Below are 111282 nucleotides of genomic sequence, written 5' to 3' on the forward strand. Positions count from 1 at the left end.
TGTAAGCGTAGCGATACGTTGAGCTAACCCATACTAATTACCCGTGAGGCTTAACCATACAACACCCAAGAAGTGTTCAGAGACTTGTAGCAGATACCGAGAACGAATAACTAAATCAGCTTTTTCAGATTGAAGATTTTGCCTGGCGGCAATAGCGCAGTGGAACCACCTGACCCCATGCCGAACTCAGAAGTGAAACGCTGTAGCGCCGATGGTAGTGTGGCATTCGCCATGCGAGAGTAGGACACTGCCAGGCACCCAATACGAGAAACCCCGCTCACTCGAGCGGGGTTTTTTATTGCCTGAAATTCAGCCCTCACTGGAGGGCAAACGGGCACTATGGTGATGTTCGTCGTTCACGTTCACTTGTTGCCCGTACCGGAAAAGTTGCGCCTGCTCTGGTCACATTTAACCCACATGTTGGCTCTCTCCGTTCTCATCATTTTTAGCGTAATAGCCCAGTCGGAGCCGTTCTGTCTAAACCCGCCGCCCGCGCTGCGATTGGGGTTGTATCTGAATCATAACTCGGTAGAGTAAGGGGCATTCCGGGTTTGCCCGTGCCATGGTTTCGGTTTTTTTCTGGTATGGGACTCTCCGCCTGTTTTCATTCACCTTCACTCAGTGGTACCGATATGGAACAAGTAAACAAGTCAACCTTCAACGATGTGCTGGAATATGTGCGTATGTCCCGTCGTCAGAACAAGCTCAAGCGTGAAATTGCGGACAACGAGAAAAAGATCCGTGACAACCAGAAGCGGGTACTCTTGCTCGACAACCTGAGTGACTATATTAAGCCCGGCATGAGCATTGACGAGGTTCAGGCCATCATCGCCAACATGCGGACCGACTATGAAGAGCGCGTAGATGACCATATCATCAAAAATGCCGAGCTTTCCAAGGAGCGCAAGGAGCTGAGTACCAAGCTGAAGAGTATGAGCACCAGCAAATAATACCGCCCCGCTCTCGTCAACACCGGCCTCTGGCCGGTGTTTCATTTTCATGCCGCAGCTCGGATCTCTTGCCGCGTTGCAACAATCGGCTCCCATTTTCACAATCGCCCTGTTAACATCGCTGCAAAGCGGTCAATAGATTTCAAGCCCTTGACTTGAAACGACTAAGCTTGATTGAAAGACAATAAATTGCGCAACCATGGTGGGGCTGATATGGGCGCATCAAAACAGACGGATTCAAATAAAGTGGCATCTCAGGATTCATCCGTACCTAATGCGGACGGGCAACAACAGCGTAAACGCCGACCCTGGTGGCGCTGGTTGTTCTGTTTTATCTTCTTGCTTTGTCTGGCTGCCGTGATCGCCCTGGTGGGTTATGAAATGAAGACCTCCCGACTGCAGTCACAGGAGATCTCCCGCTATGCGGCCACCCTGACCTATCAGATCGAACCCGGCCCCAGCAAGCAGATTGCCTTCCCCGACGACGGCCCGTTCGACAAGCGACTCGGTTATGTGCTGATGCCCATGATCCAGGAACGTCTCGTTCAGCGTGGCTACCAGGTGAGCGAACAGGTCCGTTTTTCCGATGCGCTCTACAACTACGCCAGCCACGGTTTCTTCGTGCCTTATACCGAGAAGGTCCAGGCAGGATTGACACTCTATGACTGCCGTGCCGAACCTTTCTACCAGTACAAGTATCCGACTCATTACTATCCGGATTTCAATGCCATACCGCCCTTGGTCATCCAGTCTCTGCTGTTTATCGAGAATCGTGAACTCCTGAGCAACAAGGAACCGCTGGCCAACCCGGCCGTAGACTGGCCGCGCTTTGCCAAGGCGGCGCTGTCTCAGGTGGGCAAGGCGCTGGATATGCAGGATCAATCTGCTGGCGGCAGCACTCTGGCGACCCAGGTGGAGAAGTATCGTCATTCTCCCGATGGACTGACCGTTTCGCCGACCGAGAAGATCCGCCAAATGGTCTCGGCCAGCGTTCGTGCCTATCGGCTGGGGCCCGAGACCCTGGAGGCCCGCAAGCTGGTTGCCTGGGCCTACCTCAACTCTGTCCCGCTCTCTGCGGCGCCCGGTTATGGCGAGGTGCACGGTCTCGGTGATGGCCTCTGGGTCTGGTTTGGCGCCAATGTCGATGAGGTGAATCGACTGTTGGATCCCGCTCGCAACCAGGATTCTACCCTGGCCGAGCAGGGCCTTGCCTTGCGCCAGGTTGTCTCCCTGATGATCGCCCACCGCCGTCCTTCCTATTACCTGGCGCAGGGCAGAGAAGCACTGTCGACCCTGACCGACAGCTATCTGCGACTCTTCGTGCAGGAGGGAATGATCACCCCCCCCCTGATGGAGTCGGCTCTCAAGGCCAAGCTGGTCTTCCGCGATTTCCTGCAGGCACCTGCCATCACTCGAGTCAACAACAACAAGGGACTGCAGGTGGCTCGCACTCGTCTCAGTCGTCAGCTCGGGGTGCAGCTTTATGACCTGGATCGCATGGATCTGATGGCCAACACCACCCTCAATATGCCGCTGCAGAACGAGGTGTCACGGTATCTGCAGCAACTGGCAGACCCTGCATTCGCAGCCCAGGTGGGCCTGTTTGGTGAGCGCCTGCTCTCGCCGGAGAAGACGGGTGATGTGAAGTACAGCTTTACCCTGTTCGAGAAGACGCCGGAAGGGGTCAAGGTGAGGGTGCAGACCGACAACACGGACCAGCCGTTCGACATCAATGAGGGCAGCAAGCTTGAACTGGGATCCACCGCCAAGTTGCGGGTGCTGACCACCTATCTCGAGATTGTCACCGAGTTGCATGACAGCTACGGCAATATGCCAGTGGAGAGCCTGCGAAAGATCGAAGTGTCCGATCAGGACAACATCAGCCGCTGGGCCATCGCCTATCTGATGAGTGCCAAGGACAGAAGCCTGCCGGTGATGCTGGAGGCCGCACTGGACCGCAAGTATTCCGCAAGTCCCTATGAAGGCTTCTTTACCGGCGGTGGCATGCACACCTTCAACAACTTCCGCAAGGAAGACAACGGTCGCATCCCGCCCATTCGCGATGCGCTGCGGGAATCCATCAACCTGCCCTTCGTGCGCTTGATGCGGGACATCGTCCGCTACAGCCTCTACAAGGAGGGAAATCGTGCCCAGTTGTTGAAAGATGACAGGGATCCTCGCCGTACCGAGTACCTGGCCAAGTTTGCTGACAAAGAGGGCCAGACCTATCTGCTGAGGTTCTGGCGCAAATATCGTGGCAAGAGTGCAGAAGAGCAGCTCGATACCTTCCTCGATGGTCTCAAACCCAGCGCGGTGCGTCTCGCCGCCGTGCATCGCTATCTGATGCCGGAAGCCTCCCAGGCCGACTTTGCCGCTTTCCTGGCCAAGCGCCTGCCGCGGGAGAAATTGACCGAGAAGCGCATAGAGCAGCTCTATACCAATTACGGCCCTGGCAAATATTCTCTGCCGGATCAAGGTTATATCGCACGGGTGCATCCACTTGAGCTGTGGTTGCTTGCTTATCTCAAGGAGTTTGACAAGGCCACCTTTACCGATGCGGTAACCGCCAGCCGTGACGAGCGTCAGGAGGTCTACAGCTGGCTGTTCAAGACCCGTCATCGCAGTGCCCGGGATAGCCGGATCCGCACCATGCTGGAGGTTGAGGCCTTCCTCGACATCCATCAGCGCTGGGCTCGCCTGGGCTACCCGTTCGATCACCTGGTTCCGTCCCTGGCGACCGCACTGGGCAGCTCGGGCGATCGTCCTGCTGCGTTGGCCGAGCTGATGGGGATCATCCAGAACGGCGGCATTCGTGCGCCGACCCTGCGCATCGAGCACCTCTCCTTTGCCAAGGGGACCCCCTTCGCCACCGTCTTTGAGCCGGCGAACACCCAGGGGGAACGGGTGATGCCTGCCGAGGTGGCCAACGCCTTGCGCAATGCACTCTCCAAGGTGGTGGAAGGGGGGACGGCGCGGCGCATCGCCGGGGCCTTCGCCTTGCAGGATGGTACTGTCCTGGCCCTGGGGGGCAAGACGGGGACCGGGGACAACCGGATCGAGACGGTCGGTCGCTACGGCAATGTGACCAGTTCACTGGCTCGCAACCGGACTGCGACGTTCGTCTTCTACATCGGGGATGATCACTTCGGCACGCTGACGGCCTATGTACCCGGCAGCCAGTCCGACAAGTTCCGCTTCACGTCGGCGCTGCCTGTACAGGTGCTCAAGGGGATGGCCCCCCTGCTGGTCCCCTATCTGCAACCGGCTACTCATACCCAGTGCATGGCAGGCAGCTGAGCGGACATCGCATGAAAAAACGGGGCCATTTCGGCCCCGTTTGATTGTGTACTGCACGCCGCCCTGAGGCGGACGTGAGTCATCACTTACAACAGATCTTCAATTTCACCGCGCAGGTACTGGTACATCTCGCGATAGGCTACCGGCGGCTTGTTCAGCTCCCGCTCCTTGTTGGCGGTGCGGATCAGCTGACGCAGCTTCTGGCGATCCAGCTCGTGGAACTGGGACATCAGCTCGTTGAGGGCGCTGTCGCCTTCGGTGATCAGCCGCTCGCGCCACTGTTCGAGGCGGTGCAGGCGGGCGTTCACGGTGGAGTGACGCATCTTGATGATGGAGAGGGCCTCTTCAATGGGGGCCACATCGCGGCTACGCATCAGACGGCCGATGAACTGGAGATGGCGACGGAAGGACTCATCCTTCTTCGGCTTGAGCTTGCGACCCAGCTCGACCGCTTCGGCGAGCTCTTCATCCAGGGGGATCTTCTCCAGCTCGCTGTGACTCAGGGAGACGATCTCTTCCCCCATCTTCTGCAAGGCCTCGGCATCACGCTTGAGTTGGCTCTTGCTGGGGCCCCAGTCTTCCCACTCGTTGTCGTCTTGATATTGACTCATCGGTCTCTGTATTCCTGTCATTCACGTTTGGCGGATATGTTACCAGCTTCTCCCGCTGGGCGCAGGGGTCTGATATGCTTAGCCCCTTTCCTTCCCTTCATACAGATGTGAGTTATGGACCAGCAAGATCAAATCCGCCAGGATCAATCCCATCTCGAGGCCGTGGTCGCCGAGGCCCTTGAGATAGCGAAAGGGCTGGGCGCCGGGCTTGCCGAAGTCTCCATCAGCAAACAGACCGGCCTCTCGGTGAACACCCGGGGCTGCGAGCTGGAAAGCATCGAATTCAACAAGGATGGCGCACTCGGCATCGCCGTCTATCGCGACGGTTGCAAGGGGTCCTCCTCCACCACGGATCTGACCAAGCCGGCCATTCGCGCCGCCGTGGAAGCGGCCATGGAGATCGCCCGCCACACCTCTCCCGATGACTGCGCCGGTCTTGCGGATGCGGATCTGCTGGCCTGGGATGCCCCGGACCTGCAACTGTGCCACCAAATCGAGCTGGATCCCCAGCGTGGCATCGCGCTGGCCATCGAGTGCGAGCGGCTGGCCTTGGGACGGGATGCCCGCATCAAGCACTCTGACGGAGCCAGTTTCTCCAGCCACCTGGGCGTCAAGGTCTATGGCAACAGCCACGGCTTCGTCAAAGGCTATGCTGCATCGCGCAACTCCCTGAGCTGCGTACTGATCGGCGAGCAGGATGGCGACATGCAGCGCGACTACGGCTACTCCTCCAGCCGCTCCCTGGACGGGCTGTGGAGCCCCCAGCGCATCGCTGACGAGGCGGTGGAGCGCACTGTTTCCCGCCTGGGGGCTCGCAAGATCAGCACCCGCCATGCCCCTGTGCTGTTCCACCCCGATACCGCTGCCGGTCTGTGGGGCCATCTGGTGATGGCCATCAGTGGGGGGAACCTCTATCGCAAGTCGAGCTTCCTGCTGGACAAACTGGGCAAGCAGATCCTGCCCGAGTGGCTCACCATCCAGGAGTTCCCCCACTTGCCGGGAGGACTTGCCAGCACCCCGTTCGACGGGGAAGGGGTTCGCACCCGCGACATGGACATCATCCGCAACGGCGAGCTGATGAGCTGGCTGCTCACCTCCTACTCCGCCCGCAAACTGGGCCTGACCACCACGGGCCATGCCGGGGGTATCCATAACTGGCAGGTTTCCAATACCGGCCAGGACTTCCAGGGCATGCTCAAGGAGATGGGTACCGGGCTGCTGGTGACCGAGCTGATGGGGCAGGGGGTCAACATCGTCAATGGTGATTACTCCCGCGGCGCAGCCGGTTTCTGGGTTGAAAATGGCGAGATCCTCTATCCTGTGGAGGAGATCACCATTGCAGGCAATCTAGCCGACATGTTCAGCCATATCGTGGCGGTGGGCAGTGATGAGGATGAGCGTTCCAGCCTCAAGACCGGCTCCGTACTGGTCGAGCAGATGAAACTGGCGGGGCACTGATCCCCCTCCGTCCGATCTGGAATATGGTGTCTAGTCCTGAGATAGGTCTACACATTTTCAGCTAGCTTTTAGCACTCAGAACCCCCGATGCGTCACATCAGGGGTTCTGTATTTCAATGCCTGATGCGGTTGCTCCAGGTTATAAGTATCCACTGCCTTTCGCACTTTTCCCCGCCTGCGCCAGCCTCTGCAGGCTTTGCAGCAGTGACTCTCTTTTCAAGATCTCAGTGCATTTTGGTGACAGTTATGAGTATCTGTCATCAAGCATTTGACCCCGTGTTGTTCATGCAATGACTGATACAACCCCGAACAATACTGCACCTGGTGGTCCGAATGATGAATAAGCTCTCCGTAGTCACGTTGTTGCTTCAGTGTTTTCTCGATCACCATCGACTCGGCATTCATCTCTTAGTTGCCACTATTTTGCGTGAGCAGGTGTCCGTCACCTAGCTCAGGTAGAGCGGCCCTGAGTGTCATAACGCGTCTGCGTCTGTTTATAGGTGAGCTTGCCTTCTTCAATCTGCTCGACCAGGGCCAGTTTAAAAATCAGAGTAATTGTGTTGTGTTCGTTTACGCCCTGTCCCATCGAGATCTCCATCTATTCGGAGGAGAAGATGCAAACCATATTCAGGCAGATGCGCCGATCAGATGTCGGCCAGCTGCAATGCCTGGCGGTAGTACTCGTTGGCCTTGTTGGTCAGGCGGCGCTTGTCCATCACCTGGCCGAGGGCGTGGTAGAGGGCGGCATCAGGCGCCTTCGCCACCTCCTGCTCCAGCAGCCGCTGGGCGTCGTCCAGCTGACCGGCCAGCAGGCAGACCCGGGCCAGCGCGGCTTCGGCGCCCGGCTGATCCTGGATCTTTCTGAGCAGGGTCAGCATGGGCTGGTAGTCGTCCAGTTTGAGCTTGGGCAGGCGGGCGAACAGCTCGGGGGAGGGATCCTTGCGCAGGGCCTCCAGCCAGAGATCAGCGGCTTCGGCATCGGCCCCCAATCGGCGCAGGCGATCCCCGTAACTGGCCAGCAGCACGGGATCCTGGCGCTGTTTGCGGGGCAGACCCTGCCAGACCGTGCGCAGGGTGTCGAGGGAGCCGCTGGCGGCCTCCAGACGACCGCACCACGCCTGGTGCAGCAGGGCCTCTTCCTGCTGGGCGGTCAGCTTGCCCACCTTGCGCAGGGCAGGGGCGAGATCGATGAGGGCCGCCCAGTCTTCACGGGCCAGATACACCTGACGCAGCTGATCCAGCACCATGGGGTGGCGCGGGTTGAGGGCATAGATGGACTCGAGGCGGCCGAGGGCGCTGTCGTACTGGCCCTGCTCAATCTGCAACTGGGTCTGGATCAGGGTCAGTGCCAGCTCTGCCTTGGGGTTCTCTTCCTGAGCTTTCTGCAGGTAGTGATCCCGGCGCACGTCATCGCCCCGGGCCTGGGCCACCCGGGCGGCGCTCAGGTAGTTGAGCAGCGGGGTGTCGCTGTTGTCGGCGCCCTTGATGAGAAGCTTCTCGGCCTGGTTGTAGTGTCCCTCTGCCATGGCCAGGGTGGCATTGACGGTTTGCAGGTTGGCCTTGCGGCGGCGGCGGGAACCGAACCAGCCCTGGGTCTTGCGCCGCAGGCCGAACAGGCGGGCCAGCACCCATTCCACGATGAGCAGGGCGCCGTAGAACAGCACCGCCAGGATCACCGCGCTGGTGACCGAGGATTCCACCGTGTAGTTGCCCAGCGAGATGAGCACATAGCCCTTGTTGCCGGAGGCTTCGGGACCGAAGATGAGGCCCGCCACCATCACGGCGACTATGACGATCAGACGAATCATGGTCTCCTCCTCAGTTGCCGGCCAGGATGCGTTGCAGGCGTTCGGTCAGCACCTGTTCCAGCATGGTCTGGGTCTTGAACTGATCCGGGTAGTCAAACTGGATCTGCTCGCCTTTGAGCTTGTCGAGCTCGGACTGCATGTACTGGGTGGCGCTGTTGTCGGCATCGAAATACTGGGTCAGCCAGCGCTGGGCCTTCTCCAGGCTGTCGACATAGAGGGACTGCTGTCCACGATAGACGGCGAGCTGGGCCTGCAGCAGCTTGGTCTTGAGATTCTCCCGCAGGAAGATCTCCTGCTGCGGGGAGAGCAGGGCTTCCACGGCGCCATCGCGGCGACGGATGGTGATGAAGTTTTCGGTGAACTTGACCCAGTTCTTCTTCAGGTTGCTCTGCCACTCGTCCGGGTTGGTGCTGACGGTCTGGTCGGGCTCGCTCTTGGCTTCCGGCATGCTGACGGTGGAGAGGGGCAGCAGCTCGATCTGGTCCGAGAGGGCGGCCAGCTTCAGGGTCAACCCCTCGCGATCGACTCGCGGCATCCCCTTGAGCTTGGCGATGTCTTCCGCCAGCGCCTTGCGGATGGGCATCAGGCTGGGGTCGTTGAGCGCCTTGATGCGCTCGTCGGCGTTGCCGAGCAATGTGATGGCGGAGACGATGTCGTGTTCGAGCCACAGCTTGCGGCCCGCCATGCGCACCAGGTATTCGGATTCCGCCAACATCCAGTCATTGGGGCGCTTGTCGTCCAGATCCAGAACTTTGGTCTGCAAGGCGTCCAGCGCCTCCTGCAACTGCTGCTGGCTCTTGCCGAGGGCTCCGATCTGTTCGGCATCCTTGCTGCTGCCCTGATCAATCCTGGTCATGGCGTCGGCCAGTTGCTGCTTGAGGGCTACCAGTTCGGCCTGCTGGGCAACGGCGTTCTGGTGTCCGTGCACATAGAGACCACCGGCCAGCCCCAGGGCCAGCAGGATGGCGATGCCGCCAAGCACGGTGCCAGAGCTGCCCTTCTTGCTCCCTGTTGTTCCGGGAGCGGGCTTGTTGTTGTCGGCCACGGTGGCCGCGGCACTCGGCTGGACTTCTTGCTGTTCAGTCATTCCATCTTCCTCAGTTCCAGGGCGGCCACCAGAGCCTGGTTGGATGCACCTTGGGCAATCACGATACGGGTAAAACCAGCCCCTTCTGCCATCTCGGCCACCCGGGGACTGGGCACCACCAGCAGGCGGTCATAAAGCCAGGGGTGCTGCGGGCCGGGCACCAGGGCCAGCAACCGCTGCAACAATTCGCCACTGGTGATGAGCAGGCTGTCGAGCCCGGCAGCCTGCCAGTGGCGGGTCAATGCGTCCCCGTCAAGATCGGGGTAGTGGCGCTCATAGGTGGCACAATAGTGCACCAGTGCGCCCCGTGAGGCCAGCGTCCGGGCGATGAGATCCCGCCCGTCGTTGCCGCGCAGGATCAGCACCCGGCGGCCACTCACCCCTTGCAGCGCCGGCAGGGCCAGCAGCCCTTCACTGCGGGGATCGGCCGGGCACAGGGCCTGGATGCCCGCCTCGGCGAAGGCATCCGCACTCGCCTGGCCGACTGCAAAGTAATCAATATGTGGCCAGGTCTGACCAGTTTGCAACAGAAAATGATGTGCAAAATGAACGGCATGCATGCTGACGGCGATAACGAGGTCCGCCTCCCGCAGCATGTCACCCAGGTGAGGGAGGTCGCATCCCGGCCGGGTTTCCAGCAACGGACAGCAGAGCGGTGCATGACCCAACTGGTGCAGCATCTGCACCAGCTGGTTGGCCTGGGCGGCCGGGCGCACCACCAGGGGGACCATCAGGGGGTGCTCCGGGCAGATGACCGCGAACCTGGCTGTGCTGCACTCATGCCCGGTAGACCTCGGCCAGGATAACGTCGGCACCGGCGGCCAGCAGGCGCTGGGCCAGGGTGTGGCCCAGTGCCTCGCCCTCTGCCAGGGGGCCGCGGATCTCGTCGCGAATGACGCGGGCACCGTCCGGGCTGCCCACCAGGCCGCGCAGCCATACCTCTTCTCCCTGTACCAGGGCGTAGGCCCCGATAGGCACCTGACAGCCCCCTTGCAGGGCGCGGTTCATGGCGCGCTCGGTCAGCACCCGGATGCGGGTTTCGGCGTGCTCGAGCGGCGCCAGCAGGGTGTGCAGCTCGTGATCGTCGAGGCGGCATTCGATGCCGACCGCCCCCTGGCCGTTGGCGGGCAGGCTCTGCTCGGGCTCGATGAAGGCGGCGATGCGATGGGCCATCTCCAGTCGTTTCAGGCCGGCGGCGGCCAGGATGATGGCGTCATATTCACCGGCATCCAGCTTGGCGAGGCGGGTGTTGACGTTGCCCCGCAGGTCGCGGATCACGAGATCAGGGCGGGCAGCGCGCAGCTGGCACTGACGGCGCAGGCTGGAGGTGCCGACCACGGCCCCTTGAGGCAGCTCGTCTATCTGGTTGAAATGGTTGGAAACAAAGGCATCACGCGGGTCTTCGCGCTCACAGATGGTGTGCAGGCCGAGTCCATCGGGGAACTCCACCGGTACGTCTTTCATGGAGTGGACAGCGATGTCGGCACGCCCTTCCAGCATGGCAGTCTCCAGCTCCTTGACGAACAACCCCTTGCCGCCGACCTTGGCGAGGGGGGTGTCGAGGATCTTGTCACCCTGGGTGCTCATGGGCACCAGTTCGACCTGCAGATCCGGATGGAGTGCCTCCAGCCGATCTTTCACAAAATTGGCCTGCCACAGGGCCAGTGGGCTCTTTCGAGTAGCAATTTTCAGGGTTCGGGCTGCCATATCAATCAGTTGTTTCATCTTTTGAGAGGAAAACGATCTTACCACCCTTTGCAGGGGCTTTCATGGCGCAGCCCGCAAAAGCGGGGCCAAGCTCAAAAACGGGGGCTGAAAATTATTTTCATTCAGCCAATAATTGATTTTAAATCATTGAAAATAAGCAACTTTATTGCTTTCCGCTGATACCTTTATGAACGGGGTCAGAAATAATCCGGTGATTGTGTGCGGGCTTGTTTACCACTGCTGTTTGCATTGTTAACATGATCACACTTTTTTGACGTCTCCCCGTTTTGGTGCGTCATTTCTCTTCCCCATAGGTAGGGCATTGCTGGTTAAACTCGACACGCTGGTGGCGCGCTACGACGAACTCAATCGTCTCAAGACGCAACGAGCGCTGGATCTCATGAGTCGCTACGGGCAGCAGGTTTTCCACTTGCTGCCTGTCATGCTGCACTTCAATCACCCCCTGTTGCCCGGTTATGTGGCAGGGGATGTGCCTCATGGTATCTGGAGTTTTGTCGCCAACGAGGCCCAGCAGGCCTTCATCCAGGATCTCTGCCAGAACGCCAACTGCCAGGGCGGTCTCAGTACCCACGACAAGTCCATCCAGGGCCTCTACTCCATGGGGAGCACCTCCTCCATCGGTCAGTGCTGCCACTCGGATCTCGACATCTGGGTCTGTCACGTGGCCGGTCTGTCGAGCGAGCGCCTCGCCCTGCTGGAACAGAAGTGCCAGCACCTCTCCATGTGGGCGGAGCAGCGGGGGGTCGATCTCAACTTCTTCCTGATCCCCGAAGACAAGTTCCGTCAGCGCAACGATGCCCAGATGCAGGGGGAGAGCTGCGGCAGCGCCCAGCACCTGCTGCTGCTCGACGAGTTCTACCGCAGCGCCATGCACATCGCCGGCAAGCGGCTGCTCTGGTATCTGGTGCCGGCCGAATATGACGATCACTACGACGACTACGTCAACGGCCTGTTTGCCCACGGCAAGTTGAGCCAGGATGACTGGCTCGATCTGGGGGGCTTTGATCGCATTCCTGCCGAGGAGTATTTCGGCTCCGCCCTGTGGCAGCTCTACAAGGGGATCGACTCCCCCTACAAGGCGGTGCTCAAGTCGGTGCTGATGGAGGCCTACTCCCACGAGTATCCCAACACCCGGCTGCTGTCGGTGACCAGTCGCGACTGGTTCCAGCACAACGAGGGGATGCACTACCGCCTCGACAACTACTGTCTGATGCTGGACAAGGTGACCAACTACCTCAAGTCCATCGGCGACATGCAGCGCCTCGATCTGGTGCGTCGCTGCTTCTATCTGAAGGTGTGCGACGGGCTGAGCCATCCCAAGGAAGATCACTCCCCGGACTGGCGCCGGGAGCAGATGGCCCAACTGGTAGCCTACTGGGGCTGGAGTCCGGAGCGCCTTTACCACCTTGATCACCGCCAGGAGTGGAAGGTCGAGGACGTCAAGGTGGCCTATGCCGAGTTGCTGGAGGCCCTGATGCAGAGCTACCGCAACCTCATCCAGTTCGCCCGGCGCAACAACATCAGCGAGTCCATCAATCCGGAAGACATCGGCATCCTGTCGCGCAAGCTCTATGCCGCATTCGAGAGCCTGCCGGGCAAGGTGCAGCGCATCAACCTCAAGATTGCGCCGGATCTCGGCGAGCCGGATCTCAGCTTGGTACAGGTACCCCACGGCCGCCTGAATCGCGCCGGCTGGTATCTCTACAAGCATTCCCTCGAACCCGCCGACATCATCGGCCGGGCGCCGCTCGAATATAACGGCTACATCAGCAAGCTGGTGGCCTGGGCCTATTTCAACGGCCTGCTGACGCCCCAGTCCCGGGTACACCTGTTCAACCAGGGCTCGGATCTGCACATCGACAACCTGCATCAGTTCTGTCGTGATCTCTCCGGCACCTTCCCGGTCAAGTATCCCCGCGCGACCAACCTGGCCCTGAGCCGGCCGTGCGAGATCCGCCAGCTCTCCATCTTCCTGAACCTGGAGACGGACCCGTCCAGCCACTGGGTGGGGCAGGTGATCGAGTTCGATGCCAACGCCGCCGATGTCTTCTCGTTCGGTCGCAACCAGGAGTGTCTGGTGGGATCCGTGGATCTCGTCTATCGCAACTCCTGGAGCGAGATCCGCACCCTGCACTTCGAGGGGGAGGAAGCCGTGGTGGACGCCCTCACCACCATCCTCGGCAAGATGCACCAGGATGCCGCGGCCCCCGAGATGATCGAGGTGTTCTGCTACAGCCAGCACTTCCGCTCCCTGGTGCGCACCCGCTTCCAGCAGCTTGTGGCTGAATGCATCGAGCTGCGCCTGGCCCGGGACAAGCAGCAGCTGGTCAAGACGCTGGCGCTCGGCCGCGAGAAGTACGGCATCTTCTTCGAGCGGCGCGGGGTGTCGGTCAAGAAGCTGGAGAACGCCATCGACTTCTACCGCCACATCTCCCATAACAAGCTGGATCACCTGCCGCTGCGCCTCGACAAGACTCACAGCCAGCACCTGCCCGGCATCGTCGACGCCTACGCCAGCGAAGGGCTGGTGCAGTTCTTCTTCGATACCCGGGATGCAGGCACCAACATCTATATCCTGGACGAGGCGAATCGGGTGGAGATCTACCAGCACTTCGCCGGCAACAAGGACGAACTGGTACAGGGGGTGAACCGGTTCTACACCTCGGGTCACGAGCGATTCAGCAATGCGGGTCAGTTCAGCAACTTCAACCTTCCCCAGTACTACGAAATCGTGCAGGTGGGTGACAAACTCGATGTGATCCCCTACCGCAGCCAGAGCCCGCAGCGGGACAATCCGGGGGCGGCGCGGGAAGTAGGATGATGCGCTGATAACAGCACCGGCAAGATGGCAAACGGCCTGCATGATGCAGGCCGTTGTCGTATCCGTGGTGCGGGAATCAGGCGTGGAGGGGGCGCAGCCAGTGGGGGGATGCCGTCGAGCATCGCCGTCAGGGATGAAAGCAAACGGCCTGCTGATGCAGGCCGTTGTCTTACCCGTGAGCCGACAATCAGGCGCCGAGGCGGGCCAGCAACCAGCTGCGAATGTCGCCCAGCTGGGGGCGGCAGATCTCGTGGCGCATGGGGTACTCGTGCCACTCGGGGCTGAGTCCCGCCGCTTCCAGCCGGTTCTTGGCGTCCCAGCCCATGGAGAGGTTCACCACGTCGTCATAGATGCCGTGCATGTAGCAGATGGGCAGGGTGCGGGCCGCCTCGCTCATTTCGCCGGGCAGGGCATCGGGTACCGCCAGATAGGTGGACATGCAGAGCAGGCCTGCCAGTGGCACCGGATGGCGCAGGGCGGTGAAGGAGGCGATGACGCCCCCCTGGGAGAAGCCGGCCAGCACGATGCGCTCGGGGGCGAAACCCTCGGCCACCAACTGTTCGATCAGCGCGGCGATACGGGCCGCTGACTCCCTGACATGGGACTCCACGGCGCGATCCGCCGGATCCTCGAAGCTCTTGATGTCGTACCAGCCGCGCATCCTGTAGCCCATGTTGATGGTGATGGGGCGCTCGGGAGCATCCGGCAGCAGATGGCGGACGGGCAGGTCGGCGGGCAGGGCCAGCGCCTCCACCAGGGGGGCGAGACCGGCGCCGGAGTCCCCCAGCCCGTGCAGCCAGATCACCGCATGGCGGGCACCTTCGGGATGCAGATCCGTCATGAGAAGACCACGGGCTCGCCGGCCTGGGTGGTGCAGGCCCGGGTCAGCAGGGCCTTGAGCTCGTCGCCGAAGCGGTTGTCGATCCAGCTGTCACCGCGCAGCTCGAAGTGGAAGCCGTTCTCCCGGGTGGCGACCCAGATCTGATGCAGGGGCTCCTGCTTGTTGATGATGACCTTGGTCTTGTTCTCGAAGCTCAGGGTCAGCACCCCGCCGGCGCGTTCGCAGTCGATATCCGGATACCCCTCGTCGATGGTGTCTTCCACATACTGGAAAAAGGCGTCGGTCAGGGCGTGATACTCGTGATCCTTCATCGGTTTATCCTGTTGCTTTTAACAATGTGAGTGCGATTATAGAGGGCCAAAAATTTTTTCGCAGCGAACCATTATGATTACCCAGTTCACCAAGTGCCTGTTTGCCGCGTCGCTGTCGCTCGGGTTGGCCGCCTGTGGCCTGACGGGGCCGCTCTACATGCCGCCGGCCGAACAGCCCGCACCTGCAGAGCAGACACCGCCCAAGACAGAGAGTACACCGCAAGCCGCCTCGCCTGCGACCGCTACACCGGCCTCAGAGGCCGTGCCGCAATAATCTAGGAAGGAACCGCCCCCTTGGATCACTTTAACTACGACGCAGACGGTCAGCTTCAGGCCGAACAGCTTCCCCTGCAACAGCTTGCCGACCAGTACGGCACTCCGCTCTATGTCTACTCCCGCGCCACCCTGGAACGCCACTGGCATGCCTTCGACCAGGCGGCTGGCGACATTCCCCACCTGATCTGCTACGCGGTCAAGGCCAACTCCAACCTGGCCCTGCTCAATCTGCTGGCACGCCTTGGTTCGGGCTTTGACATCGTCTCCGGCGGCGAGCTGTCCCGGGTGCTGGCGGCGGGCGGTGATCCGGCCAAGGTGGTCTTCTCCGGCGTCGCCAAGAGCGAAGCCGAGATGCGCCTTGCGCTGGAAAAAGAGATCCTCTGCTTCAACCTGGAGTCCGAAGCCGAGCTGGAGCGCCTGAACCGGGTCGCAGGCAGCATGGGCAAGAAGGCGCGGGTCTCGGTGCGGGTCAACCCGGACATCGACGCAGGCACGCACCCCTATATCTCCACCGGCCTCAAGCAGAACAAGTTCGGCATCCCCATCGAACAGGCGCCCGCCATCTACCGCAAGGCAGCGGCCATGGCCCACATCGAGATCAAGGGGGTGGATTGCCACATCGGCTCGCAACTCACTGAATTGAATCCCTTTATGGAGGCGGCGGACAAGCTGCTCAAGCTCATCGACGAGCTGGCGGCGGAAGGCATCCACATCCATCACCTGGACGTGGGCGGCGGTCTGGGGGTCAACTACGGCGCCGAGCAGCCGCCGCACCCCACCGAGTATGCCGAGGCGCTCAAGCAGAAGCTGGCGGGCCGGGATCTGACCCTCTTGTTCGAACCGGGCCGCGCCATCGTCGCCAACGCCGGTGTGCTGTTGACCCGGGTCGAGTTCCTCAAACCCGGCGAGACTCGCAACTTCGCCCTGATCGACGCCGGCATGAACGATCTGCTGCGCCCCTCCCTCTACGGCGCCTGGATGAACATCATCGAGGTGGACAGCCGGGCGACCCACGAGAAGGCACTCTATGACGTGGTGGGCCCGGTGTGCGAGACCGGCGACTTCCTCGGCAAGGAGCGTACCCTGGCGATTGCCGAGGGCTCCCTGCTGGCGGTGCGTTCCGCTGGCGCCTACGGCTTTACCATGTCCTCCAACTACAACACCCGACCCCGTGCGGCCGAGGTGCTGGTGGACGGTGACCAGGCGCACCTCATCCGTGAGCGGGAGCAGTTGGCGGATCTCTGGCGTGGCGAGCACCTGCTGCCGTGATGGATGGATTTTCAGCGTTCCTCCATGTGAGAGCGTGATTAACGGTGAGACAGGAACGCGCGATGTTGATTGAGTTTTCCAAAATGCACGGCCTCGGTAACGACTTCATGGTGGTGGATGGCGTCACCCAGAAGGTGTTCTTCAGCAACGACATCATCAAGAAGCTGGCGGATCGTCACTTCGGTATCGGCTTCGACCAGCTGTTGCTGGTGGAGCCGCCCTATGACCCCGAGCTCGACTTCCATTACCGTATCTTCAATGCCGACGGCAGCGAGGTGGAACAGTGCGGCAACGGGGCCCGTTGCTTCGCCCGTTTCGTGCGTCTCAAGGGGTTGGTCAACCGGGATCGCATCGCGGTCAGTACCGCCCGGGGCCGCATCACTCTGCAGCTGGAAGGGGAGAACCAGGTCACGGTCAACATGGGGGTGCCCCAGTTTGAGCCGGGCAAGATCCCGTTCCGTGCCCAGAAGGCGGAGAAGACGTATCTGCTGCGGGCCCAGGATCACACCGTGATGTGCGGTGCCGTCTCCATGGGCAACCCTCACTGCGTCATCGAGGTGCCCTCGGTGGCCGATGCGCCGGTGGAGACCCTGGGACCCATCATGGAGCGCCACGAGCGCTTCCCCGAGCGGGTCAACGTCGGCTTCATGGAGATGGTCAACGCCAGCGAGATCAAGCTGCGGGTCTTCGAGCGCGGGGTGGGGGAGACCCTGGCCTGTGGGACCGGGGCCTGTGCGGCCGTGGTGATAGGCATCAGCCAGGGCAAGCTCAAGGAGCGGGTCACCGTCACCCTGCCGGGTGGCAAGCTGACCATCGCCTGGAAGGGACCGGGTCAGCCCGTCTACATGACGGGGCCGGCCGAGCACGTCTTTGACGGCCAGATAGAGTTGTAGACAAGGAGCGGGTGATCCCGCTCCATCAACGGATCATATCGGGGCCCTTGGCCCCTTTTTCGGATGGATCAACCAAGTTATGAGCGAACTCAAACGGCAGGAATCACTGGTGGATGAAGCCACAGTGCTGGAGTACCTGGCCCGTTATCCCGAGTTTTTCCTGCGTCACGGGGCCATGCTGGACAAGATCCGCATTCCCCATGGGCAAAAGGGCACCATCTCCCTGGTGGAGCGCCAGCTGGACCGTCAGCGGGAGCGCATCGAGCAGCTGGAGCAGGAGATCACCGAACTGATGGGGGTCGCCAGCGAGAACGAGCGGATCTTCCGGGTCTATGCGGATCTCTATGGGGAGATCTACGGCTGCCAGACCCTGTTCGAGCTGAGCGCCGTGATGGGCAAGGCCTTCGTCCAGCGGCTGCGACTCACCGGCCTGCGGCTCTGGCTCAATCCCAGGCATTTCCAGCTGAGCGGCCCCGAGCAGCGTTTCCTGGCGCAGGGCAAACAGCTCGAACAACTGCTGGGGCAGCGCCTGCCCGGCACGGACTACTATTTCGGCCGCCTCAACCAGAGCGAGAAGCAGGCGCTGTTTGGCAATGATGTGCTGGTCAACTCGGTGGCCCTGATGCGGCTCGGGGAGCTCGGCGTGCTGGCCTTCGCGAGCTCGGATCCCAGCCACTTCACCCCCCACAACGACACCCTGCTGCTGGGTCAGCTAGGGCGTCTGCTGCAGCTGCGTCTGCCCGAGCTGGCCCGTGGCTAAGGCAACGACCCGATCCCCTGTCAAGGTGCTCCCTGCCGCCGACCCTCTGCCGGTCGCACTGGTGGGGGAGCTGGACGCCTTTATCGAATACCTGAGGGTCGAGCGCCAGCTCAGCCCCCACACCCGCAGCAACTATCAGGCCCATCTGGAAGCCATGACCGCCGAGCTGGTGAAGCTCGGGGTCGACGACTGGGCCCGGCTCGAGGCGAGCCAGGTGCGCAGTCTGGTGACCCGGATGCACAAGGGGGGGTTGGCGCCCCGTTCCCTTGCCACCAAGGTGTCGGCCCTGCGCAGCTTCTGCGACTGGCAGGTGCGCCAGGGGCGGCTCACCGCCAACCCGGCGCGGGGCATCGTCACCCCCAAGCAGGGGCGGCCCCTGCCCAAGAACCTGGACGTGGACGAGATGTACCAGCTGCTCAACATCACCGACGAGCAGGATCCGCTGGCGGTGCGGGATCGCGCCATCATGGAGCTGATGTACTCCTCCGGCCTGCGCCTTGCCGAGCTGGTGGGGCTCAACCTCGCGGACGTGAAGCTCGACGAGCGCCAGCTCAGGGTGATCGGCAAGGGCTCGCGGGAGCGGGTGCTGCCCATCGGGCGGATGGCGGTGGAGTGGTTGCACAAGTGGCTCAAGGTACGCCCCCTGCTGGCCGGTGACGAGGGGGAGGCATTGTTCGTCTCCAAGCGCAGGCAGCGGCTCTCGGCCCGCTCGGTACAGGAGCGGCTCGACGGCTGGGGCAACAAGCAGGCTCTCAATGCCCACGTGCACCCCCACAAGCTGCGCCACAGCTTCGCCACCCACATGCTGGAATCCTCCGGCGACCTGCGGGCGGTGCAGGAGCTGCTGGGGCATGCGGATCTCTCCACTACCCAGATCTATACCCACCTCGACTTCCAGCATCTGGCCAAGGTATATGACAGTGCCCACCCGCGGGCGAAGCGGGATCCGGAAACGCCGGAGGATGAGTGATGTGGTGTGCGATCTGCGGGGATGACAATCTCCACGTCGCCCCGGTCAGGCGGGAGCTCGCAACGCCAGAGGATGAGGAGTAAAGAGGAACAGCCATGCAGTTTTACCGTCGCTGGCAGCCGGTGGCCGCCATCTCGTTCGATCTGGACGACACCCTCTATGACAACGGCCCCGCCATCGCGCGGGCGGAACAGTGGATGCTGGACCACCTGCGCAGCGAATACCTGGCTACCGCCATGCTGGACAAGCCGCGCTGGCTCGCGCTCAAGCGCCAGTTGCTGCTGGACCACCCGGCGCTGAGCCACGACGTTAGCCTGGCGCGCCAGCGTGGCATTCGCGAGGCCCTGGTGCAGGGGGGCATGGAGCCCGGGCTGGCGGAGCAGCAGGCCCGGGCGGTGTTCACCGGCTTCATGGCCGAGCGCTCTAAGATAGAGGTGAGCGAGGCGACTCACGCCCTGCTGGCTCGTCTGGCGGCGCGCTATCCGCTGGCGGTGATCACCAACGGCAACCTGGATCTGGAGCAGGCGGGTCTGGCTGGCTACTTCACCCTGGTCTGCAAGGCGGGAGCGGGAACCAGAATGAAACCGGCGCCCGACATGTTCGTGCAGGTGCAAGAGGCCCTGGAGCTGGCCCCCGGCCGCATCCTTCATGTGGGGGATCACCCGGTGACCGACGTGCTGGGGGCCAGGCTGCACGGCTTTCGGGCCGCCTGGCTCAACGAGAGCGGCCAGTCCTGGCAGTCGCTGTCGCTGCTGCCGGATGTGGAGCTGGGGCAGTTGCAGGATCTGGCCACCCTGCTGCTCTGAGCTGGGGATGAGGGACAGATTCCGTGATCTATATCTGGCAATAACAACAAGGGAGCAAGGGCGTGAAGGGAATGAAGGGTGTCATCTGGCTGGCGATCCCCGTGGTGCTGGCGGGATGCGATCTGGTGCAAGACCGTTACCGGATGGAGTTCAGGGACGGATCCTGGCGGGAGATCGCCATCTCCCCGTTTTCCAACGAGGCGCGCTGGCGCGAGGGGTGTGCCACCGGCGAAATCCAGGTGGACATGACCCTGCCCCTGAAACGGGGCAAGGTGGTGAATGGCCGGGAGCAACTGCTCATCGGTGGCGAGCTGTTCGAGCTGGAGGATGCCCGTCTCTATCGCGGCAACGGCATGGTGCTCGGGCAGGCCCCGGACCATATCCAGCGGGGCCTCAAGGGGCTGGATGTCTGCCGAACCCTGCGCCCTGATCGCGGGGCCCTGCCCAAGCTCAAGGGCAAGGGATTTGGCGACTAGCCCGTCTGCTGCCTGAGCGGGCAGGAGGCGTCGCCGAAGGCAGTGGACAGCTTGATGGCGTGGGGGGGGCACAGGCCCGTCACGTCGGATGCCTCTGGGCAGCCCCCGATGTACGAGGCCCTCCCCAGGCTCAAGGGCAAGGGGTCGGCGACTAGCCGACCTGCTGCCTGAACCGGCGGCAGGCGTCGCCAAAGGCGGTGAAGAGCTTGATGGAGTGGGGGTTCTCGCTGGCCTTCCACTCCGGGTGCCACTGCACCGCCAGCAGGAAGGGGGAGAGGGCGGGAGCGTGGATCGCCTCGATCAGCCCGTCTTCGGCATGGGCCAGGGGGGCCAGCCCCTTGGCCAGCGTCTTGATCCCCTGCCCGTGGAGGGAGTTGACCGGAATCGACGGCTGCCCCATCAGCTCGGCCAGCCAGGTACCGGGCACCAGCTCGACCTGATGGCTCTCGCCATACTGCTCGTCCACCGGGTCATCCGCATCCTCCCGATGATCGTCATAACCCGGCTCGCAATAGACCTTCTGGTGAATGTCGCCTCCCAGGGCCACGTTGATCTCCTGCATGCCGCGGCAGATCCCGAGGATCGGCAGGCCACGGTCGAGGGCGGCGCGCACCAGGGGAATATCGAACAGATCCCTGTCCCTGTCCTGGGGCTTCTCCGGGGTGAGGTTCTCCTGGCCATAGAGGGCAGGATCGATGTTGGAGCCAGCACCGCTCAGATAGACCCCGTCGGCGAGGTCCAGATACTGCTCCAGATCCTCGGTGCCACAGCAGGTGGGCACCAGCAGCGGCACGCAGCCGCTGATCTCCACCAGAGGCTTGATGTATTTGTGGGTCATGACCTGGTAGGCGTGGCCACTGCGGGCCTGGGCCCCCATGGTCATCAGCACGACGGGTTTGTTATGGGCACTGGGGTTGGGCATAGGTCACCTTGGCTATCCTTGGCGGTCTCATCCTGCGCCTTGGGAAGGCCCTTGCCGCCTCGGCTCGCAAGGGCATGCCTCAAGGCATGGTCGTGGGATCAGGGTCGCGCCAGCGTGCCAGAATCGTCGGTCAGCCTTGGCAACGACAGCCTGGATCCTGCCTCCAGTCTGCCAAGGCCGTTCAATATGTCAAACAAAATGATGCAATTATGTTAACCGTTGATGTCGAGATACGGCTACGAGTCCCATTTAAAGGGGCTTGAGGGGGGATGCCTGGTGCGGCGAGCGATTTGATGGTGGATATATTAAACATCTGGCCGGGCGGCCGGATAGCAGAAGGGGCCCACAGGGCCCCTTGTCGACTCAGGCGTTCAGGATGAAACGCTCGATCACCTGGGCGACCCCGTCTTCATCGTTGCGCCCCGTGGTGTGCTGTGCCAGCGCCTTGATCTCGTCGGTGGCGTTGCCCATGGCGACCCCGAGTCCGGCGTAGGCGATCATGTGGTGATCGTTGCCCGCATCTCCCACCGCGATCACCTGGGAGGCATCCAGCCCCAGGTGCTCGGCCAGGGCGGCGACGCCGGTGCCCTTGTTGCTGCGCTTGTTCATGAACTCGAGGAAGTAGGGGGCGCTGCGCACCACGGTATAGCGCTCGTGGAGTTCGGCGGGCAGCTGGGCGATGGCACGGGAGAGCAGGGGCTCTGGGTCAATCATCATCACCTTCATGATCTGCTCGTCGTCGGGCAGGGTGGCGAAGTCCACCAGGTTGATGGGTTGACCGATGAGGCGGGATTCGTGCTCGGTGTAGGGGCTGATCCTGGGGCTGATGAGCCCCTGGCGGACGGAGAAGCCGTGGATGTTCACCCCCAGCTCACAGGCCAGGTGGGCGATGGCACGGGCATCGCTGCCGGTCAGCAACTGGCTGCGGATGATGCGTTGCTCGGACACCTGCTGCACCAGGGCGCCGTTGTAGCAGATGACGTAGTCATCCTGGCCGGTGAGGCCCAGCTCGGTCAGGGCGGCGGTCATGCCTTCCAGCGGGCGGCCGGAGGCCAGCACCACGGTCACGCCCTTGGCGCGGGCTGCCGCGATGGCGGCCTGGGTGCGGGGGGAGATTCGGCCCTCTGGGGTCAGCAGGGTGCCATCCATATCCAATGCGATCAGCTTGTACATCTTCTCACTACCTGAGTCTGGCCGGCCCGCCCGATGGGGCCATGGGGAGGCCGAGTGTAGCGAAAATCGCCGCCGGGATCACGCCGCCTGCCGACGCGGGAGCACGTTGCCCCTCAGCGCTGGCCCTGGTAGGGGGTCAGTTGCAGCTGATCTTCCCGGATGGCGAAGTGGATGGGGCCGTGCTCGATATCGACCCTGTTGTGGTGGTGGGCCATCTCCACCTCGACGCCGGGGAAGAGGCGCTGGGTGGCGATGATGTCCATGTTGGCCATGAGCGCCTGCAGCTCCCGCTGCGCCTCGGCGAGCTGCTCGTCCAGGCTCTTGCTCTCGTCGAACTGGCGTGTGCGCAGCGCCTTGATCTTCTGCAGGGTCTCGGGATTGCGCTTGTCACGAGGCAGTTGCAGCAGACGCAGGATGAGATCCTGCAGCTTGTCTATCTGCTCGGCGCAGGTCTGTTTGCGCTGGCGCAGCGCCAGCTCCTGCTCCTTCTGGCTGAAATAGCCGCCGAGGATCTGCAACCGGGTCCGGTTGGCCGCCGAGGCTCCGAGCACCGGTGCCATGATGAGCCGGTTGGCGATGTTGATGCCGCCGATGAGGTGCCCCTTGCGCATGGCGCTGTCCCCCACCTTGAGATCCTGGCCGCTGCGGCAATAGCAGTGACTGAGCTGGCTCAGGATATGGATGTCGCCATCGGCCTCCAGCCTGGCGTACTGGGCATAGCTGGCGTGGATCTCCCCCCCGGCGTTGAGGTGGCAGAGGTATTCGTCGTCCGCCAGCTTGCGCCCTATGATGCCGTTGCGCACCGTGATGGTGCCGCCGGATTCGATGTAGCCGCCCTCGACGAAGCCGCCGATCACCACGTCCCCGCTGGTCTTGACGCGCATGCCGGGCATGACGTCCCCGGTGACCAGCAGCGATCCCTCGAACTCGACGTGGCCGTGGCGGATGTCGACCTGCTTGACGTTGAGTACCTCGTCGACCCGCATCCCGGCACGCTCCTGACAGGGGAGCCCCGGGCGGGTCGCCAGCAGCAGGTCCGGATCCTCGGGGGAGAGGCAGGTGCCGTCACCCGGCGTCATGGCGCTCTCCTTGCCGTGGCGGGCGGTCAGGGTCTGGCCCGTCACGGTGAAGCCGTCGATGCCCTGGGTGGCGGGGTGCCTGCGCATCAGCGACGCCCCCGCCTTGACGGTGAGCAGGGTGCCGAGGTCGCGCATGTCCACCTTGCCGTGATCCCGCTCCTGGGGTTTGAGGATCCGCTCGGCTGCGGTCTCCACCAGCCGCTCCAGGCGGGTATCCAGGCCGTGCCTGGCGGCCTTGCCGAGGGCGATGACGGGATTGAGCTGGGCACCGGGGGCCGCCTCACCCGCTGCCTGGATGGCGGCGGCAAGCAGCCGATCGCTCACCCCCTGCTTGACCGTGCTGGCCGCCAGGGCCTCCTGCAACCGGGCCAGGGTCAGGGGCTGGCCACCCCAGTCCGCGGTGATCTGTGCCCTGGCGCTCATCTGGTCCTTGTCCACCTGGATGAGCAGCCTGGCATCCTGGCGCCGGGCAATGGGGACTGGCGGATGTGCGGGGGCATCCGGCTCTGCAATGAGGGCGTTGAGCAGGGTGACGGCTTCACGGATCCCCTCGCCGAGGGGTTCGTAGCGCCGACAGTTGGAGAGTCGCAGCAGGGCCAGGACGTCGCTTTCCTGGATGGGCTCGGTGAGGCCCGGGGTGATGCGCAGGCAGACATAGCTCATGTCGGCCGACAGCTGAAACCACGCTTTGCTTAACACCGGGCCCTCCTTCGTTGTCCCTGTCCGGTTTGCCCCATGCCGGGGCCTCTCCTTGCCGGCATCCAATGCCGCCGGGGCGGATCCAACGCGCAGTATTCGGGTATTTTTCCTTCCGGGTCAATGATCTGAATGCAAATGGGTGAGCCGGGTTGAGGAAATATCGGCTGACGGGAGAGGGGCGGAGCCGGCCATGTCATGGGCTCCATTGCGGTTTTTTAGCGCAATATGCTGACGTTTTATGCTTTCGCTATCCAGAGTGTCCATCATGTTGAAGGTGGCGATGCAAATCACCTTGCCAGGCAGGAAGAGAAGGATTTTAATCTGCCGCCGCCTCAGAGCGAGGACCCTGGTCGCCACCGATCAGCCCCTTTTTCTGTCCAACCGAACGAGCCCCATGACCGCCCAAGGCCACCTGCTGTTTTCCGTCACCTGCGTCCTGCTTGCCCACAAGGTCGAACTGACTCCGGCCCTGGCCGATGCCAGCCTGTGGCACATCGTCCCCATGGCCCTGGCGAGCGCCCTGCTGCCGGATCTCGATCACCCCCGTTCCCTGCTCGGGCGGCAACTGCCCTGGATCTCGGGGCCGCTCTCCCGGCTGTTCGGCCATCGCGGCTTCACCCACAGCCTGCTGGCGGTGGGGATGGGGGTCTGGGGGCTGGCCCAGGTGGAAGCCCCCTGGTTGCTGTCGGGGGCGGTGAAGGATGCCCTCATCGTGGGCTATCTCAGCCATCTGCTGGGGGACTGGCTCACCCCCATGGGCATTCCCCTGCTCTGGCCCTGGCGTCGGCGCTTTCGCCTGCCCGGCCTGCCCCTCAAGAGCGGCGGGGGTTACGAGAGGGCCTTCTGCCTGCTGACCCTGGCGCTCGCCGGGTACTGGGTCCATGGTGGCGCAGGTTTGGCTCACTTCTAGCCCCGGGCGCCCTCCTGGCATGTGGCCGTTCGGGTCAGGGTGAGGTAATCGGCGAGCACCGGCAGCCCCAGCAGGTGGCGGCGCAGCATGTCGAGGGCGGCGAAGGCGAGGATCCGGCGACCGCTTGCGGGATCCGGGTGGCTGATCCTGAGCGTCTGGCCGTGCAGTTGCCCGTCGGCGCAGAGCAGCAGCGGCACGCCGTCCGGCCCGGCACGGCCTATGGTGAGGCTCAGGGGGGCGGCGGGCACCGCCAGTTGAGTCAGATCGTCGCTCAGGGTGTGGCTGAAGCCGGCGGTCAGGGCCGGGTGCCCGTGACACATGGCCAGCAGGGCGCCCCGGCTCTCCCCTTCTTGCAGGTGCAGCGACCGCTCCCCCAGCAGGGCCAGGATCTGGCTGGCAGGCGCCTCGTTGCCACGCCCTACCAGCCAGGGGGCGATGGCCGCAAGCAGCCTCGCCTCGGCGGCGTCCATGTCGGCGGTGCTGGCACCGTGGCCGATGAGCTTGAGCTCGATGAGAGGCATGGAGGAGCGGTAGCCCAGCTCGATGCCGGCAGGCCAGGGGGCCGCATCCAGCATGTCGCTGAGGGCGGACTCCGAGACGCCGAAGGTGTAGAAACGGCGCAGCTCGGTGTCCGTCTCTTCCCCGGCCAGCGCCTTGAGGCGGGGCATGATCTGTTCGCGCACCATCTGCTTGAACTCGAACGGCACGCCCGGGGTGAAGAAGAGCCGGCTCTGGCCGTGGCTGGCCGGGTGGCAGACCACAAAGCCGCAGGCGGTGCCCACCGGGTTGTCGAGGATCTCGCAGTCCCGGGGCAGCCAGGCCTGCTTGGTGTTGCTCCGGGCCATGGTGCGGCCCCGGCTGGCATAGCGTTCGGCCATGGTGGCGAGCCAGTCCGGGAACAGGGTCAGGGGCTGGCCAAACGCCTCGGCCGCGGCCTGGGCGGTGAGGTCGTCCGCAGTGGGGCCGAGCCCTCCGCACACCAGTACCACCTCGGCGCGGTTGGCGCTCTCCTGCAGCACGGCTGTCAGATCCGCGAGGTTGTCCCCCACGGTGGCGCGGCGGCGCACCTGCCAGCCCTGCTCCAGCAAGAGGGCGCTGAGCCAGGCGGCATTGGTGTCCACCACCAGGCCGGTCACTATCTCGTCGCCTGTGCTGATGATCTCGATGCGCATGGGGACTCCTTGGGTGGGGCCAGCCCTCTCAGGGCTTGCCGTGTTCGAAGTAGTAGCTGATCCGGGTGCGGGGGTTGAGGTATTCGAACACCGCCGGGGGCAGGCGTTTGGGCTGGATCACCTTGGCGATGGTCAGCCCGGCCGCGTCGAGGTCGATGATGGCCGCCTCCTGGCGCGGAATGCGGGGGTCGTATACCAGCACTGCGGGGTAGAGCAGGCGGGAGGCGTTGACCGACATCACCAGCCCCACCTGGCCGTTGGAAAGCTGCACCACGCTACCCGGGGGGTAGACCCCCATCAGCCGGATCAGCATGCCGAGGTGATCGGCGTTGAACTGGGACTTGCGCTGCTTGTAGAGGCTGCCGAGGGCCGCGTAGGGCACCTTGGCCTCCAGGTGGCAGAGGTTGTCGTATTCGTTGATGAGGGAGACGATCTGGGTGAGGGGATCGAGCTGATCGCCCTTGAGCCCCTGGGGGCCGGTGCCGTCCAGGTACTCGTGGTGGTTCTGCACTATCTGCTTGGCCGCTTCCGGAAAATCGCTGACCAGCCCCAGCAGTTCCAGGCCGTAGCGGGGATGCTGGGCCATCAGGTTCTGCTCCGGCTTGGTCAGCGGCTCTGTCTTGCGCAGGATCTGGCTCGGGATCCTCAGCTTGCCGATGTCGTGGAACAGGGCCCCCATGCCGACCTGACGGATCGCCTCGGCCGGCAACTTGCACTCCCGGGCGAGCAGCATGCTGAGCACGCTGACGTTGAGGGAGTGAAACTGCAGGCTGTTGCCATCATCGCTGTCAGAGACCAGGTGCAGCACCATCTCGTCTACCGAGAGGAGCTGCTCCGTCATGGCGTTGATCAGCTCCTGGGCCTCGCTGATGGCGTTGAGGGGGCGGGACTGGATCTTGCCCATGAGGTTGCGCACCTGGGCCAGGGATTGGCGGAACTGTTTCTCGCACTGCTGCAGGTCGCGGCGATAGCGCTGCAACTGCTCGATGCGCCGCAGTTTCTCCTGCTGCATCTCCTCCTGGCGGGCGACGAGACCCTCCCCCTCAACCTCATCTGCCTGGGGCTGGGTCTGGCCGAGGGGCTTGGGCGGCGTGTCGCTCTTGTCGGGAATGATGGTCACCAGCTTGAGGCCAAGGCGACGAATGAGCTCGATCTCCTCCTCGCTCTTGAGCTTGAAGCTGGAGAACAGAAACGGGTGCTCACGCCATCCCAAAGGCAGGGAGACATAATTGCCGACTTGCAGCCGTTCTACGGAGATCTTGATTCCTGTCATGGGGTTGGGCACGAGGGACACACTGAGCCGTATGCTAGTCAAAGGGCGGGGTGAATACAAAAGGTATCTGATGACAGCGGGAGCGCTTTATTATAGGCTTCTAGATGTCCAGACATATTTACCGATGCAGTACAGGGAGTCAGCATGCCGATCAAGATCCCGGACCAGTTGCCCGCCGCCGAAGTGCTGGGGCAGGAGAACATCTTCGTGATGACGGAATCCCGGGCCGTCACCCAGAACATCCGCCCGCTGCGGGTGCTCATCCTCAATCTGATGCCCAAGAAGATAGAAACCGAGATCCAGCTGATGCGGATGCTCTCCAACTCGCCCTTGCAGGTGGACGTGGATCTGTTGCGCATCGACGATCGGGAGTCGAAAAACACGCCCCAGGCGCACCTGGAGAACTTCTATCACGACTTCGAGCAGGTGAGAGGCAACAACTACGACGGCATGATCATCACGGGGGCGCCGCTCGGGCTGGTGGAGTTCGAGGAGGTGGTCTATTGGCCACGCATCGTCGAGATCATCGAGTGGTCCCATCAGCATGTCACCTCCACCCTCTTCCTCTGCTGGGCGGTGCAGGCGGCGCTGAAAGCCTTGTACGGCATGGAGAAGCAGACCCACGGCGAGAAGCTCTCCGGGGTCTATCGCCACCACCGCCTCGACGAGCATGAGGCGCTGCTGCGCGGCTTCGATGACGAATTCGTGGCGCCCCACTCCCGCTATGCGGCCTTCGACGGGGATCTTATCCGCGCCCACACCGATCTGCAGATCTTCGCCGAGTCGGAAGAGGCGGGCGTCTATCTGGCCGCCACCAAGGATTGTCGCCAGGTGTTCGTCACCGGCCATCCGGAATATGACGCTCTGACCCTGGATGGGGAATACCGGCGGGATCTGGCGGCCGGGCTCACCCCCGTCATTCCGGTCAACTATTACCCGAACAACGACCCAAGCCAGACCCCGCGCGCCACCTGGCGTAGCCACGGTCACCTGCTGTTTTCCAACTGGCTCAACTATTACGTCTACCAGTTGACCAGCTACAAGGTGGAAGACATCGGCAAGGTGTTTACCTACCAGCAGCCCAAGGGATAGAGCCCATCAGTCCGCTCCGGCCAGCCGCCGCCCACGGGTATCGAGCCAGTGACGGTGGCAGGCCAGGGTGAAGGCGCGTGGCCGTCTGGCCCGGATGAGGGTCATGGCCTCCTGCTGGGGCAGCCCCTGGGTCATCAGCAGCAGGGCGGCCGCCAGCCCGGTACGCCCGCTTCCGCCGTGGCAGTGAATGGCAAGGTGCCGTCCCTCGCGCAGCAGGGCGAGCAGTCGGGGTTGCACCCCGGGCCAGGCCTGTTCGAAGGCGGCATCCGGTGCCTCGTCATCCGCAATGGGCAGATGGAACCAGCTCATGCCTCTGGCCTGCACCAGCTGCCCGAGAGAGAGGGGCCCGCACAGGGCCAGCTCCTCCACCGTCATCAGGGTCAGCACCCCGCCGGCACCGGCCAGCTGCAACTGGGCAAGGGCGTCGGCCATGGGGACCTGCTGGCTGCCGGGGCAGGGGGTGAGCAGGAGCTGGCCGTCGAGCCGTGGAACGTCCAGGCTCCAGAAGGGATGGGCACTGAGCATGGGGTTCCTCGTGGTGGTCGGGATCAACGGGATCGGCATCCCGCGGGTGCGGCACAGCATAGAGGGGCCGGAGGCGATGTCAATCTGCGTTGTGTTCGGCCCGGTTTACGGGCAGAGTCTAAAAAAATCGAGCGATGCAAGGAGTAAAGATGAGAAACCTGGATCAACTGGACTTGGACATCCTGGCCCATCTGTTTCGCGATGCGGGCATGACCAACAAGGATTTGGCGGCCCTGGTCGGGGTGGCGCCGTCCACCTGTCTGGAGCGGGTGCGCAAGCTGCAGCAGGATGGCGTGCTCAAGGGGGCGCACTGCGAGGTGGATTACCAGGCCCTGGGCGGTCACATCCAGGCCATGGTCTCCTTGCAACTGGCCCGTCACAGCCGCCAGATCATCGATGCGTTTCGCGACGCCATTCTGGCCCTGCCCGAGGTGATCAGCCTGTTCCACATGGGCGGCAAGGATGATTTCCTGGTGCACCTGTGCGTCTCCGATACCGAACACCTGCGCAATTTCGTCTTCGATCACTTCACCTCCCGGGAAGAGGTGGTGCACCTCGAGACCTCCCTGGTGTTCGAGCACAGGTTCAGCCGCTCGCTCCCCTGCTTCCCCCACCCCTGACGGGGCGAGCCGCAAGAAAAAACCGCCCGAGGGCGGTTTTTTTGTGGGCGGTTCCTCAGTTGAGAGCCAGCCGACTGTCCTGCGCCGTCCGGTAGAGCCCCTGCTGATAGGCCAGGCTGCCCCACAGGACCAGCCCCAGGGCGGCATCCTTCATGGCGCCCGGCTGCGGCGCCGGGGTGAGCGTCTCGGTCGCATCCTCGTAGATGAAGCCTTCCGGCGCCCGCTCGGGCTGCAGGATCACCACATCCTTGCCACGCATCAGGGCGAAGTTCTTGTCGTACTGCATGATGGCGCGCCCCGGCCAGTCGGCGGGCATGCGGGTGAGATCCTTGCCCAGCATGGGGTAGTCGGCACTGATGCCCATGAGGGAGAGCAGGGTCGGGGCCATGTCGATCTGGCTGACGATGCGGGGATCCTTTCTCGGTGCTATGCCGTCCCCCAGAATGACCCCTGGGATGTGGAAGCGGGGGATGGGCACCAGACTGGCTCCCCCGACCCGGCTGTCGTGATCGGCGATGACCAGGAACAGGGTGTCCTTCCAGTAGTCCGATGCCCTGGCCTTCTTGAAGAACTCGCCGACGGCGTAGTCCGCGTACTTGGCGGCGTTGTTGCGGGTCTGCTTGGGCTGCTCGTACAGGGCGATGCGGTTGTCGGGGAACTCGAAGGGATCGTGGTTGCTGGAGCTGAACACCAGGCTGAAGAAGGGTTTGCCCTCCTTGTGCAGCGCCGCGAAGGTCTCGTTGGCCTTGGCCATCAGATCTTCATCCGAGGCACCCCAGGATCCCTCGAACACCGGGTTCTTGAAGTCCTTCTGCTCGACGATGGTGGTGAAGCCGTTGCCGAGGAAGAAGCTGCGCATGTTGTCGAAGTGGCTCTCGCCGCCATAGATGAAGCTGGTGTCATAGCCCCGCTGCTTGAGCAGGTCGGCGATGGTGAAGAAGTTGGTCTGGCTCTTGCCGAGCTTGACCACGGCCTGGGCCGGGGTCGGCGTGAAGCCGGTGAGCACCGCCTCGATGCCGCGTACCGAACGGGTACCGGTGGCGTAGAGCTGCTCGAACGCCCAACCCTCTTTCGACAAGGCATCGATGTTCGGGGTGAGCGGCAGGCCGCCGAGGGAGCCGACGAACTGGGCCCCCAGGCTCTCTTGCAGCAGGATCACCAGGTTTTTGGGCTTGCCCTGGTAGCTGGCCGTGTTGAAAGTCTGGCTCGGCAGATCGGCAGAGGTGAAATCGCCGAGAGGGCGGCCGCTCTCCTCGCGGACTATGTCGAGTACCTGATGGTCAGCCATCTTGCCGTAAAACTGGCTGGCGTCCTCCTCGGCCCCCATCTGCTTGATGGCAAAGAAGAGGGAGTAGGCGGAGTTGACGGTGAGGGCGTTGACCAGGGGATCGTCCGCAAAGGCCACCATGGCTGGGTTCAGGGCGCGATGGCCGAGACTGGAGCGGGCGCCGAGGAAGCCGACGGCGAGGATCAGCAGGGCGAAGGCGGGGCGCCAGTACCAGCGGGGGAAGCTTAGGTCACGTACCAGGCGGCCGCTCAGCCACCAGCCACCGCCGAGTACGGCGCCGCTGAAGATCACGGCCAGCAGCAGCTCGCCCTTGCGGCCAGCCCATAGCATGGAGAGCACCTCCTTCGGATAGATGAGGTACTCCACATAGAGGCGGTTGGGGCGTACCCCGTATTCGGTGACGAAGGCGGGAGTGGAGATCTCGAGAAAGAGCATCAGCCAGAGCCCCAGGGTGAGCCAGATCCGGATAAGCTGCATCCAGAGCCGCCCCGGCACGTGGGGTCCGGCCAGCAACTGGGTCAAGACGGCGGGTACGCCCCAGACCCAGCAGAGGGTGGCAATGTCGACCCGAATGCCTTGCAGCAGCATCTCCTGCCAGCCAGAGACGGCATCCACCCGTTCCAGTTGCCAGAGCCCCAGGCCAAGGCGGCTGACGGTCAGGGAGATGAGCGCGATCAATGAAAAGACGGCAATGGGCCAAACCGGTCCCAGCCATTGTTTGATGGTGGTCATATTGTTCCTGCAAACCTGTTTGCGCCCAGTCCCCGGGCGCATTGTTGTTATGGTGCAGGAGTATGACAGTGGCGCCTGGCAAAGGTTGCATGGGGGGGAGGTATAAATGGAGAAGCTGGCACGTTTTATGATTTTTTTGTGACGGGATGCAGGGTTCTAAGAGAGCATAAAACGCTGGGGAAACTGTGATCCTGCTGGCACATCGAGACAATGGTCGTGCCTATAATGGCGCCGGATTTCTCAATCGGAGCCGAAGGGATGCCGGTCTTCATCGATGTGGAATATATGCAGGGCTGGTCTCTGTTCGTGGTGCTCTCCGACGGCACCACAGGCGTGCTGGATCTCACCCCCTGGCGCGGCCAGCCGCTGTTTGCGGCCATGGAGACCGAGCGTCGCTTCGCCCGTGTCTTCATCGATCATCGCCATCAACTGGCGTGGCCCTCGGGCTTCACCCTGGCGGCCCACGAGGTCTACCACCTGATCCTGCCCATCGACGAGCGCACCGCCTTCCCCGATCGCAACATGCATCGCTTCTGACATGCTAACTCGTTGAGTCAGGTAACGTTTTCAGTCACAGACCCGCGTCGGTCAGGTCGTTATCATGACCCCAGTGCGGCGCTTTGGGCGCCCATCCACCACAGCGGGAACATAACAATGAAACAAGGAACGTTGCGTCGTGGCGGCCTCATCGGGGCCGCCCTGTTACTGACGGCTTGCGGCAGCGGGGGAGGCGGTGGCAGCAGTGACCCCCAGCCTCCGGTGGTCAATCCACCCCCCGCGTCGGCCAGCCGCGCCTGCTACGGCAATGATCAGCCAGCCTGCAACCTGCGCACCTACCAGGTGATGGTGGAGTCCTTCGTTGACGGCGACGGCAGCGCCAACTACGGCGTCGGCTACGGCCCCTCCCGGCACAACGGCGATCTGCAGGGGATCATCGACAGCCTGGACCACATCAAGAGCCTCAACGTCAACGCCATCTGGCTGACCCCGGTGTTCGACTCCTGCGCGGGGCAAGGCGGTGACGACAAGCTCGATGCCACCGGCTACTTCGCCTGCGACTTCTTCAACGTGGATCCCAACTTCGGCAGCAACGCCCAGCTCAAGCAACTGGTGGACGGGGCGCACCAGCGCGGGCTCTATGTCTTCCTCGACGGGGTGTTCGGCCACGTCAACAAGGTGGGGGTGAGCAAGCCTTCACCAGAGGGGCGGCTGCCTGCCCTCAAGAGCGGCGGCGCAGGCTACCCGGGCCAACTGGTGGATTACGGCCAGCCCGAGAGTCTGGCCTACTTCAAGGAGGTGGCCCGTTACTGGGTCGAGCAGTACGGCATCGACGGCTGGCGCCTCGATCAGGCTTATCAGTTGGGGCTGGATGACTGGCGCGCCATTCGCAGCGAGGTGGCGCGGGCCAGCGCGGCGCGCAAGGCCGCCGGCCAGCAGTGGGGCACCCTCGGCTACATGGTGGGGGAAGTGTGGAAGGGCGCCGACGAGATCCGCGCCCAGGCCTATGGGCCGAGCGACAACCCGGCGCTCTCCTCGGCGTTCGACTTCCCCCTGCGCTACGGCCTGGTACAGGCGCTGGCGGTGGAAGAGTCCGGCAAGGGCGGGCAGGGGGCCAGCGTGCTCGATGCCAGCTGGAACAAGGTGGAAAACTACCCCAACCATGCCATGCCGAACCTGATGCTGGGCAACCACGATCTGGTGCGCTTCGGCGATCTGCTGGAGCGGGGCAACTTCAATGGGGCGGACTACTGGCAGCGCCACAAGGCGGCCTTCAGCTTCATGGCCGCCCGCTCAGGTCCCATTACCTTCTACTATGGCGAGGAGTTTGGCGACGAGGTGCCTGGCTTTGCCAGTCAGGTGGGGGGCGACTGTGCGGCCCAGGGGCTCTGCGATGATCACGTGGCCCGCAGTGATGGCAAGGTCCCCGGTGTCACCGGCTTCGTGCCGAGCAGCGAGCAGGCCGAGCTCAAGCAGTGGCTGAGCGACCTGCTGGCCCTGCGCGCCGCCCACCCCGCCCTCTATCAAGGGGAGCGGGTCAAGCTGGTGGCCGAGGGGAGCGTCTATGGCGACATCAAGCAGACGGCGGGCGAGCAAGTAGTCTACCTGCTCAACATCTCCACCACGCCCCAGAGCTACGCCGTGCCGGTCGGCAAGCTGCGCAGCGGCAGCGCCCTGGTGGATCTGCAGAGCGGCGAGAACCTGGCCATCGGTGGCAGCAGCGTGACGGTGGACTTGCCGCCCCTCACCGGCCGCTTCCTGCTGGTGCGCTGAGGGAGGCGGGCAACAAAAAGGGCTCCATAATGGAGCCCTTTTTCATGGTGGCGGCTTACTTCTCGATGCCGCTGCCCAGATCGTCCCGGCGGGAAGTGACCGAGGACTCGGCCCCGTGGCGCCAGTGTTCCAGCCGATTGTGCACCCCGCGGCGCAGGCTCTTGAAGCTGGCTTCCAGGTAGTCCACCCCCACCAGGATGGAGAGGGTGACGACGGTGAGCAGCAGCGCCTGATGCAGCATGTCCATGCCGATGAGGGCGCCGAGGGCGGCCAGCATCCAGATGGCGGCGGCGGAAGTCACCCCCAGCACCTGACCATCCCGGGTCATCATGACCCCGGCCCCGAGAAAGCCGACCCCGGTGATGAGCTGACCCAGCACCCGCGCCTGATCGGCGCCCTGAGGACTGACGGCGGCGCCTATGGCGAGAAAACAGTAGGTGCCGAGCACGATGAGGGAAGAGGTGCGGATCCCCACCGGCTTGCCGCGAAGCTGCCGCTCCAGCCCCACCAGGGTGCCACACACCAGACAGACCAGGATGTTCTCCCAGCCAAGGGGCGCGATGTCCCACCACTGCATTGTCATCATATCCACCTCTGCTCGCGATGCTTGTTATCCTGTCGCGCTCTGCCCCCGGTTCTCCAGCCGCTGGCGGAAGGCCCGGGCGAGGCGCTCGTAGAGGTCCTTTGCCTCCCTGTCTTCAATATCGCCACGTATCCAGGGGTTGTCGATGATTTCCAGCAACACGCAGCCCTGACCCTGCTGGCGCAGATCCACCCCGAACAGGCCGTTGCCGAGCTGGTGCACGGCGCGGCGGGCGGTTTGCAGCACCCGCTCCGGCACGTCGCTGAGGGGCAGCGCCTCGATGCGGCTCATGTCGAGGGGGTGTTTGCGGCGACGGATGCGGTTGCCGGGTTCGGGTCGGTAACGGCGGCAGGCGAACAGCGGCGAGCCGTCGAGAAAGCCGATGCGCCAGTCGAACTCGGCAGGGATCCGGCTCTGGACCAGCAGCAGGGCGGAGCGGGCCAGCCCCTCGTCCAGCAGGCGGGCGAGCTGGATATCATCGCTGGCCATGGCGAGGTCGCGCCCCTGGGCGCCGTCGGGGATCTTCACCATCAGCGGCAGACCGAGGCGCTGCACCAGTTCGTCCACATGCTGGCGACCGCGGCGGGTCACGACGGTGGTGGGGGGCATGGGCACGCCGCTGCGCACCATCAGCTCGTAGAGATAGAGCTTGTTGCTGCAGGCGAGGATGGCACGGGAACTGTCGATGACCGGCATCTTGAGCTGCTCGGCACGGCGGGCAAACTCGAAGGTGTAGTGGCCGACCGCGGTCTCGGCGCGCAGCCAGAGGGTGTCGAACTCCGGCAACCGCTCGATGGCCGAGGGGGGCAGGATCTCGGCCTGGATCCCCTGGGCAGCGGCCGCCTTGATGAAACGCTCCAGCGCCAGAGCATCGCTGCTGGCGCGGCCGTCGTTGGGGTCGACCAGGATGGCGAGCTGGTAGCGTGGCGCCGTCTGCTCCTCGTCCCCCGTGCCCACCAGCGCCTGGGCGTGCTGCACCATCAGCGCCTTCTCGCTCGGGCTCAGCGCCAGCGGTGACAGGCTCTCCTGCTGGCGCACCGACCAGCCGTGGCGACCGCGCTTGAGGGTCAGCTCCTGCAGCGGCAACTGGCTCAGGCCGTAGTAATAGCGGGCGAGCCCCGCCAGCTCGCTCTGTTCGCACTGGCCGAAGATGGCGCGCACCCGGATCCTGTCTTCGCTCTGCTGGGCCAGCCAGCCCTGCAATTTGCGCCACAGCTTGGCGGGAGGCTGCTGGGGCTGCAGCCGGCTGATGGCCTGCAATCCGGACAGGCAGTGGTGGCCGCGGGCCTGGGCCAGCAGGGAGCAGTAATAACCGGCCCCCAGGTGTTCCAGGCTGCGGCAGAGGTTGATGATGCGCGGACGCCCCCCTGTGGTGGGCAGACCGTGTTGCAGGTAGGTGCGGGCGGTCAGCAGATAGTCGGCATGGCAGGGCCAGTCGCCCGGCTCCTCGACGATGACATAGGTACTCATATTTTCAGGCTCCACAGAAAGGACTGCCAGAAACGGCAGGATCCCCAGTGGGCTTCGATGCACCGACAAGCACGATAATGGCGCGAGGGGAAACAAGAGGTTACAGTGCCTAATATTCTGCCTTGGTAACTTGTGATACAAGTCGCATTTCTGGTGCTGAGGATAAATAACCGAACAAGGACTCCCCGTGTTGACCGTGCGCGCCGCCCGAGCCGATGATTTGGGCGCCATCGTGAAGCTGGAACGCTACTGTTTTCCCCCCGAGGTCGCCTTCGGCCGCAGCCGCTGGCACTATCTGCTCAATCAGGCCAAGGGGCGCACCCTGCTGCTGCAAGACGAGAAGGCGCAGGTGATGGGCTATTTGAGCGTGCTGGAGCACAAAGGCTGGGATCGTCTCATCATCCAGACCCTCGCCATCCGCTGGACCGTCCGCCGTCAGGGGTGGGCACGCCGTCTGCTGGAGCAGGTGATCCGGGAAGGGCGCGAGGCCGGCTGGGGGGCGATTCGCCTCGAGGTCGCCGACGCCAACCCAGAAGCCAGGACCCTCTATCAGGTGCTGGGGTTTCGCCCCAGGGTACGGCTGCCCGATTATTACGGGCCCGGCCAGCATGCCCACCGCCTGGTGCTGGCGCTGGGGGATGAGCGGCAGGCGCCATCATGAGTTGCGAGGATTGCCTGGCTACGGCCATCAGGGCCAAGCTCGGGCGCTGCGCGGTCTGCGCCGCCCAGACCTTTCTCATCGGGGTCGTCGGCTGGCTGGTCTGGTGGTGGTGCGGCGCCGATACCTCGGTCAACGCCCTGACCGGCCTGCTGTTTGCGCTGGGGGGCTCGGGTCTCTTCCTGCTGCATCTGGCGGTCTTCGCATGGCGAAAGCTGGGCAAACACGACATATAACGTGCTGATTTTTCAAGAAGACAAATAACAATGGAGGTTCACATGATTGCAATGGTAACAGGCGCCTCGTCCGGCTTTGGTGAGGCCATCAGTCGCCTGCTGGTGAGCGCTGGCCACCGGGTGATCGGCACCGGGCGCCGCGCCGAACGGCTGGCCGCCCTGGCCGAGGAGCTGGGCGAGCAGTTCCTGCCTCTGGTGTTCGACGTCCAGGACAAGGCTGCCACCCGCGCCGCCATCGAGGGGCTGCCGACCGAATGGCAACAGGTGGACCTGCTGGTGAACAACGCCGGCCTGGCTCTGGGGCTGGAGCCTGCCCACAAGGCGGATCTGGAAGACTGGGAGCAGATGATCGCAACCAACATCAGCGGCTTGACCCTGATCACCCGGTTGCTGCTGCCGGGCATGGTTACGCGCAACCGCGGCCACGTCATCAACATCGGCTCCATCGCAGGGACCTATCCCTATCCGGGCGGCAACGTCTACGGCGCGACCAAGGCGTTCGTGAAGCAGTTCAGCCTCAACCTGCGTGCGGATCTGGCGGGCACGGCGGTGCGTGTCACCAACGTGGAGCCCGGCCTGTGTGGCGGCACCGAGTTCTCCAACGTGCGCTTCCACGGTGACGACGCCAAGGCGGCCACCGTCTATCAGGGGGTGCAGGCCATCCTGCCGGAAGACATCGCCAATACCGTACTCTGGATCAGCGAGCAGCCCGCCCACGTCAACATCAACAGCATCGAGATCATGCCGGTGGCCCAGACCTTCGGCCCGCTCCACATCAGCCGTCGCTGATGTCATGACGAGCCGACTTCTGTCCACAAGAGGCGCCTTCGGGCGCCTTTTTTTGATGGGTCTGGTCGCACTCGTCATGGAATGCAGAAGGAGGCGTGCTGTGACCCCGTGCTGAACCGTCGAAAGAGGGGGGTACTCAAGTTGGCCTGCATTTTGCTGTCTTAGGCCCATGGCGGGGAAACCATCCCCGGAGCCGGCGAGGCCGGCAGTGAGCGTGGAGCCTTCATGGATATCAAACCCTATGGTCATCAACTCGCCCAGAGCGCGTCCCAGAACCGTGCCCTGGCGACCCTCAGCGACAGCGACGACAAGCAGAGCGGCTGGTCTCAGCAGGTCAGCCTCTCCAGTCAGGTGCTGACCGGCAAGGCGCAGCAGGCGTTGACCTACGAGCATCTGGCCAGGAACGGCAAGAACACAGTCCTGACCGGTGGCGTCAAGGATGCGCGGGTGCAGCAGATGGTGGACAAGGCCCTGGGCTTTGATCGCAAAAAATTTGACGATCTCGAGCGTCAGCTCAAGGGGATAGCGGATGACAAGACGCTCTCTGCCGAGGAGCGCGAAACGCAGAGCAAGGACCTGGCCGCGCAGCGCGATGCCATGCTCAAGGAGGCCATGGATCGCCTCACCGGCAAATCCGCCTCCCAGGCATGATGTGATTCAAACGGCAATCTTTTGGCGTTAAAGGCAAGGGGTTGCCCCCTTGCCACGGGGCTGGCAGGCCGTGGTCAGGGCTCAGGGACTCTGGGGGGTGATGCCGATGGCGATGGCGGTGGTCTGCACGGCCTTGATCTGGTCCCCCTGGGCGATGAGGGCAAACTGGGCCGGATCCTGCACCTTGAGGGTCAGGGTGTGGTCGACCCCCTTGACCCGGATGGTCTGGTGCGCCTTGTCCACGTCGATGACGTCGGCATAGATGGTTACCTGCATGCCGGCGCCGGCTGCGGGTTTCTCCCCGGCGGCCGCCTTGCCCCCTTCCACTTCCACCACCCGTTTTCTCACCCCGGCGGTGCCCTTGAGCAGGGTCAGGTCCAGCAGTTGCAGATATCTCAAGGCCACGACATCTCCCACCTTGAGCTGGGGAAGGTTGGTCACCTCCTCCCCGGCGATCAGATCCAGGGTCTGCCCTTCAGCATTTTTCAGGCTGACCTTGCGGGTGGCCAGGTCGATGGCGGTGACGGTTGCCCTGGCCGTCAGTTCTTCGGCCAGACTGGCTTGTCCGGGGGCCACGGCCACATGGGTGGTGACCTCGGCGGCATAGAGCAGGGGAGGGGCACAGAGGGTGAGGGCACCCGCAATCCAGGCGTGCTTCAGTTTCATGATAGAGACCCAGTGAGTGGGAAAGGGACCCCGGGAGGGGCTTGAGGGGGCGACGAGCGCGTCTTCCCGCTATCACCATAGCAAAGCCGGGCAGGAGCGCCCGGCATCGGCAAGCTGGCATCGTATTTTTGACGACAGGATCCCGTTTTTTGACCTGATGGCACGGCAGGCGCACAATTCCCCGGCATGCAATCAACCGAGGGCTCTGCCGTGTACAACTTCCAATATGCCAATCCCACCCGCATCTGCTTTGGTGAAGGCCAGATAGCCATTCTGCCCGAACTGATCCCGGCCGGCAGCCGTCTGCTGGTGTTCTACGGGGGTGGCAGCATCAAGCAGAACGGGGTCTATGAGCAGTTGACCCAGGCGCTGGCGGGCCGGGAGTGGCTGGAGTTTCCCGGCATCGGCGCCAACCCCCAGTACGATCAGCTGATGGAGGCGGTGGCTCTGGTCAAGCGCGAGCGCATCGACTTCCTGCTGGCGGTGGGTGGCGGCTCCGTGGTGGATGGCACCAAGTTCGTGGCCGCCGCGGCCTGCTTCGAGGGGGACGATCCCTGGGAGATCCTGCGGGACAAGGCCCCCATCAAGGCAGCGCTGCCGCTCGGCTGTGTGCTGACCCTGCCGGCCACCGGTTCGGAGAGCAACCCCGCCGCCGTGGTGAGCCGGGGGGAGGCCAAGCTCTCCTTCTACAATCCGCTGGTGCAACCGGTGTTTGCGGTGCTGGATCCCGCCACCACCTACAGCCTGCCGCCGCGCCAGGTGGGCAATGGCGTGGTGGATGCCTTCGTCCACATCCTCGAGCAGTACCTCACCTTCCCGGTGGGGGGCGAGGTGCAGGATCGGCTGGCGGAAGGGCTGCTGCAGGTGCTGGTGGACAACGGTCCGCGGGCGCTGGCGGAGCCCACCAACTACCAGGTACGTGCCAACCTGATGTGGGCTGCCAGCCTGGCCCTCAACGGCCTCATCGGTCGCGGTGTGCCCCAGGACTGGTCCACCCACGCCATCGGTCACCAGCTCACCGCCCTGCACGGGCTGGATCATGCCCAGAGTCTGGCGGTGGTGCTGCCCTCCCTGCTGCGGGAGCAAGCGGCCCAGAAGCAGGAGAAGCTGGCCCAGTTCGCCGAGCGAGTATGGCACTCCAGCCGGGAGGACAAGGCACTGCGCATTGAGGAGGCGATCATCCGTACCGAGCAGTTCTTCCAGCAGATGGGGGTGGGTACCCGCCTCGCCGACTATGGTCTGGATGCGCGCTGCATCCCGGGGATCTGTTCCAACCTCAAGCTGTTCGGCCTGACCGCCCTCGGGGAGCAGCAGGACATTGATCCCGACAAGGTAGCGCGGATCCTCTCTCGCGCCCTCTAGGCCTGAGTCCCTTGGCCAAGGGGCGATCTGGACAATAAGTGCGGCCAGGATCCTCTCCCACGCGCTGTAAGTCATCCTGGCAACCATAGTGGCGCGGATCCTTTCCCTCGCCCTCTGATCACCGGCTGACCAACGGAAAAGAGAACGCCCCGATCATCGGGGCGTTTTGCAGGGTGTCGCCGGGCGCACAGCCGTTTATCCGGCGCTGCGGTCCAGCTCGCGCTCCAGCGCCGCCGCCTTCTGGCGTGCCGGATGAGTGTTGAGTCGCTGCCAGTAGGCCTCAAGGTGCGGGAACTGGGCCAGCTGGCCGCTCTGGGCCAGCAGATCCACCAGGAAGGAGTTCAGGATGTCGGCGCCGGTGAGGCGATCGGCCACCAGGTAACGGCGGTTTGCCAGCACCTCATCGAGATAACCCAGCACCTTGGCGCACTCGGCTTTGGCGTAGTCCGGCAGGAAGCGCATCGGGCTGCCATCCTTGCGCACGAACATGTCGAGTAGCAGCGGCAGAATGCCGGAGCTCTCGGCGAAGTGGAGCCACTGCAGGTATTCGGGATACTCCGGGCTGTCGGCGGCCGGTGCGAGCCGGTCCGGGGCGTGGCGGGCGATCAGGTACTCTGTGATGGCACCGGATTCCGCCAGCACCCGGCCGTCAAACTCGATGACCGGCGACTTGCCGAGGGGGTGGACGGCCTTGAGCTCTGGCGGCGCCAGAAAGGTGGCGGCATCGCGCTGGTAGGCCTTGATCTGGTAGGGCAGGCCCAGCTCTTCAAGCAGCCAGATGATGCGCTGGGAGCGGGATTTGTTCAGGTGGTGCAGGACTATCATGGAAACCTCGACGCAGTGACGGAAGGCGGTGATACGCAGCGCCCCGGCAGCAGGTTCACTGATGGATGAAAAAGAGCGGGCGTGGTGCCCGCTCCTTCGTCGATTGACTCAGGCCTCCAGCGCCTGATCCAGGTCCGCCAGTATGTCCTCGATGGCTTCGATCCCCACCGACAGCCGGATCATCTCAGGTTTCACTCCAGCCTTGGCCTGCTCCTCTTCGCTCAACTGGCGATGGGTGGTGGAGGCGGGGTGGCAGGCCAGGGACTTGGCGTCGCCGATGTTGACCAGCCGCTTGAAGATCTTGAGGGCATCGTAGAAGCGCACGCCCGCCTCGTAGCCCTCCTTCAGACCGAAGGAGAGGATGGCCGAGGGGCGACCGGCCATGTACTTCTCCGCCAGCGGGTAGTGGGGGTGACCCGGCAGACCGGCGTAGCTGACCCAGGCCACCTTGGGGTGGTGCTTGAGGTGGTGGGCCACCCGCAGAGCGTTGTCCACGTGGCGCTCCATGCGCAGGCTCAGGGTTTCCAGCCCTTGCAGCAGCAGGAAGGCGTTCATCGGCGCCAGCGCCGCCCCGGTATTGCGCAGCGGCACGGTGCGCACCCGGCCGATGAAGGCCGCCGGGCCGAAGGCCTCGGTGTAGACCACCCCGTGATAAGAAGGCTCGGGTTGGGTCAGCTGGGGGAAGCGCTCGGCGTGATCCGCCCAGGGGAACTTGCCCGAGTCGACGATGACGCCCCCCAGGGAGTTGCCGTGGCCGCCGACATATTTGGTCAGGCTGTGCACCACGATGTCGGCGCCGTGTTCGATGGGTTTGCACAAGACCGGAGTGGCGACCGTGTTGTCGACGATGAGCGGCACGCCGCGGGCGTGGGCGGCCTTGGCCAGGGCGGCGATATCGACGATGTTGCCCGCCGGGTTGCCGATGCTCTCGCAATAGACCGCCTTGGTCTTGTCGTCGATGAGGGCGGCGATGGCCTCGGCGCTGTCATCCTTGGCGAAGCGCACCTCGACCCCGAAACTTGGCAGCATGTGGGCGAACAGGGTGTAGGTGCCGCCATAGAGCTGGGGGGTGGAGACGATGTTGTCACCGGCGGCGGTCAGCGCCTGGATGGCGTAGGTGATGGCGGCGGAACCTGCCGAGACCACCAGGGCGGCGATCCCCCCTTCAAGGGCGGCCATCCGTTGTTCCAGCACATCGTTGGTGGGGTTCATGATGCGGGTGTAGATGTTGCCTGGCACCGCCAGATTGAACAGATCCGCCCCGTGCTGGGCGCTCTCGAACTCGTAGGCCACCGTCTGGTAGATGGGCACGGCCACCGCCTTGGTGGTGGGGTCGCTGGAAAAGCCGTGGTGCAGGGCCAGGGTCGCATCTTTCATCACACACTCCTTGTTGGATGTCACCATTATGGATGGATAGACGTCCAATCTAGCAGTCCTGGCGCCGATGTAAACCACCCATTCCGGCAAAGCAATGCCGGGGGATGGGGGTGACCGGATGGCGTCGGTGACGGCAACCTCAGAGACGGCGGCGATACTCCCTGTCGTCTATCTGGTGCATATCCCACTGCATCAGGCGGTTGAGCTGCACCATGGGATCTTCGACCAGCGTCAGAGGGCGGGGCAGGATCCTCAGGAAGTAGCGACGGAGGGTTTGCTGGATCCGGTTCGGTTTGAGGGGGGTGGCATGGCTCATGATGGTGCTCCTGTGCTGTGGTTCTCACGTTCGCCAGCAGTATTGAGCTAAAATGCGGAAGTAAAAACTGATGACTTTCAGCCAATGGATTTCCTCTTTTATGCCTACTAGCCGCCTTTATCAGCAATTTCAACGGCTCGCCCAGCAGCTTGGCTGCGACGAGCGGGAGATCAGCCTCGCCGAGGTGGCGGATCTGCTCTGCTGCACCCCCCGCAATGCCCGCCTGCTGCTGCGCCGCATGGAAGGGCAGGGCTGGCTGTGCTGGACGGCGGAGGCTGGGCGGGGGCGGCGCTCCCGCCTCACCCTGCTCGACAACCAGGAGAGCCTGACCCGGCGCCGATTGCGGGATCTGCTGAGTCAGGGCCAGCTGGCGCAGGCGGTGCGGCTGGCCGAAGATCGCCTGGATCTGCTCACTCCGCTGCTTATCGAGCAGCTCGGCCAGGCCACCCGGGAGGGGCGCCAGATCCTGAGGGTGCCCTACTACCGGCCCCTGCCCGGTCTGCTGCCCACCGCGCCCTTGCGCCGCTCCGAAGTTCACCTGAGCCGCCAGATCTTCAACGGTCTGACCCGGCGAAACGAGGAAAATGGGGAAATAGAGGGGGATCTCGCCCACTACTGGGAGTGTCTGGCCCCCTGTCACTGGCGCTTCTATCTGCGCCCCGTGGTGCGCTTTCACCATGGCCGCGAACTGGTGGTGGAGGATGTGATGGAGAGCCTGCAGGCCTTGCGGGATCGCCCGCTGTTCGCCCATCTGGCACGGCTGGAGAGCCGCTGGCCGCGCACCCTGGACATCCATCTCGACAGCCCGGATCCTCTGCTGCCGCACCTGCTGGCCGAGCCGGTGGCGGCCATCCTGCCGCGGGAGCTCAAGGGGGAGGCGAATTTCGCCCTGCAGCCGGTGGGCACCGGCCCCTATCGGGTGAGCGCCAACGACCCCCTGCACCTGTGCCTCGAAGCATTTGACGACTACTTCGGGCTGCGGGCCCTGCTCGACGAGATCGACATCTGGATGCTGCCGGAGCTGGCGGAGCGGCTGGAGAGCCACGTCAGGCTGGGCAGCGACACCCCGGAGCTTGGTTCCATGCGCGGGGAGTCCGAACTGGAATCCGGCTGCTACTTCCTGCTGCAGGACGACAGATCGGCCCCCCTGCAGGACCCGGCCCTGCGCCAGTGGCTGACCCGGCTGCTCAACCCCATCGCCCTGATGGCCCGGGTGGCACCCGAACTGCAGCGGGGCTGGACCAGCGCATTGGGCCTCCTGCCCCACTGGCGCGAGAGCCTGCCTCTTCCCGAGCCCGGCCCGGTCAGCCTGCCAGCGCGGCTGGTACTGGCCTGCTTCAACCAGCATCTGGAGTTCAACGAGTGCGCCAGCGCCATGAGCAGCCTGCTGGCAGAGCAGGGGATCCAGCTCGAGGTGCGTACCCTGGACTACGGGCGCTGGGTGAGCGGGGAGGATGAAGATGTGGATCTCTGGTTCGGCACCCTCAACCTGGAACATGAGCACGCCTTCGCCCCTTACGCCTGGCTTCAGGGCACCCCCTTGCTGCGCCGGGTGTGGGGCGGCCAGCAGGCCCTGTGGCAGGGATTGACGCAGTGGCGCGCCCATGGTGAAGAGCCCGGCCCCCGCGCCCTGCTGGCCGAGGTGCAGCGCCAGAGCTGGTTCGTGCCGCTGTTTCACCACTGGCTGGAGCTGGAGAGCCGGGTCGGCGTGCACGGTGTGCGCATGACGGCCCTTGGCTGGTTCGATTTTCGCAGCGCCTGGTTAAAGCCCGAGCAGGTGGCGCAGGAGCCGGAAACCGGCGGTGGCTCTCACCCCCAGGCAGGGACGCTTGAGTCGGACGGGTTGGCGCGCTAGCCTGTGCGCGGTCCTACGACAAGGAGTCGACATCCATGCTGGAAATGCAGATCCAACCCCGTTTTCAAGAGACGGACGCCCTCGGCCACATCAACAACACGGTGCCGGCGGTCTGGTTCGAATCGGCCCGTGATCCCCTGTTTCGCCTCTTCTCCCCCGAGTTGGATGTGCATGACTGGCATCTGATCATCGCGGGCTACACGGTGCAATTCAAACGGGAGCTGTTCTATGGCCAGATGGTGTCGATCAAGACCGGCGTGCGGCGTATCGGTACCAGCTCCTTCACGCTCTGGCAGGAAGCCTGGCAGGGCGGCGAGCTGGCGGTGACCGCCGAGACGACCCTGATCCATTTTGACTACCGGACCCGGCAGTCCATCCCTTTGAGCGAGGCTCACCGGGAGGGACTGAGGACCTGGCTGGTAGAGAGTTAATCCGGCCTTCGGGCCCACCACAGGACACTTATGCGCACAACCGCGATCGCCCTGAGCCTCGGCTTGGGACTGGGACTCTGCTCCCTGCCTTCATTAGCCGCCTCCCTGGCCGAGCAGTTCACCCTGATGGAGAAGGGGGCCGACAGCGCCCTCGATACCCGCTTGTTCAGCCACGATGGCGTTGACATCAAGGCCTGGGTCGACGGCACGCCCGTCATCATCGCCGTGCCCATCCTGAACGAGCAGGGCAAACAGGAAGGGGAGAGCCGTTACTACTTCAAGGGCGGCAAGCTGTTCGGGGTGAAGGAGCCCGCCGCTCAGTTCGCCTTCGATGACAGTGGCAAGCTGACCCAATGGCTGGACGACAAGGGGCAGCCTGCGGAGTTTGTCAGCAAGATGAGCATGCAGCAGCGGGAAGCCTGGCTGACCAGACGGGCGGCCGAGCTGGGCGGGTTGTTTGCACCGAGCACCGCCGAGGAGAAGGCTGACAAGGGGGGCGTCAAGCTCAAGGGGGCCGAGCTCGCCCAGTGGCTCTGCAATGGCAAGCTGATGGCGCTTGCCGGAGGTGACAAGGTGACCTTCGAGCCGGCCAAACTCAAGAGGAGTGCAGAGGGCATCAAGGGAGAAGTTTCCCTGCGCCAGGAGAAGGGGTGGCAGGATCTCTGCCTCACCTGCGAGGTGCAGGGCAACCGGGTGACTCGCCTCACCTGGCAGCCGCTGCCGGGTGCCAACAAGCCGCAGTAAGGGCGGCAGCGTCAAAGAATGGGGGCCCACTTGCGGGCCCCTTTTTCATGCCAGTTACTGCTCGCCCAGGGTGAGCCGGGTGAGGGCATCCACCCGTCGCCACTGACCGGGCTCGAACCAGCGTGCCAGGATCTCTGGCTGCTGGCTGACCCGGGCCTCGGCAGGCAGGGGCCTGATCTCGGCCAGATAGCCGGCCAGCTGCTGCTCGAACGCCTGCTGGCTCTCTGCCAGCTGGAGCAACCGGTCTGCCGCCTCCGGTCCCAACTGTTCGCGCAGTGCGGCGTCACGCCCTGCTGCGGGGAGTTGCTCCAGAGCCAGCAGATCGCCGAGCAGGCGGCTGTTGGCCTCCGCCTCCCGAAACCACTGGGGCTGCTCCGCCAGCCAGAGCTCCAGCTCACTCGCCAGCAGCGGCTTGTCGGTATCGCTGGACTCCGCCAGCGCCTTGCGGCGCAGGGTCCACTGCTCCATCAGCCTGTCCTCGGCAAACAGCTGCTCCTGCTCGGCCGGGGAGAAACGTTGCCTGCGCAACTGCTCGCGCTCGTCGAACAGCTTCTGCAAGCTGGCCAGGCCCGGATCCGCCGGCACCGTCAGGTTGCCCTCGGCCCTGAGAAAGGCTTCATGGCGGGCCTGCAGCGAGGACTTATCTGACGGCGGTGCAGCCTGCCTGACCAAAGGGGAAGCGGGCCCGGCATGTTGCGGCGAAGGGGCGGTTGCGTCAGCGGAGGGCCAATACTGCCAGCCCCCCAGCAGCAGGGCCGCCGCCAGCGGAGCGGCCATCAGCCATGCCCTGTTCATAGTCCCAGCCTCTGCAGGCGGTTGGCGTGCTGGCGATAGAGGTTGACCGGGTCGGTCTCGAACAGGTGGCGAATGCCGAACGACTGGTTCACCTCGTCCAGATGGTTCATGCGGTAGTGGGTGCCGATCACCTTGCCGAGGTGGCTGCTGCACACCCCGACCAGGCCGTCACTGGGCTCCTTGAAGAAGCTGCCGGTCAGCGCCAGTGCCGGATCCACCGGATCCAGGATGTTGGTCATGGTGCCGCGTCCGCTCCAGGAGAAGTAGTAGACCCCGTTGGCGGCCTGCATGGGCCCTTCACCGCAATGCTGGCTCGGCAGCCCTTCCGGATAGCGCTGGTTGAAGCGCTGGGCGCCGGTGCTGGTGAGGGCGTCGAGGGCTGCGAGGGGATCCTGCGGCAGCTGGCTGCCCCCGGAGAGCAGCGAGATGACCCCGGACAGGGCCGAGGCGGCGGCCACCGCCAGACCTTCGGCCGCCGAGCCCGGCGTCACCTTGGCCCGCACCAGGTCGGCGATCTCCGAGCCATGGTTGACCCCGCCCACGCTGGTGGCGGAGGCGACCAGCTCGGGGGCGACCGAAGCGACGTAGCGAATGGTGGGGCCACCGTGAGAGTGGCCGATGAGGTTCACCTTCTCCGCCCCCGTGATGGCGAGCACCTGCTGCACCTGCTTGAGCAGCTGTTCACCGCGCAGCTCCGAGCTCTGGGTGGCGGAGACCTGGGCCACGTAGACCTTGGCGCCATCCCGGGTCAGGGCCTGGGGGATGCCGTAGAAGTAATCGACTCCGAGCAGCTTGTCGAAACCGAACAGACCGTGCACCAGCACTATGGGGTAGCGGGTCTGGGTATAACCGGCCCCCTGACCCAGCATGGGCAGGGCGCACAACAGCATCAATAGCCATCTTTTCATCTTCACCGTCCTTGTGAAAAAACCGGCTGCATTCTGGTCGTCACCGGGGGTCGTCACCGGGGCAGCCACCGGCCTCATGCCAGTACCGGCAGCATGGTGGCTGAACTCAAATGTATCTGTGGGTGGGATCACTAAACCGGGGATTGCAGAAAAACCCTACCCATATGGGCAAAAAAGGCGGCACCAACTATTCCTTGTGTCTGCTCATTAAATAAGTTAAATAATAATTATTATCATTTGAGTGATCGAGTCATGACGGGAACCTGGGTGAAGGGGTGGGTCGGTACCACCGGAGCGGACAGCAGCATGGCGCACTGGAAAGCGCAGACCCTGAGTGGCAACCGCCATTTCGATGCGGGGGAGTACGCCAGGGCGCTCGACTGCTATCAGCAGGCGCTGTGGCTTGCCCGCCAGCAGTTTGCGGACTGGCATGATGCCGACGAAGCGGTGGCGGCCCTGGTGGTGGCCCATCACAACCTGGCGGATCTGCTGGTGGCCATGACCCTGCCGGATCGGGCCGCCGACCTGCTGTGTCACATCCATGATTGCCTGCTGGCCACCAGCCAGTCCCCCACCAGTTCCGCTGCCCTGCGGGAGGCGGCTGTTCGCCACGCCCGCAGCACCCGTACCGAGCTGCTCGCCTTTCTGGGCAAACACGGTCATCACGACGGCATCCAGCGCAGCCTGGGTCAATGTCTGTGTCAGACCGGCTCTGCCCATCAACTGCATTGAGCCCAACAGGAGAGACAATGAACATGAGCCATACCCTGCCAGCCCTTCCTTACGCCTATGACGCACTGGAACCCCATATCGATGCAAAGACCATGGAGATCCATCACAGCCGTCACCATCAGACCTATGTCACCAACCTCAATGCCGCCCTGGCCGATCTGCCGGAGCTGGCTGCTCTGCCGCTGGAGGCGCTGCTTGCCCGTATCGACAGCCTGCCGGCCCAGGTTCAGGGGGCGGTGCGCAATCACGGCGGCGGTCACGCCAACCACAGCCTGTTCTGGCAGGTGATGAGTCCGCAGGGTGGCGGCGAGCCGGACGGCGAGCTGGCCGCGGCGATCCTGCGGGATCTGGGCGGGTTGGAGGCCTTCAAGCAGGCCTTTACCCAGGCGGCGCTGAGCCGTTTTGGCAGCGGCTGGGCCTGGCTGGTGGTCGATGGGCGCGGCAAGTTGCAGGTGGTGAGCAGCGCGAACCAGGACAGCCCCCTGATGGAGGGGCTCACCCCGATACTCGGGCTGGATGTGTGGGAGCATGCCTACTACCTCAAGTATCAGAACAAGCGTCCCGATTACATCGCTGCGTTTTACAACGTGATCGACTGGGACGAGGTGGCACGGCGTTACGTGGCGGCGCTGGCCTGACGACCCATTTCACCTGATGAAAGAGACCCGCCTGTTGGCGGGTCTCTGCTATTGAGGGGTCAGTGTGCTGCCGGTTGACGTTGCCGCGCTGGCGGCAGCCGGATTATCCACGGGCGTAGCTTCGCTCGGCACGGCGGCGCTGGTGGCCAAGGCACTGCTGGTTGCAGCCGCTGCACTGGTGGCGGTTGCCGCGCTCACGGCCGCTGCCTGCTTGGCTTTCGGCTGATGAGGGGGCGGTGCAATGGGCAGGCAGGGCTGGCTTGCCCCTATGGTGCTCAACGCCTGGCAGGGGACCGGGCCGCCGATGACGATGGGCTCGCCGAGGAACTTGGGACCCTTGTCCAGCACGTAGAGGTCGAGCAGCCCCATCAGGCGGGCGAACACCTCGCGCACCCGGGTCTTGATGCCCTGATAGGCGCTGGGATCCACGGCGTTGAAGCCGACCGCCTCGATGCCGAAATGGCGGGCGATGAAGATGGCACGCTCGTTGTGAAAGGCCTGGGAGACCACGGTGAAGTGGGCCTGACCGAACACCTCCTTGGCACGCACGATGGAGTCCAGGGTCCGAAAGCCGGCGTAGTCGCTGTAGATGGCGTTGGCCGGGATGCCGGCCTGGATCAGGGCCCGCCGCATTTGGCGCGGTTCGTTGTACTGCACGGTGGCGTTGTCGCCGGAGACCAGGATGTAGTCCACCTTGCCGTTGTTGTAGAGCTCGGCGGCGGCCTTGATCCGGTATTTGAAGTAGTGGTTCGGGCTGCCGCCAATCAGGTATTTGGAGGTGCCGAGCACCAGGGCGACCCGGTTGTAGGGCACCGCGTTGACGTCGTCGTAGGTGTAGTGACGGGCGTCCGAGACGGTCCACTCGCTGTAGCCAAGCAGGGCGGCGATGGAGGCCAGCAACAGGCAGAGGCAGGCGAGCAGGATCTTGGCAAACTTCTTCATGCGCGGTGCGGTTCGGGTCTGAAGTAAGAGAAGACAGGGGGTCATTCTATTACAAGTTGTTGTGGCGCGTCAGGTTTGATGGCGGCGCAGGGGCTCACTCGGGCAGAGGTTGTCGCAGCGCGCGCCAGGATCCCGGGCTTATCAAACGGCGCCATAAACAAGGGGCGGCCATGGCCGCCCCTTGTCATAGCCGTCTCGTTCTCAGTGGGAAGAGTCGTTGGCCTTGCACTCGTCGGAGTCCTTGCTGGCTTCCCACCAGGGCAGCAGCTCGCGGCCGAGCCACTGCTGGTAGGCCTCGCTGTCATTGGCAATCAGCTGGTCCAGCTCGGCTTCGAAGGCGCTCATGGCCTGCTGCTGATCCGGGTTGCGCAGGGCCTGGGCCATGGCCAGCCAGCTGGCGCCGCGACCGGTCTCGTTCAGGAAGCGGTGCACGGTGTAGGACCAGGAGTAGACCATCTCGCCGCCCTTGTCGTAATCCAGATGCAGGATGTCGGCCAGGGTCGGACGATCGCTGGCCGGGCGGCCGGCGACGTTGTCCAGGCCGCGGGCGAAGCACTGGCCGTGGGCGACGAACTCCGCCAGCCCTTCCGACCACCAGGTGGTGCGGTTGAGCGGGTAGTGGCCGAAGCTGCCGTACTGGTTGAAGCGGCCGTCCAGGTAGTGCACGTACTCGTGGCGCAGGTTCCACACCTGGAATGCAGGGCGCTTCCACTCCGCCTCGTAGGCGAAGAAGCGGGCCTGGTTGCCGGGGCGAGCCGGATCCCCTTCGAGGTAGATGCCGCCGTTGTCGGTGGAGACGCCGCCGAACAGGGCACTGCCGTAGCGTTTCCAGTCGGCGGAGGAGTTGAAGACCACCAGTTCCAGCGCCTCGTTGTGATCGTCCGCCACCGGCTGCCAGCCGGTCTCCATCTGCTGGTGGAACTGCTGCTCTTCGGCACCCAGTTCACGGCAGATCCCCTCGGCCTGAGCCATGGTCAGATCCTGGGCCCGCAGGCGCAGGGTCGGCGAGCAGGTGTGCTCGAAGGGCAGCACGTCCTCCACCCGGACAGGGGTGCAGAGCCCGGCGAAGTCACCGCTGATGCAGGCTTCGCTGGTGCGGTCCGTGTAGGTCAGGTAGTAGGTGGAGAGGGTCAGTGACATGTCTTCCAGCAGATCCTGGCTCTGCTGGCCACCGGGGATCAGGTCGTGGTGGCGAACGAGGGCGATGACGGAGTCATCCAGCAGCTTGCGGTAGCCGTCGAGCTCGTCCGGGCGGGTATAGCGGGCGACCCGGTAGAGACGGGTGTAGGCATCCAGCACGTTGTTGAGCAGGAACAGATCGGCGCCATCCCTTCCTTGCCACAACGCGAGCTCGCTCATGCCGAGGGCGTGCAGCTGCTTGCGCAGCTCGCCATCCTGCGCTCGGAAGTCGTTGGCGAAGGGGTCGCTGTAGTCGCTGGCGAAGTCGAGGAAGTTGAGCAGATCGAACAGGCCGGTTGCCCAGGCGTGCTGACCGTTGATCTCGCTGGCATGGCGGGTGCTGTAGGCCAGCATCTGGTTGAACTCGCCGAGCAGAGTGCCAAAGCGGCTCTGCACTGCCGGGCTCTTGAACTGACCGTGCAGGGCGATGCTCCAGGCACCGATCACGGAGCCCACCTCATCGGTGGGTTGCTCCGGGAAGAGCAGCGGATGGGCACCGAGCGCGGTCAATGCCTCGGCCAGCGCCTCGGCGGCGGCCGGGCCGTCTTCCTTGTGCTTGCCGTAGTTGTGGTAGTTGTGGGCACGCACGTATTCCAGCAGCAGCTTCATGGCCGGATGAGCCGGCTGATTGGCCGCCAGCAGGCGCTGGATGCCGCGGGACACGGCCAGCAGCTTGGTGTCATCGTGACCATAGTTCTCCTGCCAGACCGGTGCGGGCTGGCCACTGGCATCCTTTACTATCTTGGCCGCTTCGGCGTCCAGCAGTTCGGTGCCCGGCAGATCCGGCTCGGAGCAGGCGCGGCCGTCGGCACGGCGACAGTCGATCTGCTCTTCCTTGATGGCCAGCACGATGGGGCGGTTGAGTACCCGGCTCTCCTGCCACTCGGTTGTTTCCGGCAGGGTCTGCCATTCGCTGCCCCCCACCGGGTATTGATAGCCGGTGTCCTTCAAGATCACCTGCACTTCGCTGCCGGCGGGCAGGGTCTGACGGCACACCCGGTAGCTGATGGTCTTGTCCCCTTCCTGACGGGTCTGGGGTTCATCGCACTCCTGCTGGGCCTTGATCTCGTCCAGCAACCAGGTGTACTGGCGCCAGACGTGCAACTCGCTCACCTGCTTGGCGGCCTGGCTGCCCGCGATGGGCTGCAGGCGGAAGAAGATCTGCTCGAGGCGGCCATCCCGTTCATTGGGGGTCTCTTCCAGCACCTTCAATTGCTGCCAGTTTTGCGGCTGGTACTGCCATGCCTGCTCGGCGCAGCGACCTTCGGCGTTGAGCTCGCAGCGATCCAGCTCCTGCTCGCTGTGACCCAGGATGACCCGTTCAGCCAGCGGCAGACGATCCTGACGCGGCGCGGTCGGGGTGCCCGCCAGCGGCTCCCAGCGGCCCTGCTTCATGCCGTAGCCATAGTCATAGCTGCTGGCCGGGACGGCCTTGCCGGCCGGTACCACCTCTTCACAGCTGAGGTAGCGGATCTGCCAGCCCTGCTCGATCTTGAGTTGCGGCTCGCCGCACTGCTGCTCTGCCAGCGCAGCCAGGTTGGCATCACTCCAGTCGAAGCGGCGATACACCCTCAACTGCTGATAAGGGGCGTCGCCGCTGCGGGCGCTCAGTTCAAAGGTCACTTCGGTGAGACGATCCCCCAGCTGACGGCTGGATTCGCCTTTGAGTTGATACTGTTGCCAGTCGGAGGGGGAGTAGTCGGCCAGCGCCGAGGTGGCGAGCAGGCCTGGGGCTGCCAGGAGCAGCAGCCGGGGAGAGAGGTGCTTCATCATGATCCCTTTGGTGGATGGAGAGGCGTGGGGACCAGAGAGGGTATTGGGCTCCAAAGGAATATCAATTGACCAGATGGCGCAGCGAGATGATGCATTCGGGAGCAAACAACATAAAAACAGCCCCAAAGGGGGCTGTGTTGATAGCAAGGACTCCGCCCCATATGGGGGAGGCGTCACTCCTCTTGTCGCAAGCTGCGGGCGAGCAGGGTGCGGGAGGGTTTCAGATTGCCGCCGAGATCCGGCCAGGGATGCCACTGGTCCGGCACCATGAAGCCGGGTAACGACAGCCTGATCCAGGCGGCCAGTTCGGCAGGGGGGACAGGTTCGCCATGCCAGTCGATGAAGGCGGCGGGCCTATGCCCCCACTCGTCGCTCGGCACCGGCACCACCAGGGCCTGGGCCACGGCGGGGTGATCCACCAGCCGCTGCTCTATGGTCTCGGGCTGGATGTTCTCCCCCCCCGAGATGAAGAGGTTGTCGAGCCGCCCCTCCACCACCAGATCGCCCCCCGGAGTGAGGCGGCCCTTGTCCCGGGTGTGGAACCAGCCCTCTTCATCGAGGGGGCGCACCAGCTCGCCTTCCCTGAAATAGCCGGCAAACAGGGTCTCACCGCGCACGCAGATCTCCCCCTGGCGGATGCAGACCTCCCGCCCCGGCAGCGGGCGGCCCACCACGCCGGCGGCGCAGGGTTGCCCGGTGCAGACCTGGCTGCCCATCTCGGAGAGGCCATAGCTCACCTTGGGCTCCAGCCCCAGAGCGGTCAGCCGGTTGACCAGGGGCGCCGGGATGGCGGCGCCCCCGAGCAGCAGCTCTCGCACCCGGGTGCGGGATGGGTCGAACCCCTGTGCCAGCAGGCGCCAGAGCTGGGTCGGCACCAGCGAGAGGTGGGTGATGGTCTGATCCTCGAGCCGCGCCTTGAGGGGCCGGGTGCGATCGTCCAGCACCAGGGCGGCTCCCGCCAGGAAGACCCGGAACAGGATGGCGTAACCGCCGACGTGAAACAGCGGCAGGGAGAGCAGCCAGCCGCAGGCTTCGTCCAGGGGGATCAGGGTGGCGGAACCCCGGGCCGAAGCGAGGTGGTTGGCGAGGCGGTGGACCACCGCCTTGGGGGTACCGCTGGATCCCGAGGTGAGGATCATGTTGTTCGGCTGGTCGGGTACCAGCGGGAACTCCCCATCTGCGGCCAGCTCGCCCGTGAAGTCGAGGCTGAGGGCTTGCCAGTCGCCCGCCGGGATCTCGCCTGCCGACCAGAATGCCCGGGCCTCGAGCTGGCTCGCCAGTTCGCTGTGTCTGGTTGCCGGAAAGGCGGGATTGAGGGGGCAGAAGACGATGCCGCTGCGCACGCAGGCCCAGGCCAGCAACACATCCTCCAGAGCGCCGCGCACCACGGCGGCGAGATGATCTCCCGGCTCCAGCCCGGCCCGGGCGAGCTGATTGCACAGGCTGTTGAGGCGCAGGTCGAGGCGCTGGTAGCTAAGAGGCTCCCCGCTGTGGATGGCAATGCGATGAGGGGCCAGTGTCGCCCAGCGTCGTACCGGGCAGGTTTCCTGCCGTGGGATCTGACGGGTCACCATGGATCAGTCACGGTGAAACAGGGGGTCCATCCTGCCCGGATCGGGTTGCCCCTGCTTATCCAGCAGATCCCTGGCCAGCCAGCGGCGGGTATCGAGGCCAGGGGCCTGATCCGGCGCCCACTCCCCCGCGAGGCGGGCGAGCTGACCGAGGCCGAGACCGGACTCGAAACAGGAGGAGACGATCACCTTGAGTTTCAGTTCGCGAGCGCGGGCCACCAGGGCCTCGCTGTTGGCCAGGGCGCCGAGCAGGGTCGGCTTGAGCACCAGGGCGCGCAGTTGCGGGATGGGCTCCCAGGGCTTGCCCTGGGCCAGCAGTTCGTCCAGCGCCACCGGCATGCCGGTGCGGCTGGCGACGAAGGCGATGTCCTCGAAGTCGGCGCACAGATCTTCGAGGTATTCGATGCGATTCGGATCCAGGTGGCCGCAGAAGGCCCAGGCCTCCTCGCGGGTCCAGCCCTGGTTGGCGTCCAGGACCAGTTTGAGGTTGGGGCGCCGATCGAGCAGCAGCCGGATCAGCGCCAGCTCGTCGCGCATGGGGTAGCGGGCTACCTTCAGCTTGGCCTTGAGGGGGGTCTCGTGCAGCCACTGCTTCCAGTTCTTGAGCAGCTCCTGGGGGGAGCCCTGGATCAGCGGATAGGGCTCGGGCAGGGGGGCACCCTGCTCGGGCCAGCTACGACGGGCGCAGTCGAGCCCGAACTGCACCGAGGGCAGCTGTGGCGTCGGGGTCTGTCCCCGCGCCAGCTGCGCCAGACAGTCGAGGGCCTCGGCCTGGGCGTCGGCCAGGGTCTCTTTGGAAAATCCTGGCAGGGGGGCTATCTCCCCCCAGCCATCATCAATGCGTACCAGCAGGCCCTCGCGCGCTACCTGCAACTGACCGTGAAAGGCCAGGGGCTGGGTAAAGGGCAGTTGGTAGCGGTAGAGGGCGAGTGTCATCAGGGATTCCGCTTGTATTTGGAGAAGTCGGGACGGCGTTTCTCGTTGAATGCGTTGCGCCCTTCCTGACCCTCTTCGGTCATGTAGAACAGCATGGTGGCATTGCCTGCCAGCTCCTGCAAACCGGCCTGGCCGTCGCAGTCGGCGTTGAGGGCCGCCTTCAGGCAGCGCAGGGCCATGGGGCTGTGTTGCAGCATCTCGCGGCACCAGCGCACGGTTTCACGCTCCAGCTCGGCCAGGGGCACGACGGTGTTGACCAGCCCCATGTCGAGGGCCTGTTTGGCGTCGTAGAGGCGGCAGAGGAACCAGATCTCCCGAGCCTTCTTCTGGCCGACGATGCGGGCCATGTAGGAGGCGCCCCAGCCGCCGTCGAAGGAGCCCACCTTGGGGCCGGTCTGGCCGAACTGGGCGTTGTCGGCGGCGATGGTCAGGTCGCACATCATGTGCAGCACGTGGCCGCCACCGACGGCGTAGCCAGCCACCATGGCCACCACGGGTTTGGGGCAGGTACGGATGTCACGCTGGAAGTCGAGCACGTTGAGGTGATGGGTGCCTTCATCGTCCTTGTAACCACCGTAGTCGCCGCGGATCTTCTGGTCGCCGCCGGCGCAGAAGGCCTTCTCGCCGAAGCCGGTGAGGATGATGGAGCCGACCTTGTCGTCGTAGCGGGCATCGGCCAGGGCTTGCAGCATCTCTTTCACGGTACGGGGGCGGAAGGCGTTGCGCACCTGGGGACGGTTGATGGTGATCTTGGCAATGCCCTCTGGGGACTTGTGATAGAGGATGTCCTCGTAACCGGCGGAGCAGTCGTGCCACTCGACAGGGGCATAGAGCTCGGCTTCCGTCATTGCTTCAATCATGGATCTTCTCTTCTGGTTGGTGAGCCCACTCCTGCAGGAGCCGGGCAAAGGTATCGGGCTGGCTTGTGTGCAGATTGTGTCCGCCATCCAGAGCCAAGTGTTTGATATTGCAGCCTTGCTTTACCAACTGGCAAGCGAGGGCATGGAATTTGTGATCCCGGTTGCCGGAGACCCACTGCACCGGCAGCCGGGTATCCCGAAGCCAGGGGGCGAGATCCGGCTGCCGTCCCAGGGACGTGGCCCTCAGCATGGCGGCCACGGCCTTGCCGTCGTTGCCAAGGCGGCGTGCGGCCTGGCGGGTGCGGGCATCGTCGTCCAGGTCGGCGAAGACGCCCTGGCGGTACCAGTCGGCAAGCACCCGGGTCAGGGGCTCGCACTCGAAACGCCGGGCCCAGGCTTCATCGTGAGCGATGCGGGCCGGACGTTCACCGGCAGGCAGCCCGGGGTGGCAGTTCTCCAGCAGCAGGGCCTGCAACCCCGCCGGGGAGTGGCTGGCGTGATGAAGCGCGAGCCGCCCCCCCAGCGAATACCCCACCAGCAGGTAGTGGGCGATATCCCGTGCGGCCAGCTCGTCGCAGAGCCAGCGATGGGCCTCGTCAAAGCCGCTCACCCGCAGTGCCCGGTTGCGGCCGTGGCCCGGCAGATCCAGGGCATGGCACGGGACGCCGGGCAGGGCCTGGATGACAGGTCGCCAGTCGTCGGCGTCCCCCAGCAGACCGTGCAGCAGCACCAGCGGCACGGCGGGATCAGAGACCACGGATAGCGGCTCCCAGTGCCTTGAGATCCTCGGCGACTTCACTGCTCGGTACCTTGATTTCAATCAGGGTTACCCCGTTTTTCAGGGCTGCGGCATAGTCCCGCTCAAATGCGTCGAGGGTGGTGGGGGCCCGGTAGTGCAGGCCGAACATGGCGGCGGCGTGCTCGAAGTGCAGGCCGTGGGGCAGGCAGTAGTAGGTCTCCAGCAGGGCGTCCTGGGTGGGCACAGGCAGCATGCGGAAGATGCTGCCGCCGTCGTTGTTGAGCAGGATCACCACCAGGGGGCGGCTCCCCTTGCCGAGCAGCGCCAGGCTGTTGAGATCGTGCAGGGCGCTGAGATCCCCGAGCAGCAGGGTGGTGGGCTCGCGACTGTCAGGCGGGACCGACTGTGCGAAGCCGTATGCGGTGGCGATAAGGCCATCGATGCCGGAGGCGCCGCGGTTGGTCATCACCCGGCTGGGGCCCTTGCCCACCTCGCCCAGCATGTCCATCAGCCGGGCCGGCATGCTGTTGCCGACGAACAACTGACCCTGGATCAGCTGATTCAGGCGATGGCACACCCCGAGCTCCGAGAAGCGATCACAGGCGGTGCGGATCTGCTGGCTGATGGCCTGCTGGCGCGCGGCCAACTGGTGCCAGGGCTGCTGCGAATGGGGGATTGGATGGGCGGCCGCAAAGGCGGCGGGGTCGCACACCAGGCGACGGCGCAGCCGGTAGTCGGGGTCGAGGCGTGCCGGCTGCGGGTCCACCAGCCAGTAATCCTGCCAGGGGTGTTGTTTGATGAACTGGCCGAGGCGCTTGGAGATGAGGCGGGCGCCGAATTGCAGCAGGACCTCGGCGCGGGCCAGCTCGGCCACGAAGTCGCTGTGTTGCAGGGCGAGATCCGTGTGGACAAGGTTGCGATCATCGAAGCGGATCTGGCTTTGCAGATCTGCCAGCAGGGGCCAGCCGAGGCGGTCGGCCAGCTCGGCCACCGCCTTGCCTTGCACCGGATCCTGGATGCGTCCGGCGACGATGACACCGCGCTTGCCCTTCAGCTCCTCCCAGTCCGGCTGGGCGGGGCAGCCCGGCTCGCCCACCAGCCAGGGGCTCCAGGGCTTGGCCGAGTGCAGCCAGTCGCCGAGGGGCGCCAGGTAATAGGAAAAGTCCAGATAGTGGTCGCCGGGGTAGAGGGGCTCGGGGTACATGCAGTTGAAGTGCACCGGCCCCGGGGTGTGCGCCTGTCGGGCCAGGGCCTGATCCACCGAGCTCAGCACGAAGGCCGCCGGAATGGCGGGAGTGGGGCTCGGCAGATTTTGCTGATAGACGGGGTAGCGACCGAAGATCCCCGGCTGATCGATGGCCTGGTTGGCCCCGTTGTCGATGAGCTCGGGTGGCCTGTCGGCAGAGAGAATGATGAGCGGGACCCCGGTGAGCTGGGCTTCCGCCACCGCGGGCCAGAGGTTGGCCACCGCGGTGCCCGAGGTCATGATCACCGCCACCGGGCGGCCGCTCCCCTTGGCCAGCCCCAACGCCATGAAGCCCAGACCCCGCTCGTCGAAGTGCAGATGGCGGCGAAAGCCCGGGTGGGCTGCGGCGGCCATGGTGAGCGGCGCCGAGCGGGAGCCGGAGGCCAGAGCGATGTCGCGCACGCCGAGGCGAAAGAGCTCTTCCAGCAAGAGGGAGGACCAGACATGGTTGAAGGTGGCGTGATGGCTGGCAAAGGCGTGATGCGCGGACACGTGGCTGGCGGACATGAAGCTCTCGCAGTGAGGAGTCGGTGAGAAACGCTATCCCAGCAGGGAGAGCACGTTGGCGATCTTGTTGTCGAGTTCGGCCCATTCGGCGGCGGGCTCCGATCCCGCCACTATGCCGGCACCGGCGAACAGGCTGATGCGCGGGCCCCTGATCCGGGCGCTGCGAATGGCGACGGAGAACTCCGAGGTCTCCCGGCTCAGCATGCCGCAGGCACCGGCATACCAGCCGCGATCATGGGGCTCGCATTCACGGATGAAAGCGAGCGCTGCCTCGCGGGGGGCGCCCCCCACGGCGGGAGTGGGGTGCAGGGCAGCCAGCAGTTGCCAGTCGCAGACGCCGGGTTTGAGCTCTGCCTCGATGTCGCACTTGAGGTGTTGCAGCAGCCGCAATTTCAGAATGCGCGGCTCGGTCAGGGTGGCATCGGTCGTGAGGGGGGCCAGGCGGCTGAGAATGTCGGCGTGAACCAGCCGGTTCTCCAGCCGGTTCTTGCTGTCGGCCAGCAGCTCGGCGGCCAGGGCCGCGTCGGTCGCCTCATCCCCGGAACGGCGAATGGTGCCTGCCAGCGCCTCGGTAAAGAGGTGGCCCTTCTCCCGGCGGTAGAGGCGCTCGGGGGAGCAGGAGATGAAGCTCTGCTCGGGTGAGAACTGAAAGCCGAAGTGGAAGCACTCCTGGGCGTGGCGGGCCCACTGTGTCAGCAGGGACCAGGGGCAGAGGGGCGCATCGTGCGCCTCGCTCTGGAGGAGGCTCTCCCGCGACAGCACCACCTTGGGGGTGCGGGCCTGGAAGTCGGGGGCCGTGACCTGCTCCACCAGGGTCCGCCACTGGGCAGGGCCCGGCAGGTCCTGGCGCTGCCATGGCCGCTTTTGCAGGGCGGGCAGGGGTGCCTCGGGTTGCAGGGCATCGAGCGCCGCCTCGGCGGCGCAGAGTTCGGCTTCGAATGCGTGACCCTCTTCCCGGGCAGGCAGCCAGAGATTGAGGCAGAGGCTGGTGCACTCCCCCCGGCGTACCAGTTCGATACGGGGCAGCACGAAGCGGCAGGGGCCAAAACCCTGCCAGCCGGGCAGATCCGGGTCGAACGCCAGGCCACCGTAGTAGCGAGGGCTGTCTTCACTGGCCGTGCCGGCAAGGTCGCAGACCCGCTGGATATCCTCCGGCCGCGTCAGCTCGTGGATGGCGCCAAGCGCCACGTACTCCGGGCTCTGTTGCCCTCTGGCGTGCCAATAGATGCGGGGGTAGAGCGTCTGGGCCGCCAACCAGCCGGGAAAGACGTCGACGTGAGCGGCCACGCGCAGTCGCACGAAACCGCTGACAGTGCTGTGACGCAGGGCGTCCAGTTGTTGCTTGAGGTGGGTCTGAGCCAACATGGATGTCTAGTCTGAGCCGGATAATCGCGATCGCTCCGGGGGAGGATGGCGCAGGTTGATGCCAAAGGGCGACGATTTCCTATATATTATCTGCCCATTCGTCCATGTAAATTGCCCGGGGGAACCGACGCCCCCGCGCAGCCAAGTATACCTAAATCCGGTTCGATAACCCTTAACACGATCAATATCTGATTGTTTGGCCATCACAATATGACAAATACCTTCTCTGTTTGGTTGCTGGCGGCGCGTTTGCGAACACTGCCCCTGGCGTGCTCCTCCATCTTGCTGGGCTCGGGGCTGGCAGCCAGCCGGGGAGCGTTCGACGGCACCATCATGGGGCTCTCCCTGCTGACCGCCATCCTGCTGCAAATTCTCTCCAATCTTGCCAACGACTATGGGGATGCGGTCTCCGGTGCCGACAACGGGGAGCGGATCGGTCCCCAGCGCGCCGTGGTTTCCGGCCTCATCACCCGGCACCAGATGTGTGTGGCCATGGGGCTGACCGCCCTGGCGGCCGTGGTGAGCGGCCTCTCCCTGCTGATCTGCGCCTTCGGGGAGGCGTGGCAGCAGATCCTGACGTTCATCCTGCTGGGGGGAGCGGCCATCGTCGCGGCCATCACCTACACGGTGGGCAAGAGCCCCTACGGCTATCGCGGCTTTGGGGACATCTCGGTATTCCTGTTCTTCGGCCTGCTGGGGGTGCTCGGTTCCTACTACCTCTTCACCCATCGCCTGGAGTGGGACCTGTTGCTGCCTGCCACCGCCTGCGGCCTGCTGGCGACTGCCGTGCTCAACATCAACAACGTGCGGGACATCGAGACCGATGCCGCCAGCGGCAAGATCACCCTGGCGGTGCGCCTTGGCCGCAACCGGGCCATCGCCTATCACTGGGTCTTGCTGGGGGCGGCGCTGCTGGCGACCATCGTCTTCCTGCTGACCCAGCCTGCGAGCCTCTGGCCCTGGATCTTCCTGCCCGCCATGAAGCCCCTCACCGATGCCGCCCGTACCCTGCGAGAGAGTTTCGATGGCGAGGTGCTGACCGGCGCCCTCAAGAAGACCGCCATCAGCGCATTTCTGTTCAGCCTGCTGCTCTCCGCCGGGCTGGCGCTCACCTGAGGCCGACGCGTTTGGCAATGAAAAGGGCTCCCGAACGGGAGCCCTTTTTGCTGATGTGTCGATGCGTTGTTGGTCATCAGACCGATGTGATGATCGAAAGGGGAGGAGCATGCCGCCAGGCGAAGGATGATGCCAGGTGATGCAGACGACGAGGGCCCCCGACAGGGAGCCCTCGTGTGCATGAGGCGGGCTTGCCCCTGACGGGTCAGCTTGCCTGGGCCACGGCCGTGCGGCGAGAGAAGAAGAGACTGTCCAGCAGCCAGATGGCAACCATGGAGGCCCCCACCAGCGGGAAGCAGATCCCGAGCACGACCAGCACCGCGATGGCACCGCCCATGGGAGGCAGCTTGGCGGGCAGGGGCGGGGCGGCGAGGCGACCACTGGGACGGCGGCTCCACCAGATCCAGAGCCCGCTCACCGAGCTTGCCAGAATCATCAGGCAGATGAGCAGCATGACGAGCTGGTGCGGCCAGCCGTAGAGCTTGCCCATGTGCAGCATGACGCCGGTTTCCACCGTCTTGGCGACCGGGCCGTAATCCTGCCAGCGCACGTCGACCAGCACCTTGCCGCTGTATTGGTCGATGTGCAGGGTGGCGTCGTTGCGGGGATCATCGGCAAAGATGGCGATGGTATAGACGCCGGTTTCACCGACCGGGGGGGTGATGCTGTAACCCGGGCTGACCCCCCGCTCGTTGGCGATGTCGACCACCTGTTGCAGCGGAATGCGATGGCTGGCCATGACCATGCCCTCGTGTCCGCCGCCATGGGTCATGGCGCTGTGATCATGGCTCTCTGCCGTGGGTTGGGAGCTCGGCATGGGCAGGGTCTCGGCCCCCCAGGAGACGGTCTGTTCGTGAGCCTGGTTGAGGCTGCGGGTGAGGGGAGCCGACTTGGGCACCTCGTTCCACATGGCCGCAGGGAAGCGGTTCCAGACATCGGCGAACTGGCCGCCCCAGAAACCGGTCCAGGTCATGCCCGTCAGCAGCAGCAGCAGCAGGAAACCTGCGCCCCAGAAGCCGACCACGGCGTGCAGATCACGCCACCAGAGACGGCCGCGCTGGTGCATTCTCGGCCAGAGGATGCCCCCCACACCCGGTCCCTTGCGGGGCCACCAGAGATAGAGTCCGCTGACGAGGAGCACGATTCCCCAGCCTGCGGCCAGCTCGATCAGGCGATCTCCCGTGGTGCCAAGCATCAGCTCCGCATGGAGAGCGCGCGCCACCGCCTGCAGGTTCCACTTGTTGTCCATGGTACCGAGCAGGGCGCCGTTCGCGGGATCCATGAAGAGGGTCAGCTCCTGCCCTTCACGCATCACGACTATCTGGGCGCTCGCGTCCGCTGCCACCGGGGGCAGGTATTTGCGCAGGCTGGCGTCCGGCATGGCGATGGTTGCCTTGGCCAGCAGCTGGTCGGCACTCAGGGTCTGGGTGGCGGGCGTCACCTTCATCAGCTGGGGGTAGAGCAGGTTGTCCAGCTGCGGTTTGAACAGATAGACGATGCCGGTGAGGGAGAGCAGGATCAGGAAGGGGGCGACGAAGAGACCGGCATAGAAATGCCAGCGCCAGATCCGTTGGTAATAACTTGCGTCTTGTTGCTTCATCGTTGATCCCTGGGTGAACGCCAAAAGGTTTCAGTAGGTGGAATGTTTTGAGTGGCGCGGATAATAGCAGCAACGTTTTGTTAACTGCAACAGAACATGTCGAAGAAATGTACATTCCGCCACTGGGGTAAAAACGGGGGGTGAATGGCGCTTTCCGTTCACAATGCGGGGAGCTTCATGGACTTTTCGGGGATAAATTCTTACTTTGTGGCAACACAGGGCATATCAGCCGCAGCGAAGGACTCAAGGCAGGAGGTGAACGTGCAAGCACACGGCCATTTTGAGATGCAGCGACAAGGGCAATTGCTGATCTGTCGGCCGAGCGGCCCTTTCAACCTGGCAGGCGCCATGGCCTATGAGGGCAAGTTCAGCCAGCAGATAAGCCGTTTGCAGGGAGCCCCCTGGGGCATCGTCGAGGTCGCGACCGAGTTCGAGGCCGCCGGCCCCGAGGTGCTGGCCCGTTTTCGTCGCCAGTTCAACTGGTGCGCCACCCATGGCTGCGCCTTTCTGGCGGTGGTCATGATCGGGGATTTCAAACGTTATCTGGCGGATCACGTCTTCAGCGAGCTTCCCTTTCAGGAGGTGCGCTATTTCGAGGAGGAAGCGCAGGCCATCCACTGGCTGACACAGCGCCTCGAGGGGCTGCAAGGCACGGAGATCCACGTCAGCACGGGTTGAACATCCCGGTTACTCCAGCCTGATGAACCACTTGTCCCGCTCGTCGAGGCAGTCGGGCTCCCCCATCTCGAATTCACGGCAGATAAGCGGCCGCACCTCGTAGATGCGACACATCATGGTGTTGCGGTCGAGGGCGGCGCACCAGCCATCTTCCAGTCTGTGCATCACGGGCACTTCTCCTTCCCGTTCCTCGATATAGCGGTCCGGCACGCCGGTGTCGGTGAAGAGCATCACCTCGAGGCGGCAGCAGCAGGCTTCGCAGTTCTGGCAGCTCACATCGCTCTGGATTGCTTGGGTCATGTCACCTGTCTTGCCGCATGGCGGCGAATGATATGAAACAGGCGCCTGTGAGGCGCCTGTGGTCTGGCCGGGCGTGTGAAATACCTTAGCCCAGTTTGCGGGCACGGTAGCTGCGCCCCTTGATCTTGCCTTCCTGCAACCGCTTGAGGGCGGCGCTCGCCACCTGGCGCTTCACCGCCACGTAGGAGTACTGCTCGGAAATCTGGATCTTGCCCACATCGGCCCCGGCAATGCCGCCTTCGCCGGTCAGGGCGCCGAGGATGTCACCGGCACGCACCTTGCTCTTGCGGCCCGCATCGATGGAGAGGGTCACCATCTGCGGCGCGATCGGCTTGATGTCGCGGCCGATCCCGGCCAGGTCGCCCTGGGGAATGGGGGCCTGCTGGTACTCCTCAATGAAGTTGACGCGCTGGGCCTCGTTCGGCTGGTAGAGGCTCAGGGCCAGGCCCTGCTGGCCAGCGCGGCCGGTACGGCCGATGCGGTGCACGTGCACCTCGGGGTCGTAGGTCAGCTCGTAGTTGATGACGGCGCCCAGCTCCTTGATGTCGAGGCCGCGGGCCGCCACGTCGGTAGCCACCAGTATGGTGGCGCTGCCGTTGGCGAAGCGCACCAGCACCTGATCCCGCTCACGCTGTTCCAGGTCACCGTTCAGCGCCAGCGCCGAGAAGCCCTTGGCGGCCAGGTGATCGGCCACGTCGTTGCAGGCGCGCTTGGTGTTGCAGAACACCACGCAGGAGCCCGGTTGGTAGTGGCTGAGCAGCCAGGTGAGGGCATCGAGGCGCTGGCCGGCCGGCACTTCATACAGCTTCTGTTCGATGGCGCTCTCTTCATGCAGGGACTCCACGCTCACCTCCACCGGGTTGCGCTGCACGCCGCGGCTCATCTGGGCGATCCCTTCCGGATAGGTGGCGGAGAAGAGCAGGGTTTGCCGGTCACGCGGGGCGTGGCTGATGACCCGGTTGATCTCTTCACCAAAGCCCATGTCCAGCATGCGATCCGCTTCGTCCAGCACCAGCGTCTTGAGGTCGTCGAGCGCAAGGGTGCCCTGCTCCAGGTGCTTGAGGATCCGGCCCGGGGTGCCGACGGCGATGTGGGCGCCAAAGCCCAGGGTGGCGGATTGCGGTGCGGTCGGGGTGCCGCCGCACAGGGTCACCAGCTTGACGTTGGGCAGGGTACGGGCAAGACGGCGGATCTCGGTGGCCACCTGATCCGCCAGCTCGCGGGTCGGACAGAGCACCAGCGCCTGCACGGCCAGCCGGTTGACGTCCAGCTTGGCCAGCAGACCCAGGCCGAAGGCCGCGGTCTTGCCGCTGCCGGTTTTCGCCTTGGCGATCAAATCTTTGCCGTCGAGCACCAGGGGCAGGCTCTGGGCCTGGATCGGGGTCATCTGCAGATAGCCCAGGCTGGCGAGGTTGTCCTGCAGGGCGGAGGAGAGGTTCAGGCTGCTAAATTCGCTGTTGTTCACAAAAGGACTCTATGTCGGAAAACCAGAAATGGGGGTGCGCGGTGCGCAAGGGGGCGCATCATACCAGAATGTGCCGCCGGATGCGGTGAATATTTGAACGGTTGGCGTCATGGGTTGCCGATGGAGGCTTCTGTCTGCGTTGGCGGGCTTGCGGTATGTAAAAAGATCACAATGGAACAGGGTGGTCATGGCCAGATCATGATGAATGGCGAGAAAACGTTTTTAATTAAACATGTCCTGGTGATGATGAGTCATCGGAGGATGTCATATGGGATATGGTCGTTATTCAATCTATATACGAATGAGGAATAAATTTAACGAAATAGCATAACTTATTGTTTTTGATTTATTTTTGATCTCAGCCATTAACGATTAATAATCGTGTGTCTTGGCAATTAATTTAAAAACGTTTGTATTATTTCGCATGCATATTTTTACCGCGGATTGTGATGATTCTCTGATTTTTAAATATGCAGTTCTTTATGATGGCGCCGGTCAAAAATAACAATTCAATGGGTGCTACTGGTATGGAATACGTTCACTTCGTGCTCGGACTCGTGATGGTCCTGGCATTGGCGTTGCTGGCAAACCGCCGCAACTGGAAACAGATCAAGCTGCGTTACATCGGCCAGCTGCTGGTGGTCGAGCTGGCGCTCGCCTGGTTCATGCTCAACTCCGAAGTGGGTCTGGCGGTGGTGGGTGGCTTTGCAGCCGGCTTCACCAAGCTGATGGAGTTTGCCAAGCAGGGGACCGACTTCGTGTTCGGCGGTCTGGTCAACGAAGGGGCCTTCTCCTTCTTCCTGATGGTGCTGATGCCCATCGTCTTCATCTCCGTGTTGATCGGCATTTTGCAGTACATCCGTCTGCTGCCCATCGTCATTCGTGGCATCGGCACCGTGCTGGCCAGGATCAACGGCATGGGCAAGCTGGAGTCCTTCAACGCCATCAGCTCCATGATCGTCGGTCAGTCCGAGAACTTCATCGCCCTCAAGAACATACTGCCGCACCTGAACGAGAAGCAGATGTACACCCTGGCGGCGACGGCCATGTCCACCGTCTCCATGTCCATCGTCGGTGCCTACATGCAGCTGATCGAGCCGCGCTACGTGGTGGCCGCGCTGGTGCTCAACATGTTCAGCACCTTCGTGGTGCTCTCCCTCATCAACCCCTACGAGCCCGACAACACCGTGACCGATGCCAAGGCGCTGGCCGAGGGTGACGAGCACCACACGCCGAAGAAGGAGAACTTCTTCGAGATGCTGGGGGAATACATCATGGCCGGTTTCACCGTGGCGGTGATCGTCGGTGCCATGCTGGTGGGCTTCATCGCCCTGATCGCCCTCATCAACTACCTGTTCGAGGCGGCGTTCGGCGTCAACTTCCAGCACGTCATGGGCTACATCTTCTATCCCGTTGCCTGGATCCTGGGCATCCCGGGCAGTGAAGCGCTGCAGGCCGGCTCCATCATGGCGACCAAGCTGGTGACCAACGAGTTCGTGGCCATGATGGATCTGGGCAAGATTGCCGCCGAGCTCTCCCCGCGCACCGTCGGCATCCTCTCCATCTTCATGGTGTCGTTCGCCAACTTCAGCTCCATCGGCATCATCGCCGGTGCGGTGAAGGCGCTCAACGAAGAGAAGGGCAACATGGTCTCCCGCTTCGGTCTGAAGCTGGTCTATGGCTCCACCCTGGTGAGCCTGCTTTCCGCCGTTATCGCCGGTGTGATGATCTAGGTCCTCCCCCCCGCGCTGCTCATGACGACCCCCTGCCTTGGCAGGGGGTCGTTTTTTTGGGCAGATGAGCGGGTGAACAGAGGAGGGGACTGGTCGGCAGCCCGGCCATCAAGCGCGGGGGTCTTCCACCTTGATGTTGGCGGGGACCCGCTTTTTGCCCAGCACCATGGCGCGGACCAGATCGCTGCGGGTGAGGCGATCGGTCAGGAGTACCACGGCCGCATGGACGCCAACGGCGGCCATCAGGGTGTTGGCGATGATGCCGTGCAGCTCCTCCAGCCACTCCTCGCCCCAGAAGGCATCCCAGGTGGTGAGCCAGCCGGTGACGACGGTCCCGACCAGGGACAGCAGCAGCAACCAGATCATCAGGGAGCCGACCGGATTGTGGCCGAGGTAGTAGGGGTGGCGCCCCTGGGCGAGCTGGCGCAGGTAGTAGCGGACCCGGGCAGGGGTTGGCCACCACTGGCCGAAGCGGGCGTAATAGGGGCCGACCAGCCCCCACAGCAGGCGGATGATGAGCAGAATGCCCACCGCGTAGCCAGCATATCTGTGGGGTTTGCTGCCCTCTTCCAGCACGAAGAAGTTGAGCAGGCAGAGGGTGACGGTCGCCCAGTGAAACACCCGGATGAGGGGATCCCAGACTTTCACTTCAGAGGCAGGTGTCATGGCAAGGCTCCATGGTGGGGGCCGGGGGAAGACCGGCCCGGGGCGGCGTTACTCGTCGATCTCTTCTTTCACCTTTTTCAGGTCGGTCGGGTCGAAGTAGATCTCGACCTTGCGCTTCTCCTTGTCCCAGCCGTAGATCTCGTAGCAGCCGGTCTTGGTGGCCTTGAACTTCTTGATGTCGTAACCCATCGCCTTGATCTGCTGCTGGGCGTCGGCTTCGCTCATCCACTTGCTCTTGTCGGCCTGGGTGCATTGGGGGTCGGCCAGGGCTGCGCCGCTCAACAGGGGGATCAGTAACAACAGGGGGGTCAGTTTCATTGCTTGCTCCTTGCGGGTGGTTGGGTCAACAGTCGCAAGGCTAATCAAGGAGCATTAAGGAAGAATTAAGGGAAAAGGGAAATGAATGGCTCTCCCCGGCGGTGGACCGGGGAGAGGGTGATCAGCTCAGCTTGCCCCTGACCAACCACTTGTCCAGCGCATTGGCGAAGCGCTGCTTGTCGGCGGCGTTGAAGGGCGCAGGGCCACCGGTCTGGACGCCGGCAGAGCGCAGCTCCTCCATGAAGTTGCGCATCCCGAGCCGTGCCTGGATGGTCTCCCGGGTGTAGATCTCGCCCCGGGGATTGAGCGCCTCGCCCCCGGCGTCGATGACCCAGGAGGCGAGGGGAATGTCGCCGGTGATCACCAGGTCGCCGGGCTTGACCTGCTGGGCGATGACATGATCTGCCACATCGAAGCCCTTCTCCACCTGCTGGGTCTTGATGAAGGGGGAGGGGGGGACTCTGAGTCCCTGGTTGGCCACTAGCGTGGTCACCACCTGGGCGCGGTGGGCGGCGCGGTAGAGGAGCTCCTTGACCGGGATGGGGCAGGCATCGGCATCAACCCAGATGGGCATGGCATGGCTTCCTGTGTCTGGAACGGGTGGCGCATCTTAGCATGGCTGGTGCGGGGCGGCTGCCCCGGGGCTGAGTCGTCCCCGCCTTTGGTGTAAGCTGGGGCCTGCACATGAAACGAGAAGGAGACGAGATGGATCGGGTGCCCGGTGACGTGATTTATGGCCTGACCCTGGACGGCAAGGGGGGCATGACCCCGCTGGCCGAAGGTAGCGAGATCCCCGGTGCTCAGCCCGGCTGGCTGCATCTGGACTACGGCAACCCGGAGTCGGCGCGCTGGCTGCTGCAGACGCCGCTGCTGGGGGAGGCGGCCCGGGAGGCCCTGCTCGGCCAGAGCAATCGTCCCAAGCTGGTGCGGATGGGGGAGACGGTGCTGCTGATCCTGCGCGGCATCAACCACAACAAGGATCACAGGCCTGAAGAGATGGTGGCCCTGCGGATCTTCATCACGCCGGATCTCATCATCAGCAGCCGTCGCCGTCCGCTGCTCTCCGAGAAAGATGTGTTCGAGCAGCTGTCGCTGGGGGGCGGCGCCGACACACCCGCCGACTGGCTGGTGGAGATATGCGACGCCCTGACCGACCGGGCCGGGGAGTTCGTCGAGGAGCTGCACGACCAGATCCTGGATCTGGAGGAGATGGTGCTGATGCGCGACCTGCCCGCCAACGGTCGGCTTGCGCGCATCCGCAAGCAGCTCATCATGATCCGTCGCTACCTCTCCCCCCAGCGGGATCTGGTGGCGCGCCTGGCCAACGAGAAGATCAGCTGGCTGGACGAAGATGACAGGCGACGCCTGCTCGACATCGCCGACCGCTTGCGGCGCTGGCTCGACGATCTGGATGCCGGGGTGGCGCGCACCGCCGTGCTGGCGGACGAGATCAACAACCTGATGGCGGAGGCGACCAACCGCCGTGCCTACCAGATGTCGGTGATGGCGCTGCTGTTCCTGCCCGCCAGCTTCCTGACCGGCCTGTTCGGCATCAACCTGGGGGGGATCCCCGGGGCCGAGAGTCCGACCGCCTTCTGGGTGTTCTGTGGCTTCCTGCTGGTGCTGGCGACCGGACTGGCGGTCTGGCTCAAGCACAGGCGCTGGTGGTAAGGAGTGAACATGACGACATGGGAATCTTTTGGCGTGACCCTGCTGCTGTTGCTGGGGCACACCCTGGTGCGCGGCCTCATTCACAAGAGCCTGATGGCCCTTGGCCAGAGCCGGCAGGTGAGCGAGAACCGGGTACTCTACGTGGAGCACGTATTCCACTTCCTGCTGGGCTGCGCCACCCTGCTGATCCTGGCCGGGGTCTGGGGGCTCGACTTCTCCCGGCTGGTGGTGCTCGCCTCCTCCTTCTTCGCGGTACTGGGGGTCGCCATGGTGGCCCAGTGGTCGATCCTCTCCAACATCACCGCCAGCATCACCATCTTCTTCGCCTTCCCCTACAAGATTGGCGATCGCATCCGCATCCTCGACAAGGATGACTCCGTCACCGGCATCATCACCGAGATCGGTCTCTTCTACGTGCGGGTGCGGGATGACAACGGCGATCTGGTCACCTATCCGGCGAACCTTATTCTGCAAAAGCCGGTGAGGCGGCTGGAGGGAAAGGAGGCTGAGTCCACGCAGCCGGAATGAGAAAAGGCTCCCTCGGGAGCCTTTTTCGATGGGTGCTCAGCGTTCGAAGAAGCGGTAGAGGTGCTCGACCTGGACGGGGCAGTCGGCCACCAGGTGGATGTGGTCCCGTGCCTCCTCGGTGGACGAGAAGCTCATGGGGCACCCCAGGGTGTCCGTCATCACGTAGAGGTGGCCGTCCTGCCCCCTGAACTCCACGATCCAGCCGGGGGAGACGATGTCGTGCATGATCTCCGCCTCCTTGAACCTGTGCTGCTGGTGAAGCGCGCGCAATTCACTGACTGTCATGACATCCTCCTATGACTCATGGCGCCACCCTCAAGTCTAGTTCTCCTTCCCGGTGGCGCCGTCATCGGATCAGGGCGCCGTCGCCCCCTCCCGGGGTGGTTGCAGGGCGATCAGCAGCTCCCCGGGCAGCGGCGTGACAGGGCCGGTGACCACCCTGGGTCTGGCCTTGGCATCCAGCACGAACAGAGGAATGGCGCCGGGATTGGCCTCCTGATACTGGTCCCAGTCGAAGGTGTCGCTCAGGCGGGTCGCCTTGATCTGCCCGCCCCGGCTCAGCAGGCCGCTCAGCCTGGCGAAGTTGATGTCGGCGCCGAACAGGTTCTGGCGGGCACGGAAGGTAGCGCTCTCCCGGTTGGCCTTGCCGTGCTGTTCGCTGGAACGCAGGGAGTGGACCTTCTCCTCCCCGTAGAGGTGGGCGAAGTGCAGCACCCCGAGGGCGTTGTTGTGGCGGCTGGGAGAGAGCGCCAGCACGGTGCTGATGCTGGTGAGGGGCAGATGCCGCTCGGCGTGCTCCGACTGGGGGTTGCCGAAGTAGCAGGGCAGGCCGCTCATGCGGGCCAGCTTGCAGTGCTCCCAGGCAGGATCGGAGAGCTGCACCGGGATCCCCTGATCCGCCAGCGCCTTGCCGATGGCCCGGGCCACCGAGTTGGCACCGATGAGCAGCCAGACATTGGGGGCGCTCTGGCGCATGTCGAGCAATCTGGCCAATGGCGTGGCCGTCAGGCTCTGCAGCACCACGGTGAAGATGATGACCGCAAACACCAGGGGCACCAGCTTGTCGGCATCCTCGATGCCGGCCTCGTGCATGCTGATGGCGAAGGAGGCGCTGACCGCCGCCGCCACTATGCCCCTGGGGGCTATCCAGGCGAGCAGGGCGCGGGCGCGCCAGGGCAGGTCCGCCCCCCGGGTCGAGACCAGGATGCAGAGCGGGCGGGCCACGAACTGCACCACGCACAGCAGGGCCAGCACCATGGGGCCGAGCTGCCAGAGCTGGGCCAGATCGAGGCGGGCCGCCAGCAGGATGAAGAGGGAGGAGATGAGAATGACGGCGAGATCCTCCTTGAAGGCCAGCACCTCCTCCAGATCCAGCCCGTCCTGGTTGGCGAGCCAGATGCCGAACACCGTCACCGCCAGCAGGCCGGATTCGTGACTGAGCCAGTCAGACAGGGTGAAGGTCACCAGTACCAGCGCCAGTACCCCGAACTTGTGCAGGCTGACCGGCAGCCAGTCCTTGCGGATGAGCAGGGTGGTGAGCCAGCCGGCACCGACCCCGATGAGCGACCCCACTCCCACCGTCTTGGCCAGGGCCAGCAGGGTATGACCGACCAGATCTCCCTGGCTGCCGAGGCGCACCGCCTCGAACACCAGTACCGCGAACAGGGCGCCGATGGGGTCGATGACGATCCCCTCCCAGCGCAGGATCTTGTCCACCTCCCGGACCGGGCGGATCACGTTGAGCATGGGGGCGATCACCGTGGGGCCGGTCACTACCAGCACGGCGCCGAGCACCATGGCGACCCGCCAGTCCAGCCCAAGCAGGAAGTAGCTGGCGGCGCCGATGACGGCAAAGCTGGTCACCATGCCGGTGGAGCAGAGGTTGCGTACCACCTTGCCGATCCCCTTGAGTTCGGTCAGGTGCAGGGTCAGCGCCCCTTCAAACAGGATGATGGCGACCGAGAGGGAAACCAGGGGAAACAGCAGATCCCCCAGCAACTGATCGGGATCGAGCAGACCGGTCACCGGGCCGAGCAAGAGGCCGCTCAGCAGCAGGAACAAAATGGCGGGAACGCGCACGGACCAGGCAAGCCATTGGGCGAGCAGGGAGATGAGGGCAATTCCGGCGAGGGAGAGAGCAATCATGCCAACCTCGTACAGGTGATGGGGTTGGACCTAGTGTAGCGGGGAAGGGGGGCAAGATGACACCCGCCAGGCGTGCAGGGGAGAGCCGCTCAGATCAGATGGGGCTCTCTTTGTGGAGTTCGGTGACGCAATCGGTCACCGCCAGCACCAAGGCGGAGCGCACCATCTGATCGAGCCGGTTGAGCTGCATCTGGTAGAGGGGCCAGTCCTCTTCGTTGGCCGGGGGATCCTGCGGCATCATGCTGCCCTGCTGGATGGCATTCAGGCGCTCGAGCAGATCGCGGACCGGCTTGTCGCTGAAGCGGTAATCCTTGGGGTCGCGTACCAGAAAGTCGCGGATCTTCAGGTATGCCTCGAGATCCTGATAGCGCTCGAGGGAGATGAGGCCGAGGGCGAAGATGAGCTTGAGGCGCACCTCCAGCTGGCCGAGGGGGCCGCTCTGGTTGAGCAGGGGTTCGATGGCGTATTTGACGGCATACTCCTCCTGACGAAAGGCTCGCCGCATCAGGGAGTCGACCGCCTCTTCCAGGATGGTCACGACCTCGAGAAAGAAGCCGCGGGGGCCATCCTGCTCGTTCAGTCGCTCCAGTACTTCATCTTCCTGGTGTGTGGTCATAAGTGCTTCGGGTCCGGCTGACAGGGGGAGAGCAGGCCCTCCCCCGGTTTGTATCGTATGGGGTCCGTCACGGGCGGTGTGACGCCACCCCATCAGGTCACTTCAAGTTGTTGTAACGGGCGACGATGGTGCGTACCACATCGCTGTGCTCATCCAGGCCGGTGACGCGGGCCAGGGTCCGTGCCGGACCGAGTTCCGCCAGCATGGCCTGCAGCTCCACCGCCTGGGGATCGTCCTCATTGCGGTAATGCAGTGCGGCGGCGATGCCCTCCTGCAGGTGATCGCTCGGCAGGCCGTACTCCAGGGTGCCGAGCAGCGGCTTCACCAGCCTGTCCCCCGCCGCCAGCTTGCGCAGCGGCTGGCGACCGACCCGGTCAATCTCGTCCACCAGATAGGGGTTGGCGAAGCGGGAGAGGATCTTCTCGATGTAGGCGGCGTGCAGGCGCGGGTCGAAGCCGTAGCGTTTCACCAGCACGGCCCCGCTCTCCTCCATGGCGCGGCGCACCTTGCTGCGGATCAGCGGATCCTCGATCGCCTCGCGCACGGTGCGATATCCCCTGAGCTTGCCGAGATAGGCGGTGACGATGTGGCCGGTGTTGAGGGTGAACAGCTTGCGCTCGACGAAGGCCATCAGGTTGTCGGTGGGCTCCATGCCCGCCACCTGGGGCATCTCCCCCTTGAACTGGGTCCGATCGACGATCCACTCGCTGAAGCTCTCCACCGTCACCTCCAGGGGATCGTCGTTCGCCGCCGCGGGCGGAACGATGCGATCCACCGCCGAGTCGACGAAGCCGACGCACTGCTCGAGGGTGGCATGATACGCGACCGGCAGGTACTTGAGTACCTCCTCCTTGAGGTGGCTGGTGCCGCGCACCATGTTCTCGCAGGCGATGACGTTGAGGGGAGTCAGGTTGCCGGCATCGAAGCGGGCCTGCAGCCCCTTGGCCAGGGTGCTGGCAATCTTGTCCAGGATGTTGGGGCCGACCGCCGTGGTGACCAGATCGGCGGTGATGATACGGGCGATCACCTCGTGTCCGGCCGAGCTGACTGCGGCAACGTTGCGCACCACGTCCAGCTTCTGATCCGTGCCCACCACGTGCACCTTGTACTCCTGGCGGTGGTTGAGCTGGTCGATCAGGGTCTCGTTGACGTCGGCGAAGGTGACCTGATGGCTGGCGTCAGCCAGCAGTTTGCCGATGAAGCCCCGACCGATGTTGCCGGCACCAAAATGCAATGTTTTCATAATATTAACCTCTACAACCAAAGACGATAACGGATGATTACGCGGCCTGCTCGGCCCCCAGCAGATCCAGGAACTCCTGGGGATCCTGGGTGCTGGCCAGACGGTCGACGAGACCGGGCTCATCCAGTGCATTGGTCAGGCGGGTTATGACCTGTATGTGTTCATCGTTGCGGGCGGCAATGCCGATGACCAGGCGCGCTACCTCATCGGCGCCCTCGCCGAAGGCGACTCCGGCCGGGTACTGGCAGATGACGATGCCGGTACGCTTCACGTGCTCCTTGGCGGCGATGGTGCCGTGGGGCACGGCGATGGATTCGCCGAGGTAGGTGGAGACCAGCTGTTCGCGCTCCAGCATGGCGTCGACGTAGTCCGGTGCCACATAGCCTCGCTCGGCCAGCAGCTTGCCGGCGGTCACGATGGCCGCTTCCTTGCTCTCGGCCTTGAGGCCCAGGTGCACGTCCTGCAGGCTCAGGGTGAAGACTTCCGGCTCCTGAGGCTCGTAGCTGTCGTCGTTGGCCGCCACCAGCAGTTGCGGGTTGGCGACGTCATCGTTGGCCGCGTTGGCCAGGCTGAGGTTCTGCACCAGCTCCTGATAGAGGGCGTTGTCGAGGAAGTTGGTCAGCGAAATGTGCTGTGCATGCGGCGCATGGCGACGGGCACGGTCGGTGAGATCCTTGTGGGTGATGACCAGATCCACCTGATCGTCCAGGTTGTTGATGGCACGGTTGGTGACGCTGATGTCGAGACCGGCGGCCTGCACCCGCTTGCGCAGCATGCCGGCGCCCATGGCGCTGGAGCCCATGCCCGCATCGCAGGCGACGACGATGTTGCGCACTGCGGTCAGCTCGGTTTCCGGCTTCTTGGCGGCGGTGGTCTCGGGCTTGGCACCCTTCATGGCCTTCATCTTGCGGGTGGCTTCACCCAGGGCATCGGCCTCGTCGGCTTCCGGCTGCTGGGCACGGACGAACACGGCGGCGACCAGGAAGGAGACGGTGGCGGAGGCGACGATGGAGAGCAGCACCCCGATGAGGGAGGCTTTCGGCGTCATCAGCAGCACGGCGAAGATGGAGCCCGGGGAGGCGGGGGAGACCAGACCGGCGTTGAACAGGGTCAGGGTGAAGACCCCGGTCATGCCGCCTGCGATTACCGCCAGGATGAGGCGCGGGTTCATCAGCACGTACGGGAAGTAGATCTCGTGGATGCCGCCGAAGAAGTGGATGATGGACGCACCGGCAGCGGACTGCTTGGCGGCGCCACGGCCGAACACCATGTAGGCCAGCAGCACGCCCATGCCCGGGCCCGGGTTGGCTTCAATCAGGAAGAAGATGGAGCGGCCCTGTTCGGTAGCTTGCTGGATCCCGAGCGGCGAGAAGATGCCGTGGTTGATGGCGTTGTTCAGGAACAGGATCTTGGCCGGCTCGACGAAGATGGAGGTGAGGGGCAGCATGTGGTTGTCCACCAGGAAGCCGACACCGCTCGCCAGCACGCCGGAGAGCACCTTGACGAAGGGACCGATGACGAAGAAGGCGAGAATGGCGAGCAACATGCCGATGATGCCGGCGGAGAAGTTGTTCACCAGCATCTCGAAGCCGCTCTTGACGCGACCTTCCATCGCCTTGTCGAAGCGCTTGATGGCCCAGCCACCCAGCGGGCCGACCATCATGGCGCCCATGAACATGGGGATGTCGGTCCCCACGATGACGCCCATGGTGGTGATGGCACCGACCACGGCCCCCCGGTCACCCCCGATCAGCTTGCCGCCGGTATAGCCGATGAGCAGCGGCAGCAGGTAGGTGATCATGGGACCGACCAGCTTGGCCAAGGTTTCATTGGGTAGCCAGCCAGTGGGGATGAAGAGGGCGGTGATGAAGCCCCAGGCGATGAAGGCGCCTATGTTGGGCATGACCATATTGGACAGGAAGCGTCCAAAATTCTGTATCTTGACTTTGGTATCCGGTGATAACATGTCGGGACCCCGTTTTAAGCCTGTGTGATTAAAAGTGGTAGTCGGGATGACGAGTTTTGCCGAACTCCCATCCCAGTCGTCTAAGCAACTTCAATCTACCAGCTTGTGATCAAATTAGGCTGAAAACGGGGTGTCTTGTGACCTGGATCTCAAATACCCCGACCTCCCCCCTCCCGACATAGTGATGAAGATCACAGTCAGTCGCTGTATTTCGGCTACATTTCGATCTTCTCGCTTCTGGGTGTCAATTTTTTGTGATTGATGTCTCGTTTTGTGGTTTGCGCAAATGCGGTGTCAACGTGATTGTTGTCACAAAATCAAATTTTGCACTCAAATGAGTCATGGTTTGTCGCCTCGTATTCGCAAGTAATGACGATGGATATGCCGCAGTTCATCGTTAATCACCAATGAATCACTTATTTTGTAACCCACTTTCAGTTTTTCCCCCGAGAGGTTCGGTTCCGACAAGGCCTCTTGTGACGCCCGGGTGGCGGATCCTGATCCGCTCCCGTCTTGCACCTCTCTGCCGGTAGCGACGCAGGCAGGGGCCTGCGAGCGGGTCTCCCATCCCGTCTGCCCGCGGAGCGCAGCCATAAAAAAAGCCCGCGGGATGCGGGCTTTTGCAGAGCAGACAAGCAGGGGGATCACTGCGCCTTGGGGGCCTCGTCGGCAGGCGCGGCATCGGCCTCGCTGGTCGGGGCCACCGGCGCCGGACCCGGCACCAGATCCACCGCCGGCTTGGCGATGAGGGAGCGGGTCTCTTCCACCGCCTCGGTCAGCTTCACCTCGATGATCTGGCCGAGCTCGTAGACCACCTCGGTCTTGTCCAGATAGACGCGGCCGTTGTCCCAGTTGCACTCCAGCCGATCCTTGTTGTCCAGGATATGGCGGGCGGGCATGAACACCACGGCGCCGTTCTCCTGCAGACGCAGCTTGAGGCCGGCGCGCATCACGTCGATGATCTCGGCGTTGAACACCTTGTCGGTGCCCGCATCGGCCTTGAGGTAGCGCACATAGAGCCAGTCGCCGATGTCGCGCTCCACCATGCGGTGCAGGCGGCGGCAGGCGGTCAGGTGCTCGGTCAGCTCCAGGCTGGGGCGTTCACCCGGGGTCTTGCCGGCGATGACCGCCTTGAGCAGGCGATGGTTGACCATGTCGCCGTATTTGCGGATGGGGGAGGTCCAGGTGGCGTAGGCATCCAGACCCAGGCCGTAGTGGGCACCCGGTTCGGCGGACATCAGGGCATAGCTCTGGAAGCGGCGGATCTTGCCGTCCAGCCAGCGGGTGTCCAGGTTGTCTATCCAGCGGCGCAGGGCGCAGAAGCCGGAGAGACTCGCGATCTCTTCCTTCTCGAACGGGGCCTCGGCGGTCTTGAGCAGCTCGATGGCGCCGTCCAGGGACTCCTCGTCAAAGCCGGTGTGGACGTTGAAGATGCCGTAGCCGACCTCTTTGCCCAGCACGCGGCCGGCGCAGATGTTGGCGGCGATCATCGACTCTTCCACCATGCGGTTGGCGATGCGGCGCGGCTCCACGTGGATGGCCAGCACTTCGCCGTCTTCACCCAGCTCGAAGTCGTAGTCGGGTCTGTCCGGGAACACCAGGGCATGCTCGGTGCGCCACTTGATGCGGGCCTCCGTCATCGCCTTCATCAGGGGCAGCTGGGCCAGCACGCCGGCGTCGATATCCAGCGCTTTGCCGTGCTCGGCCCAGTCGGAGACGTCGTCATAGCTGAGACGGGCATGTGAGACGATGCGGGCGGCGAAGAACTCGGTCTCCTCCAGCAGCAGGCCGTCCTCGGCGATGAGCAGACGGGCGCACAGGGTGTTGCGCTCCTCGCCCTCTTTCAGGGAGCAGAGCTCGTCGGAGAGGGTGCGCGGGATCATGGGCACGTTGCGCCCCGGCATGTAGACGGTGAAGGCGCGCTGGGCGGCCTCCTTGTCCAGCTCGCTGCCCTCGGCCACATAGGCGGTCGGGTCGGCGATGGCCACCAGCAGCTCCCAGCCGTTCTCCAGCTTGGTGATGGCCAGGGCATCGTCCATGTCCTTGGTCTTGGCACCGTCGATGGTGAAGAAGGGAACCTGGGTCAGATCCCGGCGGGGCAGCTCTTCCTCTTCGATCACCTTCCACTCCGGCAGGTCCGCCGGTTCAATCTGGGCCAGGTTGTGGCGTGCCAGCACCACCCACCAGGGCACGTTGTGATCTTCCTGGGTGGCGATGAGCTGGGTGATCTCGGCGGAGAAGTTGCCGTCTACCAGGGCATGGCGCTTGAGGGTGGCGACCACCCAGTCCCCTTCCTTGAAGGATTTCTCGTCCAGACCCTTCTTGGCGCGGGCCTTGATGGCGTCCTTGATGAGGGGGTGGTCGGGCACCACGTTGAGGCGGTCGCGGAACATCTTGACGCGGCCGACGAAGCGGGTGACGGCCTGCTCCAGCAGGGCATCCGGCTCGGCCACCTCTTTCTCTTTTTCAGTGCGGATCAGGGCGCTCACCCGGTCACCGTGCATCACCTTCTTCATGTAGGGAGGCGGCACGAAATAGCTGGTCTTCTCATCGACCTCCAGGAAGCCGAAGCCCCGATCGGAGGCGCGGATCACACCCTCTTTCTTGGGGATGTTTTCGCGGATTTGTTGCTTGAGCTGGGCCAGCAGCGGATTGTCTTGGAACATAAATGGGGAACCTGAGTGGAGACCTGATGGTTAATCGCCCAGCACTATACGTTTTTACCCCCCCAAAGCCAAGGTGAATGGCCCCCTCAACGGGGTTGCAGTGCCCGTCGCCCCTGCTGGATCAGGCGCTGGGATATCTGCTTGTGCAGCCCCCGCTCCAGCACCCAGCGGTGCCAGTAGAGCTGCTCGACCAGGTGGTGATCCGGGTTGAGATCGAGCAGGCGCCCCTCTTCCAGTTGCTGGCGGATCTGCAATTCCGGGATGAGGCAGCAGGCCAGCCCCTGCTCCGCCATGGCGACGAAGGCCTCGGAGGATCGCACCGTGTGGCAGGGGTAGCCACCGGGGGGGAGGGCGAAATGACGGGCCATGTAGCTGATGTGCATGTCGTCGCGCTGATCGAAGGCCACCGCCGGCGCCTTGGCCAGGGCCGCCGCCGTGAGGCCGTTCGGGAAGTGGCGGGCGACGAAGGCGGGGCTGGCGGTGAGCAGATAGCGCATCTCGCCGAGTTCGTCGACGCAGCAGCCCGCCAGCGGCTGGGGTTGCAGGCTGACGGCGCCGAACGCCTGCCCCTCGCGCACCCGGTCCAGGGTGCGGCTCTCGTCATCCACCAGCAGGTTCAGCTCGATGGGGTATTGCTCCAGCAGTGGCGCCAGGGCGGGCAGAAACCAGGTGGCCAGGCTGTCGGCATTGACGGCGATGCTGACCCGGATGGGGGCCCTGGGCTCGTCGGGGGAGAGCTCGCCGGCCAGCTCCAGCTCCAGCTGGCGCACCTGGCGATAGTGGGCCAGCAGCTTCTGGCCGAGCCCCGTGGCCTGCAGCGGCTGGCTGCGGATGATGAGCGGCTCCGCAAACTGCTGCTCCAGCTGCTTGATGCGCTGGGAGATGGCGGACTGGGTAATGTGCAGGCGCTGGGCGGCACGCTCGAAGTTTTGCTCCCGGATCACCGCGTCCAGGGCCAGCAGCAGCTTGTAGTCCAGCGTCTTCATCAGCATTCCTTATGAAAAAAGGGAGTTCAGCAAGAATGCTACTCAAGGGAGCGCCAGAGGACAACCTGACCGCCCCCATGGAGGCGGCCCGTGCCCGGGGCCGCCCCTGTGAGATGTGACAGTAGCCCTGACATGAGATTCATAAGATACTCACCCGGTCCGTTTTTGCATGGGGTGGAAACGGACCATAGCGAGCGTCTTGAATCCCGGGCCGGTCCCGGGACTTTTTTTGCTCAGATGACGGCGAGCAGAGCATCCCCCGCCGGCCGGTAATGGCCCTGCAGGGGGCGATGGACGGCGCGGTCGAAACGCTCGTCCAGGTGGAAGCGGATACCGACCCCGCGCACGGCCCCCAGATCCACCGCCTGGCGATGGCCGAGGCGCTCGATGGGCAGGCCGAGGCGACGGAAGATGCGCTCCACCGGCAGGCTGACCACGGCCACCAGCTCGCGGATCCCCTGCTCCCTGGCGAAGGCCAGCACCTCGCGGAAGATGACGCAGGTGAGTTCGCTGATGCCGTTCTCCAGGCGAGGGGCCCGGTCGGCGTCGATGGCGAGGCGGGTCAGCTCCCACACGTCGTTGCCGCGCGGGGGGGCTTCGCCAGCGAGGGCGGTGGGGAAGATGCTGGGCAGCATGTAATCCTGGGCGCAACTGAGCAGGCGGATGCAGCCGCACAGCCCCTGCTTGTCTTCAATCAGCACCCAGTGGGTGTCGGGCTTGTCGAAGTTGTCCCGCTCCAGGCCACGGCGGGATTCCACGTCCCAACCGAGTCGATCGGAGAAGACGCGGTTGCGAAATCGGTAGAGCTCGTTTTCGACCTCCCATCTGGGGTGTTCTTTCAATTTTCCTTTGAAAACAAGCATTCATGTCTCTCCATTTCATGGTTAGGCGCTATAATCCAAGGCCTTGGCCAGGGGAGGCTTGCCTATGACACGCGACCAACTGCTTGAGTACCTGGAACATTTCACGCTGGTGACCGATGGCAACCGGCTGTCCGAGCTCATCGGCCGCTTCACCCTGGGAATGGGTTACGACTACTACCGCTTCGCCCTCATCCTGCCCATGTCGATGCAAAGGCCCAAGGTGGTGCTGTTCAACCAGTGCCCCGACTCCTGGGTACAGGCCTACACCCTGAACAACATGCTGGCCTGCGATCCCATCATCCAGCTCGCCCGCAGGCAGACCCTGCCCATCTACTGGAACCGGCTGGACGAGAAGGCGCGCTTCCTGCAAGAGGGGAGCATGGATGTGATGGGGCTGGCGGCGGAATTCGGGCTGCGCAACGGCATCTCGTTCCCGCTGCACGGGGCGGCGGGGGAGAACGGCATACTCTCTTTCATCACCCGGGAGCGGGCGTCGAGCGATCTGATGCTGGAGTCCTCGCCCATCCTCTCCTGGATGTCCAACTACATCTTCGAGGCGGCGATCCGGATCGTGCGCCAGAGCATGAGGGAGGACGATCCCCAGGAACCCCTGACGGAGCGGGAGACCGAGTGCCTGTTCTGGGCCAGCGAAGGGAAGACATCGGGGGAGATCGCCTGCATCCTCGGCATCACGGAGCGCACCGTGAACTACCACCTCAATCAGGTCACCCGCAAGACGGGGTCGATGAACCGCTACCAGGCCATCGCCAAGGGGGTGAGCAGCGGCATCCTGCTGCCGAACCTGGAGCAGGTGGTGGTCACCAACTTCCCCTCCCTGCTGCAGTGAATACAGGCCCGGCGGCACCGGCTCGTCGCCCGGCATCCCCTCTGTCGCCATCACCGCTGTCCTGCGCCGTCCCATCCTGCCGCCGATTCTCGGGGCGGGGCTGTGACCCCACAATTGTCAGATCCTGCAATTGACAACCTTCTTTGTGTGGTTTCAGCCCGGTTTTCATCAGTTTTATGAATGCATCAGAAAATGAATGAATTTCTCTGATTGCCCGCGCCCCCTTATAGTGCGTTTCTCTCTTTCACAGGAACGCATCCCCATGTTCGCCACCACCCTGCAAGGCTTTACCCTCGGCCTTGCCATGATCATCCCCATCGGGGCCCAGAATGCCTTCGTGCTGAGCCGGGGCATTCACCGCAACCACCACCTGCTGACGGCGACCCTCTGCTGCCTGTGCGATCTCGTGCTGATCGGCATCGGGGTGTTCGGCGGGGCCAACCTGCTGGCAGCCAGCCCGATCGGCCTGGCCCTGTTGACCTGGGGCGGCGTGCTCTTCCTCGGCTGGTTCGGTATCCGTTCCCTGCGCAGTGCCTGGCGCGGCCAGGAGGCGGCCCTGGCGGACTCGCCCCGGTTGATGGGGGTCAAGAGCGTGCTGGCCATGACCCTCGGAGTGACCCTGCTCAATCCCCACGTCTACCTGGATACCCTGATGCTGCTTGGCTCCTTCGGCAGCCAGTTTGCCGAGGAGCTCAGACCCGCCTTCGCGGCGGGGGCCATGCTGGCTTCCCTGGTCTGGTTCTACGGACTGGCGTTCGGGGCGGCGGCCCTCTCCCCCTGGCTTGCCCGGGGCCGGGTGCAGCAAGCCATTGATCTTGTTGTAGGTCTCATCATGCTGGTGCTGGCGGCCAAGCTGGTATTGGGTGCCATACCGGCCTCGTGAGGCTATTTTTGTGCCGGGCTTCATAAAAATGAGTCCCGGTGCCATCTGCTGACATATTCGTCTGTTAAATTCCCGGCGCTGGTAAAGCGTTACTCATAATAAAAGGGAAAAAACAGTGAATAACACCATGAAGCTGGGGGCTATTGCCGCCATCGTGCTGCTGTCTGCCTGCAGCAACGAGAATGACAGCAAGGCGCAGCCGGGGACCGTCTCCCTGCGCCTGATCCAGACCTCCGACATCCACTCCAACGTGCTGGGGTACGACTACTACCAGAACAAGGAGGATCGCAAGTTCGGCCTCTCCCGCACCGCCCTGCTGATCCGCGCCGCCCGCGCCGAGAACCCCAACAACCTGCTGCTCGACAATGGCGACCTCATTCAGGGCACGCCGCTGGCGGACTACATCTTCGAGCAGTCCGGTGCCGGCTACCTCGAGAAACAGGCGCACCCGGTGTTCAAGGCGATGAACGAGCTGGGCTACGACGCGGGCAACCTGGGCAACCACGAGTTCAACTACGGCCTGGACTACCTTGGCAAGGTGCTGGCGGGAGCCGACTTCCCCTATGTGAACGCCAACGTGTTCGAGGCGGGGGCCTTCAAGCGCGATGCCAAGGGACAGATTGACTGGAGCGGCAACAAGTTCACCCCCTATCTGCTGTTGGATCGCGAGGTGACCGATGACAAGGGCCAGCGCCAGCGCGTCAAGGTGGGCATCCTGGGTCTGACCCCGCCCCAGGTGCTGCAGTGGGACAAGCGTCATCTGGAGGGCAAGGTGGTGGTGGCCGACATGGTCGAGACCGCCAATCACTATGTGCCCGAGCTGCGCGCCAAGGGCGCCGACATTGTGGTGGTGGTGGCTCACACCGGCATCAATGCCAGCAGCTACGAGGCCATGATGGAGAACTCCGCCTGGCATCTGGCCAAGGTGAAGGGGGTGGACGCCCTGATGCTGGGCCACGCCCACAAGAACTTCCCCGGGGACTTCCCGGACCTGCCGGAGGTGGACAACCAGGCGGGCACCCTCGGCGGCATCCCGACCGTGATGCCCGGCTACTGGGGCAACCACCTCGGCATCATAGACCTCAAGCTGGAGCAGGTGGATGGCCAGTGGCGGGTGAAGCAGAGCCAGGCCAGCCTGCGCAAGATAGACGCCAGCGAGGGCAGCGCCGTGGATCAGCGGGTGGTGGACCTGGTGCAGGCGGACCACGACGCCACCAACCAGTGGCTGGACGAGCCCCTCGGCAAGATCACTTCCCCCATCCACAGCTTCTTCGCCCTGGTGCAGGACGACCCCTCGGTCCAGCTGGTGAGCGATGCCCAGCGCCGTCACGCCGAGCAGTTGCAACAAGACGGCCTGCTCAAGGAGCCGTATCCGATCCTGTCGGTGGCGGCCCCCTTCCGCGGTGGTCGCAACGGCATCAACGACTTCACCTACGTGGCCCAGGGTGACATCTCCCTGCGCAACGTCTCCGACCTCTACATCTATCCGAACACCCTGCAGGTGGTCGAGGTGAACGGGGCCACCGTCAAGGAGTGGCTGGAGATGAGTGCCGGCCAGTTCAACCGGATCGATGCCAGCAAGACAGAGGTGCAGTGGCTGGTGAACGAGAACTTCCCCACCTACAACTTCGACGTCATCGACGGGGTGAGCTACGAGGTGGACATCACCCAGCCGGCCCGCTACGGCAAGGACGGGACCAAGGTGAGCGACGGCCAGCGCATCAGCAACCTCACCTTCAACGGCCAGCCCGTCGATCCGGCCCAGAAGTTCTACGTGGTGACCAACAACTACCGCGCCAGCGGCGGTGGCCACTTCCCGGGTATCGACGGCAGCAACATAGTCCACGAAGACCCCTCCGAGACGCGGGAGATCATCGCCCAGTACCTGAAGGCCCAGTCTGCGGATAACCCGGCCGGCTTCAGCCCGGCGGCCAACAACAACTGGCACATGAAGGCGCTGCCCGCCAACGTGGACGTGCGACTCTACTCCTCGCCGACGGACGAGGCCAAGGCCCTGGCGGGGGCGGATCTGGCGTACCAGTCCACCTTGCCGATGGAAGATGCCAAGCACCCCGGCTACGCCATCTACCGCCTGATCCGCCAGTAAGGCCGGCTCGGGCAGACAACAAAAAGCCCTCGCAGTGCGAGGGCTTTCTCATTGGGGCCGGTAGCTCAATCCCATCGGCAGCAGCCCGGATCCTCCGGGTCGAAGCGGGTCTTGGGGAGGTGATGAATGTCTCCCAGTAGTAACCGGCATCCTCCGGGCCGAAGCGGGTCTAGGGTAGGTGATGAATGCCTCCCAGTAGTAACCGGCATCCTCCGGGTCGGAGCGGGTCTTGGGTAGGTGATGAATGTCTCCCAGTAGTAACCGGCATCCTCCGGGTCGAAGCGAGTCTTGAAGCAGCGGTGAATGCCTCTATCAGTAGTAACTGGGATCTTCCGGTCTGGGACGGGTCTTGAAGCGGCGGTGCAGCCACATGTACTGCTCCGGGGCCTTGCGCACGGCGGCCTCGATCTCGCGGTTGGCGCGGCTGGCGTCGGCCAGATCGTCGCCGCTCGGGTAGCCTTCCAGCGGCGCCCCTATATGCAGGGTGTAGCCCTCTTTGGTGCGGATGTTGTAGCAGGGCAGGGTGACGGTGTTCTTGACCCGCGCCAGGGTGGCGGTCCCCGTGATGGTGGCGGCCTGCTCGACCGCGAAGTAGGGTACGAAGACGCTGGCATGGCTGCCGTAGTCGTGATCCGGCGCGTACCAGAGGGCATCGCCGTTGCGCAGCGCCTTGATCATGCCCTTCACGTCCATGCGGTCCACCAGGTACTTGTTGGAGGCGCAGCGGCCGTGGTACTGGGCGTACTCCAGCACCGGGTTGGTGTTGGGGCGATAGACGCCAACCCCGGGCCGCACCAGGCCGAAGCAGCGCGCGTTGAGTTCCAGGGTGAGGAAGTGGCAGGAGAGCAGCAGCATGCCCTGGCCTTGCTCAACGGCCCGGATAACATGCTCTTCCCCCTCCACCTTCATGAGGCGGCGCATCCGCCAGTCCGGCCAGAACCAGGCGATCCCCACCTCGAAGATGGCGCAGCCCACGCTCTCGAAGTTTTGCACCAGCAGGGCCTCGCGCTGATCCCGGCTCAGCTCCGGCAGGGCCAGCTCCAGATTGCGGCGCGCTATCTTGACGCGGGATTTCAGCACTTTGCGGGCCAGGGTCCCGAGCTGGCGGCCCAGCCACATCTGGCTGCGCCAGGGCAGCAACACCAGCAGCCAGAGCAGGCCGAGGCCGAACCAGCTGCCCCAGTAACGGGGATGGAACAGACGGGGTTCGAGGCGGGGAGCATGTTCTTGGGCCATGAAGAGTCTCTTGTTCACAAACGCAAAATAGGGGAGTCCAGCCGAACGGGGGCGAGCCGTGCTCGTGCCTGGCCGTGCGGATGGCGCCACTCGCAATCTGGGGATTCTATCCGAAAAACAGGGGCGGGTGCGAATCAGCGTCGCCTGGTCAGAGGGGGCGGCAGGGGCGGATGGCGGTGGGCGGGGCCGCGCTTTTTTCACGTCCTGGAAAAGAGTGTGATAAAATCGCCCGCTGAAATTTTCAGGTTTTGAGAGCCGATACAGATGAAGATCACCCTGCCCGAGTTTGAGAAAGCCCGCGTTCTGGTCGTTGGCGATGTCATGTTGGATCGCTACTGGCACGGCCCCACCGGCCGCATCTCCCCCGAGGCGCCGGTGCCCGTGGTCAAGGTCGAGCACATCGAGGAGCGCCCGGGTGGCGCCGCCAACGTGGCCCTGAACTCCGCCGCCCTAGGTGCCCAGGCCGTGCTGCTGGGGCTGACCGGCCAGGATGAGGCCGCCGACGCGCTGGCCGGCCAGATGGCGGGGGTCAAGGTCGCCTGTGATTTCGTTCGCCTGACCGACTACCCGACCATCACCAAGCTGCGGGTGCTCTCCCGCAACCAGCAGCTGCTGCGCCTCGACTTCGAGGAGGCCTTCCACGACGTGGACGCCAGCCTGCTGATGGGCAAGGTGGAGCAGGCGCTGCCCGAGGCGGACGTGATGATCCTCTCCGACTACGGCAAGGGCGCCCTGAACGACGTGCCCGGCATGATCCGCCGCGCCCGCGTCGCCGGCATTCCCGTGCTGGTGGATCCCAAGGGGACCGACTTCGAGAAGTACCGCGGTGCCACCCTGCTGACCCCCAACATGTCCGAGTTCGAGGCCGTGGTGGGCAAGGTGAAGGGGGAGGAGGATCTGGTCGCCAAGGGACTGGATCTGGTCAAGCGCTTCGAGCTGGACGCCCTGCTGGTGACCCGTTCCGAGAACGGCATGACCCTGATCCGCGAAGGCCAGCCCGAGCTGCACCTGCCGGCCCAGGCCCACGAGGTCTATGACGTGACCGGTGCCGGTGACACCGTCATCTCCACCCTGGCGACCTCCCTGGCCGCAGGCATGAGCCTGGACGAGGCCTGCGCCCTGGCCAACACCGCCGCCGGCATCGTCGTCGGCAAGCTGGGGACCTCCACCGTCAGCCCGGTGGAGCTGGCCAATGCGCTCTACACCGAGCAGGAGACCGGCTTTGGCGTCATGTCCGAGGCCCAGCTCAAGGTCGCCGTCCAGGCCGCCCGCCTGCGGGGCGAGAAGGTGGTGATGACCAACGGCTGCTTCGACATCCTGCACGCGGGCCATGTTTCCTATCTGGCCAATGCCGGCAAGCTGGGGGATCGCCTGATCGTGGCGGTGAACACCGATGAATCCGTGCGCCGCCTCAAGGGGCCGGGTCGCCCGGTCAACCCGACCGAACGCCGCATGACGGTGCTGGCGGCCCTGGGCGCCGTGGACTGGGTGGTTCCCTTCTCCGAGGACACTCCCCAGCGCCTGATCGCCGAGATCCTGCCGGACCTGCTGGTCAAGGGCGGCGACTACAAGCCCGAAGAGATTGCCGGCTATGCCGAGGTGACTGCCAACGGCGGCGAGGTGCGGGTGCTGAACTTCGAGGACGGCTGCTCCACCAGCGACATCATCAAGACCATCCGCGAGCGCGGCTAAACCCATCCCATTAGGCTATTTTATTCGCCATTTTGAACCCGGGCAGTGCTCGCTTATGTGAAACCAAGGGCTCACGTACTCCAGTACGCTCCGGTTTCTGTGCGCTGTCCTGATTCAAACTGCCTTCAACAACGACGCCTACCGGGATAGGTTGGAAGTGAGTGGTTTGACTACTGTGCAGACATAAAAAAGGCGACCCCGGGGTCGCCTTTTCTCATGGTGTGCGCCTAGCTCAGGACTGCTTGGTGCCCTGGGCCGCGGGCATCAGCCCCTGGTTGACCTCCTCCAGATCCTTCTGCTCCAGGATGCCGGCGGCCTGCTTCAGGGAGAGGATGCTGAGGATGTAGTTGTAGCGGGCCTCGGAGAGCTTCTGTTTGGCCTGATACAGCTTGCGGGTGGCGTCCAGCACGTCGACTATGGTGCGGGTGCCCACTTCGTACCCGGCCTCGGTCGCCTTCAGGGCGCTGTCGGCGGAGATGACGGACTGGCTGTAGGCGCGCACCGAGCCGATGCTGGCGTTCACGTTGTTGTAGGAGGAGCGGACCGTGCTTTGCACCGAGCGGAAGCTGCGCTCCAGCTGTTCGCTGGCGGCCACGTAGTTGAACTGCGCCTGCTTGACCTGGGAGGTGGTGGCCCCGCCGGTGTAGAGCGGCAGGTTGAAGTTCAGGCCGATATTGCCCTGGTTGCTGTTGCTCTCGGGGTTGCGGATCTCGTCCTTGTAATCGTTGTAACCGGCGCTGAGTCCGGCGCCGAGATCCAGGGTCGGCTCGTGGCCTGTCTTGGCCAGATCGATCTGCTCCTTGGCGATGTCCTTGCCGATGCGGGCACTGTGCAGCTCCAGGTTCTTGTCTAGGGCCAGCTCCAGCCACTTGTCGGAGTTGAAGGCCGTCTTCTGCGGACTGAAGCGCTCGGTGTTGAGCACGTCCAGCTGACGGTGATCGATGCCGGTCAGCTCGCGCAGGCTCTCGTAGCTGTTGTCCAGGGTATTCTCGGCATTGATCTCGTCCGCCAGCGCCTGGTCGCGCTCGGCCTCGGCCTCATGCACGTCGGTGATGGCGGTCAGGCCCACTTCGAAGCGCTGCTGGGTCTGTTCCAGCTGACGTTCCACCGCGGTCTTGTTGGCGCGCACGAATTCCAGGGTATCCATCGCCTTGAGCACGTCGAAATAGGCCTGGGCGGTACGCAGCATCAGGTTCTGGTACTCGAGGTTGTAGGCCACGTCGGACTGGGTGGCGCTCTTCTCGGTCAGGTCCAGGTTGACCCAGTTGCTGCGACGGTAAATGGATTGATCCAGGGTCACGGAGCCGGTAGCGCCCGTGTTGGTCATGGTGTCGTTCTTGTTTTGCAGGTAGTTCAGGCCGGCACCCAAGTTGATCTGGGGCAGCAGGGCTGCACGGGATTCGTTGATCTTCTCGAAGGCCTGGTCCCGCTTGGCCTTGGATTCCAGCAGCTGGGTGTCCTTGATCTGGGCCTGTTGGTAAATATCGAGCAGGTTTTCGGCATGAGCGGCGCCGCTCACACCCAGCATCACCATGACTGACAAGAGTGTTCTTTTCATATGATAGTTTTAACCTTTTGTATCAACCCAAAGCTGTCCGCTGGATGAAGGGGGGATTGTCACCGACCAAGCTTGATTTCAGCTTAACCACTCTACTATAAGCAGATTTCATTGCGAACTGTCTCTTTTCCAGCTGCGGAAACGTCAAGGTACGGGGCGAGTTTTCTCGGCAACGCGCCTAGCCAAATGCCCTGTGGCTGCTAAAATCCTTCCCTCATCGTCGGCGAGAGCAAGTGAATGAATGTTCATTCATGCCCCCGAATATTATGGTCAAACCAAGCCAAGTCAAGCTGGCAGGAGTCTCGAATGTCACAGCAAGCCTTGCCTCAAACCTGCCACTACTCCAGCGATGATGTGAAAATCATTGAAAAATCAGCTGGATATAATGGCTTCTTCAAGGTGAATGTCTACCGCCTGCAACACAGGCTGTTTGCCGGTGGCTGGAACGCCCCCATCGTCCGGGAACTGTTCGAACGTGGCCATGCCGCCGCCCTGCTGCCTTATGATCCGGTGCGGGACGAGATCGTGCTGGTGGAGCAGTTTCGCATCGGCGCCATGGAGACCAGCGCCACCCCCTGGCTGCTGGAGCTGGTGGCCGGCATCATCGATGAAGGGGAGACCGCCGAGGCAGTGGTGCGGCGCGAGGCGGTGGAAGAGGCAGGGATCGAGGTGGGACGCTGCGAACACGCCATCAGCTATCTGGTGAGCCCGGGTGGCAGCACCGAGCGCATCGAGGTGTTCGTGGGCGAGGTGGATGCCAGTCAGGCCAAGGGGATCCACGGTCTGGCGGAAGAGGGGGAAGACATCCGGGTCCACGTGGTGAGCCGCGAGCAGGCCTATGCCTGGCTCAAAGAGGGGCGTATCGACAATGCCGCCTCCGTCATCGCCCTGCAGTGGCTGGCCCTGAATCACGGCGAGCTGCGGGCACGCTGGCTGGCGGGGCGCTGAGGTGACGCTCGTTCAGACCCGGGTCAGGTGCCCTGTGTCCGACTGGCACACTGTGCAGTGGGTCCACCCTTCATGGACCCTGATTGAGGGAGCCGCGACATGTCATTAGTCCAGAGCCCGATGAAGCGCTATGTGCCTGATTTGATGTCCTTGCAGCGTACCTGCGAGGTCAATTACATGGCGCTGATGAAACTGTTGCCGCCCGGCGGCAGCGTGGGTGCCGAGCGCCGCTATCAGGTCGGCAACGGCCTGCAGTTCCAGCTCACGGTGACCGAGGAGAGCCGCTTCACCAGCCAGGTGATCCTGGCCCAGCACAACCCCGAATTGCCGAGCTACTTGCAAGCCCGGATAGAGATTCGTTTGTATCATGATGTGCGAATGGCGGAAGTGTGTGCGGCGCAACAGATTTCAATGTTGCAACCACGTTATGATTATCCCAATCAAAAAATGCATCACAGGGATGAAAAGGAGCAGGTAAATCTATTCTTGGCCGATTGGTTGAGATTTTGTCTCAAACACGGCACCAGCCTGATTAACATCCTCTAGTCGAACCCATAAAAAAGAAGCGTGATTTTGGAAACAGAGCTACCTCAGGCGCCGGACGGCAGTGTGCGCCTGTTACAGATTACCGATACCCATCTCTTCGCCAGTGCCGAGGGGCGGCTGCTGGCCGTACCCACGGCGCAGAGTCTGGCCGCCGTGCTGGAGCGAGTGCAGGCCAACGAGCACCCGTTCGATCTCATCCTCGCCACCGGGGATCTTTCCCAGGATCACAGCCCGGAGTCCTACCAGCGCTTCGCCTCCATGATGGCGCCCCTGGCTCGCCCCATCTACTGGTTGCCCGGCAACCACGACGACGGCCCCCTGATGACCGAATACCTCCATGCGGCCGGCATCAGCGAGGCCAAGCAGCTGGTAGGCGAGCACTGGCAGGTGATCCTGCTGGATACCCAGGTGCGCGGCAAACCCCACGGGGTGCTGGGGGATCACCAGCTGGCGGCCCTGGATCAGGCCCTGCGCCAGCATCCCGAGCGCCACGCCCTCATCGCCCTGCACCATCAGGCGGTGCCGGTGGGCTGCGCCTGGCTGGATCAGCACAACCTCAAGAATGCCGACGACCTGTTCGCCGTGCTGGCCCGCCACCCGCAGCAGAAGACCATACTGTTCGGCCACGTCCATCAGGAGTTTGACGAGGTGCATCACGGAGTGCGGCTCATCGCCAGCCCCTCTACCTGCATCCAGTTCAAGCCGCTCTCCGACGGTTTCGCACTGGACGAGTCCGGCCCGGGCTGGCGCTATCTCACCCTGCACCCGGATGGCCGGGTGGCGAGCCAGGTGTGGCGCCTGCCGCTGGGGCAGTTCGTGCCCGACCCCAATGCCACCGGATACTGAGGGGTTGCCATGAAGCCCGTACTCCTCTACCTGCACGGTTTCAACTCCTCTCCCGGCGCGGCCAAGGCGCAGCCAATGGGGAGGCAGGCATGAAGCCCGTACTCCTCTACCTGCACGGTTTCAATTCATCCCCCGGCTCTGCCAAGGCGCAGCAGATGGCGGCCTGGGTGGCAGAGAACAGGCCCGATATCGAGGTGGTGATCCCGGCCCAGCCCAACACCCCGGCGGCCGCCTGGGCTGCCATCGAGCAGGCCATCGCCGACCTGAAGGCCCGCCACGGCAGCGCCCTGCGACTGGGCGCCGTGGGCAGCTCCCTCGGTGGCTTCATGGCCACGAGAGTGAGCGAGATGTACGGCTGCCGCGCCGCACTCATCAACCCGGCGGTGCGCCCCCACGAGCTGCTCTGCGACTACCTCGGCCCCCAGACCAACCCCTACAGCGGCGAACGCTATGAACTGCTGCCCGGGCACATGGACGAGCTGAGAGCGCTGGCGGTGCCGGTGACTGCTCCCGAGCGGCTCTGGGTGCTGCAACAGCAGGAGGACGAGGTGCTCGACTATCGCAAGGCGCTGGACGAATACCGCTTTGCCCGTCTCTCCCTGGAGTGCGGCGGCGATCACGCCTTCACAGGCTTCGAGCGCTACCCCGCCCAGATCGTCCGTTTCCTCGGGCTCTAGCCATGCAGCCGCCGTTGGCCGCCTTCCTCGAACAGGTGCTGGCCACGGCCCAGGCGGGGCTCACCTACTCCCGCGATCCCTTCGACATCGCCCGCTTCGAGGCGCTGCGAGCGGCCACGGTGACGCTCATCGCCAGCCAGAGCGAGCTGGCCCCCGACGCCATCGGCGACTGGATTGCCCTCGACAGCGGCTATCCCACCCCCAAGCTCGATGTGCGGGCCTTCATTCAGAACGACGCGGGCCATGTCCTGCTGGTGCAGGAGCGCAGTGACGGTTGCTGGACTCTGCCGGGGGGCTGGTGCGACATCGGCGATTCGCCTGCGGACGCCGTGGTGCGCGAAGTGGTGGAGGAGACCGGCCTCGTCTGTCGGGCGGTGCAGCTGCTGGCGTTGTTCGACAAGCTCAAGCATCCCCATCCCCCGCAGCTGCCCCATGCCCACAAGGCCTTCTTCCTGTGCGAGGTGACGGGCGGCGCTCTGCTTACCGACACCGATGAAACCAAAGGGGCGGGGTACTTCCCCATCGACGCCTTGCCCGAACTCTCCCGCCACCGGGTGGTGGCGTCCCAGTTGCGCACCCTGCATGACCATCTGTCGCAGGGGCGGGGGGATACCCTGTTCGATTAACCGGTTCGCAGCCTGACACTGCGGCAAGGAGGCAGCATGATCACACGCATCGGCAATACCCCCATCCAGAAGAAACACAAGGCGAGCTGCCACTGCGGCGCCGTGGTGCTGGAGCTGACACTGCCGGATGGCGTGGTGGATCCGCGCCGCTGCGACTGCTCCTTCTGTCGGCGGCGTGGGGCCATCGTCGCCTCGGTGCCGCTCTCCGGCATCCGCATCCTGCAAGGGGAGGCGGCGCTTCGCTGCTACCAGTTCAACACCCGCACCGCGAAACACTACTTCTGCAGCGTCTGCGGCATCTACACCCATCACCAACGCCGATCCAATCCGGCGGAATATGGCTACAACCTCGCCTGTCTTGAGGGGGTCAACCCGTTCGATCTGGGAGAGGTGCCGACCCGCGACGGGGTGCATCACCCGGCAGATACCGTAGCCGATTGAACGCGAGGTGACTGCCCCGACGGGTGGCGGGGAGGACGGGCGAGGCGTTGTCGTGCCACTCCCGTGACGACACCTCAGGGGGTCATCTGCTTGTGTAGCCCCCGCCACGGCTGTGTTAACCTTGCCCTGTCCGTCTCCCGGCGGACCCCGGCCTCTCTCTTCATTCCATCTCTGCCAACAGGGGGCACACCCGTGACGACTGCTTCAGCGCTGCCGGATCTGATCCTCGGGGCCTCGCTCTACTTTCCGCCCCTGTTCAAGGCCGTGCTGCTCGGCCTGCTGGGCTGGCTGCCGCTGCACCATCTGCTGCGGGACTGGCTCTACGGCGGCGAGGTGTGGCACCCCCTGCTGATGGATCTCTCCCTCTTCATCCTCGCCGTCAGCGGCGCCCTATGGATATTGCTACATGGCTAAATCACCCCTTGCGACCCTCAAATACCTCTCCACCCTGCTGGTCTTTGCCCTGGCGCTGGTGTCGCTCTGGTGGCTGTGGAACGACTACATGCAGGGGCCCTGGACCCGGGATGGCAAGGTGCGGGCCGAGCTGGTCAGCATCACGCCCCAGGTGTCGGGCAAGATCGTCAGGATAGGGGTCAAGGACAACCAGCTGGTGAAGGCGGGGGAGCTGCTCTTCACCCTGGATCCCGAGCCCTATCGCATCGCGCTGGACAACGCCAGCGCGGCCCTGGCCAAGGCCAGGTCGGATCTCGACAAGGCGGAGCACGAGGCGAACCGTCGCCAGAGTCTCTCCCGCACCGTCATCTCCGCCGAGGCGGTGGATGAATCCAGGCTCAATGCCCAGGCGATGAAGGCGGCCTATGAGGTGGCCCAAGCCAATCTGGAGCAGGCCAGATGGTCCCTTGCCCGGACCGAGGTCCATGCTGCGAGCGACGGCTACATCACCAACCTGCAGGCCAGGGTCGGCAACTACGCCACCGCCGGGGTGCCCCTGGTGGCCCTGATAGACACCCACTCCTTCTATGTGCAGGGCTATTTCGAAGAGACCAAGCTCAGGCACATCGCCCCCGGCAAACCGGCCGAGGTGGTGCTCTACAGCGGGGATCGGGTACTCAGGGGGGAGGTGGAAAGCATAGGGCGCGCCATTCACGATCAGAGCCTGGAAGGCAGCGAGGGGCTGCTGCTCGACGTCAAGCCGAACGTGCCCTGGGTGCGCCTGGCCCAGCGGGTGCCGGTGCGGATCAGACTGCTGGCGATTCCCCCGGATCTGGTCTTGATCGCGGGCACGACCTGTACCATCACCATAGGGGACTAGAGTGATCCCCTCGCTCTGGCGCCAGACCCCCTGGGGCAAGGCCAACGGCGGCCAGTGGCGCTACGCCCTGCGCAATGCCCTGGCCATGTGCCTGTCGCTCTGGCTGGCGTTCGTGCTGCAACTCGACTCTCCCTACTGGGCCATGACCTCCGCCGCAGTGGTGAGCTTTCCCACCGTGGGGGGCGTCATCAGCAAGAGCCTGGGGCGGGTGGTGGGCAGCCTCATCGGCGCCATGGCGGCGGTGATGATCACCGGCCTTGGCATCGGTGATCCCTGGCTCTTCAGCCTGCTTATCGCCCTCTGGCTGGGGAGTTGTACCTACATCTCCAACCACCATCAGAACAACGTCTCCTACGGTTTCGCCCTGGCGGGCTATACCGCCGCCATCATCGCCTTTTCCTGCGTCAACCTGACCGACCCGCAACATATCTTCGACATCGCCCAGGCCCGGGTGAGCGAGGTGATCGTCGGCATCCTCTGCGGCGGCCTGATGATGATGATCCTGCCGAGTTTCTCCGATGGCGAGACCCTGCTGGACTCCCTTGGCAAGAGCCAGACCCGGCTGCTGGAACATGCCCAGCTGCTCTGGCTCGGGGAGACGGGCGCCGATGTGCGCACCGCCCACGAGGGGGTGATCGGTCAGATCCTCACCCTGAACGTGCTGCGCATCCAGGCAGTCTGGAGCCACCACCGCCTGCGCCGCCACAACCAGTTGCTGAACTATCTGCTCCATCGCCAGCTGAGGATGGTCAGCCTCATCTCGGGGCTGCGCCGCATGCTGCAACACTGGCCAGAGGACGCCGTCGACCCGGCCCCCATGCTGGCCGCCGTGCTGCGGGAGCTGGGACAGGGGGGCTGCGACAAGCTGCGCATTGCCCGCCTGATGGCGCCCTTCGTGGCCCGTTCGGGGGATGATTATCGCTGTCAGGCCTTCTGGCTGCGGCTGCGCCACTTCTGCTGGAGCTACCTGGAGTGTCAGCGCTGGCTGGAAAGGCTGGCCCGCCACGATGGCCAGGAGTGGCCGGCGCCGCCGCGCCACAGCTCTCTGACCCGCCACACCGACGGCCTGGAGGCGGCCTACAACGGGGGGCGTACCTTCCTCTGCGTGATGCTGGGCTGCACCTTCTGGATCCACAGCCAGTGGGATGCGGGCGCCGCGGCCCTGACCCTGCTCGCCATCTGCTGCGTGCTCTATTCCGCCACCCCGGCCCCGGCCAAGGGGGCCCAGACCATGCTCAAGGCCATCGTGCTGCTCAGCTTTATCTGCTTCGGGGTCAAGTTCGGGCTGATGATACGCATCGACGACTTCTGGATCTTCTGCGCCCTGCTGTTCCCCGCTCTCATCACCCTGCAACTGCTGAAATTGCAGCGACCCCAGGGGGCGGCGCTCTGGGGCCAGCTCATCGTGCTGCTCGGCTCCTTCCTCGCCATCACCAATCCGCCGAGCTACGACTACCTCGCCTTCGTCAACAGCAGCCTCGCGCAGGCATTGGGGGTGATGAGTGCCGGACTGGCGTTCCAGCTCCTGAGGCCCAGCTCGGATCGGCGCAAGAGCCGCCGCCTGATGCATCGTCTGCGGCGGGATTTCGTGGACCAGCTGGCCCCGGCCCCGCAGCAGAGCGAGGGGGAGTTTGAATCCCGGGTCTATCACGCGGTGAGCCAGCTCAGCCAGAGTCAGGATCAGGGGGCCCGGCTCTGGGTGCTGCGCTGGGGCGTGGTGCTGCTCAATTGCAGCCACATCGTCTGGCAGCTCAGGCTCTGGCGCAGCCGGGATCCGGCCCTCTATCTGGTGCGGGACGGCTGTCTGCGCTGCCTGAAAGGCATTCTGACCGAAGGGGGCGTGCAGCACGAGACCCTGGGGCGCACCCTGGCGGAGCTGGACCGCATCAGCCAGGGGCTGGGGGAACATGCAGACCCGGCGGCCCGGGCTCTGGCGGGGCTGGTGTGGCGACTCCACTGCTCCCTCTCCCAGCTTGTGCAGGCCCTGCCCGGGGAACCCGCCTGATCCCGGGCGGGGAGGCCGGAGCCCCTCTGGATCACCCTTTGCGAGCGCCCCATTTGTCCCGGGCCCTCCCAGCGAGTAAGATTCCCCCCAAACGTCAATTCGCAAGGCCCTCCATGTCCACTCAATACAATGCGGATGCCATTGAGGTCCTCAATGGCCTTGAACCGGTGCGTCGCCGCCCCGGCATGTACACCGATACCACCCGGCCCAATCACCTCGGCCAGGAGGTCATCGACAACAGCGTCGACGAGGCGCTGGCGGGTCACGCCCGCAATCTGGAGGTGATCCTGCACGAGGATCAGTCCCTCGAGGTGATCGACGACGGTCGCGGCATGCCGGTGGACATCCACCCGGAGGAAGGGGTCTCCGGCGTGGAGCTGATCCTCTGCAAGCTGCACGCGGGGGGCAAGTTCTCCAACAAGAACTACCAGTTCTCCGGCGGCTTGCACGGGGTAGGGATCTCCGTGGTGAACGCCCTCTCCGATCGGGTCGAGGTGACGGTGCGCCGCGACGGCCAGGTCTATGACATCGCCTTCGAGCGTGGCGAGAAAGTGTCTGATCTGACCATCACCGGCACCTGCGGACGCCGCAACACCGGCACCCGGGTGCGCTTCTGGCCAGAAGCGCGCTACTTCGATTCGCCGCGCTTCTCGGTCTCCAAGCTGGAGCACCTGCTCAAAGCCAAGGCCGTGCTCTGCCCGGGCCTCACCATCAAGTTCCTCGACAAGAACACCGGCATCAAGCTTGAGTGGTGCTACGAAGACGGCCTCAAGGATTACCTCATCGATGCGGTCAAACAGTTCACCTGCCTGCCGGAGCAGCCCTTCGTCGGCTCTTTCAGCTCCGAGCAGTCGGCGGTGGACTGGGCCCTGTGCTGGTTGCCGGAAGGGGGCGAGTGCCTCGCCGAATCCTATGTGAACCTTATTCCCACCGCGCTCGGTGGCACCCATGTCAACGGCCTGCGCCAGGGGCTGCTCGACGCCATGCGCGAGTTCTGCGAGTTCCGCAACCTCTTGCCCCGCGGGGTCAAGCTGACCCCGGAAGACATCTGGGATCGCTGCGCTTACATCCTCTCCATCAAGATGCAGGACCCGCAGTTTGCAGGGCAGACCAAGGAGCGACTGTCGTCCCGCCAGAGCTCGGCCTTCGTGTCGGGCGTGGTGAAGGATGCCTTCAGCCTTTACTTGAACAGCAACACCGAGCTGGCCGAACAGTTGGCGGAGCTCTGCATCTCCAGCGCCCAGCGCCGGATGCGCGCCGCCAAGACGGTGGTGCGCAAGAAGATAACCCAGGGCCCGGCCCTGCCCGGCAAGCTGACCGACTGCGGCTGCGCGGATCCCATGCAGGGGGAGCTCTTCCTGGTGGAGGGTGACTCCGCGGGCGGCAGTGCCAAGCAGGCGCGCGACCGCGAATTCCAGGCCATCATGCCCCTGCGCGGCAAGATCCTGAACACCTGGGAGGTAGAGGCCGGTCAGGTGCTCGCCTCCCAGGAAGTGCACGACATCTCGGTGGCGATCGGGCTCGACCCGGATTCCGACGACCTCAGTGGCCTGCGCTACGGCAAGGTGTGCATCCTCGCGGATGCGGACTCGGACGGTCTGCACATCGCCACCCTGCTCTGCGCCCTCTTTGTGAAGCACTTCCGCACGCTGGTGGAAAAGGGCCATGTCTATGTGGCCATGCCGCCCCTCTATCGTATCGACATCGGCAAGGAGGTCTTCTACGCCCTCGACGAGGACGAGAAGAACGGCGTGCTGCAACGGGTCGAGGCCGAGAAGAAGAAGGGCAAGGTGATGGTGACCCGATTCAAGGGGCTGGGTGAGATGAACCCGAAACAGCTGCGGGAAACCACCATGGATCCCAACACCCGCCGCCTGGTGCAGCTCACCATGGGCGCGGAAGGGGGGGCAGAAGGGGAAGATGGGGACGAGACCCTGCAACTGATGGACATGCTGCTGGCCAAGAAGCGCGCCGGTGATCGCCGCGAATGGCTGGAAGAGAAGGGCAACCTCGCCATCATCTAAAGCGAGTCGCAAGTACCCCACCCCGGCCCTCCCCTTCGCAAGGGGAGGGGGCCAAGCCTCTCCTCCCCCTCATGGAGGGGGAGGTTGGGAGGGGGGCTTGTGATTCACCGTCGGCCCCCTGCCGACCCGCATTTCCGGCGTGCCCTCCAGGGGCGCGCCATAGCAAGAGAAAAACATATGAGTGATGCTATCGAGCTCAGTCTGTTGGATGAAGTAGAGCGCCAACCAGCTCCCGAACCGAAAGAGATAATCACATGAGTGATGCCATCGAGCTCAGTCTGGACGGGGTAGAGCGCCAGCCAATGCGCACCTTTACCGAACAGGCTTACTTGAACTACTCCATGTACGTCATCATGGATCGGGCCTTGCCGCACATCGGTGACGGCCTCAAACCGGTGCAGCGGCGCATCATCTACGCCATGAGCGAGCTGGGTCTGTCGGCGCTGTCCAAGCACAAGAAGTCCGCCCGTACCGTGGGTGACGTGCTGGGTAAATATCACCCCCACGGCGACAGCGCCTGTTACGAAGCCATGGTGCTGATGGCCCAGCCCTTCTCCTACCGCTACCCGCTGGTGGACGGTCAGGGCAACTGGGGTGCGCCGGACGATCCCAAATCCTTCGCCGCCATGCGTTATACCGAGGCGCGGCTGTCGCGCTTCTCCGAGCTGCTGCTCTCCGAGCTGGGACAGGGCACGGTGGAGTGGACGCCGAACTTCGACGGCACCATGAAAGAGCCGGTGGTGCTGCCCGCCCGCCTGCCGCACATCCTGCTCAACGGGGTGACCGGTATCGCGGTGGGCATGGCGACCGACATCCCGCCCCACAACGCGCGGGAAGTGGCTCATGCCTGTGTGGAGCTTTTGGACAACCCCAATGCCGGCCTGGATGCGCTGATGGCCCATGTGCAGGGGCCGGACTACCCGACCAACGCCGAGATCATCACGCCCCGCGATGACATCCGCAAAATCTACGAGACCGGCAAGGGCTCCATCAAGCAGCGGGCGGTGTGGAGCGAGGAAGATGGCGACATCGTCATCACGGCGCTGCCTCATCAGGCCTCCGGCGCCAAGATCATGGAGCAGATTGCCGCCCAGATGGTGGCCAAGAAGCTGCCCATGGTGACCGATCTGCGGGATGAATCGGACCACGAGAACCCGACCCGTCTGGTGATAGTGCCGCGCTCCAACCGGGTGGACGTGGAAGGGCTGATGGCCCACCTGTTCGCTACCACGGACTTGGAGAAGAACTACCGGGTCAACCTCAACATCCTGGGTCTGGACAACCGGCCCCAGGTGAAAGACCTCAAGACCATCCTCACCGAGTGGCTGAGTTTTCGCCGCGAGACGGTACGCCGCCGCCTGCAGTATCGCCTCGACAAGGTGCTGGCGCGCCTGCACATCCTCGAAGGCTTGCTCATTGCCTACCTCAACATCGACGAGGTGATCGAGATCATCCGCACCGAAGAGGAGCCGGGCCGGGTGATGATGGAGCGCTTCAACATCAGCGAGACCCAGGCCGAGGCGATCCTCGAGCTCAAACTGCGCCACCTGGCCAAGCTCGAAGAGTTCAAGCTGCGCGCCGAGCAGAACGAACTGGCGGAAGAGCGCGACAAGCTGGAACTGATCCTGGGTTCCGAGCGCCGTCTCAGCACCCTGCTCAAGAAAGAGATCCTGGCGGACGCCGAGAAGTACGGCGACGATCGCCGTACCCCGCTGGTGGAGCGTGCCACCGCCGTGGCCCTGACCGAGAAGGAGCTCACCCCGAGCGAGCCGGTGACCGTGATCCTCTCCGACAAGGGCTGGGTGCGCGCCGCCAAGGGCCACGACGTCGATGTGGAGGGCCTCTCCTACAAGGCGGGGGACAACTACCTCGCCCACGCCCATGGCCGCAGCAACCAGCAGGCGGTGTTCCTCTCCACCCTGGGACGTACCTACTCCCTGGAGGCCCATACCCTGCCCTCCGCCCGCAGTCAGGGCGAGCCGCTCACCGGTCGCTTCGCACTGGGGGCCGGGGAAGAGGTGCGCCATCTGGTGATGGGTAACGAGGGCGAGCCGTATCTCATCTGTTCCGACGCCGGTTACGGCTTCGTCTGCAAATATGACGACCTGATCGGTAAGAACAAGAACGGCAAGGCGCTGCTCACCGTGCCGGAAGGGGGCATCGTCATGGCGCCCCAGAGGATAGGCGCGCCGGAGACCGATCTCTGCATGGCCATCTCCAACGAGGGGCGCATGCTGCTGTTCCCGCTCAATACCCTGCCGGTACTCGGCAAGGGCAAGGGCAACAAGCTCATCAGCATCCCGTCGGCGCGCGTGAAGGCGCGGGAGGAGTTTATGGTGATGGCCGCCGTCATCCCGCAGGGCCAGTCGGTCACCCTGTTTGCCGGCAAGCGCAAGCTCACCCTCAAGCCGTCTGACCTTGACTACTACCGCGGCGAGCGCGGCCGCCGCGGCGCCAAGCTGCCCCGCGGTCTGCAGCGGGTGGACAGGATAGAGATAGAGCCCACCGCCGGTGAGACGGCAGTGGGGGAACATCAGGAAGGGTAATTAATAGAAAGAGCGCGAAAGCGCCCTTTCTATTTTAGAAGGAGATAACCTTCTAATTGTCACATCTATAGGATGTGAGATAGTTCCATGTTAACATCGAATCGCATTTTGATTAATATGGTGGGTAAATGATTAATAAAATTAATGTCAAGAACTTCAAATCAATAGCCGATCTCTCTTTGAGTTTTGGAAGAATTAATTTATTCATTGGTGAGAATGGTTCCGGTAAAAGTACAATATTAGAAGCTATCGCTTTTGCATCTGCAGCTGAAGCAGGCAAGTTAGATGCTGAGTTTCTTGAAAACAGAGGCATAAGAGTAACTCATCCGAAATTAATGCGTTCCCAGTTTTCAGATGATGAAAATGTGAGTCCAATAGTTATTGAATTAACAGTTGATGATGCCTGTGGAAGTAGGAAATATAAGATAAATAATGAGAATGAAACATACTCTGAATGGAAGATAGAAACTGAATCTAAAGTAGATGATGACGATGTAAGTCTTGAGGAAATATATCAAAAAACAAGTGAGTATAAGCTAATTCTTGATATGTTAAAAACACCTGCTTTCATTAAATTAAAAGATAATTTTGGAAAGGATGACAAGGAGTTTCAAGCTATTTTAGATGAGGTTACAAGTAAAGATTTTTTAAAAAAAGTAAATAGAGTTTCGAATTATGCCTCGGCTACAGATAAGGCTCTGACTGCAAAGTTATCCATGCTGCATGGTTTTGTTATATATACGCCTCAATATAAACAACTGCTATGGTTAATGAGGGAAGGGGCAGTAAGACCTCTTGGGATATATGGTGAGGGATTATTTACCTTAATAAAGGAGATCACTAATAAACAACAAGATGCGCTTTCAGATATTGAGGATGGATTGCGTCTGATTGGATGGTATGATTCTATGCAGTTAGAGTCACCTGATATATCTTCTGGTGATGGTGATGTTATAAATATCAAGGATAAGTATCTCTCATGCTTGATAACTCAAAAAAGTGCCAATGAAGGATTTTTGTATGTCCTTTTTTATCTTGCCGCAATTGTATCTTCTGACACTCCAAAAATATTTGCTATTGATAACATCGATACAGCTTTAAACCCTAAGCTATGCGCAAAAATCATGAGTTATATAGCTTTTTTGGCAAAGAAATATGATAAACAAATATTCCTTACCACACAAAATCCTGCCACATTAGATGGGCTGAATTTAGATGATGATGAGCAGAAGTTGTTTATTGCCTCAAGGAAAAGAAATGGCTCTACTACAATAAAAGAATTTCCGCGAGATAAAGCGCCTAAAAATAAAAGTGGTGATAAGATTAGGCTATCTGAGGCAATGATTAGGGGATATATTGGCGGTTTGCCTAAGGGGTTTTAATTTATGCTGTTTGGGGTTATATCTGAGGGGCCAACAGATCAAGCTGTTATTGAAAATATAATTTGTGGTATTCTGAATGATGAGGACTTGTGTGAGGAAATTCAATCTCTTCAGCCAGTAAAAGACTGCGGTAAATGGGGTTGTGGTGGTTGGGAAAAAGTAATTCAGTATCTCTCCAGTGAAGATTTTCGAGATAGTTTTGATTACATAGATAATGTTATAGTCCAAATCGATACTGACGTATGTCACCTTTCTGGCTTTGATGTGTCACTTGTAGATGATGATGGTAAAGATGTTAGCTTAGAGTTGTTCTTAGATAGAGTAAGAGAGCGTCTAATAAAGGCTATTGATTTTGGTGAGTCAGGTTTTTACAGTTCTCATGAGGAGAGAATAATTTTTTGCATCACTATTCACTCTACAGAAATTTGGCTCGCGAAGCATCATAGCAAATTGAAAGACTATGATGAAAAGAGGGTCAAAAATGGTATGTATTTATTAGTTGAGGAGGTAAAAAGAAATGTAAAAAATAGCGGTAATTATTTGACAAAAGAAGCTGGAAATGAAGTGGTTATAAAAACATACGATAATTATGATCTTTTGTCGCGTGATTTTTACAATAAAAAAACCAGAGTGAAAAGTGTAGATGATTTAAGGAGGTGTGATATTAGCTTTAGACTTTTTTCAACATCTATTGAACATTTTCGATAATTTTATATATAAATGGTTGTAGGCTGAATATTTAAGTGTAATAAGGCGAATGAGAAAACAGGCTGTAGCCATTTTAAAGGTGTACTATCTTCTTTTTATTACCCATAGCGACTCAGCTTGTACTGAGACTGATTACACTGCACCACTTGACCCTACTTGATTCAACCCTCTATGGATTGTTGATGCCTTCTGTTGTGATGACTTGCCCCCTTATGCCCGATCCTTCTCCCCCTGTTTTAAGGCAAAAAGTGGGAGAGGGGGCTTAGGAGTCACCGACTGTTGATTGCATGACCACCACGGCATGAGGTTGGCGCTGAGTTGTTCCTTCCCCCCTTGGGAGAGGGCCAGGGTGAGGGGACCTGGCTGGTCATGTATCAACAGCGGCATGACACCGCTGAATCTCAGTTATTGAAATTCCAGGCAATGGGCAGCTCAAGATCGAACATCAGCAGATCCCCGTTGAGGGTAAAATCCACGCTGGTCTGGTGCTGGTCGTATTCGTCGATAAGGCGGCAGCTCTCGGAAAAGTTGGATTCGTAGCCGAGGCGGGCAGTGCCGCCGGTGCGAGCCTCGTCGAGTTCCACCCCCAGCACCCGCAGGGGATCCTTCTGGCTGAGCTTGACCCGGCTGTCGCCCACATCCACCAGCCGCTCCAGCAGGGGGAAGAAGTCCTGCTTGTTGGCCTCGATGGCCCGGGCGATGGCTTGCTCCAGCTCGGTGGCGCTGGCAAGGGCGGGATCCAGCGTGTAGCGGGTCTGGATGCTTTCCTGAGTCATATTGTGCTCCTTGGGGCAATGAACCTGCGTCGGCCATCAGCACGATAGGCGGTGAGCAAGGCATGCCTAGCCATTAAATAAGGTGGTGATTCATTCTGGTGGATAAAACCATCACAAAAAACCGATGAAGGCAGCATATTGCTTCTCATCAGGCGGGAATGCGGCCATTGCGCACCAGGGCCCGGCGGATATTTTTGCACATCTTGCCGAAGCGGTTGAGCTCGTCGAAGCTGGGCGGGATGCCGCGATCGATCTGATATTGCCAGTAGCAGAGGTCCGTATCCACCAGCTCCATCAGCTTCTTGGGGCAGCCGATGCAGGTGTTGTCCGGTCCGCATTTGAAGGTATCCGGTTGATAGAGCGGAAATTCCGCCTTCACGGCGTCGATGATCTGCTGCATGGCGGTCATGCGGTCCGGCTTTCTGCTCACGGCTCGTTCCCCGGCGGCTTGTATGGGGGAGTCATTATATCCCTGACAAAATGTGGGCCAATGACGCTTAGGAGGTAGTCCGCCTTTCGTGCACGCCACTGCGCCCCGGATCCTGCGCCTGCTTCCCCCCTGGTGGCCTCTTCTGTCTGGCGCCGTTTCGGGTCATGATGAAAGCCCCGAACGAACCACTTTTTGACTGACCCCTCTGGAGGTGTGATGAGACCCTGTGCCCTGCTGTTGCTTTTTCCCCTGGTGTGCCAGGCCGAGGCCAGTCCGAGTGAACCCGTGCAGGAAGGTACCCTGGCCAATCAGCAGCTGATCCGTGATGCCATGGTGGGGGTCGCATCCTGGGTGGCCACCAAGGGGTGTGACGCGCCGGAGCGCTTCGTGCCCGTGGTACTGCAACTTCCCGAGGGGGAGCCGGGCGGTCGCCACTGGCAGGAGCGCTGGACGGTGACGGGCTGTGGCAACGACTATCCCGTGGTGATCGATTTTCGGGAGACCGGGATGCAGAGCGCCATGTGGACCATTGCCCGATAGGGTCGGCGCCGCCATCTGCGAGCTGCAAAGATGACAACGCCCGGCAAGCCGGGCGTTGTGGGAGGAGAGGCAAGTGCCGTCCTGCAAGGGGGTATGGCCCCTTAGAAGTCGTGGTAGAGGGGCCAGCCGAGCAGGGGGTGGCGGATCCCGGCGCGCATCTCCATGTTGTCGAGCTTCTCCGGCGAGGCGTCCTCTTTTTGCAACTGCTGGTACTGACGCACAAACCCCAGGGTATGCAGCAGGTTCGGCACAAAGCCCGGGCTCAGCTCCTGACGCAGGGCGGCGGCCATGTCTGCGGGCAGCGCGCTCAGCATCAGGGCCAGCTGGGCGGCGAGGTAGTCGGTGTCGTACCAGCCCTCGTCGAGCTCAATCTCCCGCGCCAGCTTGCGCTTGAGATCCTGCTTCACCTTGAGGGGTGCTGCACCGCTGCCCTTGCCGCAGAGGATGCGGTAGAGCAGCGCCTCGGCCAGCTTGTCCTCCATGGTGGGGTGGTCGCTCTCACAGGCGAAGAAGTGCTGGTCGATGAGCGCCATCAGGCGGCTCTTGTTGTGCTCGGTCAGCGCCTTCTCGTACTCCTGCCACCCTTGCCACTCCTCCACATCGGGGGGGCTGGAGATCTTGTCCAGCAGGCGCGCATCCACGTCACCGTATAGGCTGTTGCCAGCCTGCTTGGGGCTGACGGTGATGAGCATGGACCAGCCCTTCTGGAACGGCTTGATGGGGCCTTCCGGCGCCTGCAACAGGGCCAGTGCCTTGGCCGGATCCCGTTGGGAGAGCTCCTGCAGACCGAGGCTCACCACGCCGATGACGTCGTGGGCGGCCTGCTCCAGCAGGTGCATCTTGTACTTGTTGTAGTACTTGTCGGCGAATTTGAGGCTCATCAGCACCGCCTTGCCCTTGATGGCGGCGAGCTGCTGCTGACTCAAGAGTTCGTTGTCGCGGCCAAAGCGCAGCACCTGGGTCAGAAAGGGGCCCAGGTTGGCATCGCGAATGACTAACTGCATGAATGGGCTCCTTAATCCAGAAAGCTGAACATGTCGTCGACGTCGCCGTACTCGTCTTCCTCGACCTTGTTCTTCTCTTTGGCCTGCATCACCAGCTCGGCGGCAAACTTGTTGATGATGCCGTCCCAGGTGGAGTGTTCGTTGCGCAGCAGCGACTTGATGGATTTTTCCACCTCGGGGGCCAGCTCGCGAATGAGCATCAAGAGGCTGCGGGGGTCGTCCAGCGCGTAGTCGTGGCTGTCTTCGGCCTGCTGGCGCTCGCTGTAGCGCAGGGACTCTTCGAGATCTTCCTCTTCGGCGTGCAGCACGTCGCGATAGCCCTCGTCCTCTTCATAGCGATCGCCGCGATAGAACTCGATAAAGGGGATGGCGAGGTAGAAGAGACCGGCCGGATCCTCGGCCACGCACTCGAGGATCTCCCGCTGCTTGGCTTCGCTCTCCTGGGTGCGGATCAGGTAGTTGAGGAAGTCGAAGGTGTGCTGTTGCAGCTCGTCGGCGTTGTTCTTGATCGCCTCTTCCCAGTAGAGGGGCTGCTGGCAGACGATGTCGCGGATCCGCTCCGGGGTCATCAGCTCGGAGATGATGGAAGGGAAGGAGATGTCGTGCTGGCCGTTGATCTGGGTCAGGGTAACGATATCAATGTTTTCAATCACTTCTGCCAACTGGTCGTCAGACATGGTCTTGGCGATCAGCTCGAACTTCTCGCTGGCCTGCTTCGGCTCGATGACGGCCAGCTCTTTGATCTCGATGGCGGTAATTTCTATCAGACTGTTGCTCATGCCTTGCCCCAATTAGAAACGGACTTCGTCGTACATATCCTGCTCGCCGTCGTCATCACCATAGCGGCCACTGCCGCCGTGGTAGTCGGCGTCGGCATCTTCCCCGTCTTCCTCTTCTTCGTCGCGCAGATCAACGTCGTCATCACTGCGGTGGCTGCCGCGGGGCAGCGGGTTGTCCAGGAGGAACAGCACGGCGCAGGCTTCCATCAGCTGATCTTCGCTCTGGGCCCGCACCGCCTTGACCAGAGGCAGGATGGCGTTGTTGAAGCCGACGCTCACCTTGAACTCGTCCCAGGAGGGTTGCTCACCGCTGGCGAGCCACTTGTTCCACTGCGACTTGGCCTTGGGCGGGAACTGCACCCGGCCATAGAGGGCGAGCGGCAGGTATTCGGGCATGAACTCCAGCATGCTCATGTCGGCCAGCAGCAGGGCCTTCATCTGGTCGGTGAACTGCTCGAGCCCCTTGGGGTCGTCCTGATCCCGGTAGGAGTCGATGTTCTCGCTGGCATCGCTTTGCAGGGCCTTGAGCCGTGCCTGGTCCCATTTTTTTTGCATAGTCGCTCTTCTTGCCTGGTGGCTCAGGGGTAGAACTGGTCCCACATCTCCTGCATGGCAGCAGCGGGATCGGTCACGATGACGTTGTTGAAATCCTTGATAAAGGCGGCCCGCTGTTTCGGATCGGACAGCACTTCATAAGCCTGCTTTACCTGGTGCAGCTTGAGGGCTGCCTGCTCTTTCTCTTCTTCGCTCGCCCCGTGCAGCTTGTCGGGGTGGTACTGGTTCGACAGCCGTCGATAGGCTTTTTTGATGTCGTTTTCACTGGCATTGGACTTGACGCCCAACACCCGGAAGTAGTTGTTCATGACGGATCCTGCCTCACTGGCATGGTGGAATTCATCCTGTGTCGACCTGGTGGCGGAACGTCGGCAAACCAGGCTCGGCAAAAACCGGAGATTTTAACGGAAAGCCAGCGCCTCTGCCATGAAAGTGCGGTCTTTCTGTACGAAAAGAGCGGGCGGTGCGAGATGGCGGCGGGGCTACACTGGCAGAGGGGGGCGGCAGGCCCTGGCGTTGCCCGGCCCCCTCTTGTCCGAACCATCCGGATTCTGCCGTCACAAGGAGTCATCGCCATGGTCAAGTCCGCGTTTTTCGTGCTCGCGCTGGCAGGCAGTGCCGCCTCTGCCAGCGACATATTGCCCGCCTCGCCGCTGATGGGGGATGTCACCAGGGCCCAGTTCATGGAGCGCGCCGCCCAGCGCTTCGCCTTGCAGGACAAGAACGGTGACGGCGTGCTGTCGGTTGCCGAGAAAGAGGCCAACCTGGCAAAGCTGGCTGGCGTGATGCAACAGGCTGGCAAGCCGGTCCCGGAGCGGATGAGCCAGCTCAAGCCGTCGCGGGAGACCACCAGGGCCCAGTTCATGGCGCGGCAGGAGGCGCTCTTCTCTCGCCTGGACAAAAACGGTGACGGGGTGATCGGGGAGTCTGAGCGTCTCGACATCAAGGCCAATCTGGAGAAGCGGGCGATGGAGGCCGCCCAATAGGGCGGGTTGTCAGCCCTCTGATGAAAAAGAGCCCGGTAGCGATACCGGGCTCTTTGCATCTCTGGCATGAAGGGGACTACCAGCTTGCCCAGAGCAGCCGCAACCTGAGCCCCCAGGCGCTGCTCCAGCCGGTGGTGCTGCTCACCAGAGCCCCATCCTTGATGACGAGGAAGGTTGGTGTCACCCCCACCTGCCAGCGGGCGGCCAGATCCCCGGACTCGTCGTTGTGGGTGGGGAAGGTCAGCCCCTTCTTCGCCATCCCGGCGCGCAACGGCTCATCGCTGCCGGAGCGCAGGGCCACCGTCAGCACATTTTCACCCTCCTGCCAGAGCTGCTCCACCGTGGGAGTGGTGAAGCGGCACACCCCGCACCAGCTGGCCCAGTAGTAGACCAGCAGGGGCTTGCCGCGGCTCTGCTCGACCAGAGTGGTGGTGGTGCCGTCCTGCAGGGTGAAGGGGGCCTCCATGGCCCCCGCCGGCAGGGTGGGGCTGCGCCACAGATCCACCAGGGTGGTGATGACGAGCGCCATCAGCAGCAGCCAGAGCGCCTCCTTGCCCCAGCGGCGCCAGCGGGGGGCCTTTATACCTGCATCCTCGGCCATGGCTTAGCTCCGCTTGGCCAGCTCGGCTTTCACCAGCTGCTCCAGCTCGTCATAGGGAATGGCACCCGGCACCAGCTGGTTGCCGATAAGGGTCGCCGGGGTGCCTTGCACGCCGAGCAGGGTGCCGATGCGCAGGCTGTTGCGCAACTCTTCGGTGGCCTTGCCTGCGGGCTTGAGGGTCAGGTTGTCGGTGGCGGCCAGCGCCTTGTTGATGTCCGTCTCGGTCAGCATCCCCTGCTTGCTCATGAGCTTGTCGTGCAGGGGGAGGAAGCGGGCAGGATCCTGTTGCCACAGGGTCAGGCTGTACTGGGCTGCCTTGGCGGAGGTCTGCCCCTTGAACGGCAGCAACTTGATCACCAGCCCCAGATCGTCCGGATAGGCCGCGAGCAGCTTGGCGACCGCCGGGTCGAACTGCTTGCAGTAGGGGCAGTTGTAGTCGGTGAACAGCACCAGGGTCAGCTTGGGATGCTTGGCACCGAGGCGCGGGCTGGTGGGGCTGTTGAACAGCACATCCTGGTTGCCCTTGATGAAGTCACCCATCTGGGCCTGCTGGGTCGCGGCGTTCTGTTTCTCCCAGGATTCGGCTGCCTCGTCGAGGATCCCGGGGTTGGCGATCAGGGTCTCGCGAATGAGCTCCTTGATGCGGGCCTCCTGCTCCGGGGTGAAGGGGGCGGCGTGCAGCGTGGGGGTGCCCAGGGTGGCGGCTACCAGGGCGGTGCAGAGGGTCAGGGTTCGCAATCTCATGGCATTCTCCTTAGAAATGGGTGGCATCGGCCTGAACGAGGCCGGCCTTGTGCAAGCTGTCGAGCAAGTCGGCCTTGTCCAGCAGGGGAGAGAGGATCACCCCTTCCGGCAGGCCGGGCCCGTAGATCTGGTTGAAGGGAACGGCGGCGGCGCCACGCTGGCGCAGGAAGGCGGAGATGGCATCGCTCGGCCGGCTCCAATCGCCGCGAAGGGCCACCACGTCCGGGGCCGTCAGGGCGCGCTGCACCTCGTCACGCAGCAGCACGTTGTATTTGTTGGCCTTGCAGGTGACGCACCAGTCGGCGGTGACATCCACGAAGACCCGCTTGTTCTGGGCCAGGGCGTCGGCGATGGCCTGTTCGGAGAGCGGCTGCCAGGCGATGCGATCGACGCTGCCACCCCCTTTCACCGTGAGGGCGCCCCCCAGCAGCAGGGCGGCGCCGATGAGTGCCGAGAGGGAGAGGGCCAGGGTGAAACCGCGCAGGCCATAGCGCCAGAGGATGCCCATCAGCAGTGCCAGCACCATGGCGGCCATCAGCCAGCCGGTGGCCGTGCTGCCCAGATGGTTGCCAAGCAGGCTCGCCAGCCAGAGGCTGGAGCCTAGCATCATCAGCCCGAGCAGAATGCGCAGTTGCCCCATCCAGCGCCCCGGTTTGGGCAGCCAGAGGGCAAGGCGCGGCAGGGCCGCCACCAGCAGCCAGGGCAGGCTCATGCCAAGGCCGAGGGCCGTGAAGATGAGCCAGAGCTGGCCGAGGGGCGCCGCCAGTGCAAAGGCCACCGCGGTGCCGAGGAAGGGGGCCGAGCAGGGAGTGGCCAGCAGGGTGGCGAAACTCCCTTGCAGGAAGTGGCCGCCGAGCCCCTCGCCGCCACGGGTGGCGAGGCGAGTGCTGAGATTGCTGGGCAACCTTATCTCGAACAGCCCCAGCAGGTTGGCGCAAAACAGCAGGGTCACCGCCACCATGAAGCCGATGAAACCGGCGCTCTGGAACTGGATCCCCCAGCCGACGGCTCCTTGAGTGGCGCGCAGCAGGCTGCTCATGGCCGCCAGCACCCAGAAGGAGGTGATTATCCCGGCGCTGGCGGCGAGGAACTGCTTGCGCACGCCTCCTTGTTCGCGCCCCTGCTGCTGCAACACGGAGCCGAGTTTCAGGGCCAGCACCGGCAGCACGCAGGGCATCAGGTTGAGGATGAGACCGCCGAGCAGCGCCGCCCCCAGCAGCCAGAGGAGTGGCTGCCCTGGGGCCGGCAGGGCGAGGGGATCGGCGATGGTGGCGCGGGTCTGCCAGGCCTGCTCGCCGCTGGTGAGCAGCAGGCCGAGGGATTGGCCGCGCAAGTCTGGGGCATCCCCCTGCCAGCCGTCGCTGACCGGCACCCGGGCAATCAGGGTGGTGCCGCTTACCTCGAGCGCGGGCTTGCCGAACTCGGCCCCCTCCAGCGCATCGATGAAGAGCGCAGGTTCCTGCCAGCCTTCTGCCCGCTCGGCCTGCAGTTGCAGCAGGTTGTGCTGGTAGCCGAGCTCGACCCGGGTGTCGGCGGGCAGCGTCTGTGGCAGGGTGCTCATGGCCCGGGCCCAGGCGAAGTCAAAACCGGCCGGCGCCTGCCCATCCACCGCCAGGGTGAAGGGGTAGTCGGTCAGGATGCAGACATTGCTGCAGGTGGAGAGGCGCAAGGTGCCCTTGAGCGGCTGCCC

General features: G+C 63.3%; 106 protein-coding genes, 1 rRNA gene and 2 pseudogenes (1 of these 109 only partly in view). 52 read left to right on the forward strand and 57 right to left on the reverse strand.

Features of this window, described 5'->3' with window-relative positions:
* The first annotated feature begins 141 nt into the window (after window positions 1–141).
* From rrf to OKC41_RS09270, 3 genes are all read left to right on the forward strand, one after another.
* Window positions 142–256: ribosomal RNA gene (gene rrf / locus OKC41_RS09260) — 5S ribosomal RNA — on the forward strand.
* 376 nt (window positions 257–632) lie between these two features.
* Entirely contained in the window at window positions 633–950 is a 318-nt protein-coding gene (tmaR, locus tag OKC41_RS09265) for a PTS system regulator TmaR (RefSeq protein ID WP_010672687.1), read from the forward strand.
* A 213-nt stretch (window positions 951–1163) separates the two neighbouring features.
* A complete protein-coding gene (locus tag OKC41_RS09270; RefSeq protein ID WP_201894561.1) occupies window positions 1164–4247 on the forward strand; it encodes a transglycosylase domain-containing protein in 3084 nt (1027 codons plus the stop codon).
* An 86-nt stretch (window positions 4248–4333) separates the two neighbouring features.
* Here OKC41_RS09270 and yjgA read toward each other — a convergent pair whose 3' ends face one another.
* A complete protein-coding gene (gene yjgA / locus OKC41_RS09275; RefSeq protein ID WP_010672689.1) occupies window positions 4334–4858 on the reverse strand; it encodes a ribosome biogenesis factor YjgA in 525 nt (174 codons plus the stop codon).
* A gap of 114 nt (window positions 4859–4972) precedes the next feature.
* On the opposite strand from yjgA, the gene pmbA reads away from it, so the two are divergent.
* On the forward strand, window positions 4973–6316 hold the full coding sequence (gene pmbA / locus OKC41_RS09280) for a metalloprotease PmbA (RefSeq protein WP_010672690.1): 1344 nt from the start codon (window positions 4973–4975) through the stop codon (window positions 6314–6316).
* 75 nt (window positions 6317–6391) lie between these two features.
* Here the strand turns inward: pmbA and OKC41_RS09285 are convergent.
* From OKC41_RS09285 to hemC, 6 genes and pseudogenes are all read right to left on the reverse strand, one after another.
* Window positions 6392–6786, reverse strand: a pseudogene (locus OKC41_RS09285) (DDE-type integrase/transposase/recombinase); the annotation flags it as partial.
* Complete coding sequence (locus OKC41_RS09290; RefSeq protein ID WP_010672691.1) at window positions 6768–6902, reverse strand: hypothetical protein; 135 nt, start codon at window positions 6900–6902, stop codon at window positions 6768–6770. The gene OKC41_RS09290 and the pseudogene OKC41_RS09285, both read right to left, overlap by 19 nt.
* Window positions 6903–6960: 58 nt before the next feature.
* Window positions 6961–8124 carry a heme biosynthesis HemY N-terminal domain-containing protein gene (locus OKC41_RS09295; RefSeq protein WP_270671919.1) on the reverse strand — a complete coding sequence of 388 codons (1164 nt, stop codon included), beginning with the start codon at window positions 8122–8124 and terminating at the stop codon, window positions 6961–6963.
* A gap of 10 nt (window positions 8125–8134) precedes the next feature.
* Window positions 8135–9211 carry a uroporphyrinogen-III C-methyltransferase gene (locus tag OKC41_RS09300; RefSeq protein ID WP_270671920.1) on the reverse strand — a complete coding sequence of 359 codons (1077 nt, stop codon included), beginning with the start codon at window positions 9209–9211 and terminating at the stop codon, window positions 8135–8137.
* Entirely contained in the window at window positions 9208–9942 is a 735-nt protein-coding gene (locus tag OKC41_RS09305) for a uroporphyrinogen-III synthase (protein WP_039039810.1), read from the reverse strand. Before OKC41_RS09305 ends, OKC41_RS09300 begins: the two co-directional genes overlap by 4 nt.
* Before the next feature lie 46 nt (window positions 9943–9988).
* A complete protein-coding gene (hemC, locus tag OKC41_RS09310) occupies window positions 9989–10918 on the reverse strand; it encodes a hydroxymethylbilane synthase (protein ID WP_201894563.1) in 930 nt (309 codons plus the stop codon).
* Window positions 10919–11240: 322 nt separating this feature from the next.
* On the opposite strand from hemC, the gene OKC41_RS09315 reads away from it, so the two are divergent.
* Window positions 11241–13760: a class I adenylate cyclase gene (locus tag OKC41_RS09315; RefSeq protein WP_201894564.1), complete on the forward strand. Its 2520-nt coding sequence runs from the start codon at window positions 11241–11243 to the stop codon at window positions 13758–13760.
* A gap of 187 nt (window positions 13761–13947) precedes the next feature.
* Here the strand turns inward: OKC41_RS09315 and OKC41_RS09320 are convergent, their stop codons facing one another.
* Both OKC41_RS09320 and cyaY read right to left on the reverse strand, forming a co-directional pair.
* Window positions 13948–14601 (reverse strand): alpha/beta hydrolase, encoded by a 654-nt coding sequence (locus tag OKC41_RS09320; RefSeq protein WP_201894565.1) that lies wholly within the window; start codon window positions 14599–14601, stop codon window positions 13948–13950.
* Window positions 14598–14912 carry an iron donor protein CyaY gene (gene cyaY / locus OKC41_RS09325; RefSeq protein WP_010672698.1) on the reverse strand — a complete coding sequence of 105 codons (315 nt, stop codon included), beginning with the start codon at window positions 14910–14912 and terminating at the stop codon, window positions 14598–14600. The genes OKC41_RS09320 and cyaY overlap by 4 nt, the downstream gene beginning before the upstream one ends.
* A gap of 73 nt (window positions 14913–14985) precedes the next feature.
* Between cyaY and OKC41_RS09330 the strand changes: the two genes are divergently transcribed.
* The 7 genes from OKC41_RS09330 (at window position 14986) to OKC41_RS09360 (ending at window position 20362) form a co-directional block, all read left to right on the forward strand.
* Window positions 14986–15186: a lipoprotein gene (locus OKC41_RS09330; protein ID WP_201894566.1), complete on the forward strand. Its 201-nt coding sequence runs from the start codon at window positions 14986–14988 to the stop codon at window positions 15184–15186.
* Window positions 15187–15206: 20 nt separating this feature from the next.
* Window positions 15207–16457 (forward strand): diaminopimelate decarboxylase, encoded by a 1251-nt coding sequence (lysA, locus tag OKC41_RS09335; protein ID WP_039039806.1) that lies wholly within the window; start codon window positions 15207–15209, stop codon window positions 16455–16457.
* Window positions 16458–16519: 62 nt separating this feature from the next.
* Window positions 16520–17350, forward strand: a complete 831-nt coding sequence (dapF, locus tag OKC41_RS09340; protein ID WP_029313578.1) for a diaminopimelate epimerase — start codon at window positions 16520–16522, stop codon at window positions 17348–17350.
* Window positions 17351–17429: 79 nt separating this feature from the next.
* Window positions 17430–18110, forward strand: coding sequence for a DUF484 family protein (locus OKC41_RS09345; RefSeq protein ID WP_041212252.1), 681 nt, complete (start codon window positions 17430–17432; stop codon window positions 18108–18110).
* On the forward strand, window positions 18103–19080 hold the full coding sequence (gene xerC / locus OKC41_RS09350) for a tyrosine recombinase XerC (RefSeq protein ID WP_161470158.1): 978 nt from the start codon (window positions 18103–18105) through the stop codon (window positions 19078–19080). The genes OKC41_RS09345 and xerC overlap by 8 nt, the downstream gene beginning before the upstream one ends.
* A 95-nt stretch (window positions 19081–19175) precedes the next feature.
* A complete protein-coding gene (locus OKC41_RS09355) occupies window positions 19176–19886 on the forward strand; it encodes an HAD-IA family hydrolase (protein WP_161470159.1) in 711 nt (236 codons plus the stop codon).
* A 71-nt stretch (window positions 19887–19957) separates the two neighbouring features.
* Window positions 19958–20362: a hypothetical protein gene (locus OKC41_RS09360; RefSeq protein ID WP_143238281.1), complete on the forward strand. Its 405-nt coding sequence runs from the start codon at window positions 19958–19960 to the stop codon at window positions 20360–20362.
* Between the two features lie 151 nt (window positions 20363–20513).
* Here the strand turns inward: OKC41_RS09360 and OKC41_RS09365 are convergent, their stop codons facing one another.
* The 3 genes from OKC41_RS09365 to OKC41_RS09375 form a co-directional block, all read right to left on the reverse strand.
* Window positions 20514–21284: a gamma-glutamyl-gamma-aminobutyrate hydrolase family protein gene (locus tag OKC41_RS09365; protein WP_039039802.1), complete on the reverse strand. Its 771-nt coding sequence runs from the start codon at window positions 21282–21284 to the stop codon at window positions 20514–20516.
* Between the two features lie 363 nt (window positions 21285–21647).
* Complete coding sequence (gene yidA, locus OKC41_RS09370; protein WP_201894568.1) at window positions 21648–22457, reverse strand: sugar-phosphatase; 810 nt, start codon at window positions 22455–22457, stop codon at window positions 21648–21650.
* Between the two features lie 113 nt (window positions 22458–22570).
* Complete coding sequence (locus OKC41_RS09375; RefSeq protein WP_327790101.1) at window positions 22571–24235, reverse strand: FapA family protein; 1665 nt, start codon at window positions 24233–24235, stop codon at window positions 22571–22573.
* Window positions 24236–24629: 394 nt separating this feature from the next.
* On the opposite strand from OKC41_RS09375, the gene OKC41_RS09380 reads away from it, so the two are divergent.
* Window positions 24630–25145 (forward strand): metal-dependent hydrolase, encoded by a 516-nt coding sequence (locus OKC41_RS09380; RefSeq protein WP_010672710.1) that lies wholly within the window; start codon window positions 24630–24632, stop codon window positions 25143–25145.
* Here OKC41_RS09380 and OKC41_RS09385 read toward each other — a convergent pair.
* Together OKC41_RS09385 and OKC41_RS09390 are read right to left on the reverse strand one after the other, a co-directional pair.
* Window positions 25142–26317: a CinA family nicotinamide mononucleotide deamidase-related protein gene (locus OKC41_RS09385; protein ID WP_201894569.1), complete on the reverse strand. Its 1176-nt coding sequence runs from the start codon at window positions 26315–26317 to the stop codon at window positions 25142–25144. The genes OKC41_RS09380 and OKC41_RS09385 overlap by 4 nt on opposite strands.
* Before the next feature lie 28 nt (window positions 26318–26345).
* A complete protein-coding gene (locus OKC41_RS09390; protein WP_029313584.1) occupies window positions 26346–27590 on the reverse strand; it encodes an HD-GYP domain-containing protein in 1245 nt (414 codons plus the stop codon).
* Between the two features lie 144 nt (window positions 27591–27734).
* Between OKC41_RS09390 and metA the strand changes: the two genes are divergently transcribed.
* A complete protein-coding gene (gene metA / locus OKC41_RS09395; protein WP_010672713.1) occupies window positions 27735–28682 on the forward strand; it encodes a homoserine O-succinyltransferase in 948 nt (315 codons plus the stop codon).
* A 6-nt stretch (window positions 28683–28688) separates the two neighbouring features.
* On the opposite strand, the gene OKC41_RS09400 is transcribed toward metA, so the two are convergent.
* Window positions 28689–29207, reverse strand: coding sequence for a tyrosine-protein phosphatase (locus tag OKC41_RS09400; protein ID WP_010672714.1), 519 nt, complete (start codon window positions 29205–29207; stop codon window positions 28689–28691).
* A 149-nt stretch (window positions 29208–29356) separates the two neighbouring features.
* Here OKC41_RS09400 and OKC41_RS09405 point away from each other — a divergent pair, with 149 nt between their 5' ends.
* Window positions 29357–29827, forward strand: coding sequence for an Lrp/AsnC family transcriptional regulator (locus OKC41_RS09405; RefSeq protein WP_010672715.1), 471 nt, complete (start codon window positions 29357–29359; stop codon window positions 29825–29827).
* A gap of 55 nt (window positions 29828–29882) precedes the next feature.
* On the opposite strand, the gene OKC41_RS09410 is transcribed toward OKC41_RS09405, so the two are convergent.
* Window positions 29883–31847, reverse strand: coding sequence for an LTA synthase family protein (locus OKC41_RS09410; RefSeq protein WP_010672716.1), 1965 nt, complete (start codon window positions 31845–31847; stop codon window positions 29883–29885).
* Window positions 31848–32105: 258 nt separating this feature from the next.
* Between OKC41_RS09410 and OKC41_RS09415 the strand changes: the two genes are divergently transcribed.
* Together OKC41_RS09415 and OKC41_RS09420 are read left to right on the forward strand one after the other, a co-directional pair.
* A complete protein-coding gene (locus tag OKC41_RS09415; RefSeq protein ID WP_010672717.1) occupies window positions 32106–32384 on the forward strand; it encodes a DUF2442 domain-containing protein in 279 nt (92 codons plus the stop codon).
* 117 nt (window positions 32385–32501) lie between these two features.
* Window positions 32502–34118 carry an alpha-amylase family protein gene (locus tag OKC41_RS09420; protein WP_201894570.1) on the forward strand — a complete coding sequence of 539 codons (1617 nt, stop codon included), beginning with the start codon at window positions 32502–32504 and terminating at the stop codon, window positions 34116–34118.
* Window positions 34119–34173: 55 nt separating this feature from the next.
* Here OKC41_RS09420 and OKC41_RS09425 read toward each other — a convergent pair whose 3' ends face one another.
* Window positions 34174–34704: an MgtC/SapB family protein gene (locus OKC41_RS09425; RefSeq protein ID WP_029313589.1), complete on the reverse strand. Its 531-nt coding sequence runs from the start codon at window positions 34702–34704 to the stop codon at window positions 34174–34176.
* Window positions 34705–34728: 24 nt separating this feature from the next.
* Window positions 34729–36171 (reverse strand): RimK family protein, encoded by a 1443-nt coding sequence (locus OKC41_RS09430; protein WP_270671921.1) that lies wholly within the window; start codon window positions 36169–36171, stop codon window positions 34729–34731.
* 187 nt (window positions 36172–36358) lie between these two features.
* Between OKC41_RS09430 and OKC41_RS09435 the strand changes: the two genes are divergently transcribed.
* The 4 genes from OKC41_RS09435 to OKC41_RS09450 all read left to right on the forward strand — a co-directional run bounded on the left by OKC41_RS09435 (window position 36359) and on the right by OKC41_RS09450 (window position 38505).
* Entirely contained in the window at window positions 36359–36832 is a 474-nt protein-coding gene (locus tag OKC41_RS09435; RefSeq protein WP_029313591.1) for a GNAT family N-acetyltransferase, read from the forward strand.
* Window positions 36829–37065 (forward strand): DUF3624 domain-containing protein, encoded by a 237-nt coding sequence (locus tag OKC41_RS09440; RefSeq protein WP_010672722.1) that lies wholly within the window; start codon window positions 36829–36831, stop codon window positions 37063–37065. The genes OKC41_RS09435 and OKC41_RS09440 overlap by 4 nt, the downstream gene beginning before the upstream one ends.
* 42 nt (window positions 37066–37107) lie before the next feature.
* The gene (locus tag OKC41_RS09445) at window positions 37108–37854 is read left to right on the forward strand and encodes an SDR family oxidoreductase (protein WP_167825748.1); all 747 of its coding nucleotides are present in this window, start codon (window positions 37108–37110) and stop codon (window positions 37852–37854) included.
* Window positions 37855–38079: 225 nt separating this feature from the next.
* The gene (locus OKC41_RS09450) at window positions 38080–38505 is read left to right on the forward strand and encodes a hypothetical protein (protein WP_029313593.1); all 426 of its coding nucleotides are present in this window, start codon (window positions 38080–38082) and stop codon (window positions 38503–38505) included.
* An 81-nt stretch (window positions 38506–38586) separates the two neighbouring features.
* Here the strand turns inward: OKC41_RS09450 and OKC41_RS09455 are convergent, their stop codons facing one another.
* Complete coding sequence (locus OKC41_RS09455) at window positions 38587–39171, reverse strand: hypothetical protein (protein ID WP_119197228.1); 585 nt, start codon at window positions 39169–39171, stop codon at window positions 38587–38589.
* Window positions 39172–39357: 186 nt separating this feature from the next.
* Between OKC41_RS09455 and OKC41_RS09460 the strand changes: the two genes are divergently transcribed.
* Complete coding sequence (locus OKC41_RS09460) at window positions 39358–40533, forward strand: iron-containing alcohol dehydrogenase (protein WP_270671922.1); 1176 nt, start codon at window positions 39358–39360, stop codon at window positions 40531–40533.
* A 195-nt stretch (window positions 40534–40728) separates the two neighbouring features.
* Here OKC41_RS09460 and OKC41_RS09465 read toward each other — a convergent pair whose 3' ends face one another.
* The 3 genes from OKC41_RS09465 to OKC41_RS09475 all read right to left on the reverse strand — a co-directional run bounded on the left by OKC41_RS09465 (window position 40729) and on the right by OKC41_RS09475 (window position 43051).
* The gene (locus OKC41_RS09465; RefSeq protein WP_201894572.1) at window positions 40729–41358 is read right to left on the reverse strand and encodes a glutathione S-transferase family protein; all 630 of its coding nucleotides are present in this window, start codon (window positions 41356–41358) and stop codon (window positions 40729–40731) included.
* 108 nt (window positions 41359–41466) lie between these two features.
* A complete protein-coding gene (locus OKC41_RS09470) occupies window positions 41467–42735 on the reverse strand; it encodes an O-acetylhomoserine aminocarboxypropyltransferase/cysteine synthase family protein (RefSeq protein WP_201894573.1) in 1269 nt (422 codons plus the stop codon).
* A 139-nt stretch (window positions 42736–42874) separates the two neighbouring features.
* The gene (locus OKC41_RS09475) at window positions 42875–43051 is read right to left on the reverse strand and encodes a hypothetical protein (protein WP_080767934.1); all 177 of its coding nucleotides are present in this window, start codon (window positions 43049–43051) and stop codon (window positions 42875–42877) included.
* Window positions 43052–43151: 100 nt separating this feature from the next.
* Between OKC41_RS09475 and sgrR the strand changes: the two genes are divergently transcribed.
* Genes sgrR through OKC41_RS09490 form a run of 3 tightly spaced genes read left to right on the forward strand, consistent with a single transcriptional unit; the run spans window position 43152 to window position 46081 of the window.
* A complete protein-coding gene (gene sgrR, locus OKC41_RS09480; protein WP_201894574.1) occupies window positions 43152–44906 on the forward strand; it encodes an HTH-type transcriptional regulator SgrR in 1755 nt (584 codons plus the stop codon).
* A 35-nt stretch (window positions 44907–44941) separates the two neighbouring features.
* Entirely contained in the window at window positions 44942–45337 is a 396-nt protein-coding gene (locus OKC41_RS09485) for a thioesterase family protein (protein WP_052815623.1), read from the forward strand.
* Window positions 45338–45367: 30 nt separating this feature from the next.
* On the forward strand, window positions 45368–46081 hold the full coding sequence (locus OKC41_RS09490; protein ID WP_201894575.1) for a hypothetical protein: 714 nt from the start codon (window positions 45368–45370) through the stop codon (window positions 46079–46081).
* 54 nt (window positions 46082–46135) lie between these two features.
* On the opposite strand, the gene OKC41_RS09495 is transcribed toward OKC41_RS09490, so the two are convergent.
* Both OKC41_RS09495 and OKC41_RS09500 read right to left on the reverse strand, forming a co-directional pair.
* Complete coding sequence (locus OKC41_RS09495; protein WP_201894576.1) at window positions 46136–46876, reverse strand: lipase secretion chaperone; 741 nt, start codon at window positions 46874–46876, stop codon at window positions 46136–46138.
* Window positions 46873–47784: a triacylglycerol lipase gene (locus OKC41_RS09500; RefSeq protein WP_039039783.1), complete on the reverse strand. Its 912-nt coding sequence runs from the start codon at window positions 47782–47784 to the stop codon at window positions 46873–46875. The genes OKC41_RS09495 and OKC41_RS09500 overlap by 4 nt, the downstream gene beginning before the upstream one ends.
* Window positions 47785–48090: 306 nt before the next feature.
* Here OKC41_RS09500 and OKC41_RS09505 point away from each other — a divergent pair, with 306 nt between their 5' ends.
* Entirely contained in the window at window positions 48091–48516 is a 426-nt protein-coding gene (locus OKC41_RS09505) for a hypothetical protein (protein ID WP_029313599.1), read from the forward strand.
* Window positions 48517–48539: 23 nt separating this feature from the next.
* Entirely contained in the window at window positions 48540–49154 is a 615-nt protein-coding gene (locus OKC41_RS09510; protein ID WP_201894673.1) for a superoxide dismutase, read from the forward strand.
* A gap of 48 nt (window positions 49155–49202) precedes the next feature.
* Here OKC41_RS09510 and OKC41_RS09515 read toward each other — a convergent pair whose 3' ends face one another.
* The 8 genes from OKC41_RS09515 to OKC41_RS09550 form a co-directional block, all read right to left on the reverse strand.
* Window positions 49203–50141, reverse strand: coding sequence for a vancomycin high temperature exclusion protein (locus OKC41_RS09515; RefSeq protein ID WP_029313601.1), 939 nt, complete (start codon window positions 50139–50141; stop codon window positions 49203–49205).
* 156 nt (window positions 50142–50297) lie between these two features.
* Window positions 50298–53045 carry a collagenase gene (locus OKC41_RS09520; protein ID WP_139699972.1) on the reverse strand — a complete coding sequence of 916 codons (2748 nt, stop codon included), beginning with the start codon at window positions 53043–53045 and terminating at the stop codon, window positions 50298–50300.
* A gap of 176 nt (window positions 53046–53221) precedes the next feature.
* On the reverse strand, window positions 53222–54622 hold the full coding sequence (locus tag OKC41_RS09525) for an AMP-binding protein (protein WP_201894577.1): 1401 nt from the start codon (window positions 54620–54622) through the stop codon (window positions 53222–53224).
* Between the two features lie 3 nt (window positions 54623–54625).
* Entirely contained in the window at window positions 54626–55555 is a 930-nt protein-coding gene (gene menC, locus OKC41_RS09530; RefSeq protein ID WP_041212276.1) for an o-succinylbenzoate synthase, read from the reverse strand.
* Window positions 55555–56403 (reverse strand): 1,4-dihydroxy-2-naphthoyl-CoA synthase, encoded by an 849-nt coding sequence (menB, locus tag OKC41_RS09535; RefSeq protein WP_010672740.1) that lies wholly within the window; start codon window positions 56401–56403, stop codon window positions 55555–55557. Before menB ends, menC begins: the two co-directional genes overlap by 1 nt.
* Before the next feature lie 4 nt (window positions 56404–56407).
* The gene (gene menH / locus OKC41_RS09540; RefSeq protein WP_201894578.1) at window positions 56408–57172 is read right to left on the reverse strand and encodes a 2-succinyl-6-hydroxy-2,4-cyclohexadiene-1-carboxylate synthase; all 765 of its coding nucleotides are present in this window, start codon (window positions 57170–57172) and stop codon (window positions 56408–56410) included.
* A complete protein-coding gene (gene menD / locus OKC41_RS09545; protein WP_201894579.1) occupies window positions 57162–58907 on the reverse strand; it encodes a 2-succinyl-5-enolpyruvyl-6-hydroxy-3-cyclohexene-1-carboxylic-acid synthase in 1746 nt (581 codons plus the stop codon). Before menD ends, menH begins: the two co-directional genes overlap by 11 nt.
* 33 nt (window positions 58908–58940) lie before the next feature.
* Window positions 58941–60272: an isochorismate synthase MenF gene (locus OKC41_RS09550; RefSeq protein ID WP_183149242.1), complete on the reverse strand. Its 1332-nt coding sequence runs from the start codon at window positions 60270–60272 to the stop codon at window positions 58941–58943.
* A 210-nt stretch (window positions 60273–60482) separates the two neighbouring features.
* On the opposite strand from OKC41_RS09550, the gene OKC41_RS09555 reads away from it, so the two are divergent.
* Window positions 60483–61388 (forward strand): 1,4-dihydroxy-2-naphthoate polyprenyltransferase, encoded by a 906-nt coding sequence (locus tag OKC41_RS09555; protein ID WP_201894581.1) that lies wholly within the window; start codon window positions 60483–60485, stop codon window positions 61386–61388.
* 205 nt (window positions 61389–61593) lie between these two features.
* Here the strand turns inward: OKC41_RS09555 and OKC41_RS09560 are convergent, their stop codons facing one another.
* Window positions 61594–62988 (reverse strand): PepSY domain-containing protein, encoded by a 1395-nt coding sequence (locus OKC41_RS09560; RefSeq protein WP_010672746.1) that lies wholly within the window; start codon window positions 62986–62988, stop codon window positions 61594–61596.
* A 255-nt stretch (window positions 62989–63243) separates the two neighbouring features.
* On the opposite strand from OKC41_RS09560, the gene OKC41_RS09565 reads away from it, so the two are divergent.
* Window positions 63244–63666: a hypothetical protein gene (locus tag OKC41_RS09565; RefSeq protein WP_029313610.1), complete on the forward strand. Its 423-nt coding sequence runs from the start codon at window positions 63244–63246 to the stop codon at window positions 63664–63666.
* 9 nt (window positions 63667–63675) lie between these two features.
* Here OKC41_RS09565 and OKC41_RS09570 read toward each other — a convergent pair whose 3' ends face one another.
* Entirely contained in the window at window positions 63676–63966 is a 291-nt protein-coding gene (locus OKC41_RS09570; protein WP_039039772.1) for a YkgJ family cysteine cluster protein, read from the reverse strand.
* Window positions 63967–64051: 85 nt separating this feature from the next.
* Window positions 64052–65431 (reverse strand): ATP-dependent RNA helicase DbpA, encoded by a 1380-nt coding sequence (gene dbpA, locus OKC41_RS09575; protein WP_042882046.1) that lies wholly within the window; start codon window positions 65429–65431, stop codon window positions 64052–64054.
* A gap of 527 nt (window positions 65432–65958) precedes the next feature.
* Between dbpA and OKC41_RS09580 the strand changes: the two genes are divergently transcribed.
* On the forward strand, window positions 65959–67164 hold the full coding sequence (locus tag OKC41_RS09580) for a NupC/NupG family nucleoside CNT transporter (protein WP_041214374.1): 1206 nt from the start codon (window positions 65959–65961) through the stop codon (window positions 67162–67164).
* A 108-nt stretch (window positions 67165–67272) separates the two neighbouring features.
* On the opposite strand, the gene OKC41_RS09585 is transcribed toward OKC41_RS09580, so the two are convergent.
* The 3 genes from OKC41_RS09585 to OKC41_RS09595 form a co-directional block, all read right to left on the reverse strand.
* A complete protein-coding gene (locus OKC41_RS09585; protein WP_041214375.1) occupies window positions 67273–67830 on the reverse strand; it encodes a cytochrome b/b6 domain-containing protein in 558 nt (185 codons plus the stop codon).
* 48 nt (window positions 67831–67878) lie between these two features.
* Window positions 67879–68148 (reverse strand): PepSY domain-containing protein, encoded by a 270-nt coding sequence (locus tag OKC41_RS09590; protein WP_010672753.1) that lies wholly within the window; start codon window positions 68146–68148, stop codon window positions 67879–67881.
* A 121-nt stretch (window positions 68149–68269) separates the two neighbouring features.
* On the reverse strand, window positions 68270–68722 hold the full coding sequence (locus OKC41_RS09595; RefSeq protein WP_201894582.1) for a YaiI/YqxD family protein: 453 nt from the start codon (window positions 68720–68722) through the stop codon (window positions 68270–68272).
* Between the two features lie 131 nt (window positions 68723–68853).
* On the opposite strand from OKC41_RS09595, the gene zntB reads away from it, so the two are divergent.
* The gene (gene zntB, locus OKC41_RS09600; RefSeq protein ID WP_171865294.1) at window positions 68854–69819 is read left to right on the forward strand and encodes a zinc transporter ZntB; all 966 of its coding nucleotides are present in this window, start codon (window positions 68854–68856) and stop codon (window positions 69817–69819) included.
* A gap of 9 nt (window positions 69820–69828) precedes the next feature.
* Window positions 69829–70347 carry a mechanosensitive ion channel domain-containing protein gene (locus OKC41_RS09605; protein WP_039039767.1) on the forward strand — a complete coding sequence of 173 codons (519 nt, stop codon included), beginning with the start codon at window positions 69829–69831 and terminating at the stop codon, window positions 70345–70347.
* 36 nt (window positions 70348–70383) lie between these two features.
* Here the strand turns inward: OKC41_RS09605 and OKC41_RS09610 are convergent, their stop codons facing one another.
* The 8 genes from OKC41_RS09610 to OKC41_RS09645 all read right to left on the reverse strand — a co-directional run bounded on the left by OKC41_RS09610 (window position 70384) and on the right by OKC41_RS09645 (window position 80832).
* Window positions 70384–70632 carry a hypothetical protein gene (locus tag OKC41_RS09610; protein ID WP_010672757.1) on the reverse strand — a complete coding sequence of 83 codons (249 nt, stop codon included), beginning with the start codon at window positions 70630–70632 and terminating at the stop codon, window positions 70384–70386.
* Between the two features lie 69 nt (window positions 70633–70701).
* Window positions 70702–72492, reverse strand: coding sequence for a sodium:proton antiporter (locus OKC41_RS09615; RefSeq protein ID WP_201894583.1), 1791 nt, complete (start codon window positions 72490–72492; stop codon window positions 70702–70704).
* A 94-nt stretch (window positions 72493–72586) separates the two neighbouring features.
* Window positions 72587–73108, reverse strand: a complete 522-nt coding sequence (locus tag OKC41_RS09620) for an MltR family transcriptional regulator (RefSeq protein ID WP_010672759.1) — start codon at window positions 73106–73108, stop codon at window positions 72587–72589.
* A 97-nt stretch (window positions 73109–73205) separates the two neighbouring features.
* Window positions 73206–74351, reverse strand: coding sequence for a mannitol-1-phosphate 5-dehydrogenase (locus OKC41_RS09625; protein ID WP_010672760.1), 1146 nt, complete (start codon window positions 74349–74351; stop codon window positions 73206–73208).
* 37 nt (window positions 74352–74388) lie between these two features.
* The gene (locus tag OKC41_RS09630) at window positions 74389–76317 is read right to left on the reverse strand and encodes a PTS mannitol transporter subunit IICBA (protein ID WP_041212287.1); all 1929 of its coding nucleotides are present in this window, start codon (window positions 76315–76317) and stop codon (window positions 74389–74391) included.
* Between the two features lie 644 nt (window positions 76318–76961).
* Window positions 76962–78983 carry an exoribonuclease II gene (locus tag OKC41_RS09635; RefSeq protein WP_183149249.1) on the reverse strand — a complete coding sequence of 674 codons (2022 nt, stop codon included), beginning with the start codon at window positions 78981–78983 and terminating at the stop codon, window positions 76962–76964.
* 86 nt (window positions 78984–79069) lie between these two features.
* Complete coding sequence (locus OKC41_RS09640) at window positions 79070–79969, reverse strand: LysR family transcriptional regulator ArgP (RefSeq protein WP_010672764.1); 900 nt, start codon at window positions 79967–79969, stop codon at window positions 79070–79072.
* A 233-nt stretch (window positions 79970–80202) separates the two neighbouring features.
* On the reverse strand, window positions 80203–80832 hold the full coding sequence (locus OKC41_RS09645) for an acyl-homoserine-lactone synthase (protein ID WP_029313613.1): 630 nt from the start codon (window positions 80830–80832) through the stop codon (window positions 80203–80205).
* Window positions 80833–80896: 64 nt separating this feature from the next.
* On the opposite strand from OKC41_RS09645, the gene OKC41_RS09650 reads away from it, so the two are divergent.
* The 3 genes from OKC41_RS09650 (at window position 80897) to OKC41_RS09660 (ending at window position 84669) form a co-directional block, all read left to right on the forward strand.
* Window positions 80897–81679, forward strand: coding sequence for a LuxR family transcriptional regulator (locus OKC41_RS09650; RefSeq protein WP_010672766.1), 783 nt, complete (start codon window positions 80897–80899; stop codon window positions 81677–81679).
* 262 nt (window positions 81680–81941) lie between these two features.
* Complete coding sequence (gene lysE / locus OKC41_RS09655) at window positions 81942–82562, forward strand: L-lysine exporter (protein ID WP_201894584.1); 621 nt, start codon at window positions 81942–81944, stop codon at window positions 82560–82562.
* Window positions 82563–82689: 127 nt separating this feature from the next.
* The gene (locus OKC41_RS09660) at window positions 82690–84669 is read left to right on the forward strand and encodes a bifunctional 2',3'-cyclic-nucleotide 2'-phosphodiesterase/3'-nucleotidase (protein ID WP_270671954.1); all 1980 of its coding nucleotides are present in this window, start codon (window positions 82690–82692) and stop codon (window positions 84667–84669) included.
* Between the two features lie 312 nt (window positions 84670–84981).
* On the opposite strand, the gene lpxL is transcribed toward OKC41_RS09660, so the two are convergent.
* Window positions 84982–85905, reverse strand: coding sequence for an LpxL/LpxP family Kdo(2)-lipid IV(A) lauroyl/palmitoleoyl acyltransferase (gene lpxL, locus OKC41_RS09665; RefSeq protein WP_270671923.1), 924 nt, complete (start codon window positions 85903–85905; stop codon window positions 84982–84984).
* 264 nt (window positions 85906–86169) lie between these two features.
* Between lpxL and hldE the strand changes: the two genes are divergently transcribed.
* On the forward strand, window positions 86170–87597 hold the full coding sequence (hldE, locus tag OKC41_RS09670; protein ID WP_219142937.1) for a bifunctional D-glycero-beta-D-manno-heptose-7-phosphate kinase/D-glycero-beta-D-manno-heptose 1-phosphate adenylyltransferase HldE: 1428 nt from the start codon (window positions 86170–86172) through the stop codon (window positions 87595–87597).
* Window positions 87598–87829: 232 nt separating this feature from the next.
* Here hldE and tolC read toward each other — a convergent pair whose 3' ends face one another.
* The gene (gene tolC / locus OKC41_RS09675; RefSeq protein ID WP_270671924.1) at window positions 87830–89155 is read right to left on the reverse strand and encodes an outer membrane channel protein TolC; all 1326 of its coding nucleotides are present in this window, start codon (window positions 89153–89155) and stop codon (window positions 87830–87832) included.
* A gap of 306 nt (window positions 89156–89461) precedes the next feature.
* Between tolC and nudF the strand changes: the two genes are divergently transcribed.
* The 14 genes and pseudogenes from nudF (at window position 89462) to OKC41_RS09745 (ending at window position 103177) form a co-directional block, all read left to right on the forward strand.
* Window positions 89462–90103: an ADP-ribose diphosphatase gene (nudF, locus tag OKC41_RS09680; protein ID WP_010672772.1), complete on the forward strand. Its 642-nt coding sequence runs from the start codon at window positions 89462–89464 to the stop codon at window positions 90101–90103.
* 99 nt (window positions 90104–90202) lie between these two features.
* Window positions 90203–90649, forward strand: a complete 447-nt coding sequence (locus OKC41_RS09685; RefSeq protein ID WP_039039758.1) for a DUF1249 domain-containing protein — start codon at window positions 90203–90205, stop codon at window positions 90647–90649.
* Window positions 90650–90676: 27 nt separating this feature from the next.
* A complete protein-coding gene (gene cpdA, locus OKC41_RS09690; RefSeq protein WP_041214382.1) occupies window positions 90677–91495 on the forward strand; it encodes a 3',5'-cyclic-AMP phosphodiesterase in 819 nt (272 codons plus the stop codon).
* Window positions 91496–91504: 9 nt separating this feature from the next.
* A pseudogene (locus OKC41_RS09695) lies at window positions 91505–91573 on the forward strand (YqiA/YcfP family alpha/beta fold hydrolase); the annotation flags it as partial.
* An 11-nt stretch (window positions 91574–91584) separates the two neighbouring features.
* Window positions 91585–92172: a YqiA/YcfP family alpha/beta fold hydrolase gene (locus OKC41_RS09700; protein ID WP_045523103.1), complete on the forward strand. Its 588-nt coding sequence runs from the start codon at window positions 91585–91587 to the stop codon at window positions 92170–92172.
* 2 nt (window positions 92173–92174) lie between these two features.
* Window positions 92175–92798, forward strand: a complete 624-nt coding sequence (locus OKC41_RS09705) for an NUDIX hydrolase (protein WP_113069050.1) — start codon at window positions 92175–92177, stop codon at window positions 92796–92798.
* Between the two features lie 36 nt (window positions 92799–92834).
* Window positions 92835–93239: a GFA family protein gene (locus tag OKC41_RS09710; protein ID WP_039039754.1), complete on the forward strand. Its 405-nt coding sequence runs from the start codon at window positions 92835–92837 to the stop codon at window positions 93237–93239.
* Window positions 93240–93410: 171 nt separating this feature from the next.
* Window positions 93411–93653: a DUF1656 domain-containing protein gene (locus OKC41_RS09715; protein WP_039039819.1), complete on the forward strand. Its 243-nt coding sequence runs from the start codon at window positions 93411–93413 to the stop codon at window positions 93651–93653.
* Complete coding sequence (locus OKC41_RS09720; protein ID WP_128345308.1) at window positions 93646–94512, forward strand: HlyD family secretion protein; 867 nt, start codon at window positions 93646–93648, stop codon at window positions 94510–94512. The genes OKC41_RS09715 and OKC41_RS09720 overlap by 8 nt, the downstream gene beginning before the upstream one ends.
* Window position 94513: 1 nt before the next feature.
* Window positions 94514–96517 (forward strand): FUSC family protein, encoded by a 2004-nt coding sequence (locus tag OKC41_RS09725; protein ID WP_201894586.1) that lies wholly within the window; start codon window positions 94514–94516, stop codon window positions 96515–96517.
* 113 nt (window positions 96518–96630) lie between these two features.
* Window positions 96631–98541, forward strand: coding sequence for a DNA topoisomerase IV subunit B (parE, locus tag OKC41_RS09730; RefSeq protein ID WP_010672780.1), 1911 nt, complete (start codon window positions 96631–96633; stop codon window positions 98539–98541).
* 254 nt (window positions 98542–98795) lie between these two features.
* Window positions 98796–101087, forward strand: a complete 2292-nt coding sequence (parC, locus tag OKC41_RS09735; protein WP_270671925.1) for a DNA topoisomerase IV subunit A — start codon at window positions 98796–98798, stop codon at window positions 101085–101087.
* Window positions 101088–101215: 128 nt separating this feature from the next.
* On the forward strand, window positions 101216–102469 hold the full coding sequence (locus OKC41_RS09740; RefSeq protein WP_270671926.1) for an AAA family ATPase: 1254 nt from the start codon (window positions 101216–101218) through the stop codon (window positions 102467–102469).
* Between the two features lie 3 nt (window positions 102470–102472).
* Window positions 102473–103177, forward strand: coding sequence for a hypothetical protein (locus OKC41_RS09745; protein ID WP_270671927.1), 705 nt, complete (start codon window positions 102473–102475; stop codon window positions 103175–103177).
* A 401-nt stretch (window positions 103178–103578) separates the two neighbouring features.
* Here OKC41_RS09745 and OKC41_RS09750 read toward each other — a convergent pair whose 3' ends face one another.
* Window positions 103579–103953 carry a hypothetical protein gene (locus tag OKC41_RS09750; RefSeq protein ID WP_270671928.1) on the reverse strand — a complete coding sequence of 125 codons (375 nt, stop codon included), beginning with the start codon at window positions 103951–103953 and terminating at the stop codon, window positions 103579–103581.
* Window positions 103954–104101: 148 nt separating this feature from the next.
* A complete protein-coding gene (locus tag OKC41_RS09755) occupies window positions 104102–104353 on the reverse strand; it encodes a hypothetical protein (protein ID WP_039039818.1) in 252 nt (83 codons plus the stop codon).
* Window positions 104354–104599: 246 nt separating this feature from the next.
* Here OKC41_RS09755 and OKC41_RS09760 point away from each other — a divergent pair, with 246 nt between their 5' ends.
* A complete protein-coding gene (locus OKC41_RS09760) occupies window positions 104600–104923 on the forward strand; it encodes a hypothetical protein (RefSeq protein ID WP_182976295.1) in 324 nt (107 codons plus the stop codon).
* Window positions 104924–105024: 101 nt separating this feature from the next.
* Here OKC41_RS09760 and OKC41_RS09765 read toward each other — a convergent pair whose 3' ends face one another.
* The 4 genes from OKC41_RS09765 to OKC41_RS09780 are packed head-to-tail and all read right to left on the reverse strand — an operon-like array spanning window position 105025 to window position 107569.
* Window positions 105025–105927, reverse strand: coding sequence for a hypothetical protein (locus OKC41_RS09765; RefSeq protein ID WP_270671929.1), 903 nt, complete (start codon window positions 105925–105927; stop codon window positions 105025–105027).
* 11 nt (window positions 105928–105938) lie between these two features.
* Window positions 105939–106706 (reverse strand): hypothetical protein, encoded by a 768-nt coding sequence (locus OKC41_RS09770; RefSeq protein ID WP_010672787.1) that lies wholly within the window; start codon window positions 106704–106706, stop codon window positions 105939–105941.
* 12 nt (window positions 106707–106718) lie between these two features.
* Complete coding sequence (locus tag OKC41_RS09775) at window positions 106719–107261, reverse strand: hypothetical protein (protein WP_270671931.1); 543 nt, start codon at window positions 107259–107261, stop codon at window positions 106719–106721.
* Between the two features lie 23 nt (window positions 107262–107284).
* Window positions 107285–107569 (reverse strand): DnaJ domain-containing protein, encoded by a 285-nt coding sequence (locus OKC41_RS09780; protein ID WP_005305278.1) that lies wholly within the window; start codon window positions 107567–107569, stop codon window positions 107285–107287.
* A 267-nt stretch (window positions 107570–107836) separates the two neighbouring features.
* Here OKC41_RS09780 and OKC41_RS09785 point away from each other — a divergent pair, with 267 nt between their 5' ends.
* Window positions 107837–108247: an EF-hand domain-containing protein gene (locus OKC41_RS09785; RefSeq protein WP_010672789.1), complete on the forward strand. Its 411-nt coding sequence runs from the start codon at window positions 107837–107839 to the stop codon at window positions 108245–108247.
* A 76-nt stretch (window positions 108248–108323) separates the two neighbouring features.
* Here the strand turns inward: OKC41_RS09785 and OKC41_RS09790 are convergent, their stop codons facing one another.
* The 3 genes in view from OKC41_RS09790 to OKC41_RS09800 are tightly spaced (at most 10 nt apart) and all read right to left on the reverse strand, a layout consistent with a single transcriptional unit that may run on beyond the window.
* Complete coding sequence (locus tag OKC41_RS09790; protein ID WP_223933322.1) at window positions 108324–108848, reverse strand: protein disulfide oxidoreductase; 525 nt, start codon at window positions 108846–108848, stop codon at window positions 108324–108326.
* A 3-nt stretch (window positions 108849–108851) separates the two neighbouring features.
* Entirely contained in the window at window positions 108852–109592 is a 741-nt protein-coding gene (locus tag OKC41_RS09795) for a DsbA family protein (protein ID WP_010672791.1), read from the reverse strand.
* Between the two features lie 10 nt (window positions 109593–109602).
* Window positions 109603–111282 carry the 3' portion of a protein-disulfide reductase DsbD gene (locus tag OKC41_RS09800; protein WP_270671932.1) on the reverse strand. It continues 363 nt past the right edge of the window, so only the last 1680 of its 2043 coding nucleotides appear in the window; the start codon falls outside the window, past its right edge; it ends in the stop codon at window positions 109603–109605.

Origin of the sequence: Aeromonas sp. QDB17 (assembly GCF_027705305.1) — a bacterium.
Classification (GTDB): Bacteria; Pseudomonadota; Gammaproteobacteria; order Enterobacterales; family Aeromonadaceae; genus Aeromonas; species Aeromonas caviae.

Coding starts and splice junctions, on each gene's coding strand:
- OKC41_RS09645 (WP_029313613.1), bottom strand. CDS start 80,832: ATGCTTGTTTTCAAAGGAAAATTGAAAGAACACCCCAGATGGGAGGTC.
- OKC41_RS09525 (WP_201894577.1), bottom strand. CDS start 54,622: ATGGTGACCCGTCAGATCCCACGGCAGGAAACCTGCCCGGTACGACGC.
- OKC41_RS09775 (WP_270671931.1), bottom strand. CDS start 107,261: ATGCAAAAAAAATGGGACCAGGCACGGCTCAAGGCCCTGCAAAGCGAT.
- OKC41_RS09360 (WP_143238281.1), top strand. CDS start 19,958: ATGAAGGGTGTCATCTGGCTGGCGATCCCCGTGGTGCTGGCGGGATGC.
- OKC41_RS09795 (WP_010672791.1), bottom strand. CDS start 109,592: ATGAGATTGCGAACCCTGACCCTCTGCACCGCCCTGGTAGCCGCCACC.
- OKC41_RS09615 (WP_201894583.1), bottom strand. CDS start 72,492: ATGATTGCTCTCTCCCTCGCCGGAATTGCCCTCATCTCCCTGCTCGCC.
- OKC41_RS09330 (WP_201894566.1), top strand. CDS start 14,986: ATGATTACCCAGTTCACCAAGTGCCTGTTTGCCGCGTCGCTGTCGCTC.
- OKC41_RS09720 (WP_128345308.1), top strand. CDS start 93,646: ATGGCTAAATCACCCCTTGCGACCCTCAAATACCTCTCCACCCTGCTG.
- OKC41_RS09460 (WP_270671922.1), top strand. CDS start 39,358: ATGCAATCAACCGAGGGCTCTGCCGTGTACAACTTCCAATATGCCAAT.
- OKC41_RS09785 (WP_010672789.1), top strand. CDS start 107,837: ATGGTCAAGTCCGCGTTTTTCGTGCTCGCGCTGGCAGGCAGTGCCGCC.
- OKC41_RS09510 (WP_201894673.1), top strand. CDS start 48,540: ATGAGCCATACCCTGCCAGCCCTTCCTTACGCCTATGACGCACTGGAA.
- yjgA (WP_010672689.1), bottom strand. CDS start 4,858: ATGAGTCAATATCAAGACGACAACGAGTGGGAAGACTGGGGCCCCAGC.
- OKC41_RS09420 (WP_201894570.1), top strand. CDS start 32,502: ATGAAACAAGGAACGTTGCGTCGTGGCGGCCTCATCGGGGCCGCCCTG.
- OKC41_RS09505 (WP_029313599.1), top strand. CDS start 48,091: ATGGCGCACTGGAAAGCGCAGACCCTGAGTGGCAACCGCCATTTCGAT.
- OKC41_RS09570 (WP_039039772.1), bottom strand. CDS start 63,966: ATGACCCAAGCAATCCAGAGCGATGTGAGCTGCCAGAACTGCGAAGCC.
- menD (WP_201894579.1), bottom strand. CDS start 58,907: ATGTCCGCCAGCCACGTGTCCGCGCATCACGCCTTTGCCAGCCATCAC.
- OKC41_RS09750 (WP_270671928.1), bottom strand. CDS start 103,953: ATGACTCAGGAAAGCATCCAGACCCGCTACACGCTGGATCCCGCCCTT.
- OKC41_RS09560 (WP_010672746.1), bottom strand. CDS start 62,988: ATGAAGCAACAAGACGCAAGTTATTACCAACGGATCTGGCGCTGGCAT.
- OKC41_RS09660 (WP_270671954.1), top strand. CDS start 82,690: ATGAAGCTGGGGGCTATTGCCGCCATCGTGCTGCTGTCTGCCTGCAGC.
- sgrR (WP_201894574.1), top strand. CDS start 43,152: ATGCCTACTAGCCGCCTTTATCAGCAATTTCAACGGCTCGCCCAGCAG.
- lysE (WP_201894584.1), top strand. CDS start 81,942: ATGTTCGCCACCACCCTGCAAGGCTTTACCCTCGGCCTTGCCATGATC.
- OKC41_RS09580 (WP_041214374.1), top strand. CDS start 65,959: ATGGAATACGTTCACTTCGTGCTCGGACTCGTGATGGTCCTGGCATTG.
- OKC41_RS09780 (WP_005305278.1), bottom strand. CDS start 107,569: ATGAACAACTACTTCCGGGTGTTGGGCGTCAAGTCCAATGCCAGTGAA.
- pmbA (WP_010672690.1), top strand. CDS start 4,973: ATGGACCAGCAAGATCAAATCCGCCAGGATCAATCCCATCTCGAGGCC.
- OKC41_RS09295 (WP_270671919.1), bottom strand. CDS start 8,124: ATGATTCGTCTGATCGTCATAGTCGCCGTGATGGTGGCGGGCCTCATC.
- OKC41_RS09490 (WP_201894575.1), top strand. CDS start 45,368: ATGCGCACAACCGCGATCGCCCTGAGCCTCGGCTTGGGACTGGGACTC.
- OKC41_RS09290 (WP_010672691.1), bottom strand. CDS start 6,902: ATGGGACAGGGCGTAAACGAACACAACACAATTACTCTGATTTTTAAA.
- OKC41_RS09475 (WP_080767934.1), bottom strand. CDS start 43,051: ATGAGCCATGCCACCCCCCTCAAACCGAACCGGATCCAGCAAACCCTC.
- lpxL (WP_270671923.1), bottom strand. CDS start 85,905: ATGGCCCAAGAACATGCTCCCCGCCTCGAACCCCGTCTGTTCCATCCC.
- OKC41_RS09430 (WP_270671921.1), bottom strand. CDS start 36,171: ATGAGTACCTATGTCATCGTCGAGGAGCCGGGCGACTGGCCCTGCCAT.
- OKC41_RS09630 (WP_041212287.1), bottom strand. CDS start 76,317: ATGTTATCACCGGATACCAAAGTCAAGATACAGAATTTTGGACGCTTC.
- yidA (WP_201894568.1), bottom strand. CDS start 22,457: ATGTACAAGCTGATCGCATTGGATATGGATGGCACCCTGCTGACCCCA.
- OKC41_RS09635 (WP_183149249.1), bottom strand. CDS start 78,983: ATGTTCCAAGACAATCCGCTGCTGGCCCAGCTCAAGCAACAAATCCGC.
- OKC41_RS09390 (WP_029313584.1), bottom strand. CDS start 27,590: ATGACAGGAATCAAGATCTCCGTAGAACGGCTGCAAGTCGGCAATTAT.
- OKC41_RS09455 (WP_119197228.1), bottom strand. CDS start 39,171: ATGAAACTGAAGCACGCCTGGATTGCGGGTGCCCTCACCCTCTGTGCC.
- OKC41_RS09770 (WP_010672787.1), bottom strand. CDS start 106,706: ATGAGCAACAGTCTGATAGAAATTACCGCCATCGAGATCAAAGAGCTG.
- OKC41_RS09610 (WP_010672757.1), bottom strand. CDS start 70,632: ATGACAGTCAGTGAATTGCGCGCGCTTCACCAGCAGCACAGGTTCAAG.
- OKC41_RS09440 (WP_010672722.1), top strand. CDS start 36,829: ATGAGTTGCGAGGATTGCCTGGCTACGGCCATCAGGGCCAAGCTCGGG.
- OKC41_RS09415 (WP_010672717.1), top strand. CDS start 32,106: ATGCCGGTCTTCATCGATGTGGAATATATGCAGGGCTGGTCTCTGTTC.
- OKC41_RS09745 (WP_270671927.1), top strand. CDS start 102,473: ATGCTGTTTGGGGTTATATCTGAGGGGCCAACAGATCAAGCTGTTATT.
- dapF (WP_029313578.1), top strand. CDS start 16,520: ATGTTGATTGAGTTTTCCAAAATGCACGGCCTCGGTAACGACTTCATG.
- OKC41_RS09710 (WP_039039754.1), top strand. CDS start 92,835: ATGATCACACGCATCGGCAATACCCCCATCCAGAAGAAACACAAGGCG.
- OKC41_RS09385 (WP_201894569.1), bottom strand. CDS start 26,317: ATGCGCATCGAGATCATCAGCACAGGCGACGAGATAGTGACCGGCCTG.
- OKC41_RS09450 (WP_029313593.1), top strand. CDS start 38,080: ATGGATATCAAACCCTATGGTCATCAACTCGCCCAGAGCGCGTCCCAG.
- OKC41_RS09640 (WP_010672764.1), bottom strand. CDS start 79,969: ATGAAGACGCTGGACTACAAGCTGCTGCTGGCCCTGGACGCGGTGATC.
- zntB (WP_171865294.1), top strand. CDS start 68,854: ATGGATCGGGTGCCCGGTGACGTGATTTATGGCCTGACCCTGGACGGC.
- OKC41_RS09705 (WP_113069050.1), top strand. CDS start 92,175: ATGCAGCCGCCGTTGGCCGCCTTCCTCGAACAGGTGCTGGCCACGGCC.
- metA (WP_010672713.1), top strand. CDS start 27,735: ATGCCGATCAAGATCCCGGACCAGTTGCCCGCCGCCGAAGTGCTGGGG.
- menB (WP_010672740.1), bottom strand. CDS start 56,403: ATGACGGAAGCCGAGCTCTATGCCCCTGTCGAGTGGCACGACTGCTCC.
- OKC41_RS09520 (WP_139699972.1), bottom strand. CDS start 53,045: ATGAAGCACCTCTCTCCCCGGCTGCTGCTCCTGGCAGCCCCAGGCCTG.
- OKC41_RS09470 (WP_201894573.1), bottom strand. CDS start 42,735: ATGAAAGATGCGACCCTGGCCCTGCACCACGGCTTTTCCAGCGACCCC.
- OKC41_RS09495 (WP_201894576.1), bottom strand. CDS start 46,876: ATGAACAGGGCATGGCTGATGGCCGCTCCGCTGGCGGCGGCCCTGCTG.
- OKC41_RS09270 (WP_201894561.1), top strand. CDS start 1,164: ATGGGCGCATCAAAACAGACGGATTCAAATAAAGTGGCATCTCAGGAT.
- OKC41_RS09700 (WP_045523103.1), top strand. CDS start 91,585: ATGAAGCCCGTACTCCTCTACCTGCACGGTTTCAATTCATCCCCCGGC.
- OKC41_RS09380 (WP_010672710.1), top strand. CDS start 24,630: ATGACCGCCCAAGGCCACCTGCTGTTTTCCGTCACCTGCGTCCTGCTT.
- OKC41_RS09650 (WP_010672766.1), top strand. CDS start 80,897: ATGACACGCGACCAACTGCTTGAGTACCTGGAACATTTCACGCTGGTG.
- OKC41_RS09485 (WP_052815623.1), top strand. CDS start 44,942: ATGCTGGAAATGCAGATCCAACCCCGTTTTCAAGAGACGGACGCCCTC.
- OKC41_RS09625 (WP_010672760.1), bottom strand. CDS start 74,351: ATGAAAACATTGCATTTTGGTGCCGGCAACATCGGTCGGGGCTTCATC.
- OKC41_RS09585 (WP_041214375.1), bottom strand. CDS start 67,830: ATGACACCTGCCTCTGAAGTGAAAGTCTGGGATCCCCTCATCCGGGTG.
- menC (WP_041212276.1), bottom strand. CDS start 55,555: ATGACACTCGCCCTCTACCGCTACCAACTGCCCTTTACCCAGCCCCTG.
- OKC41_RS09765 (WP_270671929.1), bottom strand. CDS start 105,927: ATGCAGTTAGTCATTCGCGATGCCAACCTGGGCCCCTTTCTGACCCAG.
- OKC41_RS09595 (WP_201894582.1), bottom strand. CDS start 68,722: ATGCCCATCTGGGTTGATGCCGATGCCTGCCCCATCCCGGTCAAGGAG.
- OKC41_RS09320 (WP_201894565.1), bottom strand. CDS start 14,601: ATGACGGATCTGCATCCCGAAGGTGCCCGCCATGCGGTGATCTGGCTG.
- OKC41_RS09300 (WP_270671920.1), bottom strand. CDS start 9,211: ATGACTGAACAGCAAGAAGTCCAGCCGAGTGCCGCGGCCACCGTGGCC.
- OKC41_RS09755 (WP_039039818.1), bottom strand. CDS start 104,353: ATGCAGCAGATCATCGACGCCGTGAAGGCGGAATTTCCGCTCTATCAA.
- OKC41_RS09400 (WP_010672714.1), bottom strand. CDS start 29,207: ATGCTCAGTGCCCATCCCTTCTGGAGCCTGGACGTTCCACGGCTCGAC.
- nudF (WP_010672772.1), top strand. CDS start 89,462: ATGTCACAGCAAGCCTTGCCTCAAACCTGCCACTACTCCAGCGATGAT.
- OKC41_RS09515 (WP_029313601.1), bottom strand. CDS start 50,141: ATGACCCCCTGTCTTCTCTTACTTCAGACCCGAACCGCACCGCGCATG.
- tmaR (WP_010672687.1), top strand. CDS start 633: ATGGAACAAGTAAACAAGTCAACCTTCAACGATGTGCTGGAATATGTG.
- OKC41_RS09790 (WP_223933322.1), bottom strand. CDS start 108,848: ATGGCCGAGGATGCAGGTATAAAGGCCCCCCGCTGGCGCCGCTGGGGC.
- parC (WP_270671925.1), top strand. CDS start 98,796: ATGAGTGATGCCATCGAGCTCAGTCTGGACGGGGTAGAGCGCCAGCCA.
- OKC41_RS09305 (WP_039039810.1), bottom strand. CDS start 9,942: ATGGTCCCCCTGGTGGTGCGCCCGGCCGCCCAGGCCAACCAGCTGGTG.
- OKC41_RS09410 (WP_010672716.1), bottom strand. CDS start 31,847: ATGACCACCATCAAACAATGGCTGGGACCGGTTTGGCCCATTGCCGTC.
- OKC41_RS09445 (WP_167825748.1), top strand. CDS start 37,108: ATGATTGCAATGGTAACAGGCGCCTCGTCCGGCTTTGGTGAGGCCATC.
- OKC41_RS09425 (WP_029313589.1), bottom strand. CDS start 34,704: ATGATGACAATGCAGTGGTGGGACATCGCGCCCCTTGGCTGGGAGAAC.
- OKC41_RS09590 (WP_010672753.1), bottom strand. CDS start 68,148: ATGAAACTGACCCCCCTGTTGTTACTGATCCCCCTGTTGAGCGGCGCA.
- OKC41_RS09355 (WP_161470159.1), top strand. CDS start 19,176: ATGCAGTTTTACCGTCGCTGGCAGCCGGTGGCCGCCATCTCGTTCGAT.
- OKC41_RS09500 (WP_039039783.1), bottom strand. CDS start 47,784: ATGAAAAGATGGCTATTGATGCTGTTGTGCGCCCTGCCCATGCTGGGT.
- hemC (WP_201894563.1), bottom strand. CDS start 10,918: ATGGCAGCCCGAACCCTGAAAATTGCTACTCGAAAGAGCCCACTGGCC.
- OKC41_RS09465 (WP_201894572.1), bottom strand. CDS start 41,358: ATGATAGTCCTGCACCACCTGAACAAATCCCGCTCCCAGCGCATCATC.
- OKC41_RS09345 (WP_041212252.1), top strand. CDS start 17,430: ATGAGCGAACTCAAACGGCAGGAATCACTGGTGGATGAAGCCACAGTG.
- parE (WP_010672780.1), top strand. CDS start 96,631: ATGTCCACTCAATACAATGCGGATGCCATTGAGGTCCTCAATGGCCTT.
- OKC41_RS09620 (WP_010672759.1), bottom strand. CDS start 73,108: ATGACCACACACCAGGAAGATGAAGTACTGGAGCGACTGAACGAGCAG.
- OKC41_RS09685 (WP_039039758.1), top strand. CDS start 90,203: ATGTCATTAGTCCAGAGCCCGATGAAGCGCTATGTGCCTGATTTGATG.
- OKC41_RS09605 (WP_039039767.1), top strand. CDS start 69,829: ATGACGACATGGGAATCTTTTGGCGTGACCCTGCTGCTGTTGCTGGGG.
- cyaY (WP_010672698.1), bottom strand. CDS start 14,912: ATGAAGGATCACGAGTATCACGCCCTGACCGACGCCTTTTTCCAGTAT.
- tolC (WP_270671924.1), bottom strand. CDS start 89,155: ATGAAAAGAACACTCTTGTCAGTCATGGTGATGCTGGGTGTGAGCGGC.
- hldE (WP_219142937.1), top strand. CDS start 86,170: ATGAAGATCACCCTGCCCGAGTTTGAGAAAGCCCGCGTTCTGGTCGTT.
- OKC41_RS09405 (WP_010672715.1), top strand. CDS start 29,357: ATGAGAAACCTGGATCAACTGGACTTGGACATCCTGGCCCATCTGTTT.
- OKC41_RS09550 (WP_183149242.1), bottom strand. CDS start 60,272: ATGTTGGCTCAGACCCACCTCAAGCAACAACTGGACGCCCTGCGTCAC.
- OKC41_RS09740 (WP_270671926.1), top strand. CDS start 101,216: ATGATTAATAAAATTAATGTCAAGAACTTCAAATCAATAGCCGATCTC.
- OKC41_RS09555 (WP_201894581.1), top strand. CDS start 60,483: ATGACAAATACCTTCTCTGTTTGGTTGCTGGCGGCGCGTTTGCGAACA.
- OKC41_RS09760 (WP_182976295.1), top strand. CDS start 104,600: ATGAGACCCTGTGCCCTGCTGTTGCTTTTTCCCCTGGTGTGCCAGGCC.
- OKC41_RS09365 (WP_039039802.1), bottom strand. CDS start 21,284: ATGCCCAACCCCAGTGCCCATAACAAACCCGTCGTGCTGATGACCATG.